We start from the raw sequence: 110,986 nt of genomic DNA, 5'->3' as shown, positions 1-110,986 counted from the left end.
CTGATGACGTCGGCCTGACCGGCACCGGCACCACACGGACGGGGTCCGGGAGCACGCGCTCCCGGGCCCCGTCCGTCGTTCGGGTCACGACGCCGGCCCGGACGGTCGTGTTAGCGTCGATGGACCACCTCGACGACGACGTGAGGACCATCGATGTCACCGATGACGAGAAGACAGTTGCTGGCCTGGGCTGCAGCCGGTGGTGCGACCGCACTCCTGGCGGGCTGTTCCACCCCGGGGACGGTGTCGCCGAACACCGGTCCGACGATCGCCCCGGCCGCCGCCGGTGAACGGATCACGCTCACGTACTGGGCCTGGCTGAAGGACCTCCAGAAGGTCGCCGACGTCTGGAACGCCGACCACCCGAACGTGCAGGTCGAGGCGGTCTGGATCCCCGGAGGCAACGACGGCGGGTATCAGAAGCTCTACTCGGCGCTCGCCGCGGGTGGTGGTCCGGACCTCGCGCAGGTCGAGATGCGGACGCTCCCCGAGTTCCTGCTCGTGAACGGGTTGGTCGATCTCCGGCGCTACGGCGCGGACGAGGTCGCGTCGCGGTACAACGAGACCCTCTGGAACCAGGTCTCCTACGTCGACGGGGTCTACGGGATCCCACAGGACTCCGGTCCGATGGCGCTCTACTACCGCCCGGACCTGCTCGACCGGGTGGGCGCGAAGGCCCCGGCCACCTGGGACGAGTGGTTCCAGGTGGCGGGGGCGGTGCGCGACGCCGACATGTATCTGGATTGCTTCGCCCTCGACGACGCGTCATGGTTCGCGGCCATGGCGACCCAGGCCGGCGCGTCCTGGTTCCGTGTGGACGGCGACCGGTGGATCGTGGATATGACGGACGACGCGACCTTGGAGACGGCCAGGTTCTTCGACCGGGCCATCGACGACGGCGTCATGACCACCTCCTACAGCCAGTTCTCACCGGCCTGGTTCGCCGCTGCGGCGAAGGACTCGATCGCGTCGCTCGCCGGAGCCAGCTGGGGAGACGCCCTCCTGCAGGGCGTCTCGGGGGCCGAGGGCAAGTGGCGGGTCGCGCCGTTGCCCCGGTGGGGGAGCGAGGGGTACGGCTCGACCTTCCAGGGCGGGTCCACGGCTGCCGTCCTGGCGAACAGCGCCCACCCGAGGGAGGCGCTCGAGTTCGCCGTGTGGATGACCACGAGCGACGCCGGCATCGACGCCATGATCGAGCACTCCGGCATCGGGTGGTCGCCGAACGACGCCTACATCGGCTCGCGCCGACAACAGCCGAGCGAGTTCTTCGGTGGCCAGAACTACAACGAGGAGGTCTTCGTGCCGGCCGCCAAGGAACAGAACAACGAGTGGCAGTGGTGGCCACTCACCCAGCAGACCTTCAACATCCTCGCCGACGGGTTCCGGGCCAAGGCCTCGGGCGGCACCCTCGTGGACGCCGTGGTCCAGGGGCAGCGCGACGTCATCACCGCGTTCCGCAACAAGGGCCTCCGGATCGAGGCGGCGTCGTGAGCGCCCTCACGGAACGCCCGGCGCGTGGAGTGGCGGACGACCCGTCCCGGTCGGGGTCGCAGCGCCGACGCCGGACCTCGGTCGCGGCTCCGTGGATGCTCCTCGGACCGTTCCTGGCGCTCTTCGTCCTCACCTTCATCCTGCCGATCATCGTCGCGGTCGGCAGCAGCTTCGTCCGTGTCTCACGGAAGGGTGTCTTCGGGGAGGAGGGCGTCACGACCGAGTTCGCGTGGTTCTCCAACTACGCCCAGGCCCTGGAGAACGGCAACTTCATCGCCTCGATCGGCCGGATGCTCCTCTTCGGCGTCGTGCAGGTCACGGTCATGATCGCGCTGTGCACCCTGCTGGCGCTCCTCCTCGAGTCCGCCTCCGCGAAGTGGCCGGGGTTCTTCCGGGCCGTGTACTTCCTGCCCTACGGCATCCCCGGCGTGATCGCGACGATCCTCTGGTCGTTCCTCTACGTCCCGGGACTCAGCCCGATCATCGACATCGCCGGGGCGATGGGGATCGAGCTCGACTTCCTCGGCGCCGGCACGGTGCTCTGGTCCATCGCCAACATCGTGACCTGGACCTACACCGGGTACAACATGATGATCGTCGTCGCCCAGTTGAAGGCCATCCCCGGCGAGGTCTACGAAGCCGCGAAGGTCGACGGCGCCGGGCCGTTCCGCGTCGCGGCGAGCATCCAGCTTCCGCTCATCCGGCCGGCGCTCATCCTCACGACCGTGTTCTCCATCATCGGCACGCTCCAGCTCTTCGCCGAGCCCCAGGTGCTGCAGACCGTGTCGCCCGCGATCGACAACGAGTACACGCCGAACCTCAGCGCCTACACGACCGCGTTCGCCTACAACGACTACAACGTCGCCGCAGCGCAGGCGGTGCTCATCGCCCTGGTCGCGTTCGCGCTGTCGTTCATCTTCCTGCGGCTGACGTCGAGGAGGGCATCATGAGCGAGACCCGGAGCATCACGACCGCGACCTCGTCGAAGCGAGCCCAGCGGCTGAGCGACCAGCAGGGGCGCCCCGGTGGGTCCAGGGGGATGCGGGTGCTCGTGACGGGCATCCTCGTCGTCGTCGCGGTCTACTTCCTGGTGCCCGTGTACTGGGTGGTGATCGCTGCGACCAAGAGCACCGAGGATCTGTTCGGCAGCAACGGCTTCCTCCTCGGCTCGGAGTTCTCGTTGTGGTCGAACCTCCACGAGGTACTCACCTACGACGGCGGCATCTTCGTCCGCTGGTTCGGCAACTCGGTGCTTTATGCGGGCGTGGGAGCCCTCATCGCGACGTACCTCGCCGCGGCAGGCGGGTACGCGCTCGCGAAGTACCGGTTCCGCGGGCGCAACCTCGTCTTCGGCACCATCCTCGGCGGGGTCCTCGTGCCGGGGACGGCCACAGCACTCCCGCTGTTCCTGCTCTTCAGTCAGCTGGGGCTCGCGAACACGTACTGGTCGGTGCTCCTTCCGTCGCTCGTCTCGCCGTTCGGGTTGTTCCTCTGCCGGATCTACGCCGACGCGACGATCGACGACTCGCTCATCGAGGCCGCACGGATCGACGGCGCGAGCGAGCTGCGGATCTTCCACACCGTGGGGCTGAAGATCCTCACGCCCGCGCTCGTGACCGTCTTCCTCTTCCAGCTCGTCGGGATCTGGAACAACTACTTCCTGCCACTCGTCATGCTGTCCGACAGCACGCTGTACCCGATCACCCTGGGCCTGAACAACTGGCGGAGCCAGGTCGACCGCCTGCCGGAGTTCTACGAGCTGACGACCGGCGGCGCACTGTTGTCGATCATCCCCTTGGCGATCGCGATGATCGTGCTGCAGCGCTTCTGGCGTGGCGGGCTCACCGAGGGATCCGTGAAGTAGCCGACGGCCCGGAGACGGCGACGGGCCCCGGATCAGCCGATCCGGGGCCCGTCGTCAGTCGTGTCGAGCTAGAGGCTGCAGGTGTTGCCGAGCGTGGTGAATTCGTCCTGGAGCTTCGTGAGTGAATCGGTGAGCCCGGTCTGGTCGACGTTCTGCGGGTCGTCGACAGCCGTCTTCGCGACGTCGATGAAGTCGTTGAGTGCCTTGACCGAGTCGTTCGCCGCGGTCTTCACCTCGTCGTTCGTGACCTTGTCGGCCGCAGCCTTGAACGTTCCGGAGAAGTCGTCGAGCTGGGTGACGGCCGCCTCGGGGTCGGAGGACAGCGAGCTCAGGCCCGACTGCAGCTGCGAAGCCGACTCCGTCACCTCGGACTGGATGAGCTTGCACGCATCCTCCTTGCTCTGGGCGCCGCCGGCACAACCGGTGAGGAGCAGGCCAGAGACGGCGATCGCGCCGAGGAATGCTGCTGCGTTCTTCTTCATGGTGGTGTGATTCCCCCGTGTTCGGTGCCCGTGGCGGGCCCGCCCGCGCGCTGCGGGTCGGCCTCCAGGCTACCCGGTGGAGCCCGCAACCCGCAGGCGGACGCCGTCCGACGCTGGTGCGTGGTCGTCTCCGACATGGACGCGAGCCCCGTTTATTTGTAAGCTTGGCGAACAAACCGGTGGTGCGAGCGGGTCGCTCCACGGATCGAAGGAACCACAGCATGCAGACGCGCCACGACGCCCTCCGGAGACGAAGCGCGTGAGGGTAGGACTCGACATCGGCGGCACGAAGACCGATGCCGTCGTCGTGACGGACGACGGCGCGCTCCTGCATCGGCTCAGGCTGGTCACGGGACGCGGGCCCGAAGCCGTCGTCGAGACCGCCGTCGAGGCCGTCAGTCGGCTCTCCGACGCCGTCGCGCGCCCGATCGACGCCTTCACCTCGGTCGGCGTCGGTATCCCCGGGCTGACCGTCCCGGGCACCGGTCGGGTGACCCACGCCGTCAACCTCGACGTGGAGGAACTCGAGCTCGGTGCGATCCTCACCCAGCGACTCAGGGTCCCGGTCGCCGTGGAGAACGATGTGAAGGCGGCCGCCCTCGGCGCCTGGCAGCTGCTCGACGGTTCCGGCACGATGGCCTACCTCAATCTGGGCACGGGCGTCGCCGCAGGTATCGTCACGGACGGCCGGCTCTGGCGGGGCTCGAGCGGGGTCGCCGGCGAGGTCGGGCATCTGTCCGTCGATCCGCTCGGTGACCGCTGCGGGTGCGGACAGCGGGGGTGCGTCGAGACCATGGCCGCCGGTGGTGCGGTCTCCGCCGCCTGGGGAGCCGACGTGGCCCTGCCGGTGCTCGACCTCTTCGACCACGCCGACGCCGGGGACCCGCGGGCCGTCGCCCTCCGCGCACGCCTGGGTCACGGTGCGGCCGCGGCCGTCCGCATCCTGACCCTCACCGTCGACGCCGACGACATCGTCCTCGGAGGAGGACTCACCGCTCTCGGCGAGCGACTGCTCGCCGTCATCCGCGAGGCTCTGGCCGAATCCGCCGCCGGGTCTCGATTCGTCGCATCATTGCAGTTGGAACAGCGCGTGCGCCTCGTGCCGACGGGATCCCCCGTCGCGGCGATCGGCGCAGCGCTCGTGGGAAGAGGAGAACCGTCGCATGGCTGAAGTCGTGATCGTGGGGGACAGTGGTGCCGCAGGCGCCCTCGTCGCGGAGGCGATCGTCTCCCTGATCGAGGAGCGTCCGGACGCCGTCCTCGGGCTGGCGACGGGGTCGACCCCGCTCCCCGTCTACGAGGCCCTCGCGACCCGGTCCCACGGCCTCGACCTCTCGCAGGTGCGAGGGTTCGCCCTCGACGAGTACGTCGGTCTGCCGGCCGGGCACCCCGAGTCGTACCGTTCCGTCATCACACGTGAGGTCGTCGAGCCGCTCGGCCTCGTGCCCGAGCGCATCCAGGTGCCGAACGGTGCGGCCGAGACCATCCAGCACGCGGGCGCCGACTACGAAGCGGCGATCCAGGCCGCCGGTGGCGTCGACCTGCAGATCCTCGGCATCGGGACCGACGGCCACATCGGGTTCAACGAACCGGGCTCGTCGTTCGCCTCGCTCACCCGCGTGAAGACCCTGACGGAGCAGACCCGCCGGGACAACGCACGGTTCTTCGACTCGATCGACGACGTCCCCATGCACTGCATCACCCAGGGTCTCGGCACCATCCTCCGGGCGAGGCACCTCGTCCTCCTCGCCTTCGGCGCCGGCAAGGCGGCTGCGATCGCCGCTGCGCTCGAGGGACCGCTCTCCGCCAACCTCCCCGGTTCGGCGGTGCAGCTGCACCCGCGCGCCACGGTGGTCCTCGATGAAGCGGCGGCGTCCGAGCTGCAGCACGCCGACTACTACCGCTACGCGTACGCCAACAAGCCCGCCTGGCAGGGTATCTGACGGCTCAGGCGACGCCCCCCAGTCGGAGGAGTGCCGTGGTGAGGGCCGCCGCGAGGACGATGACGACGAACGGTGCCTTCCTCCAGGCGAGGACGCCGGCCACCAGGACGCCCGAGAGTCGTGCGAATCCCGCGAAGTGCTGGTCCTGGGTCAGGGCCGTGGTCGTGAGCACCGCCATGAGCAGGACGATGGCGGCGTCCGCGAGCAGGGTCTCGACCCGTTCCGAGACCTCGGCGCGGGTGCGCAGGAGTGGCCCGGCCAGGCGGAACGTGTAGGTGCCCACGGCGAGGATGAGGACCCCGACCAGCACGAGCATCGACTGGTTCACGCGGTGACCTCCGGCTTCGGCTGCTTCCGGCCGAAGCCGAACAGGAGGCCGACGAGCGACAACAGGACGGGGATCCCCGAGGGGAGGAACGGCGTCGCGGCGACGGCGACGAGCGCGCCGACGAGTGCGGCTCGGCGTGTGCGGCGCTCGCGGAGGGCGGGGAAGATGAGGGCGAGCAGCACTGCGGGGAACATCACGTCGAGTCCGAAGGCGTCCGTGTCCTCGATCACGGTGCCGGCGAAGGCTCCGAGTGCCGCGCCCGCCGGCCAGCAGAGGAGGATGCCGAGGCCGCACGCCCAGAACGCGGCGCGCTTCCGCTCCAGGGTGTCCTGATCGAGCGCGAAGACCACGGACTCGTCGTTGAGGAGGTGTGTACCGAGCACGCGGCGCCAGCCCGTGCCGACGACCTCATGGATCGCGAGGCCGAACGGCAGGTGACGGGCGTTCACCAGCAGCCCTGCCAGCGCTGCGGTGAGCGGACTCCCGCCGGCCGCGACGATCCCGACGAACAGGATCTCCGATGCGCCGGCGAGGACGAGCAGGGCGAGCGCCAGGACGACCCAGGGCTGGATGCCCGAGTGCACGGCGACGGCTCCGTAGGAGATGCCGACCAGTCCGTCGGCGACGCAGACCAGCGCGATGGCACGCGTGATCGGCCGACCGAGGTGACTCCATATCGAACGCACGTACACTATATTGAACGCGCACGAAGCGTTCGTCAAATCGAACGCGTAATACCTTGGAGCGAACGCATGACGCAGGTCGAACCATCCGACGACGGAGCACCGCACGCCGCGGTCGCGGCGGCGCTGACCCGCGAGCGGCAGCGGACCGGCCTCTCACTCGCGGAGGTGGCCCGTCGAGCCGGGATCGCGAAGTCCACCCTCTCGCAGCTGGAGGCGGGGCTCGGGAACCCGAGTCTCGAGACCCTCTGGGCGCTCAGCGTCACCCTCGACGTCCCCTTCGCCCGCCTGGTCGAGCCGGTGCGACGGCCGGTCCAGGTCATCCGTGCCGGTGAGGGGCCGACCCTCGCCGCGTCCGGGGCGGACTACGTCGCGACGGTGTTGTCCGCCTGCCCGCCGAACGCCCGACGCGACATCTACCGCATCGTCGTCGAACCCGGGGAGCCGAGGCGCTCGGAGCCGCACATGCCGGGCGTCGTCGAGCACTGGATCCTCAGCACCGGTCGCGCGTCCATCGGGCCCGTCGGCGAGGAGGTCGAACTCGGTCCGGGGGACTACCTCGCCCACGCCGGGGACGTGCCGCACGTCTTCGAGGCACTCGAGCCGGGTACGACCGCCGTGGTGGTCACCGAACACGTCTGAGCACCTCGACAGGCTCGGTGACCAGGGCGGCTCGGTGACCGGGGCGGCTCGACGGCTGATCAGCCGTCGATGACGTGCACGAGCTCGTCGATGAAGCCGGCGAAGTCCTCGGAACGGCGGATGATCCGGGCGACGCTCGAGCGCTCCGAGAACACCTCGACGAACTGGTCGAAGACCGTCTGGAACGCGGCGCGACCCGATTCGCTGAACGCCACGAGTGCGACGACGCTCACGCGCGCTCCGCCCCACTCCATCGGCGTCTCGTTCACCGCGATCGCGATGGCGGTCGAGTGCGCGGTCATCGCCATGGCGTGCGGCACGGCCAAGGTGTCGGTGAACGCCGTCGACGACATGCGCTCCCGCTCGATCGCCGCGGTGAGGTAGCTCTCGTCGATGATCCCCTGGGTGATCATGCGCTCGCCGAGCAGGCGGATCATGCCTTCCTCGTCTTCGGCGTGCGCGTTCCGGAGGAAGAGGTCCGGGTGGAAGTACTGCAGCAGTTCGTCGGTGATCTCCGACAAACGGGACGACCTCCGCACGCGGCTGACCGCACTCCGGACGCGCTCCACGTCGGCCGCGGTGAGGAACGGTTGGATGACGACGATGCCGTCGGCAGGGGCCGGTGGCTCGATCGTCGTGAGCACGAGCTCGGTGTCGATGGCGGCCCAGTCGACATCGGTGCGGGTGATGACGGATCGGACGTCGAGGACGTCGCCCAGCTGCGATTCGACGCGTCGACGCAGCACCTCGTGCATGTCGTAGTAGCCGGCGGAGACGATCGTGGAACCGAGGAGAGCCTCCTTGCGGGCCTTCTGCTCGAGCTGGGCACCGACGTGCATCGCGATGTAGGCGATCTCGTCGTCGTTGATGATGATCGAGCCGTGTCGCTGCAGTTGGCTGGCGATGAAGACCGCGAGCTCGTAGATCATCGGGTACGAGGTCTTGATCGAGCGGGTCAGCGGATTGCGTGAGTAGGACTGGTCCTGTGCACGACGGATGAGGTTCTGGACGTGGAGGGTGAGCCGGACGATGAAGTCCTCGTCGGAGAGGTCGACGAGGTACTCTCGGCCGGCACGGTCGACGGCCTGACGGACGGCGGCGAGGTCGTCCTGGTTGACGTAGTCGTCGACGAGGACTTCGGCGGGAGCCCCACTGCCCGGCGTCACCACCCGCGTCACGAGCAGGTAGCTGAGGTAGACGAGGTCGCCGTCGCCGAGCGCGACGTGGAAGTGAGCGTCGACGAGCCGCGCCAGATCCTCCGCGACCGCCTCGACCTCCGGGGTGCGCGGAGCGTGGTCGGCGGGCTCCGCCGGACGGTCCTTCGTGACCCGGTCGATGGCGATCGCGATGTGGAGCAGGACGTTCGCGATGCCGTACTCGTTCACGTAGTACCCGCGCGCGGTCAAGGCCTCGAGCAGCTCGCCCTTGAACGGGCTGAACTCGTTCGGCGCGAACGCGCGCTGGAGCGCCTCGAGCTCGACGATGCCGCGGTCGGTCTCGTCGCGGAACATGCGGCTGAGGAGCCGTCTCCGCTCGGTCTCACCGCCCGCCATCGTCACCGTCGATCCGGAACGGTCGAGCGTGAGGGCGGTGTCGGCGAGCATGGCACGGACCCGGCCCAGGTCGCCCTCGACGGTCGACTCACTGACGTGGAGCCGCTGTGCCGTCTCATGCACGTCGATCCCCGAGGGGGCGCTGATGAGCAGCCGGACGAGCCCGTAGAGCCGATCCCGGGGCGTCTCCGATTCGAACGCCGATGCGGCTCGTCGCCGGTAGACCGCGTAGCCGTCGGCGTTCAGCCGATACCCGTTCGGCCCGGACTCGACGACGTCGTGCGGTGCCGTGCGGGTGTTGACCGCCGTGACGTAGCTGCGGACGCTGCGCGGTGTGACGCCGAGCACCTCCGCGACCTCCGTGGCCGTCGTCCAGCCGTCCCGTCCCGCGAGGTAGCCGAGCATGCGGTCGTGTTTCTCGCGTGCCACGATGCCCTCTCCGTCGGTCGGCCGTCGCGCGGTCCGGGCGAACCGCTCCACCGAGTCAACCACCTTCCCGGCTGCTTCCGCGCGTTCGACGACCTTTCCGCCCCGGCGGAAGAGCTTCTGGTGGAGCCACGAGGGGCGCGACGGAATGATGGGTTGGTAGGCAATCGGCGGTTCTGGAGAAGGTTCGATGAAGATCCTGGTGATTTGCGGCGCGGGTGCGTCGAGCACGTTCATGGCCCAACGCCTGCGTCGCGCGGCAGCCGACCGATCGATCGACGTCTCCGTCGCGGCCGGTGCCGAATCGCAGGTCCTCGGCGGCACGATCGCCCTCGACGGTGTCGACGTCATGCTCGTCGGCGCCCACCTCGCCGACCACGAGGCCGCGCTGCGCGCAGCGGCCGAGCCTACCGGCACCGCGGTCGCCGTCCTGCCCGGCGACGTCTTCGGCGTCGAGGGTGGCGCGCGAGCCCTCGAACTCGTCCTCTCGATCCAATCACCAACCAGGAGGTAACCCCATGGCAACTCGAACCGTCCGCATCGGCTCGTCGCACGGCCTGCATGCCAGGCCCGCGAAGCTGTTCACGCAGGCTGCGAAGGACGCCGGGGTCCCGGTGACGATCGCGAAGGGCAGCGGCAAGCCCGTCAATGCGGCGAGCATCCTCGGCGTGATCGCGCTCGCCGTCGAGCACGGCGACTACGTGACCCTGTCCGTCGACGGCGAGGGCGCCGCAGCCGAGGGCACCCTCGACACGCTCTCCGAGCTCCTGGTGACCGACCATGACGAGCAGTAGTCCGATGACCGCGTTCCAGGGCATCGGTATCGGCCAGGGCGTCGCCGTCGGCCCGGTGGCCCGCATGGCCGACCCGCTCCCCGCGCCCGCCGACGTCGCCAGCACCCTCGACCTCGCGACCGAGACCGAACGCGCGAACACCTCCCTCGCCGCGGTCGCCCGCGAACTCGAAGCCCGAGGCGCCGCCGCCGGTGGTGCAGCTCGTGACGTCCTCGAGGCCCAGGCGATGATGGCGGAGGACCCGACCCTCGCCGAGGAGATCGCCACGCGGCTCGCGGACGGCAAGACCGCCGAGTGGGCCGTCCACGCGGCGTTCGCCTCGTTCCGCGACCAGCTCGCCGCGATGGGCGGCTACCTCGGGGAGCGCGCCGCCGACCTCGACGACGTGTCACAGCGGGTCATCGCCGACCTCATGGGCGTGCCGGCCCCCGGCGTCCCCTCACCCGGCCACCCGTTCATCCTCGTCGCCCGCGACCTCGCACCGGCCGACACCGCGCTCCTCGACCTCGACCTGGTCCTCGGCCTCGTCACGAGCGACGGCGGCCCGACCTCGCACACGGCGATCCTCGCCCGCGAGAAGTCGATCGTCGCGATCGTCGGCGTCGTCGGAGCGGCCGAGCTGACCGACGGCACGACGCTCGTCGTCGACGCGGCAGCCGGTGAGGTCACGGTCGATCCGACGCCCGAGCTCGTCGCCGCCACGGAGCAGCGCATCGCCGACCGCCTCGCGCTCGTGAACGCACCGGTCGTCCCCGGTGCACTGGCGGACGGCACCCCGGTGCCGCTGCTCGCCAACCTGGGCTCGGCCGAGCACGCCGACGCCGCCGCAGAGCTCGGCGCCGAGGGCGTCGGCCTCTTCCGCACCGAGTTCCTCTTCCTCGACCAGGCGCTCGCGCCCACGGTCGAGCAGCAGCGCGCGCACTACGAGAAGCTCCTGAACGCCTTCCCCGGCCAGAAGGTCGTCGTGCGCGTCCTCGACGCCGGAGCCGACAAGCCGTTGGCGTTCCTCAACGACGCGCACGAGGACAACCCGGCGCTCGGACTCCGTGGCCTCCGTGCGCTGCGGGCGAGCGAGGACATCCTGCGCGAGCAGCTCACGGCGCTCGCCCAGGCCGACGCCGCGACGGACGCCGACCTCTGGGTCATGGCCCCGATGGTGTCGACCGTCGAGGAGACGAAGTACTTCATGGCGATCGCCGCCGAGTACGGTCTCAAGACGCCCGGCGTCATGGTGGAGGTGCCGTCGAGCGCCCTCCTCGCCGACCGCGTCCTCGCCCACGCCGGATTCGCGTCGATCGGGACCAACGACCTCACGCAGTACACGCTCGCCGCGGACCGCTTGCTCGGTTCCGTCGGCGCGTTCCAGGACCCGTGGCACCCGGCGGTCCTCCGCCTCGTGCAGCTCGTCGGCGAAGCCGGCCAGCACCACGGCAAGCCGGTCGGCATCTGCGGTGAAGCAGCCGCCGACCCGCTCCTCGCCGTCGTCCTCGTCGGACTCGGCGCCACCACCCTGTCCATGTCACCGTCGGCGCTCGCCGACGTCCGTCACTCCCTCCAGCAGTACACGCTCGACGATGCCCGGCGCATCGCGGCAGCAGCACTGGCCGCCGACGGTGCGGCCGAAGCCAGGGCAGCGGCCACCGCTGCAACGACTCCCGAAATGAAAGAGGCAACATCATCATGACAACGACGTCTACTCCCAAGAAGCCGGGAGGTGCACGAGTCGGCGTACAGCGATTCGGCACCTTCCTCTCCGGCATGGTCATGCCGAACATCGCGGCCTTCATCGCCTGGGGCCTCATCACCGCGTTCTTCATCGCGACCGGCTGGTTCCCGAACGGGATCCTCGGCGGCTTCGGCAACGCCGACCTCATCGGCTGGCAGGGTGCCGCGACGGCGCTCGCGCAGGCCGACGACGGCACGACCTTCCCGCAGTACGTCGGCCTCGTCGGCCCGATGATCACGTACCTGCTCCCGTTGCTCATCGCGAACACCGGCGGCCGCATGATCTACGGTGAGCGTGGCGGCGTCGTCGCGTCCATCGCGACCATGGGTGTCATCGTCGGCAGTGCGATCCCGATGTTCATCGGTGCGATGATCATGGGCCCGCTCGCCGCGTGGCTCATGAAGCAGGTGGACCGGATCTGGGACGGCAAGATCAAGGCCGGCTTCGAGATGCTGGTCAACAACTTCTCCGCGGGTATCCTCGGAGCCCTCCTCGCCATCGGTGGCTTCTTCGGTATCGCACCGATCGTCACCGCGCTCAGCAGCTTCCTCGAGGGCATCGTCGACTGGCTCGTCGCCAACTCGCTCCTGCCGATCGCGAGCATCTTCATCGAGCCGGGCAAGATCCTCTTCCTCAACAACGCCATCAACCACGGTGTGCTGACCCCGCTCGGTGTCCAGCAGTCCGAGGAGACCGGCAAGTCGATCCTGTTCCTCCTCGAGGCGAACCCGGGCCCGGGCCTCGGCATCCTGCTCGCGTTCTGCTTCTTCGGCATCGGTCTCGCGAAGGCGTCGGCCCCCGGCGCGGTCATCATCCAGTTCTTCGGAGGCATCCACGAGATCTACTTCCCGTACGTGCTCATGAAGCCGATGCTGGTCCTGGCCGCGATCGGCGGCGGTATGGCCGGTGTGGCGACGAACGTCGCGTTCAACACGGGTCTCCGCGCCCCGGCCTCGCCAGGCAGCATCATCGCCGTGCTCATCCAGACGGCGCCCGACAGCTACGTCGGCGTGATCCTGTCGGTCATCGTCGCAGCAGCCGTCTCGTTCGCGATCTCCGCGATCATCCTGCGGGCCAGCCGGAAGCGCGACCTCGAGAACGAGAACGCCGGTGACCTCTCGGCCGCGGTCGCCGCGACCGAAGCCGCCAAGGGCAAGAAGTCGAGCGTGCTCGGCAACCTGTCCGCCGGAAGCGCCGCAGCCGGTGCGGACGTCGTCGACGAGGGCGTCGTCACGACGCTCGAGCGCGGACCGATCCGCAACATCGTCTTCGCCTGCGACGCCGGTATGGGTTCGAGTGCGATGGGCGCCTCGGTGCTCCGCAACAAGATCAAGAAGGCCGGCATCGACGAGATCACCGTCACCAACAAGGCGATCGCGAACCTCGCCGACGACGTCGACCTCGTCATCACCCAGCGCGAGCTGACGGAGCGCGCGAAGGAGAAGACCCCGAGTGCCGTGCACATGTCGGTCGACAACTTCATGAACTCTCCGAAGTACGACGAAGTGGTGGAGTTGCTCCGCGGAGAGGGAGCACACTAGCAACGGAACGATCCCGGGGCGCACGCGAACGGCGTGCGCCCCGGGCTTTATCCATCGACCCACACCCGGCTCCGGACCGCACCGGCGGAGCCCCGCACGACGAATGCAGAGGAAGACATGTCGCAGGTACTGACCCAGGATCGGATCACCATCGTCACCGGGACGGTGACGCAGGAGGAGGCCATCCGCCGCGCTGCCGACGCCCTCGAAGCGGCCGGAGCCGTGACCGACGAGTACTTCGAGGCCATGCTCGCCCGCGAGCAGTCCGTGTCGACCTACATGGGAAACCTCCTCGCGATCCCGCACGGGACGAACGACGCGAAGGAGGCGGTCCGTGATTCCGCCCTGTCGTTCACCCGCTACGAGACCCCGATCGACTGGGACGGCGACGAGGTCCGCTTCGTCGTCGGCATCGCCGGCAAGGACGGCGGGCACATGGAGATCCTCTCCAAGATCGCCATCATCTTCTCCGAGGACGACGAGGTCGCCAAGCTGCTCGCAGCCGAGACGCCCGAGGAGCTCTACGCGCTCCTGAGCGAGGTCAACGAGTGATGCGAGCCGTCCACTTCGGCGCCGGCAACATCGGGCGCGGCTTCGTCGGCCTGCTCCTCCACGAGGGCGGCTACGAGGTCGTCTTCGCGGACGTCAACGCCGAGCTCATCGATGCGATCGCCGCGGCCGACAGCTACACGGTGCACGAGGTGGGCGACGGCGCGAAGGACACGGTCGTCACCGGGTTTCGCGCGATCAACAGCGCCACCGACGAGGAGGCCCTCGTCCAGGAGATCGCCGCCGCCGAGGTGGTGACCACCGCCGTCGGGCCGACCATCCTGCGCTTCGTCGCCCCGGTCATCGCGCGTGGGATCGCCGCGCGTCCGGCCGACGCCGCTCCGCTCGCCGTCATGGCCTGCGAGAACGCGATCAACGCCACCGACCTCCTCGCCACCGAGGTGCGCCAGGCGGTCGGCGACGAGGCCTGGGCGTCGCTGTCGACCCGGGCCGTGTTCGCCAACACGGCCGTGGACCGCATCGTCCCGGGCCAGCCCGCCGGGCAGGGCATCGACGTGACCGTCGAGACCTTCTACGAGTGGGCCATCGAGACCCCGGCGTTCAACGGCTCGCTGCCGTCGATCCCCGGTGCCCACTTCGTCGAGGAGCTCGCACCGTACATCGAGCGGAAGCTCTTCACCGTGAACACCGGCCACGCCTCCGTCGCCTACTTCGGTGCGCGCGCCGGTATCGGGACCATCGCCGAAGCGCTCGCCGAGCCGTCGATCGCCGCGGCCGTCGGCGCGGTGCTGGAGGAGACCTCCGCGCTGCTCGTCGCCAAGCACGGGCTCGACGTCGACGCGCAACGCGAGTATCGCGAGACGATCCTCCGTCGCTTCGCGAACGTGCACCTGCCCGACACCGTGGAGCGCGTCGGTCGGCAGCCGTTGCGCAAGCTGAGCCGGACCGAGCGGTTCATCGGGCCCGCCGCAGAACTCGCGGAGCGCGGCATGGCCCACGACGCACTCGTCTCGGCCATCGGTGCCGCGCTCGAGTTCGACGTCGCCGACGACGAGCAGAGTGTCCACCTGCAGGCGAAGCTCCACGAGCTCGCGCCGGGCACCTTCGTCGAGGAGGTCACCGGCCTCGCTCCCGAGCATCCGCTGTCTCCCGCGGTGCTCGCGCAGGTCGTCGCCCGACAGGCCTCGCTCGCGTAACGCCCTTCGACAGGCTCAGGGACCGGATCCGTCCGGACCCTGAGCCTGTCGCCGTTCCCGGCCGCTTCCGGCCCCTGGGCCCGCCTCCGGACGCCCGTCGCCGGCCACTGAGCCGGCCTCCGGTCCCTGAGCCGGCCTCCGGTCCCTGAGCCGGCCTCCGGTCCCTGAGCCGGCCTCCGGTCCCTGAGCCTGTCGAAGGGCCTCAGAACATCTTGCCCGGGTTGAGGAGGTTCTCGGGGTCGAAGAGCCGCTTGATCCCGTGCTGGAGCGCGAGCTGATCCTCGCCGAGCTCGTCGCCGAGCCAGCGCTTCTTGAGCAGGCCGATGCCGTGCTCGCCGGTGAGGGTGCCGCCGAGCCGCAGCGCGGTGGTGAAGAGGTCGTCGGCGGCCTGCCAGATGAGGTCGGGTACCTCGACACCCTCGAAGACGAAGTTCGGGTGGAGGTTGCCGTCGCCCGCGTGCGCGACCGTCGGGATGGAGATGCCGTAGCGGCGCTCGATCTCGCCGATCGCCGTGAACATCGCCGCCAACTGGCTGCGGGGGACCGACACGTCCTCGATGAGCGGGGTGCCGAACTGCTCGAGCGAGGGATGCAGGGCGCGGCGGACGGCCAAGAGATGCTCACCCGTCGCGTGGTCGGTGGACATCTCGGCACGCCCGCCGCCGGCGTGGAGCACCTCGAGGATCGCGGCGGCCTCCGCCTCGGCGTTCGGGCCGTCGGTCTGGATCACGACGTGGGCCTCTCCGCTGTTCGGGATCGGCAGCTGCAGGTAGCGGTGCACGGCGACGAGCGCGACGGGGTCGAGCAGCTCCATGATCGACGGCTGGATACCGGATGCGGTGACGGCGGCGGTGGCCTCCGCGGCCGAGACGACGCTCGGGAAGTACCCGGCGATGGTCGCGACGGTGCCCGGCGTCACGCGACGGATGCGGACGGTCGCCTCGACGATGACGCCGAGGACGCCCTCGGATCCGACCATGAGACTCGTGAGGTCGAGGCCGGTGACCCCCTTCACGCTCCGGTGCCCGACGCTGATGAGTCGTCCGTCGGCCAGCACCACCTTGAGGGCGAGCACAGCGTCGCGCGTCACGCCGTACTTGGCACAGAGCAGGCCACCGGCGCCGGTCGCGATGTTCCCACCGACGGTCGAGATCGCGCGGCTCGCCGGGTCGGGCGCGAACCAGAGCCCCCTGGCGAGCAGGAGGTCGTTGAAGGCGCCGTTGATGATGCCCGGTTCGACCACCGCGAGGAGGTCGGGTTCGTTGATCTCCAGGACGCGCTGCATCTCGAGCGTCGACAGGACGACCTCGCCCGCGCCGCCGAGTGCACCGCCGGCCAGTCCGGTACCGGCGCCACGCGTCACGACCGGCGTCCCGGTCGCGGTGGCGATCCGCATGACCGTCTGGACGTCCTCGATGGAGCGTGCGGAGACCACGGCGATGGGTGGGGCGTCGGACACATGACCCGACTTGTCGGACCGTGCGTCCGCGAGGACGGCGTCCGTCGTCGAGACCGCGTCGCCGAGGGCGTCACGGAGGGCGTCGAGGACGGTCGGCGTCGTCATCGCGGCAGGGCTGATCCGTCGGCCCAGACCGCCTGGACGTTCCACTGGTGGTCGAGGAGGACGGCGTCCGCGGCGTATCCCGGGGCCAGTCGTCCGAAGCGGTCGGCGAGGCCGAGGACACGGGCCGGGGTGCTCGTGAGCGCACCGACCGCCGCGTCCGCCGCGACACCGCTGGTGATGGCGAGTCGGAGCGCCCGGTCGAGCGTCAGCGTCGAGCCGGCGATCGAGTCGCCTTCCACGAGCCGCGCCAGACCGTCGGTCACCTGGACCTCGAGCGCTCCCAGCAGGTAACGGCCGTCGGAGGAACCGGCTGCGGCCATCGCGTCGGTGATGAGTGCGACGCGGCCCGGGGCCTGCTCGAAGGCGAGCTTGGCGACGTCGGGGTGCACGTGTTCGCCGTCGAGGATGAGCTCGACCGTGACCCGCTCGTCGGCGAAGGAGGCGATGATCGGTCCGGGCGCACGGTGGTGGATCCCGTTCATCGCGTTGAACACGTGGGTGACGAGTCGGGCACCGAGATCGAACGCCGTCTTCGTCAGTGCCTCGTCGGCGTCGGTGTGACCCACGGCGACGATGACGCCGGCCTCGACGAGGACCTGGATCGCCTCGAGGGCGTTCGGCAGCTCAGGGGCGATCGTGATCTGCCGGAGCGTGCCTCGGCTGGCGTCGATGAGGCGTTCGACGACGGCCGGGCTCGGGTCGATGAGCGCCCCGGGGTCGTGTGCGCCCTTCTTGGCCGGTGAGAGGAACGGACCTTCGAGGTGGGCTCCGAGGACCAGCGGATCCTCGGCGACGAGGTCGGCGATCCCCTCGAGACTCGCGACGAGGGCGTCGACCGGGTTCGAGACGAGACTGATGAGCGTCCTCGTGGTCCCGTGCGCCCGGTGCACCGCGAGCGCGCGTCCGATGGCGTCGCGTCCGTCGTCGAAGGATGAACCGCCGCCGCCGTGGGCGTGGAGGTCGATGAACCCCGGCGTGAGGTGGCCGCCGTGTGCATCCTGGACGGATGCGTCGTCGCCGACGGGGAGGGACCGCCAGTCGTCGCCGGTACCGGTGGAGCGGATGACACCGTCGACCGCGTGCAGCCAGAAGGCGTCCTGGTGGCCGTCGACGTCGACCTTGGTGGCGGAGTGGATCAGGAGCTCGGTCATGCGAGCTGCTTCCGGCCGCGGATGACACCACTGGCCACGGCGACCACGGCGAAGACGGTCGCGATGATCGGCTGCCCGAGGTGCAACCAGGCGAGCGCCGCCGCCGCGAAGATGAGGAGCTCGACGACCGCCTGGCCGTAGAGGTCGATGCGGATCACGGCGCGCGGCGAGAGGAACAGCGCCCAGAGGATGATCGCCACGACCGGCGCGGCGATCCCGACGACCACGTTCAGGGGGAACGGCCACACCGCGACGCCCCAGAAGCCGAGCGAGAAGAAGGCGAAGAGTTCGAGGAAGAACCGCAGGATCTCGTTGGGGCCGATCTTCACATCGGCGGGAGTTCGTTCAGACACCACACGATTCTACGGCGCGTGGCCGCGAGCCCGCTCCGGGTCAGCGGAAGATGATCGTGCGCGCACCGTCGAGGAGGACGCGGTCCTCGGCGAACCACTTCACCGCCTGGGTGAGGGTGCGGCTCTCCTCGTCCTGACCGATGGCGACGAGCTCCGCGGGGGAGCGGGAGTGGTCCACGCGGACGACGTTCTGCTCGATGATCGGTCCCTCGTCGAGGTCGCTCGTCACGAAGTGCGCGGTCGCACCGATGAGCTTGACGCCGCGCGCGTGCGCCTGCTTGTACGGGTTCGCGCCCTTGAAACCGGGCAGGAAGGAGTGGTGGATGTTGATGGCGCGACCGGCGAGGCGCTCGCAGAGCTCGGGGGACAGGATCTGCATGTACCTCGCGAGGACGACGAGCTCGATGTCGTGCTCCTCGACGGCCTCGACGACCCTGGCCTCGAACGCCGCCTTCGAGGCTGCGTCCGTCACGGGCAGCGCCTCGAAGGGCACGCCGTAGAAGGAGGCGAGATCGCGGAGCGAACCGTGGTTGCTGAGCACGAGGGGGATCTCGACCGGGAGCTGGCCGGCCCGCTGGCGGAAGAGCAGGTCGTTGACGCAGTGTGCCGCCGTCGAGGCCAGGACGAGCGTCCGGAGCGGGCGACCGACGACGTCGAGCCGCCACTGGAGGCCGTACCGTTCGACGACGGGCGCGATGGCCGCCTCGAAGCGCTCGCGCGAGACCGCAGCCTCGACCTGGAGCCGCATGAAGAACCGCCCGGTGTCATCGCTCGAGAACTGCTGGCTCTCGGTGATGTTGCCGTCGGCCTCGACGATCGCGCCGCTGATCGCGTGCACGATACCGGGCCGGTCCTCGCAGATGATCGAGAGCACCCAGTGGACGGAGCGCTCGTGCGTGGTCGATGGCACAGCGGAGGGATCGGTCGAGTTCGTCACCGACTCAGGTTACCGGGACCCGACCGCTCAAGCCGCAGGGACGGACCGCTCGTCGACGAGGTCGGCGTGGGAGGACTGCCGCAGGTACGACCGAACCGTCTCGCGACTCTGCCTCAGGCAGTCGATGCGGGCGTCGATCGAGGCGATCTGCGCATGGAGCGACTCGGCCGTCGCGCGGGAGCAGTCGGGCACGGCACGCGCGGTGCGTGCGTCGTCGAGATCGAGGACCACGCGCACGAGACGGGTCGTGAGCCCCGCGTCGAACAGGTTGTCGACCGTGACGACGTGGTCGATCGCGGACGGTTCGTACTCGTCGGGCGCGTGCGACGCGCGCACGGGCGCCAGGAGTCCCTCCTCCTCGTAGGAGCGGAGCCGGGTGGCCGGGACACCCGTTCGTTCAGCGAGTTCTGCAATGCGCATGAGCGGCCTCTCTGTCACCTTCACGTCAGCTGCAACGTCGGATCGAGCCCTCCGCATTCCCGGCCTCGGGTAGACTCGTCCGCGGTCGCCGGATGTCGGTTGACCCTGGGCGCGCACATCAGCGCGTAGACGAACTCGTCCGCCACGTCCGCCGACGAGTGAACGCCATCGTTGGAGCAATCCGATGACCTCCTCTTCGCCCTCCTCGGCGCGCGCCGCCGAACCCACCAAGCCGTCGTCACCGCCGTTCCCCTGGGTCGGCCTGATCGCGCTCGCGGCGGGCACCTTCCTCTCCGTCACCGGCGAGATGATCCCGACCGGTCTCCTCCCGGAGATGAGCGCCTCGCTCGGCGTCACCGAGTCGCAGATCGGGCTCCTCGTCAGCGTGTTCGCGTTCACGGTGGTGCTGTCCAGCACCGCGCTCATCCACCTCACCAGGCGTGTGCCGCGACACGCGTTGCTCGTGGCCGTCATCGTCGTCCTCGGCGTGAGCACGGGTCTCGGCGCGCTCGCCCCGAACTACGAACTCCTCGTCGCCACCCGGGTGCTCGGTGGGCTCGCCCATGGTGTCTTCTGGGCGGTCGTCGGCGCCTACGCCGGTCACCTGGTCCCGAAGGAACAGCTCGCCCGTGCCGTGTCCGTGACGATCGCCGGAGGCACGCTCGCCTTCGTCCTCGGCGTCCCGCTCAGCACCGCGCTCGGGCACGCGCTCGGCTGGCGGCTCGCGTTCGGCGTGCTCGCCGCAGCCATGCTCCTCGGCGCCGTCGTCGTGTGGTGGAAGCTGCCGCCCGTCGGTCGGGAGGAGTCGCACGCGGCAGCCTCGGGTGCCACGGGCCGTGATCCGAGCATCATCCCGGTCGCGATCGTCTGCATCGCGGTCGGCGTCATCATGGCGGGCCATTACGCGTTCTACACCTACATCGCACCGTTCCTCATCGGCGAGGTCGGTGTCCCGGCCGGCCAGCTCAGCATCCTCCTCCTCGTCTACGGCGTCGCGGGCGCGATCGGCCTCATCCTCACCGGCAGCGTCTTCGCGAGGCGTGCGACCACCGGCCTGTTCGTCGCCCTGACCGTGTCTGCCGCCATGGTGAGCGTCCTCGCCCTCTCAGCAGGGTGGCTTCCGGGCGCACTCGTCGCGTTCTTCCTCTGGGGGACGGCCTTCGGCATGTTGCCGCCGCTCATGCAGACGCGCCTCCTGCACGCGGCGAGCCCGCGCATCCGCGACACCGCGAACGCGTTCTACACGACCGCGTTCAACACGGGTATCGGTGGCGGTTCGGCGCTCGGCGCGTTGCTCCTCGCCGAGATCGGTCTCGGCGTGCTGCCGTGGGTGTACGTGTGCCTGGCCGTGGTCGCGACCTCGCTCCTCGCCGCGGACGTGCTGCGCACCCGCAGGCGCGAATCCGTCTGATCGAGCACGAGCCGTTGCGGACGCGCTCAGCGTGACCGTTTACGGTACCGCCGGTTCGTCCGTCGTCGGCGCCGGTGAGGCGTCTGCGCCATCGGGCGGCGCGGTGACGTCGGGCGCGGTCTCCACCGGCGTCTCCGTCTCCGTCGCCGGATCAGGCTCGGTCGTACTCGGCACGTCCGGCTCCGTCGCGGGAGCCGGTTCCACCGGGATCTGGTCCGCGATCGGTTCGACGACGGCCTGAACAGGGAGCGGAGCGGGAATCGCCTCCGGTGCGGTGTCCAGAACCGCTTCCGGGAGCGGGGCCGTCGCCGGATCGACGGCGGACTCGGTACTCAGGAGTCCGGTCAGCGAGAGGTACTCGACGGAGGTCGCAGGTCCCACGCGCGATGGGTCCGCGGGGTCGACGCTCCAGACGCTGAGCTCGTGGAACCCGCCGGCCACGGCGGCGCCGGTGAGCGTCGCCCGACCGTCGGCATCGAGCGCGACGCGCTGCTCGTCACCACCGTCGAGGGTGTACCCGATCGCGCCGTTCGGAGCGCCGCTGATGACGATCGGTGCGTCCGGCTCGAGGATCCGGAACGACAGGATCGTCTCGAATCCGGAGATCGAGGGCCCGGAGATCGTCATGCCGGCAGGTTCCGCGGACTCGGTGACCTGGTCACCGAGGGTCTGGCGCACGGTGAGGGTGAACGTCCCAGACCGGTTGAGGACGACCGGTCCTGTCGACCAGGTCCCGGTCACCGGGGCGGCTGCGACCGATGACCGCTGCGCGGACCCCGGCACGACCGTCGAAGCGACGACGAGGTCGCCGTCGAGGACGTCGATGGTGGCTCCGGCCGCTCCCGTGCCGCTGAACGTGGGCCACAGGTAGCCACCGCCGGAGTCGGCGACCATGGTCGGCACCGGGAGCGCCGTGGGTTCGGTCGGGTCGACGGGATCGACCGGGGTGACGGGCGGAGCGACCGGTGGGGCAGTGGGCGTCGGAACCTGCGGGGAGACCACGACGGGATCCGGCGTCCCATCCTCGTTCGGACTCGGACTCGGACTCGGACTCGGACTCGGAGTCGGATTCGGTGCCGGGGAGGAGGGTGTCGGCGTCGGGCCGGCGATCGGGGCCGCATCCGGGGACGGGGCGGCGGGCGGATCGGTGGGCCCAGCAGCCGTGCCGGAGGTCGGCGTGTCGGCGGTCGGCGGGAACACCACCGGACCCAGGACGAGCGCGGCGGCGGTCACCGCCGCGACGACGCCGACACCGACCGCGGCGATGATCCCGCCGGAGAGACCGGCCGCCGCAGCACCCGCGGCGCCGGCACCCGACGCGGCGCCCGCACCCGACGCGGCACCGGCACCCGATGCGGCGCCACTGGAACCGGCTGCACCGGAGGCCGCCACCCCACCGGAGGCCGCCACCGAGGTGCCCAGGTGCGCCGTCAATGCGACCCCACCGGTGACACCGGCAGGCATCGCGGCGACCGCGCTCGCCGACGGGCCGTTCGCCTGCAACCAAGCGGTGTAGCCGGCCGCACCGGCGGCGCCTGCGACGAGGGGGAGGAGGACGAGCGCCATGCGCGAGCCGACCTCCTTCGCCTCAGCGGCCACGATGGTGCACCGCTGACAGGCGTCCAGGTGCGACTCGACCTTGGCCGTGTCCCGGGCGGAGAGGTTCCCGCGCGCGTACGATCCGAGCCTGCTGATCGTGAAGGCGTGCTCCGAGTCGTCGTCGACGGCCTGCAGGTGCGCCTGGATCCACGCTTCGCGCAGCCCCTCGCGTGCTCGGTAGGCGAGCGCGGACACCGAGTTGGCCTTCATCCCGAGGAGCGGCGCGACCTCCGCAGGCGTCATCGCCTCGATCTCCGTGTACCAGAGCACCTCCTGCCACCGGGTCGGCAGGCTCCGGAACGCTCGGGCACTCAGGCTGCGATCGAGGGCCTCGATCGAGGAGGCCTCGTTCGTGTCCGGGTCCTCGAAGGAGTCCAGGGTGTCGAGCGAGGTCTCCCGACGCGATCGGCCCCACGCGGCCGCCGTGTTCCGGATGGTGGTGAACAGGTAGGGGCGGAAGGCGCCGGTGGGTCCCTTCCCGCGACGGACCGCCTGATAGATGCGGGCGAAGGACTCCGAGACGAGGTCGTCGGGATCGAGGCTCGAGGTGACGGACCTGGCGACGGTCCGTCCGGCGTTCGAGTGTCGTCGCCACAGCTCCGCGTAGGCGTCTTGCGAGCCCGTGCGGGTGCGCTCGATGAGCTCGGCATCCGATCGCTCGGTGAGCGATGAAGCCGGGGATGTGTCCAGGCTCATGATGCCTCCGTCTGCGAGCTGCGCACTACCGGGCACCGTGCCCGCCCAAGAGAGTCGGGTGGAGCGGGATCATGACGCCGATCCCTCATCTTGGCACGGGGTGTCTCGCGGACAGCCGCTGGCGCCGAGGAAGATCCGTTCCGATTGTTCCGGGAAACCGCGTCATGACCTGTTCGGGATGCACTCTCTCAGGATGAACAGCAGGATTCCCGGCGACGGGGACCCGGCTGGGTCGTCCTCGGACGGCCACGATGCGCGCCACGGCCGGTGTGCATCGGGCAACGGACCCGAAACGTTGCAGATCTCGACGGGAGGGGGCGCCTTCGTGCGTACCCGTCGACAGGCCGGGAGTGGTGCTCGGGGGCGAGCGCCACTCCCGGCCGCCTTCCCGTCCGTCGCCCGGATCAGTCGAGCCAGCCGACCTCGGGGGAGCGGTGGAAGGCGATGCCCGCGGCCGACCAGCCCTGAGCGAGGTCGGCCAGCCGGTCCCGGAAGTCGCTCCAGTCCGGCGTGCGTCGCTCCGACCAGCCGATCTCCGCGATGGACGCGATCCTGGGGAAGACGAGGAACTCGAGCGTCTGCACGTCGGCCACGGTCTCCGTCCAGAGCGGGGCCTCGACGCCGAGGATGTCCTGCTCTCCGACACCTTCGACGATCTCGGTCGGCTCCCAGACGGCGGAGCGTTCGACACTCGTGGGGCCGTCCGCCCAGGTGAGGCCGGCCGTCGCGACGCCGGGGTACTGCATGTCGAGGTAGGCGGCGTCGGCCGGAGACATGATGACCTGCCCGCCCTGATCCACGAACGAGCGCAGCTTGTCGGCGTGGCCGTCCTCGGGGGAGACGTAGTTCCAGTACTGGCCGATGGTGCCGGGGGCGAGGTCCCGAGACGCGCCGAACTCGTGCCAGGCGATCGCGGTCTTCCCGGTCGTGGCGATCAGCTCGGACACCCGACGGGCGAAATGGAGGAAGTCCGCCTCGGGGGTGGCGAGCGCTTCATCGCCGCCGAGGTGGAGGTAGGGGCCCGGGGTCATCGCGGCGAGCTGGGTGAAGACGTCGTCGAGGAACGTGTAGGTGGACTCGGCATGGATGTCGAGGCTCGAGAAGCCGACCTCCGTGCCGGTGTAGGGCTCGCGGGCGACGCCGTCCGGGTTGAGTTCGGGATACGCCGCGAGGACCGCGTTCGTGTGTCCGGGGACGTCGATCTCGGGGACGATCGTGACGCGGCGGTCGGCGGCGTACTCGATGATCGCCCGGTAGTCGTCGGCACTGTACGAGCCGCCCGCACCACCACCGACCGCGGTCGCCGCACCGATCCCGGTGAGCTCCGGCCACCCGGCGATCTCGAGGCGCCACCCCTGGTCGTCGGTGAGGTGCAGGTGCAGGTGGTTGAGCTTGAGTGCGGCGATCTGGTCGATGAACCGCTGCACCTGCGCGACCGTGAAGAAGTGCCTCGCGACGTCGAGCATCGCGCCGCGGTACGCGAAGCGCGGCGCGTCGTCGATGACGGTCGCTGCGATGATCCAGTCCTGTGCGCCGGCCGTCGATGCCCAGTTGGCCGGCGGGAGGAGCTGCCTGAGTGTCTGCGTGCCATGGTGGACCCCGTCGGCGTCTGCGCCGACGATCTCGACACCGGAGGCCACGGCGGTCAATCGGTAGGCCCCGCTCGTCGTGGACAGGCGGGGGTCGACCGACAGCGAGATGTCCGCACCCGCCGAGTCCACGACCTCCTCCGTGTCGGTGGTCTCGACCGGGAGGTCGAAGCCCGTCGAGGCGCGCAGGGCCTCGGCGAGGATCCGAGCCGTGGTCGCCGCCGACGGGTCGGTACGGATCACCGAATCCGCCGACAACCGGAACGGGGGAGCGGAGGCGTCCGTGGTCTGCGACATGGGGCGGGGCAGCAGGCTCATGCGTGGTTCCTTCAGCGTCGGCGACGCGGGATCGTGGGGGCCGGAACGGGGTTTGTTCGGAGGGTGAACAAGCTTCGCGCCATCTTGACACACCGGCCCCCGCCGCTGCCCGCCCCCTCCACAGGACGGTGCGCGTCGGGCGTCCCGTTGCTATGCTGCTAGCAGTCGCAACTGGCGTATAGACGGAGTTCCGCTCCGCCTCAGATGGTTCACCATCGGGGAGCGACCCTGCACCTTGAAGACAAGGGCGGATTCGGCCGCACGCCTGGGCCGAAACGGCACATCACCGACATCCGTTCTGTCACAAAAGGGAGCCAGTCTTGTCCGACACCTTCAACGCGCCACTCTCCGAGGTCGATCCCGAGATCGCTGCGGTCCTCGAGCAGGAGCTCGGTCGCCAGCGCAACACCCTCGAGATGATCGCGAGTGAGAACTTCGTGCCCGTCTCCGTCCTGCAGTCGCAGGGCAGCGTCCTCACCAACAAGTACGCCGAGGGCTACCCGGGTCGCCGCTACTACGGCGGTTGCGAGTTCGTCGACATCGCCGAGTCCCTCGCGATCGAGCGGGCGAAGAGCCTCTTCGGAGCCGCGTACGCGAACGTCCAGCCGCACTCGGGCGCCACGGCCAACGCCGCGGTCCTCTCGGCGATCGCCACCCCCGGCGACACCATCCTCGGTCTCGAGCTCGCCCACGGTGGTCACCTCACCCACGGCATGAAGCTCAACTTCTCCGGCAAGCTCTACAACGCCGTCTCCTACGGCGTCGACCCCGAGACCTTCCTCGTCGACATGGACGTCGTCCGTGACAAGGCACTCGAGCACAAGCCCCAGGTCATCATCGCCGGCTGGTCCGCCTACCCGCGCCAGCTCGACTTCGCCGCGTTCCGCGCGATCGCCGACGAGGTCGGTGCGAAGCTCTGGGTCGACATGGCGCACTTCGCCGGCCTCGTCGCCGCAGGCGTCCACCCGTCGCCCGTGCCGTTCGCCGACGTCGTGTCCTCCACCGTGCACAAGACCATCGGCGGCCCGCGCTCCGGCTTCATCGTGAGCCGCGACATGGAGCTCGCCAAGAAGCTCAACTCGAACGTGTTCCCCGGCCAGCAGGGCGGACCGCTCATGCACGTCATCGCCGCCAAGGCGACCGCGTTCAAGCTCGCCGCCACGGCGGAGTTCAAGGACCGCCAGGAGCGGACGCTCCGCGGTGCCAAGCTCCTCGCTGAGGCGCTCACCTCCGAGGCGTCGAAGGCCGCCGGCATCGACGTCCTCACCGGCGGCACCGACGTGCACCTCGTGCTCGCCGACCTCCGCACCTCCGAGCTCGACGGCCAGCAGGCCGAAGACCTCCTCCACGAGGTCGGCATCACGGTCAACCGCAACTCGGTGCCGTTCGACCCGCGCCCGCCGATGGTCACCTCCGGCCTGCGGATCGGTACCCCGGCACTCGCGACGCGTGGCTTCGGCGACACCGAGTTCGCCGAGGTCGCCGACATCATCGCTCTCGCGCTGCGCAACGGTGCCGAGGCCGGAGCCCTCCGGGAGCGCGTCACAGCGCTCGCCGAGCGCTTCCCGCTCTACCCCGGCCTCCAGCAGTAGGGCGCGGGCGCATGACCGCACAGATCCTCGACGGCAAGGCCACGGCCGCCGCCATCAAGTCCGAACTCGCGATCGAGGTGGCAGCGCTCAAGGAGCGCGGCATCTCGGTCGGGCTGGGCACCGTCCTTGTCGGGTCCGACCCCGGTTCGCAGTGGTACGTCGCCGGCAAGCACCGCGACTGCGCCGAGGTCGGTATGGAGTCGATCCGACGCGACCTGCCCGAGACGGTCTCGCAGGAGGAGCTCGAGGCCGTCCTCGACGAGCTCAACGCCGACGAGAGCTGCACCGGCTACATCGTGCAGCTGCCGTTGCCGAAGCACATCGACACCGATGCGATCCTCGAGCGCATCGATCCCGAGAAGGACGCCGACGGGCTCCACCCGACCAACCTCGGTCGTCTCGTGCTCAATGTGAACCGCCCGATCCACACGCCGTTGCCGTGCACGCCGAAGGGCGTCATCGAGCTGGTGGAACGTCACGGGATCAGCTGGGCGGGCAAACACGTCGTCGTCGTGGGCCGCGGGGTCACCGTCGGTCGCGCGATCGGCCCGCTGCTCACCCGTCGCGAATACAACGCGACGGTCACGCTGACGCACACCGGAACGGTCGGACTCGACGACATCCTCCGCACCGCCGACGTGATCGTCGCCGCGGCGGGCGTCCCCGGGATCGTCACGCGCGATGCCGTGAAGCCCGGCGTCATCGTCCTCGACGTCGGGGTGAGCCGGGAGACCGACCCCGAGACCGGCAAGTCCCGGGTCGTCGGCGACGTCGCCCCTGACGTGGCCGAGGTCGCCTCGTGGATCAGCCCGAACCCCGGTGGTGTCGGCCCCATGACGAGAGTCGGACTCCTCGCCAACGTCGTCCGCATGGCCACCCCCTGACCCAGCCCGCGAACTGTCACTCGACGCTAGTCCGGCGCCCCGCGACTAGCCGGAAGTGACAGTTCGCGAGCCAGGGCGGTGAGGATGGGCGACGGGTCCGTCAGGTGCGAGCGATTCACCCGGATGACCCGCCAGCCCGCTGCCATGACTCGGTCGAGGCGATCGATGTCGTGGAAGATCTGCCGTTCATCCGAGAAGTGGGTGCCGCCGTCGTATTCGACGAGGACCCGCTGTTCGGGATACACCAGGTCGCCCAAGGCCAGAAACCGTCCGGGGGCGTCTGAGATGACCTCGTTGACGAGTGGTTCCGGAAGGCCCGCGCGGACGATCAGCAGGCGCAATGCGGTCTCCATCGGCGAATCCGTCCGAGGCCGCATCATCGAGAACGCGAGCCGCAGCCGCTTCGCGCCGCGACGGCCATTCATCCGTGCCAGCCCGCGGACGATCTGCTGCTCCGATGCCAGTGGTCGCCTGCGGCGAAGCAACACGTCGCCGGCGATCACCAGGTCGTCCAAGGGGAGTCGGGTTCCGAGCTGACACCAGGCATCGACGGCGGTCAGTACCGGCAGCCCTTCGACGGCGACGACCTCCCAGTGGTCCCCGTCGAGTTGATGCCCACGCACGCCCGATCCTCGAGGCGCGCGTGCCGGCGCGATGGACGCGACGTCGAGTGGTGCCTCGTGTTCCCAGGTGGGCACGGGGAGGCCGTGCAAGGCCGCCGCGCTCACGTGGCTGAAGAACTGCCCATCGTGGAGGAGTGGGGCATAGGCGTGACAGCGTCCGGGGATGTCCGTGGGCTGGTCGAGCGGTGCCCGGACGCCTCGGTGCGGCGTGGCGAGGTCGCGCGCTCGTAGCCGCGATCGAGGCACGCCGAGTTCGTCGGCTTCGGCCATGGAGAACGGCTGCTTGCTGAGTTCGAGGGGGAGGGGACGTCGGCGGACCATCCCACCACGGTGCCGACTGCGGCGTCTCAGTGTCGGAAGTTCTCCACACCCAGCCCGCGAACTGTCGCTCGACGCTAGTCCGAGCGGCTGGGACTAGCCGGAATTGACAGTTCGCGGGCAGGGGTGGGGAAGGTCAGGACTCTCGGGTGGCTCCGGCGGCGGGACGGACGGGGAAGATGGTCGGGGCGGTGAAGGACGCCTCGGCGAAGGCCGCCGTGACCGCCTCGGCCACGGCCGATGCCAGGGCGACGGGGACCAGGGCGATCGCCGCACCCCCGAAGCCACCACCGGTCATGCGCGACCCGATCGCACCCGCCGCCATCGACGTCTCGACGGCCAGGTCGAGTTCCGGAACCGAGATCTCGAAATCGTCCCGCATCGACGCGTGGGAGGCCACGAGCAGCTCGCCGATCGACGTCGGCCCGTGCTCGCGCAGGGTCCGGACGGTGTCGAGGACACGCTGGTTCTCCGTCACGACGTGACGGACGCGGCGGAAGGTCTCGTCGTCGAGCAGCTCGCGAGCGCGCTCGAGGTCGCCGACCGTGACGTCGCGGAGCGAGTCGGCGCCGAGCGCTGCGGCGCCCGCCTCGCAGGACGCCCGACGTGCGGCGTACCCGCCCGAGACGTGGGCGTGCTCGACGCGCGTGTCGATGACGAGCAGCTCGAGGTCGTGCTCCTCGAAGCCGAGGGGGATGACGTCGGTCTCGAGCGAGCGGCAGTCGAGGAAGACGCCGCAGTCACGCCGGCCGAGGAGCGACGCCGACTGGTCCATGATGCCGGTCGGTGCGCCGACCGCTCGGTTCTCGGCGAGCTGGCAGATCTTCGCGAGCGTCCGGCGGTCGTGGTCGAGGTGCCAGATCTCGTTCAGTGCGACGGCGACCGAGGCCTCGATGGCCGCGGAGGAGGAGAGGCCGGCCCCGACCGGGACGTCGGAGTCGATGTAGATGTCGACCCCGGGCACCTCCTGCAAGGGTGCCCCGAACTGGCCGAGCGCCCATGCGACGCCGAGCGGGTAGGCGGACCAGCCGTGCAGTGCGTCGGGATCGAGCGCGCGCACCGAGACCTCGACGATCTCGGGTGAGAAGCTGCTCGAGACCCGGATGCGGTCGTCGTCGCGACGCCGGACGGCTGCGACGGTGCGGCGGTCGATCGCCATCGGGAACACGAAGCCGTTGTTGTAGTCGGTGTGCTCGCCGATGATGTTCACGCGGCCGGGCGCGGTCCAGAGGCCATGCGGCTCGCTGCCGAAGGCGTTCTCGAATCCGCTCGTGGCGGTGCGCTGCAGGTCGGTCATACGGGGTTCTCCTCATCGGCTGCGGCGATCGCGGCGCGCAGGGCGGTGGCGGTGGTCTCGGGCGGGACGTCGCCGATCCAGGCGCCCATGGCGGCTTCGGAGCCGGCCAGGTACTTCAGGCGGTCGGCTCCGCGACGCGGGGAGGTGAGCTGCAGGTGGAGTCGGAGCTCGTCGCGGTGGACGCGGGTCGGGGCCTGGTGCCAGGCGGCGATGTACGGGGTCGGGGTGTCGTACAGGGCGTCGACGCCGCGCAGCAGCCGCAGGTAGAGGACGGCGAGCTCGTCCCGTTCTTCGAGCGAGGTCGCGGCGAAGTCGGGCACGTGCCGGTGGGGGAGCAGGTGCACCTCGATGGGCCAGCGCGCAGCGAACGGGACGAACGCGGTCCAGTGTTCCCCGGCGAGGACGACGCGCTCGTCGGCCTGCTCAGCGGCGAGGACGTCGGCGAAGAGTCCGGGACCGTAGGCCTCGCTTGCGGCGATGAGTCGCTGCGTGCGCGGGGTCACGTAGGGGTAGGAGTAGATCTGCCCGTGCGGGTGGTGGAGGGTGACACCGATCTGCTCGCCACGGTTCTCGAAGGGGAACACCTGCTGGATCGAGTCGATCTGCGACAGTGCGTGCGTCCGGCGGGCCCACGCTTCGATCACCGTGCGCGCCCGGGTTCGGGACAGCGAGCCGAAGGAACCGGTGCTCGACGGGCTGAAGCTCACGACCTCGCAGCGGCCGACCGAGGTGCGGGTCCGGCCGATCCCGATGGCCTCGAGGTCGGCGAGGTCGACCGGTGCGTTCTCGTCTTCGAGCAACGGTCCGAAGGACGGCGACTTGTTCTCGAAGACCGCGACGTCGTACTGGTCGGGGATCTCGGAGGGGTTCGAGGGGCTCGCGGGCGCGAGCGGGTCGAGGTTCGCGGGTGGCAGCATCACCCGGTTCTGGCGGGCGGCGGCGATCGAGATCCACTCACCCGTCAGTGGGTCCTGGCGCATGGACGCGGTCGGTGGTCGTGGTGCGAGTTCGCGAGCGTCGGGCAGGCGCTCCGCGGGCAGCGTCGTGTCGACGTCGTCGAAGTAGATGAGTTGGCGACCGTCGGCGAGGCGCTGGGTCGAGCTCGCGATCGCCGGGTCGATGACGAAGGTGTCGTCGAGTGGGGGCATGGGGATCCTCAGAACGGGTTGTCGAAAGGAAACGTACAACGTTTCGCCTTGAAAAGTATAGGCAAGTCAGCGAAGATTCAAGCATGTCCGACGACGAGCCGATGCAGTTGCCCGCCCCACTGCGACGCGACCGCATCCGCGAGCTCCTCGATGAGCGCGGCTTCGTGCGCGTCGCCGACATCTCCGACGACTTCGGCGTCTCCCGGGTGACCGCCCGGACGGACCTCGACACCCTCGTCGACCAGGGCGAGGCCGTCCGCGTGCACGGAGGTGCGATGCCCGTGCAGGGACGCGGCGCCGTCGAGTCGCCGATCGAACTCGCGACCGCGACCTCGGCCCACGCGAAGCAGCGGATCGGAGAGGCGGCGGCCGCGATGGTGCGCTCCGGTCAGAGCGTGATCGTCGACGTCGGCAGCACCGGCCTCGCCCTCGCCCGCGCGCTCAAGGCTCGCCGCGACCTCGCCGACGTCGTGGTCATCACGAACGGCCTGACCATCGCGCTCGAACTCGAGTCGGAGATCCCGAGGTTCTCGGTGATCGTCACTGGTGGATCGCTTCGGCCGCTCCAGCACTCGCTCGTCGATCCGCTCGCCGGTTCGCTGCTCGGCCAGGTCCACGCCGATCTCGCCTTCATCGGGTGCAACGGTGTCGACGCAGGCCATGGCGTGACCAACGTCAACCTGCCCGAGGCCGAGGTGAAGGCCAGGATGGTTCGCGCCGCCGAGCGGGTGGTCGTGGTCGCCGACGCCTCGAAGCTCGGTGTGCGGCAGCTCGGCCGGATCGCCGGCCTCGAGGCTTTCGACGCCCTCCTGACCGACGACGGGGCCGCGCCCGAGACCATCGCACTCCTCCGGGAAGCGGGCCTCGCGGTGACGTTGGTCCCACTCGGCGACTGACCTCGCGCCGCGTGCCGCTGCGTCTGGGTACTCGCGCGTCGACGGCCCGGTGCGGCAGCATGGTCGCATGACTGATCGAGCGCATCCGGCCGTGTCCATCGTCGAGCAGACGCTGCGTGATCGCGGGGCCCAGGGCGAGATCACCTGGCTCGACGATGCTGCTCGAACCGCGGCGCTCGCAGCGGAAGCCCTGGGGATCGAGGTCGGGGCGATCGCGAACTCCCTCGTGTTCACGCTCGACGGCGAGCCGACCCTGATCCTCACGAGCGGTGCCCATCGTGTCGACACCGCCTGGGTGGGCGGGCGGCTCGGTGGACGGCTGAAGCGTGCTGACGCCGAGGTCGTCAGGGCGGCGACGGGACAGGTCATCGGCGGCGTCGCGCCCGTCGGTCACCCGGAACCGATCCGCACCTACGTGGACGAGGCGCTCGCCGCCTACCCGGAGGTCTGGGCCGCAGCCGGCCATGCGCACACGGTGTTCCCGACGACCTTCGAGGAGCTCGTGCGAGTGACCGGCGGGCAGGTCATCGCGGTGGAGCCGCCGACGGATCCTGCGGGGTCGTCGGCAGCTGCGTCGGTGTAGCCACCGGAGCGGCCATGGCGGTCGGCGGCGTTCCCTGCTGCTTCGTCACCCGGCTCGGCGGCAGCGGAGCCGTCGCGATCACGCCGTTCCTGCGCCCCCACCAGGTGCTCACGACGGCTGCGGCGACGCAGAGCGCCATCGGGATGAGCATGAACGGTCCGCCGGCGCCCTCGCCTCGCTCGAAGACCTGGTCGGTCTGCGACATGAGGGCCGTGGGGACGAGGAGCAGGACGTTGTTCGTCGCATGGATGAGCACCGGCGCCTCGAGGCCACCGGTCCCGCGGGCGGCGAAGGACATCGAGGCGCCGAACACGAAGTAGTAGGCGATGAGCCAGGGGTCGCCGGCGAAGTGCACCGAGGCGAAGACCGCGCCGGAGACGACCGTGCCGACGAGGAACGCGGTGATCGGGCGACTGAACCAGGATCCGACGGAGCGCTGGATGAGGCCGCGCGCCCCGTACTCCTCGCCGGCAGACTGCAGCGGCGTCGTGAGGATCACGACGAGGAGCATCGCGATCATGGTGCCGTCGACCACGATGGGCTCGAGCGGGGAGAGCAGGACGGACGCGCCGACGTACACGATCCACACCGGGACGATGATGAGCGCGAGACGCCCGAGCCAGCGCCAGCGGAAGCGCCCCTCCACCGAGGACAGCCACCGTGGACGGATGCCGAAGATCGCCCACTGGATGAGCATCGACACCGGGATGAGCGCGGCGAGCGACAGGTTGTTCGCGAGCATCGTGACCGGTGTCAGCGTCATGAGGCCGTTCGCGACGTCGTCGAGCGTGTACGCCCCGGTGGCCACGTCCACGATGAGCGCGATGCCGCCGAGTGCGATCGAGAGGATCAGGAACCCGACGACGAGCAGGAGGAGCGCGAGTGCGCCACGCCACCAGGCTGGTGCGGCGCGGAGGGCGTGGTCGTACGTCGCGAGCTGCCGCTGAGGCACGGCCGGATCGACGGGCGAGGGCGATGGCGAAGGCGTCTGCGGGTGCTGTCCAGGGTTCGTCATGCTGCCAGGGTAGGCAGCCGTCGCGGCAGCACGCGTCCCCCGAGCGATGGACGACGAGCGACGGATACCCAGTTCGACCTGGTCCCGAACGCGCGACGGTGGGAGACTGCCAGGTATGGCCGGACATCGCATCTTCACGACGAGCTTCGCCAGCGTGTACCCGCTCTACGTCGCGAAGGTGGAGCGGAAGGGCCGTACGAAGGCCGAGGTGGATCAGGTCATCACCTGGCTCACGGGCTACGACGACGCCGCGATCGAACGGGTGCTCGCCGACGGTACCGACTTCGAGACCTTCTTCGCCGACGCGCCGGCTATACACCCCAATGCGTCGCTCATCACGGGCCTCATCTGTGGCATCCGCGTCGAGGAGATCGAGGATCCCCTGATGCAGCGCGTCCGTCAGCTGGACAAGCTCGTGGACGAGGTCGCGAAGGGGAAGAAGATGACCTCGATCCTCCGCACCTCCGCCTGACGGCCGACCGCGTGGCCCTCCGATGACGCAGACGGCCGCCGCGCGAGTGCGCGTCGGCCGTCTGCTCGGGACCCGATCGGATCAGTGCGCGAGCACCGGTTCCGCGGACGCCTCCGGGGCGTGGTGCAGGGCGAGTCCCTGGTTGCGTCGGCGGAACAGCAGTGCCGCCGTCACCGCGCCGACCGCGAAGAATCCGGCACCCCAGAAGTAGGCGGTCTGATAGCTCTGGATCGCGGCCTGCGCGAGCACCTCGGGGGTGGGCGGCGCGTTGTCGGTCACGTAGGCCGTGGCGGCGCTCGCCGCGAGGGTGTTGAGCAGCGCCACACCGATCGAACCGCCGACCTGCTGGCTGGTGTTGACCGTCGCCGAGGCGACCCCGGCGAACGCCCGGTCGACACCGAGCGTCGCGGTCTGCATCGAGGCGGGCATGATCGATCCCATCGCGAAACCGAGCACCATGAGCGCCGGCATGACGTTGCCGACATAGGAGCTGTCGAGGTCGAGTCGGGTGAGGAGGAGCATGCCGATCGCCCCGAGCGTCATGCCGAACGGCACCATGACCTTCGGGCCGAACCGCGGGACGAGGAGGTTGGTCCCCAGCTGTGCGGCGAGCACGAGCATCGCGATCATCGGGAGGAAGGCGAAGCCCGTCTGCTGCGGTGAGTAGCCGAGCGAGGCCTGCAGGTAGTAGGTGACGAAGAGGAAGATGCCGAACATCCCGGCCCCGGCGATCATGACCGAGATGAACGCGGCACCGCGGTTGCGGTCGAGGACGATCGACAACGGGAGGAGCGGGTGCGCGGCCCGGCGCTGCCAGAGGACGAACACGACGAGGAGCACGGCCGCGGCGGCCAGGAAGGCCCAACTGAGCGGTGAGTCCCAGCCGTCGGTCTCGGCATTGGCGAAGCCGTAGACGAGGCTGAACAGCGCACCTGAGACGAGGACGGTGCCCGGAACATCGAGCTTGGGGCGGGGGCCGGCCGTCTTCGGTGTGGTGATGAAGAGGACCGCCCCGACGATGGCGACCACGGCGATCACGACGTTGATGTACAGGTTCCAACGCCAGTCGAACTGCTCGGTGAGGAATCCGCCGAGGAGGAGTCCGACCGCGCCACCCGCGCCGGCGATCGCACCGAAGACGCCGAACGCGCGGGCGCGCTCCTTCGGGATCGTGAAGGTGGTCGTGAGCATCGCGAGCGCGGTCGGTGCGAGGAGGGCTGCGAAGACGCCCTGCAGCGCCCGTGCGGCGACGAGGGTGCCGAACGAATCGGCGGCGCCTCCGAGGGCCGAGGCGATCGCGAACCCGACGAGCCCGATGATGAACGCCCGCTTCCGGCCCATGAGGTCGGACAGGCGTCCGCCGAGCAGCAGCAGGCTGCCGAAGGCGAGCGAGTAGGCGGTGACGATCCACTGGCGGTCGCCGTCGGAGAATCCGAGATCGGCCTGAGCGGCGGGCATCGCGATGTTCACCACGGTGGCGTCGAGCACGACCATGAGCTGGGCGAGGCCGACGGTGACGAGCGTCCACCAGCGGCGTGAGGAGACTGCCGGGGTTCCGGCGGCGAGGTTCGAAGTCATGCTGAGGACTCTATACGGAACTGGACAGTTTCGGAACCGAATAGTTCCTGAACGTTCGAGTTCCTGAACTATGCTGTTCTCGGAGACGAAAGGGAGGTGAGCCGCGATGACGCAGCTCGAGACCCCACCCGCAGCGCCGAAGCTCGGCCGGAAGCGCGATCACACGCGGGACGCCGAGATCCTCGACGCCGCGCTCGACGTCCTCGCCGACACGGGCTACGCCGGGATGACGGTCGACATGGTGGCAGCACGCGCCAAGGCCGGCAAGGCGACGCTCTACCGCCGATGGGCGTCGAAGTCCGAACTCGTGATCGACGCGGTCGCCTGTATGAAGCAGATCGATCCCGACTTCTCGAAGCTGCCCGACACCGGTTCACTCCGCGGCGACCTCGTCGCGATGATCAAGGCGCCGTCCATCGCCGAGGGTGAGCGCAAGATGCGCGTGTTCGCCGGCGTGATGTCGATGATCTCGGATGCCCCCGAGCTCACCGAGTCCGTCCACGCCGCGATCGTGGAGCCGCGCATGGCGGTCAACCGCTTCCTCCTGCAGCGCGCGATCGACCGCGGGGAGATCCGGGCGGATGCCGATGTGGAGACCCTTGCGCTGATCAGCCAGGCGATGGTGAGCTATCGCGTGCTCATGCTGCGGGAGCCCGTGACGCGTGACTTCCTCGTGTCGGTGATCGACGGCGTCATCATCCCGGCCGTCCGGAAGTAGCCCGATGGCCGACGGACCCGCCCGATCTCGAACCGGGCTGCTCGATCACGCGGCGCCGGTCCATCTCGGGACACCGGACGCCCCACTGCACTTCACTGGTCTCCGCGAGCCCGGCGGACGCCACCTCATCGTCGATGGCGATGAGGCGTTCGAGTTGAGCTTCCCGTGCGGTACCTGCGCGCTGCTGTTCCGTCGTCTGGACGAGGGTGCTCGGGCGCTCGCCGCAGGCGCATTGCACGATCACCTGGACGAGGGCGTGCCCGCGATCGCCGATCCCTCGTTGCGCGACCTCGTGTCGAAGATCCTGCCCGAGGCGACCTACCTGCCGCTCCTGCTCTCCATCGAGCCCGTCCTGGTCACTCCGGGTGACGACCACGACTACTTCTCGCGGGAACAGGTCGTGCATCGCGGCGTCGACCCCACGCTCGGTGCGCCGGAGGACCCGGCGACCGCGTATTACCGCGGCTCGACCCGGACGACCGGCGAGCACGAGACCCTCTTCGAGTTCCTGGTGCCGATGGTGCAGCCCGGTCGAAACGACCGCGAGCGCGTGGCCTCGTACGAGGAGCGGCTTCGAGCCGGGGGAGCGGCGACCGTGCTCGCGGTCTCCGTGCTGGACCGGACGCAGCCGTTCGACAGCTTCGACGCCCACACCGGTCTTGTGCACTTCGTCCTCGACGGCCACCACAAACTGGAGGCAGCCGCGCGTCTCGGCGTCCCCGTCGCGGTCCTGTCGTTCGTCTCTGTCGACGCGAGCCTTGCGGACGAAGCGACGGTGGCCGGCCTCCCCGAGCTGCTCGCGCGCTGACGCTCGCCGTTGTGCAGTGACCAGCACGCGGTGAGGGGTTCGCCCCGACGCCCCCAGGTCGTGCCCATGCGAGACTTCGCAGGACGCAGACCGCGCTGAAGACGACACGGTGCCGACGGCGGCACAAGCAGGAGGGCTCCCGTGAGGACTCGGATCTGGCTCGCGCCTGCGATGGCCACGGCGCTCGCGCTCACGGGTTGCAGCACGCAACCGTCCGCAGAGGAAACGGCTCACCGGGACCTTGCCAGGGCTGCAGCGCGGCTGCAGGAGGGTATGACCGAGCTGACGACCTTGTATGACACGGCCGACCTCGCCGTGTCGGCGGTGAGGGGAGGCGAGACGTCGTTCGGCTCGACCCTCATCAGGGCACTGGATCAGATTCCGAGGGCCCGGAGAGGCGCCATCATCTACGCCGTGCAGTCCCGGTCGGATCGTGTCGAGGTCACCGCGATCCTGCGCGGCGTTGCAGTGACGTCGGACTGGACGGGGCACGACACCGCGCAGGTGTATGTCTGCGTCGCTGCGAGTCAGGCGATGGGCGGCGGTTACTTGACGGTCGACGAGGTTGGTTGCCCTGACGGCGTCGCCGCTGTCACTGCGGGTGGCGGACCCGCCGAGCAGGCCTCCATCGACGAACTCGGCCTCGAGCGTCCGTGAGCGGAGTCCGGCTCAGACGGACGCGACGAGCCTCGGAGACCCGCGACGGCCTCATTCGTCTGTCCCGCGGCATTCGACTTGTGGGGTGGACCGGCAGAGCGTCAGTGACCGGGTGGATCACGCAGCGCTGGATCCCCCGATCCCTGCGCGACCCACCGGTCGAGGCGATAAGCGTCGCGCACCCCTGTCGCGAGCACACAGCCCACTGACGCGTGGACTGCGTCGGCATCACCTCCATCAGTGTGACACGAATAAGTCGTTCGTACCAGTTAGAGAAAGACGTCGGCTGTGAGAGCTCCGAGCCTCTAGGCTGAGGCCCCGACCGGCAACGGTCGACGAGTACGGCGCCGATAGATCGGAGCCGGAACACAGGCTGTCCGAGGAGGTCAGGATGCCGGGGACGCGACGAACGCCGACGCAGGAGCGCGGGCAGGTGACGCAGGACGCGATCGTCGAGGGCGCCGCGACCGTCTTCGACCGCATCGGCTACGGGAACGCGAGTCTGTCGATGATCGCGGAGGCGTCCGGGATCTCGCAGGGGTCCATGTACTTCCACTTCAAGTCGAAGGAGCAGATCGCCCTCGCGGTCATCCACGAGCAGCACGACCGGTCGATGCCGCTCATGGCACGGGTGTCGGAACAGTACGACGGGGTCCTCGAACGGCTCATCCGCATTTCTCGCGCCATGGTCGACCAACTCGAGAACGATCCGGTCGTCCGTGCCGGGATCAGACTCACGCTCGATGAGGGTTCGCTGAGCCAACCGGCCGGCGCGTTCTACGAGGACTGGATCTCGGGTACGGCCGTTCAGCTCGACCTGGCGCTGCAGGCAGGCGACCTGGAGAGTTCGATGTCGGCACCGGATCTGGCCCGCACGCTGATCGGATTCTTCACCGGTGTCCAGCTCACCGCCCAAGCCACAGTCGGCCGCTCGGACATCGCAGCATCGGTCGACCGCATGTGGCGGCTCGCGATCGACGCCATCGTCCCCGAGACGAGGCGGGCAGCGGCGACGCAGGTCCGGGAGGACGCGTTCGGCGCTACGGGCGATATGTACCCGGCACGTCCTGCCGCCCCGATGTAGCGATCCACGCCGGACGGCGTACGACCGGACACCCCGACGTGACGCGGTCGACAACCGCGTCCGTGGTGGGCCCGGTGGGGCTCGAACCCACGACCCGCGGATTAAAAGTCCGATGCTCTGCCAACTGAGCTACAGGCCCATACGCGCTCTACTCTACGAGATTTCGACGGCACCCGTTGACGCGCAGGTCAGCGCCCCAGGGGAGGATCGTCCCACGGGGCGAGTACCGTTGTCGGGTGCGCGAAGCGCGTCGCAGGGAGGAACAGGCATGACCGAGGGATTCCATCGTCCGACGAAGCTGCCGCCGTCGATGCTCGAAGCGATCCAGGGCGGTCTCGACCCGGAGGCCGTGTCGAGGATCACGCACGAGACGGCCGTCGCACTCCTCACGCGTGTGCGCGCGGATCCGGACCCTGCCGTGGTCGACCGCCTCGTGACGTACACGGACGAGCACGGGATCGACGCCATCGCGGAGCTCTGGTCGCACGCCAGCCCGCGGAGTCTCCCAGGAGCCCTCTGGCGGATCTACCTACTGCGCCTGCTCATCCGGCAGGACCCGGTGGGGACGAGCTTCAGCTTCCAGCGGGGCTCCGAGCTCATCACCACCGTCGACCCCGTGATCGCCGGCGCGGCCGAACCGACCGGGCCCGAGGAGATCATCGTCCTCGCCGACCAGATCCTCCGTGGCCTCTACACCGGTGACTTCGCGATCGCCCTCGAGCGGGCGGCCTCCTTCTGCCGGATCAACGCGGTCGGCTGCACCTCCCTCGCGGACGACCGGGACGCCGTCGACCCCGCAGACGCCGCGAGACTCACCACGAAAGCCGCACGGTTCGGCACGATCGCCGAGGAACTCGCCGGCTGCGCGCGACTGTGGCGCACCGACTCCCTGGACTGACGCGACCCGTCCGGTCAAGGCCCGGTACCTGGGAATATCCATCGCCGATCACTTGCTACACTGATTCAGCCGGGCCGCAGTAACCCCGGGCTCCAAAAATCGCCGCTTCGAGCGGCCTTGCGCCGAGAGGCGTTTCTGCGGCCTGGCACTTGCTTTCTCCAGAGGTCTTCGCCCTCCTGACGCCCATTCCGTGATGACACCGGAACTGGGGTGTCGAATCGCGTCGATTCCTCCAATCGGATCCCGGGTCGGCACCGAACTCCGTGTATGACCGCCGCACTGTACACGCAGACCCGACCTCGGGCGGGCGTCGCGCAAACGGCCGGTGTCCGTGAGAAGCTAAGACTTGTGACCACGGGACCGGAAGCTGACGCTGCACCGCAGGTGTCATTGGCGAACGTGCTCGACGCGCTCCTCATCCGTGTGGCCGGCGGCGACCAGGTCGCGTTCAGCGAGCTGTACGACCACGTCGCCCCGCGGGTCCTCGGACTCGTCAAGCGGGTGCTCGTCGACCACGCGCAGTCCGAAGAGGTCACCCAGGAGGTGTTCCTGGAGGTCTGGCAGAACGCCCAGAAGTTCGAGGCGGGCAAGGGCACGGCGACGACCTGGGTGCTCACCATGGCGCACCGTCGTGCGATCGACCGCGTGCGCGCCTCACAGGCCGGGCGCGACCGCGATCTCAAGATCGGCATCCGCGACTTCGACGAGCGTGTCGACAACGTGCAGGAGACGGTCGAGATCCGGATCGAGCACGAGCGCGTCAAGCGGGCCTTCGTCCGGTTGAGCGAGCTGCAACGCGAGGCTGTTTCGCTCGCCTACTACGGCGGCTACAGTCACAGCGAGATCTCGAACCTGCTCGGCGTGCCGATCGGCACGGTGAAGACTAGGTTGCGAGACGGAATGATCAGACTTCGAGACGAGTTGGGGGTGCGTACATGACCGAGCGAGACGATGCAACAGACCTGGCAGCCGGAAACGCGCTGCACACCCTGACCCCGCGCGAGCAGGAGCGGTTCGACCGCCTGCGAGCCGAACACGAGTCCGTCCGCGAGGAAGCGGCGGAATTCGAGGAGACCGTCGCCATGCTCGACCTCGCAGTACCTCCCGTGCAGCCGTCGGCAGCGCTCAAGAACTCGCTCATGGCCGCGATCCAGAACCTGCCGCAGCTGCCCGCTGAGGCCCCCGTCGATGCTCCTGTCGCCGAGGTGCAGACGCTTCCGACCGCGGTCCCGGAGGTCGACGAGACGCCGGTCTCGACGCCGATGGCCACACCGCCCGCGGCAGCAACGACCACCCCGGTGGTCGGTGCGGCGGAACGCAAGGCCGCCTCACGGTGGCGTCGCAGCGTCGTCGGCATGGTGGTCGGCGCCGCAGCAGCGGTCGGCCTCATCTTCGGCGGTGTCGGACTCGCGAACACCTTCGGTGGTGGATCCCTCACACAGACGGTCGCGCTCGCGGAGATCAACGCGGCGTCCGACGTCCAGCGCGCGAAGGTGTCGATGGACGATGCGACGGCGACCCTCGTCTGGTCGGGTGAGCTCGGCAAGTCCGCCCTGCTCGTCGACGGACTCGGGTCCTTGCCGTCGGACAAGGTCTACGAACTCTGGTACATCGGCGAGGGAGGCCCGGTCTCGGCCGGCACCTTCTCGGCAGCGAGCGGCACCACCTGGCGTGTTCTCGACGGCGCCATGAGCGCGGGCGACAAGGTCGGCGTGACGGTCGAGCCGCAGGGTGGCTCCAAGCAGCCCACCACCGATCCGATCATGGTCATCGAGACGGCGTAGTCCGTTCCCTCCGGTCCGCGACAGCCTGTCGGCAGGCTTCACCTCGACAGACTCGCGGACGTGCTGCAGACGACGACAGCCCCGCCCGGGAATCCCGGGCGGGGCTGTCGTGATGCCGGCGTCAGATCAACCGAAGCGACCCGAGACGTAGTCCTCGGTCGCCTGGACGGACGGCTTCGAGAACATCGTCGTGGTGTCGTCGTACTCGATGAGCTTGCCCGGCTTGCCGGTGCCCGCGATGTTGAAGAACGCGGTCTTGTCGCTGACGCGGCTCGCCTGCTGCATGTTGTGCGTCACGATCACGATCGTGTACTCCTGCTTGAGCTCCTCGATGAGGTCTTCGATGGCGAGCGTGGAGATCGGGTCGAGGGCCGAGCAGGGCTCGTCCATCAGGACGACGTCGGGGGAGACGGCGATGGCGCGGGCGATGCAGAGACGCTGCTGCTGACCACCGGAGAGGCCGGAGCCCGGCTTGTCGAGGCGGTCCTTCACCTCGTTCCAGAGGTTGGCGCCCTGGAGCGAACGCTCGACGAGCGCGTCCTGGTCGGACTTCGTCATCTTCCGGTTGTTGAGCTTGACGCCCGCGAGGACGTTCTCCTTGATGCTCATCGTCGGGAACGGGTTCGGGCGCTGGAAGACCATGCCGACCTGGCGGCGGACGAGGACCGGGTCGACGCCCGGGCCGTAGAGGTTGTTGCCGTCGATGAGGACCTCACCCTCGACGCGTGCGCCGGGGATCACCTCGTGCATGCGGTTCAGGGTGCGGAGGAAGGTCGACTTCCCACAGCCGGAGGGGCCGATGAACGCGGTGACCGTGCGGGGCTGGATCTGGAGGGAGACGCCCTCGACGGCCATGAAGCTGCCGTAGAAGACGTTGAGGTCGTTGACTTCGATGCTCTTGGACACGGGGTTCCTTTGCTCGCGGCCTAGCGGCCGAACTTGGGGGCGAAGATCTTGGCGATGAGTCGGGCGATGAGGTTCAGCGCCATGACGATGAGGATGAGGACGAGCGCGCCGGTCCAGGCGCGGTCCACGTAGGAAGCCCCGTCGGTGCCCTGGTTCGCGTACTGGGTGTACACGAAGACCGGCAGGGTCATCATCGGGCCGTCGAAGAGGTTGTAGTTCATGCTCTGGGTGAAGCCGGCGATGATCAGGAGGGGCGCGGTCTCACCGATGACACGGGCGACGGCGAGCGTCACGCCGGTGATGATGCCGGCGATCGAGGTCGGGAGGACGATCTTGAGGATGGTCAGCCACTTCGGCACACCGAGCGCGTACGAGGCCTCGCGCAGTTCGTTCGGGACGAGCTTGAGCATCTCCTCGCTCGACCGCACGACGACGGGGATCATGAGCAGCGACAGCGCGATGGCACCGCCGATGCCGAGCCGGACGCCCGGGCCGAAGAAGATCGCGAGGAGGGCGAACGCGAACAGGCCGGCGACGATCGACGGGATGCCGGTCATGACGTCGACCAGGAAGGTGATGCCCTGAGCCAGCCGTCCACGGCCGTACTCGACGAGGTAGATGGCGGTCAGGATGCCGATCGGGATGGAGATGATCGACGTGGCCAGCGTGATGAGCAGCGTGCCGGTGATGGCGTGCAGCGCGCCACCGCCCTCACCGACGACGTTCCGCATCGACAGCGAGAAGTAGTTGAGGTCGAACCGGGCGGCGCCGGCCGAGATCACCGTGATGGCGACCGAGACGAGCGGCAGGAGCGCGATGACGAAGGCCGCGGTCACCAGGGTGGTGAGCAGGCGGTCCTTGGCCTTCCGGCGACCTTCGATCATGAGTGACGCGACGTAGACGGTGACCGCGTAGAGCGCGGCGCCGAGCACGACGGCCCCGGGGAGGTTGTAGCTCTTGTCGGCGGTCGACTGCTGCAGCAGCAGGAAGATGACACCGCTGACGATGAGGCTGCCTGCGAGGATGGTGAGCGGAGCGAACTTCGGCAGCTTGCCCGCGGTGAGCGAGTTGGAGAACGGCGTGGCGATGGACGCCTGACGGCGGTCGGTCGTGGCGGTCATCAGTTCGCTCCCGAGAATTCTTTACGACGGTTGACGATGAGTCTGGCGATGAAGTTCACCACGAAGGTGATGATGAACAGGATCAGGCCGGTGGCGATGAGCTTGTTCACGTCGATGCCGAAGGACTCGGGGAAGTTCAGGGCGATGTTCGCCGCGATGGTGTTCGGGTTGCTCGAGGTGAGCAGGAAGAACGAGTAGACGGCGGCGGGGGAGAGCACGAGGGCCACAGCCATCGTCTCGCCGAGCGCTCGTCCGAGGCCCAGCATCGAGGCGGACACGATGCCGGGACGGCCGAACGGCAGGACCGCCATTTGGATCATCTCCCAACGCGTCGCGCCGAGCGCGAGTGCGGCCTCCTCGTGGAGCTTCGGGGTCTGGAGGAAGATCTCCCGGGAGATGGCCGTGATGATCGGGATGATCATGACCGCGAGCACGAGGGCGACGGTGAGGATCGTGCGACCGGTGCCGGACACCGTGCCACCGAAGAGCGGGATCCATCCGAGGTTCTCGGACAGCCAGGCGAAGAAGGGCTGGACGAACGGCGCGAGCACGAGCGCCCCCCACAGGCCGTAGACCACCGACGGCACGGCGGCCAGGAGGTCGATGACGTAGCCGAGGGCGACCGCGAGGCGACGCGGCGCGTAGTGGGTGATGAAGAGCGCGATCCCCAGCGAGAGCGGCACGGCGATCGCGAGGGCGAGGATGGCCGCCCAGATGGTTCCGAAGACGAAGGGGCCGACATAGGCCCAGAAGCTTGTCGGAGCACCGGTGAACGACGAGGAGTCGGCCGTGAGGGCCGGGAACGCCTGGACGATGAGGAAGATCGCGACCGCCGCCAGGATGACGAGGATGAGCGATCCGGAGACGAGGGAGAGCGTCGAGAAGACGCGGTCGCCGACTCGTTGCTTGGCTTTGGGTCTCGCAGCTAGGGCCTCGACAGCCATTGGTTCCCGTTCTCTCGATGCGATGGTGGTGCCCCACGACGGACTCGGGGAGCGGTTACTGCGGGTGTTGCGAGTGCTGGTGACGCAGGTCGAGCGTGCCGGGCAGGGCCCGGCACGCTCGACCGTTGGACTACTTGATGGTCGCGATCGCGTCCTGGACCTTCTTGGCGAGGTCGGCGGAGAGCGGCGCAGCACCGGCCGACTTCGCAGCCTCTTCCTGGCCGGCGTCACTGGCGATGTAGCCGGCGTACGCCTTGACGAGGTCGGCGACCTTCGGGTCGGCGTACTCCTGGCAGGCGATGAGGTAGCTCACGAGCACGATCGGGTAGTGGGTCGCGTCCGTCGTCTCGCGGTCGAGCTTGATGGCGATGTCGTTCGCCTCGCGGCCTTCGACGAGCGGCGAGCCCTCGACGACGGCGGCAGCACCCTCGGCGCTGTACTCGACGAACTCCTCGCCGACCTTGATCTTCGCGACACCGAGGTCGCCGGCCTTCGACGCGTCGGCGTAGCCGATGGTGCCGGTGCCGCCCTTGACGGTGTCGACGACACCGGAGGTGCCCTTGGCGCCCTCACCCGACTGGAACGGGAAGGTGTCGGCCGGCTCAGCGGTCCAGACGTCGGGCGCGTTCTTGCCCAGGTAGTCGGCGAAGTTCTTCGTCGTACCCGAGTCGTCCGAACGGTGGACGGCGGTGATGGCCGTGGAGGGGAGCTTCGCGTCGGGGTTCAGAGCGACGATCGCCGGGTCGTCCCAGCTGGTGATCTGACCCGCGAAGATCTTCGCGATGGTCGAGGCGTCGAGGTTGAGCTCGTCGACGCCCTCGACGTTGAAGATGACCGCGATGGGGGAGATGTAGACCGGGAGGTCGATCGCCTTGGTGTCCGCTGCGCATGCGGCGAAGGTGCTCGTGAGCTCCTCGTCGGACAGTGCCGAGTCGGAACCGGCGAACTGCACACCGCCGGCGATGAAAGCCTTGCGGCCGGCGCCGGAGCCGTCGGGGGAGTAGTTGATGGTGACGTCCGGGTTGGCCGTCTGGAAGGCGGCGACCCAGGCTTCCTGGGCGCTGCCCTGCGACGATGCGCCGCTACCGGCCAGGCTGCCCTTGAGGTCGCTGGCGGCTGCGCTCGTGGCTGTGGCGCCGCCTTCGTTGGCCGCACAGGAGGTCAGTGCGACGGCTGCGACTGCTGCTACGACCGCGACGCGGCCGAAACGTGAGAACTTCACAGGGATGTCCATTCATTGGTGTGGGTGCGAGCCGGTGCTGGCTCGTCAGTGACGCTAACCATGCGGCATGACGAGCATCCCCCGTGATGGTAAACAACGGGTGAACGGATATCGACGGGTTCATGCCGTCCGACGGGGCGACGCCGCGAACGCACCACGAACGGCCCCTGTTCAGGGAGTGGCGAGGGTATGGGTCAGACGCGGGGTTCGTGCGTCTCGATCGCGATGATGCCGGAGCTCGGATTCGTCCGGGAGAGGTGCACGATGGAGAACGCCCCGGTCTCGAGTGCGGCGGCGCTCCCGAGGTAGGAGCCTCGGGTGGACCCGGTGGCGAGCGCGATCTCGTGCAGGATCTCGGGGAGGACTGGCCCGTGGCTGCAGAGGATGGCCGTCTTGAGTGCCCGGACACGGCGACCGACGACCCGGCGGACGTCGGATTCGCCCCGCTCGAAGGCGTCCTGGCTGATGAGGTCGGAGCGTTTGGGCTCGATGCCCGCGGCCGCGGCGATCGGGCTGATGGTGCTGACGCAGCGCACGGCCGTGCTCGTCACGATCTTGCGGGGGCCGAAGGCCAGCAGGGTCGGGACGTTCCCCGCGGCCTGCTTGACCCCGCGCGGCGCCAGCGGTCTGGTCGCGTCCTCGCCGGACCATTCGGAGGGCGACATGGCCTTCCCATGGCGCATCGCGATGAGGGCGAAGGTCGCGGTGACGCCTTCGTCGACCAACGCGGCGAAGGCGTCGAGGATCTCCACGTCGCGCTCGTAGCTGAGGTAGCTCCGTGCCCGTTTGACGGTGACCCACTCCAGGGCTGCGACCTCGCCGTTCGGGATGAACGTGCTCTCGCGGACGGCCTGGTCGGTGACCTCCGCGGACCAGTAGTGGACGATCTTCTCGCGACCGCTCGACAGGGGGTACGTGGAGACGCCGAGCGGCACACCGAGGTGGACGCTCAGGCCGGTCTCCTCTTTGATCTCCCGCACGGCCGTCTGCGCGAGCGTCTCCCCGGGATCGACCTTGCCCTTGGGGATCGTGACGTCGCCGTACACCGTCCGGTGGATGACGAGGATGTGGACCTTGCCGTCGATGAGGCGCCAGCACACGGCACCGGCTGCGTAGATTGCCGTCGTCGTCATAGTCACTGCCTCGTCGTGTCGTGGTGCTCGGGTGAGTCGCGGTGCGAAGTCGTCAGCGACGGTTCCTCGGCCGGCGGCGGGCCGCGGTCTCGAGCATGAGGGAGTCTTGCAGATCCGTGAGCGGTCGTCCGTCAGCGTCGACCGCGTGGCGCGTCCAGACGCCGTCGGCGTCGAGCCACCACGACGACGTCTGCTCGTCGAGTGCCTGCTCGAACATCGCGGCGGTCGCCTCGAGGTGCTTCGGGTCGGTGAGCCTGACGAGCGCCTCGACGCGGCGGTCGAGATTGCGGTGCATCATGTCGGCACTGCCGATGAACACGTGCGGGTCGCCGTCGTTGTGGAACGAGAAGATGCGAGAGTGTTCGAGGTAGCGCCCGAGGATGGAGCGCACGCGGATCGTCTCGCTCATCCCCGGCTGGCCGGGCTTCAGCGCGCAGATCCCGCGGACCCACAGGTCGACCGGGACCCCCGCCTGGCTGGCTCGGTAGAGCGCGTCGATGATCGCCTCGTCCACCATCGAGTTGACCTTGATGCGGATCCCGGACGGCTTGCCCTCCTCGGCGTTCGTGCGCTCCTGCTCGATGTGCTTGAGGAGGCCCTTGCGCAGGTGGCGCGGCGCGACGAGGAGGCGCTTGAACTTCTTCTCGATCGCGTAGCCGGACAGCTCGTTGAAGAGGCGGGTGAGGTCTTTGCCGACCTGGTCGTCGGCCGTGAAGAGACCGAGGTCCTCGTAGATGCGGCTCGTCTTCGGGTTGTAGTTGCCCGTGCCGATGTGGCTGTAGTGGCGCAGGACCCCGCGCTCCTGTCGGACGACGAGCGCGAGCTTGCAGTGCGTCTTCAGTCCGACGAGGCCGTAGACGACGTGGACGCCGGCCTTCTCGAGCTTCCTGGCCCAGGAGATGTTGTTCTGCTCGTCGAACCGGGCCTTGATCTCGACCAGCGCGAGGACCTGCTTGCCGGCCTCCGCCGCGTCGATGAGTGCTTCGACGATGGGGCTGTCGCCCGAGGTCCGGTACAGGGTCTGCTTGATCGCGAGCACGTGCGGGTCGGCGGCGGCCTGCTCGATGAACGCCTGCACGCTCGTGGCGAAGGACTCGTACGGGTGGTGGACTAGGACGTCCTCACGGGCGATCGACCGGAAGAGGTCGGGCTTGCCGTTCGGTTCGTCGGGCTGGAACTGCAGCGCCGTGGTCGGTACCCGCTTCGGGTACTGGAGGTCCGGACGGTCGATGCCGGCGAGGCTGAAGAGGCCGCCGAGGTCGAGCGGCGATGGCAGGCGGTAGACCTCCTGCTCGGTGATGTCGAGTTCGCGGACGAGGAGTCCGAGGGTGACGTCGTCCATGTCGTCGGTGATCTCGAGCCGGATGGGCGGCCCGAACCGGCGGCGCAGCAGCTCCTTCTCGAGGGCCTGGATGAGGTTCTCGGTCTCGTCCTCCTCGATCACCATGTCCTCGTTGCGCGTGACGCGGAAGACGTGGTGGTCGACGATCTCCATGCCGGGGAAGAGGTGGCCGAGGTGGTTGGCGATGACCTCCTCGAGGGCGATGTAGCGCACGCTGGGGGCGGTGTCCAGCGACGCGGAACGGCGCTCCGCCGGACCGACGCGGACGAAGCGCGGCATCATCTGCGGGACCTTGAGCCGGGCGAACTCCTCGCGCCCGGTCCGGGTGTTCCGCACTCGGACCGCGAGGTTCAACGAGAGGCCGGAGATGTAGGGGAACGGGTGGGCCGGGTCCACCGCGAGCGGCATGAGCACCGGGAAGACCTGGTTGCTGAAGTATTCGCTGAGGTACTCGCGGTCGGCTGCGTCGAGTGAGTCCCAGGTGACGACCGTGACACCGCGTTCGGCCAGGTCGGGGCGGACGAGGTCGTGCCAGGCGCGGGCGTGCCGTTCCTGCAGGACGTGCGCTTGCTGCGAGATCTCGGACAGGACGTCGGCCGGCGCGTTGCCGACGTTCGTCGGGACCGCCAGGCCCGTGAGGATGCGGCGCTTCAGGCCGGCGACCCGCACCATGAAGAACTCGTCGAGGTTCGAGGCGAAGATCGCGAGGAAGTTGGCACGTTCGAGGACGGGTAGCGCGGGGTCTTCGGCGAGTTCGAGGACGCGCTGGTTGAAGGCGAGCCAGCTGAGTTCGCGGTCGAGGTAGCGGTGTTCGGGCAGCGCGGGATCGTTCCGCTCGAAGGCGGGGTCGAAGTCCTCTTCGTCCCCATCGAGGCCGACATCGAGCACGGTTGGGTCTGCTGGCATGCCTTCATCATGACACCGTGGCGGGGGTGGTCGCGACGACTGCGGTGAACACTGTGTAAATGCCGCAGCGCCACACCGCTGTGGAGGGGATCAGGCGTCGGTTCTCGCGTACTGCACGTCGATGGTGTGGTCGGTGAATCCGAGCGATCGGTACAGCGACACCGCGGGGAGGTTGTCGGCTTCGACGTAGAGCGTGACCGCCTCCACCCGTCGATCCCGCAGGCGGGCCAGGCCGGCCTCCATCAGGAGCCGCCCGAGCCCTCGGCCACTGGCCGCCGGGTGCACGCCGACCGCGTAGACCTCGCCGACCGCGTCCTCGACCTTCAACCAGATGAACCCGAGGAGGTCACCGTCGGAGCCTCGTGCGAGCAGGAAGTCGTCGGCGTCGAACCAGGACTCGGCCTCCCGGGCGCGGAGATCGTCGAGGGTCATGCGTCCCTGCTCGGGGTGGTCGGCGAAGGCGAGCGCGTTGACCTCGAGCCACTCCTCCTCGTCGGCTCCCGGCCGGAACGTGCCGACCGTGACATCAGCGTGCCCGGCGGTGGCCGGTCGCGCGCGGCTCGTGGGCGTCTTGGTCAGGCGGAGCTGCAGCAGCGTCCTGATCGGCGAGAAGCCGAACTCCTGTGCGAGCACCCGGGAAGCGGGGTGGTCGCCGTGTGCCCAGATGCGCACCTGCGGGGGACAGTTGGCGAGGACGCCGCGCAGTGCGGCGCGACCGTAGCCGTGGCCCCGCCACTCGGGCTCGACGACGAACTCCAGCTCGCCATGTCCGAGGATGGCCGCTCCCACGACGGCGAAGTCGTCGGGGTCGACCGGCGGGTCCTGTGGTTCGACGGCGAGGATCAGCGTCCGGGCGCCGGACGCGGCGTCGATGAGCGACTGATCGCTGAACGGCGGCTGGCCGTCGACGAGCGACGCCGTGCGCACGACGCGCTCGAGCGCGTCCCGGGTGCGGGCGTCGTCGACGTTACGAACCGACAGCGTCAGCCGGGGCATGATCGTCCTCGTAGACGTTGAAGCGGTAGCCGACGTTGCGCACGGTGCCGATGAGCTGCTCGAGGTCGCCGAGCTTGGCGCGCAACCGGCGGACGTGGACGTCGACGGTTCGCGTGCCACCGAAGTAGTCGTAGCCCCACACCTCGCTCAGCAACTGCTCGCGCGTGAACACCCGGGAGGGGTGGGTCGCGAAGAAGCGGAGCAGTTCGAACTCCTTGAAGGTGAGGTCGAGCGGCTTGCCGTGGACCTTGGCGGAGTAGCTGGCCTCGTCGATGACGACGCCGGACGCCTGGATCTTGCTCGCCGAGTGCTCCTGCGAGGCGCGGCCGATCGCGAGCCGGATCCGCGCGTCTACCTCGGCCGGCCCTGCGGATTCGAGGATGACGTCGTTCACGCCCCAGTCGGCACTGACGGCAGTGAGGCCGCCCTCGGTCAGGATGAGGAGGAGCGGGACCGACAGCCCGGACGCACCGAGGATCTTGCAGAGCGACTTGGCGCTCGCGAGATCCTGGCGGGCGTCGACGAGGACGAGATCCGAACTCGGAGCGTTCACGAGTTGTGCGGGGTCGGCGGGGATCTGCCGGGTGCGGTGGCTCAGGAGCCCGAGGGATGGGAGGACCTCGGTGCCGACCATGGAGGTCAAGACCAAAATTTGCGCCACGCGCATCCTCCCGACTGAGTTTGGAACCATATTAGGCGAACGACCGTACCCCACGTCGCACCGGGCGCCGGCTGGTGGTCCGATGGCGTCCGCTCTGTGACAATGGGTCCGTGAGCGAAACCACTCTCTCCCCCCGGCTGCGCTGGATCAGCGTCGTCTCCATCTGGGCGCTCGCGCTCGTCGGCGTCGTCGTGTCCGGCCTGCTCTGGAGCCCGGGGGAGACCTTCTTCGGGCTGTCGGCCACGCTCGGCCTCTGCACGCTGGCCGCGTTCTCGGCACAGCTGCTGACGAGACAGAAGGTGGGATTCGTCGATCGGATGTCGACGAGCGTCACCGGCGCCGTCCTCATCCTCGCCATCGGCGGTGCCGTGTATGGCCTCATCGCCCTGGCCTCGGGGTAGACTTTCTCCCATGCTGCTCGCTCTCGAAATCTTCTTCATCGGCTTGCTCGTCCTCGCCAGCCTCGCCATCGCGTTCACCGCGGTGGTCGTGCTGAAGAACCTGTACCGCGGTCAGCGCTAGTCCGGGGCCCTCGATGATCGAGATCCCGAGCGGCCTGCCGAGCGAACTGGTCCCGCTGTCGTGGCTCATCGGCGTCTGGGAGGGAACCGGCGTCATCGACTACCGGGTCGGCGACGAGACCGTGACCCGCGAGTTCGGTCAGCGCGTGAGCTTCAGCCACGACGGCCTGCCGTACTTGAACTACAACTCCTACACCTGGCTCCTGCCCGAGCAGCCCCCGCGTGACGCCGAGGGGGCCTCGTCCACGGACGAGGACGCCCTGTCGGACGACACCGCTGCGGACGTCGCGCCTGAGGCGCATCCGGTCGACGAGTCCGGTGTGCCCGAGCCGCTCGTCACCGAGACGGGTTACTGGCGCCTCGAGCGCCCGTTGATCGAAGGCGATCCCGGGCCGGGCATGCTCCCAGGGCAGGGCCCCCGCCCGTTCGGCACGGCGCAGTCGGTCGAGACCCTGCGTACGTCGACCGGCGCCTTCCCCCTACAGGTCTCGATCGTCCACCCGAACGGTGTGAGCGAGCTCTACCTCGGTCAGATCGACGGCCCGCGGATCGACCTCGCGACCGACGCCGTCGTCCGGACCGCTGGAGCCAAGGAGTACGCCGCCGCGACCCGCCTGTACGGCCTCGTCGAGAACCACCTGCTCTGGGCCTGGGACATCGCCGCCCTGGGGCAGGACCTCCGGACGCACGCCTCGGCGCGCCTGGCCAAAGCCGACTGACGTGACCGATTCCACCGGAGCGGTCACGCCGGAAGCGATTCCGGGCTCGCCCTTCCTCATGCTGCCGGGTGCCGTCGAACAGGCGGACGCCGTCGACCACGGCGTCCCCTCCCATTACGGCAGCCCGAACATCGAGCAGCGCCTCATCGCCAGCGGGAAGGCGATCGTCGACCTGTCGAACCGTGGCATCGTGACGGTCACCGGCCCTGATCGGCTGAGCTGGCTCAACTCCATCACGAGCCAGGAGCTGCGCTCGCTGTCCGCCGGCATCTCCACGGAGACCCTCTTCCTCGACCAGAGCGGCCGGATCGAGCACGCGGTCAAGCTGCTCGACGACGGGACGACCACGTGGCTCGTCACCGAGGCCGACAATGCTGCGCCCCTCCACGCCTGGCTCGACCGGATGCGGTTCATGCTGCGCGTCGAGGTGGCCATCGTGACCGAGCAGTACGCCGTGATCGGCGCGGCGGCGGGTCTCGCGGTCGCGGCCGCGGAGCCGAACGGCATGCCGCTCGTCTGGCACGATCCGTGGTCCGAGGTCGCGGTCGGCGGGCATCAGTACGCGACGGGTGAGCACCCGGGTGCAGCGTGGACATGGACCGAGACGATCGTCGCGCGCGAGCAGCTCGAGTCGCTCGTGCAGCAGATCCGTGCGGGGGCGTTCTCCGCCGCGGGTTCGTTGGCCGCGGAAGCCCTGCGCATCGCCGCGTGGCGCCCGCGGTTGCAGTCCGAGGTCGACGAGCGGAGCATCCCGCACGAGCTCGACTGGCTGCGCTCGGCCGTCCACTTGAACAAGGGCTGCTATCGCGGTCAGGAGACGGTCGCCAAGGTGCACAACCTCGGGCACCCGCCGCGTCGCCTCGTCATGCTCCTCCTCGACGGCTCCGACGCGGTGCTGCCACCGGCCGGTTCGAACGTGGTGCTCGTCGGCGACGGCGACGACGCGACCCGGAAACCCGTCGGACGCATCACCTCGAGCGCGATCCACCACGAGCTGGGCCCGGTGGCGTTGGCGATCGTCAAGCGCTCCGCGGATCCGGCGGCCGTGCTGACGGTGGAGGCCGACGGCATCGACGTCGCGGCGTCGCAGGAGATCGTCGTGCCGGCGGATGCCGGGGCCACGGCGAACGTGCCGCGGCTGCCGCGACTCGGCGCCGTCCGGCGCTGACCCCGGTGGGGAGCGACGGCGCCTCGGACCCGGGCGTACGGATCGACCGATGGACCGCCGCGGTTCGTCGCCGCATCGCACTCGGCGACGCCTGGCATCGTCTCGTCGGATCCGTGCCCGCGGTGTTGCAGGTCAGCGCCACGGCGATCGGTGCGTACGCGTTCTCCCACTACGTGCTCGGGCACGCCGTGCCACTCCTCGCCTTGACCGTGACGATCTCGAGTCTCGGGTTCGTTCGCGACGCCCGCCCGATCCGGGTCCTCGAGACGGCCGTCGGGATGAGCGTCGGGATCGCGCTGGCCGAGATCCTGCTCCTCGGCTTCGGTCAGGGGACGTGGCAACTCGCGGTCGCGCTCGTGCTCACATTGCTCGTCGCCCGGTTCCTCTCGCCGGCGGCGTCGTTCGCGATCGCGGCGGCGGTGCAGTCCGTCCTCGTCATGCTCCTGCCCGTGCCTGACGGCGGCCCGTTCGTGCGCACCCTCGACGGACTGATCGGCGGGGTCTTCGCCCTGCTCGCGACCGCGCTCATCCCGCGCGACCCGCGCCGGAGTGCTCGTCGTGACGGCCAGCGGCTCATCGACGAACACGTCCGGACCCTCGCCTCGCTCGTCGCCGCCCTCCGTCTCGGCGACCTCGAGGAGGCGGACCGCGCGCTCGCACGGGCGAGGGCCACCCAGCCGGCCCTGGACGCGTGGCGCGGAACCCTCGACTCAGGGCTCGCCATCGCGCGCATCTCGCCGTTCCTCCGCAAGGCGGTGTTCGACCTCGAACGGCAGCGGACCATGCTCGACGGCATGGACCTCGCGACCCGCAACCTCCGGGTGATCGCCCGGCGCATCGACTACGTGTCGCGCGACGCCACGAGCCGTCCCGAGCTCGCGGACCTGCTCGCGCGCACTTCCGTCGCGCTCGGCATCCTGTCGCAGTCGATCGGCGACATCGCCCAGCAGCCGGTCGCGAGGCAGTCCCTGCTGGAGATCGCGAAGCACCTCGAGCCGGTCGCCGTGCTCCCCGACGCCTCGGTCTCCGAGCAGGCGCTCGTGCTCGTACTCCGGCCGTACCTCGTCGATCTGCTCACGGCGACGGGGCTGCCGACGCCGGAGGCGCAGGCGGCGCTGCCCCCGCTCTGACGGCGGCGTTCGCCGACACTCAGTCCGTCGGGGAGGGATTCGGGGCGACAGCCGACCACGGCAGTGTCAGCTCGCCGAGGCGCCAGCGGTTGCGGCCGGCCAGCACCGGCCACCCGCTGTCCCGAAGCGTCCCGACGGTCGCCAACCAGCGCTGGACCGGGCTGTAGACCGCCAGGGGTGCGTGCATCCGCCAGGCGCGGTCGAGGTCCGTCATGAGCGCATGGATCCGTTCGCCCGGTACGTTGTGGTGGATCAGCGCCTTCGGCAGTCGTTCGGCCACGATGGACGGCAGCTCGAGGTCGGCGAGCCGCAGACTGATGGAGAACGACTCAGCACGCCCCTGGTCGTCGACCGCGATCCAGCTGGACACCCGTCCGATCTCGTCGCACGTCCCTTCGACCAGCACACCGCCGGGCTGCAGCCGCGACGCCATGAGACGCCAGGCCCCCGCGACCTCGGCTTCGTCGTACTGCCGGAGTACGTTGAACGCCCGGATCACCGCGGGGCGGTCGTCGCCGGTCGGCACCTCGAACCCTCCGCGTGCGAAGGAGACCGCAGCCGTCGGCGTGAACCGGGTCGTGCCCGTACGCACCTGCTGCAGCTGCGCGTCGGCGGTGCGGACGCGCCCCGGTTCGATCTCGAACCCGATGACCCGTACGTCGGGCCGGACGGCGAGGAGTCGGTCGTGCAGTTCCAACGCCGTGACGCCGCTCGCGCCGTAGCCGAGGTCCACCACCAGCGGGTTCGCCGTCCGTCTGAGCGAGAGGTGGGTCGCGACCCAGCGGTCCACCCGTCGAAGCCGGTTCGTACCGGTCGTCCCGCGGGTGATCGATCCGACGGGCATGGACCCATTCTCCCTCACGGAGCGGGGTCATCGTCCACCTCGCGGTCATGCGCCGTCGGTATGCTGGGGACATGCCTGAGACTTACACCCTCGTCCTGCTGCGCCACGGCAACAGCGACTGGAATCAGAAGAACCTGTTCACCGGTTGGGTCGACGTCCGACTCAGCGAACTCGGCGTCACCGAGGCCAAGCGTGCGGGCGAGCTGCTCGCCGACTCCGGCATCACCCCGGACGTGCTGTACACCTCGGTCCTCTCCCGCGCGATCCAGACGGCGAACCTCGCCCTCGAGACCGCCGACCGCATGTGGATCCCGGTCAAGCGCAGCTGGCGCCTCAACGAGCGTCACTACGGAGCGCTGCAGGGCAAGGACAAGGCGCAGACGCTCGCCGAGTACGGTCCGGAGCGGTTCCAGACCTGGCGTCGTTCCTTCGACGTGCCGCCGCCGCCGATCGCCGATGACGACGAGTGGTCGCAGGCCGACGACCCCCGGTATGTCGGGATCGACGGCGAACTGCCCCGCACCGAGTGCCTGAAGGACGTCATCGACCGGATGCTGCCCTACTGGGAGTCCGACATCACGGTCGACCTGGCCGCCGGCAAGACCGTCCTCGTGACGGCGCACGGCAACTCGCTCCGCGCCCTCGTGAAGCACCTCGACGACATCTCGGACGACGAGATCGCCGAGCTGAACATCCCCACCGGCATCCCGCTCGTCTACGAGCTCGACGCGGACTTCCGCCCGATCGCCCCGGCTCGCTACCTCGATCCCGAGGCCGCGGCAGCAGGCGCCGCCGCCGTCGCGGCGCAGGGGAAGAAGTAGCGGAAACCCCACCAAACCACCACCCCGGTCGGGAGCACGGCTTGGCGACATCGTCGCTGAACGTCCTCCTGACCGGGGTTTTCCATGTCGCGAAAAAGGGGTTGAACCGCCTCGGGGTTGGGCGTACAGTGACTGCACTGTAACCCGATTGGGGGGATACGCATGGAGCAGTCGACCGACGGCACCCGTTTCCCCCTGTGGCGCGCGCTGGCGCTCGGTGGCTTCGCCGCCGCGGCGTTCACGGCGATAGCCATCTTCGGGTCTCCTTCCTCCGCGCATGCCGACGACGGTGCCACCGATCCTTCGCTCTTGGGCGCGGTGACCGAGGTCGTCGGCTCGCTCGAACAGCCCGTCAGTGCTGTCGCCGAGGTCGTCGACGTCGTCGACGCCACCGTGCTCGAACCGGTGGTCGACGTCGTCGACGAGACCGTCGCAGCGGTACCGGTCGTCAACGACGTCGTCGAGGAGACCGTCGGCACAGCGCCGGTCGCCGCGATCGTCGATCCGGTCGTGCAGACGGTCGACCAGACGCTGACCGGCGTCGCCGACGTCGTCGCGGCGGTCCCGGTACCCAGTGCGCCGATCATCGATCCGGTCGTCCCAGCGCCTCCGCAGGGCCCGGCAGAGGACGTGTCGGCCACCGACTCGACCGCCGTCGGCGCGATCCTCCCGACCACGGTCCTCGGACCGCCGTCTGTGCAGCAGGGCGACTCGACGACCGTGTCGGGCGGCCAGGATCGCGAAGACACGTCGTTCACCACGGCCGTGCCCGCCGCTGCCGTCGGATCGTCCAGCCTCCCCGACACCCCTGCGAACCTCCCCCTGCTGCCGGACGCAGACGGCCGCTGGGCCGTCACGCCGAGTGGCTCCGGGTCCTCCGGCTCCGGTGGTGCCGTCGGCGGTCCAGCAGCGGCCGAACAGTCGATCTCCGTCATCCTCCCTGCGCCCGGCGACGACCGTCGCGGACCCGCGCGAGACGAAGACCTCCCGGCTTCACCCACGTTCCCCTCCGATACCTCTCCTGACTGACCCCGGATCACTCTGCCGTTCGCGGCGGAGGCCCGCCCACTGGGCGGTTCAACGGTCCGAAGCCTCCCGACCACGGGAGCACATCAGTCACTCTGCAAGGAGCAGGAATCATGAATTCGTATGTCAAGAAAGGCCTCTACTGTGGCCTGTTCGTCGCGGGACTCACGTTCCTCGGCGCTACGGCGGCCAACGCCGACACGTCCGGGGACGACAGCATCCTCGGCGGAACCCTCGTCGACGTGGTCCTCGAGGCCCCCGTCGAGATCGTCGACACCGCGGTGAGCGTCGTCGGCGATTCGTCGGCGACGTCCGCACCGGCGGCGGCACCGGCGCCTGAGCCGGCACCCGCACCGGAGCCGGCACCAGCACCGGAGCCCGCGCCGGAGTCGGCCCCGGCCGCCACCACCAGCGGTGACGACAGTGTCGCGGGTGGGAACCAGGTCCAGCTGCCCGTCTCCATCCCGGTGACGGTCGAGGACAACGCGATCTCGATCATCGGCGATGCCGAGCAGTCGGGTTCGACATCCGGACCGGCGGCGGGGGAGTCCGCCTCGCCGGTCACCGACGAGGCCACCACGTCCGGTGACGACAGCGTCGCCGGCGGGAACCAGGTGTCGCCGGTGGTGACCGTTCCGGTCACGGTCGGTGGGAACGCCATCTCGCTGTTCGGTGATTCGAGCAGTGAGCAGGCGGGTGAGCCTGCCACGTCGGGTGGTGCGGCTGTTCCGGCATCGCCGTCGACGACCACCGGTGACGACAGTGTCGCCGGTGGGAACCAGGTGTCGCCGGTGGTGACCGTTCCGGTCACGGTCGGTGGGAACGCCATCTCGCTGTTCGGTGACTCGAGCAGTGAGCAGGCGGGTGAGCCTGCCACGTCGGGTGGTGCGGCTGTTCCGGCGGCGCCGTCGACGACCACCGGTGACGACAGTGTCGCCGGTGGGAACCAGGTGTCGCCGGTGGTGACCGTTCCGGTCACGGTCGGTGGGAACGCCATCTCGCTGTTCGGTGACTCGAGCAGTGAGCAGGCGGGTGAGCCTGCCACGTCGGGTGGCGCGGCTGTTCCGGCTGCGCCGTCGACCACGTCCGGTGACGACAGTGTCGCCGGTGGCAACCAGGTCCTCGGCGACATCGGTCTCCCGATCTCCGTGGTCGGCAACGCCGTCAGCGTGACCGGCGACTCCGAGTCGACCGGCACCTCGGCTTCCGCTCCGGCATCGTCCGGTGGAGGCTCGTCGACCACGGATGGTGACGGCAGCCTTGGCGGTGGAAACCAGATCGACCTCGGCCTGGAGCTGCCGATCACGATCGGCGGCAACGCGATCTCCGTGATCGGGGACAGCGAGACCGCAGGTCCCGGGACGACCGATCCCACCACTCCGGTGGACCCGACCGACCCCACGGACCCGACCGACCCGACGGACCCCACCACCCCGGTGACCCCCGTCGTGCCGACGGTCCCCGCCACGGTGATCACCACCGCGCCGGCGGCGTCCTCGACCGGCTCGGACACCACGGCCTCGGCCGCTCGTTCAGCTGCGCCGACGCTCGCCGACACCGGCAGCGCTGCAGGCCAGCTCCTGCCGCTCGCCGGCCTCGCCACGGTCCTCGGCCTCCTGCTCCTTGCATGCGGCGCGATCACCCGTCGTCGGATGAGCTAGTCCCGCACGAACGGACGAGCGGTGCCGACCCGGTCTCGGGTCGACACCGCTCGTCGGGGTGTCCGGGATCAGCTGGTCAGTGGTGCACCGGCGTGGTCGCCTCGGGGATCCAGTCGCCGGTCGCGAGGTACTGGACCTTCTTGGCGATGGAGACGGCGTGGTCGGCGAAGCGCTCGTGGTACCGCGAGGCCAGGGTGGCGTCGACGGTCGCGACGGGCTCACCCTTCCAGGTGTCGCCGAGGACCTTCTCGAAGACGCTGGCGTGCAGCTCGTCGACGTCGTCGTCGTCGTTGCGGATCTCGTCGGCGATGCGCGGGTCCTGGGTGCGCAGCAGTTCGGTCAGTTTGCGGGCGATCGAGACGTCGAGTCGACCCATCTCGGCGAAGGTGGTCCGCAGGCCCTTCGGCACCGCCTTGTCGGGGAAGCGGTACCGCGACAGCTGGGCGATGTGCTCGGCCATGTCGCCCATGCGCTCGAGCGACGCGCTGATCCGAAGCGCGCTCACGACGATGCGCAGGTCGCGCGCGACCGGCTGCTGACGGGCGAGGATGTCGATGGCGAGCTCGTCGAGTTCGATCGCGAGCTGGTCGATGCGGTTGTCGTTGGCGATGACCTCCTCGGCGACCGCGACGTCCGAGTTGCCGAAGGACTGCGTCGCCTTCTCGATGGAGATCGTGACGAGTTCGGCGATCTCGACCAGGCGATCCTGGACCTCTCGCAGTGACTGCTGGAATACCTCGCGCATGGCTCTGGGTGCCGTCCTTCCGTGACCTGGCGGTGGGCAGGCAGACGCCCGCTCCGCCGATGATGCCGAACCAAGGTTAACAGTTGGGGCCCCAAGCGTGAACAGTCGTCGAAGTGGCGGGGTATTCGCGAGTTCGCCGTTCGGCGGACTGAGTAACGTAGTACCCATGGACACCATGTGGTTGGTGCTGATCGCCCTGGCACTCGGCCTCATCGTCGGAGGCGGTTTCGTCGCCCTCATCACCCTCGCCTTCCGCCGCGGAGAGCGCGCCGCGACGGTCGTCAACCCGGTCGTCCCAGACGGGGTCGACCAGGTGCTCGAAGCCCTCGACAGCGCGGGCATCGTCGTCGACCCGTCCAACAACGTGCTGAAGGCGTCCCCGGGGGCGTTCGCGCTCGGGCTGGTGCGCGACCGCGTGCTCGACAACCCGGAGCTCATCGACCTCGCGCTCGAGGTCCGACGCACCGGCGAAGCCGTCACGAGCGATCTGGAACTCGCGCTCGGGCGCTTCGGCGAGGCCACCCGCCACCTGCGCGTGCGGGCGGCGCCGCTCGGGTCTCGCTTCATCCTCCTCCTGGCCGAGGACCACACGGAGGCGCGTCGACTCGACGAGGTCCGCCGGGACTTCATCGCGAACATCAGCCACGAGTTGAAGACGCCGATCGGCGCCATCGGGCTCCTCTCGGAAGCGCTCGACACGGCGGCCGACGACCCGGAACGGGTGAAGCGATTCGCCAGCCGGCTCTCGACCGAATCACAGCGACTCACCCGGATGACGGCCGAGATCATCGACCTCTCGCGGTTGCAGGCGGCCGACGCCCTCCATCAGCCGGAACTCGTCCGCCTCGATCGGGTCATCGCCGCGGCGGTGGACCAGAACCGTGTGCCGGCCGAGGCGACCGGGGTGGCGCTCTCCCTCAAAGGCGGTAAGAACCTCGAGGTGTACGGTGACGAGGCCATGCTCGTCGTCGCCGTGCACAACCTCATCTCGAACGCCATCCACTACTCGCCCACCGGCGCACACGTGGGTGTCGGCGTCCGGGCGGTCGACGACGTCGTCGAGATCGCCGTCACCGATCAGGGCGTCGGGATCGCCGAAGAGGACCGCGACCGGGTCTTCGAACGGTTCTTCCGCGTCGACCAGGCGCGGTCCCGCCACACGGGCGGCACCGGCCTCGGCCTCAGCATCGTCAAGCACACCGTCCAGAACCACGGCGGCGAAGTGAAGGTCTGGTCGCAGCTGGGCCGTGGCTCGACGTTCACCATCCGCCTTCCCAGAGCAACGACCCCGCCGGAGGACCTGTCCACCGGCACGGCAAGGAGTACCCCGTGACCCGCATCCTGCTCGTCGAAGACGAAGCGTCTCTGAGTGAACCACTCAGCTACCTGCTCGAACGGGAGGGGTACGAGGTCGAGGTGGCGGAGGACGGTCCCTCGGCGGTCCAGGCCTTCACGGCTCGCGGCGCTGACCTCGTGTTGCTCGACCTCATGCTCCCCGGCATCCCCGGGACGGAGGTCTGCCGTCAGATCCGCGCGGTCTCGAGCACGCCGATCATCATGCTGACCGCGAAAGACTCCGAGGTCGACATCGTCGTCGGGCTCGAGCTGGGCGCCGACGACTACGTCACGAAGCCCTACTCGACCCGCGAGCTGCTCGCGCGGATCAGGGCGGTGCTGCGACGCCGTGTCGAGGCGGACCAGGCGCAGGAGGAGGTGCTGCTCGAGGCCGGCACGGTCCGGATGGACACCGAGCGTCATGTCGTCGAGGTCAACGGGGCGCCGATCCCGATGCCGCTCAAGGAGTACGAGCTGCTCGAGCTGCTCCTACGGAACGCCGGACGGGTTCTCACCCGTGGTCAGCTGATCGACCGGGTGTGGGGGAGCGACTACTACGGCGACACCAAGACGCTGGACGTCCACATCAAGCGCATCCGTTCCCGGATCGAAGCGAACCCCTCGGAACCGGTGATGCTCGTCACCGTGCGTGGGCTCGGCTACCGCTTCGAGGCCTGACGCAGGTCCAGGACGGACGAACGCCCCGCGCCTCCGGAGGGAGGTGCGGGGCGTTCGGTCGTGTGGGGCGACGAGGGGCTATTCGGTCGGCTCCGTGGTGGGCGTCGCGAGCGGCGTCGGCGTCTCGGTGGGCTCATCCGTCGGCAGCGGCGTCGGGACGAGCGTGGAGTACTCGAGCAGCTCACCGGTGAGGACCGGCACACTCGCCGTGGCGCCCGTCTCGTCGCCGTACTGGAAGAAGACGTCCACGATCGCTCCGGGCTGGACGCCGAGGGACTCGATGCGCAGGGGGTCGTTGGCTCCCGAGCCGTCGAACGTCGTCAGGCCGGGCTCCGCGAGGACCTGGAACTGCTCGTCCTTGCCCTCGATCTCGATGAGCACCGTGTGGGCGCGGTCGTCGCGGTTCGCGACGCTGAAGACGAGGTTGCCGGTCTCGCCGTTGTCGGAGACGACGATGGCGTTGCGGACGGCCACCGAGCCGACGGTGACACCGACGCCGTCCGAGGCGTCGTACTGCTTCAGGGTCGCCTGCGGCGCGATGAGGTTGCAACCGCTCATGCCGAGTGCGACAGCACCCGCGACGACGATGGAAGCGATGAGACGCGCCTTCACAGAACCCTCCAAGATGTGGTGGCCCCGGGCGCAGACGAGTGACAGGTGTCCCGGGATCCGGATTCGAGTCTAGCCCACGGCCGCGAAGGGGCGTGGCCGGGTCGCCGACCCGTGATCGATCGGTTCACCACCCGGTCCGCTGGGCACCCGGTACCCGGCTCTGATCAGGGGTCCCGTGGTATTCTGGGAGACGCTGAAGGGACCGAGACCCATGATCTTCGAAGTTGGCGAGACCGTCGTCTACCCGCACCATGGCGCCGCGACCATCACCGAGGTGAAGACCCGGATCATCAAGGGCGAGGAGAAGCTCTACCTGAAGCTCCGCGTCACCCAGGGCGACCTCATGATCGAGGTCCCGGCCGAGAACGTCGACCTGGTCGGGGTGCGCGACGTCATCGGACGCGAGGGGGTCGACCGCGTGTTCGACGTACTCCGTGCGCCGTTCACCGAGGAGCCGACGAACTGGTCCCGCCGCTACAAGGCGAACCTCGAGAAGCTGGCCTCGGGCGACGTCATCAAGGTCTCCGAGGTGGTCCGCGACCTGTGGCGTCGCGACCAGGACCGAGGGCTCTCAGCAGGAGAGAAGCGGATGCTCGCGAAGGCCCGCCAGATCCTGGTCTCTGAACTGGCATTGGCGGAGCAGACCGACGAGGAGCAGGCGTCGTCCGTCCTCGATGAGGTCCTCGCCTCCTGAGCCGACCGTCCGTTCGGGCTGGGCGCCCGAGAAGTAGGCTCGTGGCATGACTGCGATCGACGAACCGGGTGCCGTTGCCGACCCCTCCCTGGACGGCCCGGCCGTCGGCGTGATCGTCGTGGCGGCGGGCAGTGGGACGCGCCTCGGTGCCGGGATCCCCAAGGCGTTCGTGTCGCTCGCCGGCAGCACCGTGCTCGAACACGCGCTCGCCCCGGTCTTCCGCCTGCGCGACGCGGTCCAGGTCGTCGTCGTGGTCCCCGCGGATCGCGTCGGTGAGGCTGAGACGATCGGTCGTCGCGCGGCGGGGAAGGCGGCCGACCACCTCCGTGTCGTCGCGGGAGGCGACACGCGACAGTCCTCCGTCCTCGCTGGACTCGCCGCCCTGTGGCCGGGAGTCCGCACGGTGCTCGTCCACGACGCCGCACGGGCACTCACCCCGACCGACCAGTTCGAACGGGTGATCGACGCCGCGGAGCGGACGGGGTGGGGCATCGTGCCGGGGCTCGCGGTGACCGACACGATCAAGCGGGTCGACGCGAGCGACCTCGTCGAGCAGACCGTGGATCGGGCCGCCCTCCGAGCCGTCCAGACACCGCAGGCGTTCCCGCGTGATGCCCTCGTCGCGGCCTTCCGCGTCGCCGAAGACCGCCTGGCAGCGGCCACCGACGATGCGGCGCTCTACGCGGACGCCGGACACCCCGTGCTCACCGTCGGCGGCTCGGAGGCGGCGTTCAAGATCACGACCCCGTGGGACGCCCAGCGTGCGGAGCGACTGCTGGCGGACCGGGAGCGGGACCAGGAGCACGAGGTGGGCGCACGGCCGACCACCTCGATCAGGACCGGCATCGGCATCGACGTCCACGCCTTCGCCGACGACGGCGAGCTGAGCCTCGCCGGCCTCAGCTGGCCGGGGGAACGGCCGCTGGCCGGACACAGCGACGGGGATGCGGTCGCCCACGCCATCGTCGACGCCCTGCTGTCCGCTGCTGGCCTCGGCGACATCGGCTCCATGTTCGGCACCGACGACCCCCGCTTCGCCGGGGCGAGCGGCGAGGTCTTCCTGCGGGCGGCTGTCGAACGGCTGCACGCTGCGGGCTTCGTCGTCGTCAACGTCGCGGTGCAGCTCGTCGGCAACCGCCCGCGGTTCGCGCCGCGTCGGGCGGAGGCGGAGGGTGTGCTGAGCGCGCTGGTCCACGGACCGGTCAGCGTCGCGGCGACGACCACGGATGCGCTCGGGTTCACCGGCCGCGGCGAGGGCGTCACGGCCATCGCCACCGCCCTCGTCGAGCGCCGCTGACGGGTCGGTCCTCAGTCGGCGGACGTGCCCTCGTCGACCGATGCACTGAGCCCGAGGAACCGCCCGTATTCGCCAGCCGCTCGTCGGAACCCCGCCTGCACCCGCTGTGGCAGCGGTTGGAACGGTGTCGGGGTGACGACGACGCCGGTCGCACTCGTCCGTCGGCGCCAGGTGCCGACGACGCGCCCGTCGACGGTGATCATCGGGAGGAAGATGCCGTTCGCGCCGGGCACGATGCGGTCTGCGAACGCCGCCGGGAGCGTCAACTCGCGGTCGCGGTAGCCGAGGAGCAGCTCGTCGAATCCGGGCAGCGCGAGCACCCGCGGTGGTCGTGAAGCAGCTGAAGGTCCGATGCCCTCGGCCGACGACCAGCGGGTGACCCCGTCGCGCGACTCTGAGACCAGCCGTCCGGCGGCCACCTCGACGCCGCGTTTCGCCTGGGCGACGGTGAGCTTCGACCACCAGGTGAGGTCGGCGATCGTCGACGGGCCGTGGCCGGTGAGATACCGGACGACGAACTCCCCGAGCGCCTCGTCGGCCTCGAGTACCCGCGGGGCACGGATCCACTCCTCGCTCAGGACGAGTGCCTGTTGTCTTCCCGCGGGCGGTCCCCAGCAGACCACGCCCGACATCGCGAGTTCCATGATGAGGTGTGAGCCGCGTTGTCCGTCGATCGGGATCCCGGCGTCGGTGTGGGCCGTCAGCAGCGCATCCCTCGTCGCGCGCCGATGCCCGCTGAGCAGTCGCTCGGTGAGCGCACGGGAGCGCGAGAAGGTCTCGGCGTCCAGCCCGAGCTGACGGTGTCTGGCCGCGATCGTCGAGCGGACCCGCGGGACACCGAGTCCGAGCAGCCACCCGAGGTCCTCGGCGGCGACGAGATGCAGGGTGCCGCGCATCGGCCAGGACCGGACGATCGAACCGTCCTCGAGCGCCGTGAGCACCTCGGCCATCGTCGTGCCGCTCGACCTGACGCCGACCGCCCACAGCGACGAAGCGAGGTCCTGGGCCTGGACCGCGAGCAGCTGCGAGACCACAGCCGTGGGGGAGTGGTGATCGCTTCCGTCGAGAAGCTGTGCCGCGAGTCGCGCGCGGAGAACCTGCTGGTCGTCGCGTCCCGTGGTCATGGGACCATCATGCCCCGACGACGGCGGCTAGTCTGGTCTCGTGGCCCTCCGACTCTACGACTCGAAAACGCAGTCCCTCCGGGACTTCGTGCCGCTCCGCGAAGCCGAGGCGGGGCTGTACGTCTGCGGACCGACCGTGCAGTCCTCTCCGCACATCGGGCACCTGCGCAGCGCGCTCGTCTACGACCAGCTGCGACGCTGGCTGACGGCCTCCGGGCTCCGCGTCACGCTCGTCCGCAACGTCACCGACATCGACGACAAGATCCTCGCGAACGCCGCCGCCGGCGTCGAGGGCGGCTTCGCCCAGCCCGGCGAGGAGTGGTGGGCGCTCGCCTACCGGTACGAACTCGAGTTCACGGCCGCTTACCGTGCCCTGGGCATCCTGCCGCCGAGCTACGAGCCACGCGCGACGGCGAGCATCCCGGAGATGCAGGAGCTCATCGAGCGGCTCATCGACGCCGGGCACGCCTACCCGGCCCCCGACGACTCCGGCGACGTCTACTTCGACACCGCCTCATGGAGCCGCTACGGCGAACTCACGCGGCAGAGCGCCGAGCACATGGAGGCCGCGACCGACGCCGACCCGCGCGGCAAACGCGATCCCCGCGACTTCGCGCTCTGGAAGGGCACCAAGCCCGGGGAGCCGCGCTCGGCGAGTTGGATGTCTCCGTGGGGCGAGGGACGGCCCGGCTGGCACATCGAGTGCTCGGCGATGTCGACCAAGTACCTCGGCGAGGAGTTCGACATCCACGGCGGCGGACTCGACCTCCGCTTCCCCCACCACGAGAACGAGCTCGCCCAGTCGAGCGCAGCCGGCGACCCCTTCGCCCGGTACTGGTTGCACAACGGGCTGGTCGCCGTCACGGGCGGGCAGAAGATGTCGAAGTCCCTCGGCAACTCCGTCTACGCAGCCGACCTCCTGGCAGCAGCCCGGCCGCTCGTCGTCCGGTACTACCTCGGTGCAGCGCAGTACCGATCGACACTCGAGTTCCATCCGGGCGCACTCGCCGAGGCCGAGGCCGCACTCGGACGTGTCGAGGGCTTCCTCGATCGTGCCGCCCGCGCCGACCTCCTCACCGAGACGACCACGGCCGCCAGTCGAGCGACGCTCCCGGCCGCCTTCGTCGAGGCGATGGACGACGACCTGAACATCCCCCGCGCGCTCGCCGTGTTGCATGACGCCGTGCGCGTCGGCAACGCCGCCCTCGACGGCGGCGACCTGACGACGGCGCGCGAGCGTGCCGTCGCCGTCCTCGACATGACCCGGGTGCTCGGCATCGACCCGACCGACCCCTCGTGGTCGTCGGGCGCCGACCCCGTCACTCACCGATCCCTGTCCGCACTCGTCGAGCGTCTGCTCGTCGATCGCGCGGACGCCAGGGTCGCCAAGGACTTCGCAGCGGCCGACCGGATCCGCGACGAACTCACAGCGGCTGGGATCACCATCGAAGACACCCCGTCCGGAGCACATTGGAGTATCAGTGGCAAGTAAGCCTTCCCGCCCGACCGGGCCGAAGAAAGCGAAGAAGGGTCCCACCAAGGGCACCGGTGGCCTCGGCCGCAAGGCGCTCGAGGGTCGTGGACCGACCCCCAAGGCCGAGGACCGCGCCTGGCACCCGGCCGGCAAGCGGAAGGCCGCGCAGGAGCGCTACGCGGCCGCCGGCGGCACCGGCAAGCCGAAACAGGCGGCCGGCCAGAACGGACGCCTCTCCACGAACGGCCGGACCAAGCAGAAGTCGGGTGACGAGTCCGAGGTCGTCACGGGCCGCAACTCCGTCCTCGAAGCGCTCCGGGCGAAGATCCCAGCCACCACGCTGTACGTCGCGACCCGCATCGAGATGGACGACCGGGTGAAGGAGGCGCTCAGCATCGCCACCCGACGCGGGATCCCGGTGCTCGAGGTCATGCGTCCGGAACTCGACCGCATGGCCGGGTTCGACGGCGTGCACCAGGGCCTCGCCATCAAGGTGCCGCCCTACGAGTACGCGCACCCCATGGAGTTGCTCGACCAGGTCATCTCGCGTGGCGAGAACCCGTTGTTCATCGCCCTCGACGGCATCACCGACCCCCGGAACCTGGGTGCGATCATCCGATCGACCGCAGCCTTCGGTGGGCACGGCGTGATCCTGCCGCAGCGCCGGAGCGTGGGTCTCACCGCCTCCGCGTGGAAGACCTCGGCAGGCGCGGCGGCTCGGACGCCGGTCGCGATGGCCGCCAACCTCACCCAGACGCTCAAGGCGTTCAAGGAGCGCGGTGTCTTCGTGATCGGCCTCGACGGCGACGGCGACGTCTCCCTCCCGGGGCTCGAACTCGCCGACCAGCCGATCCTCGTGGTCGTCGGCAGCGAGGGCAAGGGCCTGTCCCGCCTCGTCACCGAAACCTGCGACGCGGTCGTGTCGATCCCGATCTCGGCCTCGACCGAGTCGCTCAACGCCGGGATCGCGGCCAGCGTGACGCTGTACGAGATCGCGCGTCGCCGGAACGCCGAGTAGGCCACCGGCGCTCGCACCGCACGAACGAGGACAGGCCCTCGGAACGGATCTCCGTTCCGAGGGCCTGTCTGTCGTCAGCCGAGGTGTCGGACCCGATCAGACGAGGTCTCGCCAGTCGACCGGTCCGGTCATGGCGGCGGGGATGCTGATCGCCTCGGTCGGCGGCACGATCATGGTCGCTTCGTCGCGGCGGTGTCGCAGGACGGTGTTCACATAGGAACCGACGGCTTCCGCGAGGGGGATGTCGCGACCCTCGTTCTGCGCGAGGAACCAACGGTGCTCCAGAAGTTGGTGGAAGATCTCGGCGGGCTCGAGCTTGCCGCGGAGTTCGCGGGGGATCGCCTTCACCACCGGCTCGAACACGCGGATGAGCCACTCGTGCGCCGCCATCTCCTCGTCGAACCCGTCCTTCCCGAACGAGGCCGAATACGCGTCGAGGTCGTTGAGCAGGCGCCTCGCCTGGTTCTCGCCCGCGTCGAGACCGGTGAGCCGCAGGAGACGGCGCTGGTGATGCCCGGCGTCCACGACCTTCGGCTGGATCCGCACGGTCGAGCCCTCGTCGGTCGTCTTGATCGCGAGTTCCTCGATGTCGAAGCCGAGTTCGTTCAGGCGGTGGACGCGCTCGGTGATGCGCCAGCGCTCGGACGCGTCGAAGGACTCGGAGCCCGTGAGCTCCTTCCAGAGCGAACGGTAGGCGGCGACGATGCCGTTGCTCACGGTGACCGGGTCGAGCTCGGCGTCGGCGCGTCCGCCGGCCTCGAGGTCGAGGAGCTCGCCGGCGATGTTCACGCGGGCGATCTCGAGGTCGTTCTCACGCTGCCCGTTCGACAGGCCGCCCTCGTAGAGCTTGCCCGTCTCGGCGTCGACGAGATAGGCGGCGAAAGCACCCGCGTCGCGCCGGAAGAGCGTGTTCGACAGCGACACGTCGCCCCAGAAGAAGCCGACGATGTGCAGTCGGACGAGGAGGACGGCGAGCGCGTCGACGAGGCGGGTCGCGGTGTCGGGCCGGAGGGTGCCCTGGAAGAGCGCGCGGTAGGGGAGTGAGAACTTCAGGTGCCGCGTCACGAGCACGCTCGGCAGCTCTCGGCCCTTGCGGTCGCTCCGGTTCGTGATGACCGCGAGCGGGTCGACGCAGGGGATGTCGAGGCGCTGCAGGGTGCGCAGCATGTCGTACTCGCCCTTCGCCATCTCCGCGGTCGTCTCCTTGACGGCGATGACGTAGCCGGACAGGTTCGCGAACCGGACGAGGTGGCGCGAGATGCCCTTCGGGAGCGAGGCGATCGCCTCATTCGGCCAGTTCTCGAGGGGGAGCTCCCAGGGGAGGTCGAGCAGCGCCGGGTCGACGGTGGCAGCGGTGATGTTCAATGCGCCGGACATGGTGCGGAGCGCTCCTCGGGGATCGTCGTGCAGAGACTGGACAAGCGAAAACGACGATGGCCGAGCGATCGGAGACCGACCGCTCGACCATCGTCGGCGGGAAACTAGATCGAGGAGGACACGACCGGCTTGTTGCCCAGACGCTCACCCGATGCCGAGTCGAACGCGTGCACGTGGTGCGGCGTCGGCGCGAGGAAGACCGTGTCGCCGATGTGCGCGTGGTTGCGGCCGTCGACGCGGGCGACGATGTCGGTACGCTTGCCGGAGACCTCGGTGTGGCCGTAGAGGTAACCGTCGGCGCCGAGCTCCTCGACGAGGTCGACGGTCACCTCGATGCCGGAGCCCGAGTTGCTGGACACGGTGATGTCCTCGGGTCGCACGCCGACCGTGACGTTCTTCGACGGAGCGGCGTCGGTGATCTCGCGCTCGACCGGGATGACGAAGCCGCCGAGCTTGATGCCGCCATCGGCGATCTCGCCCTCGAACAGGTTCATGGCCGGGCTGCCGATGAAGCCGGCGACGAAGACGTTGTTCGGCTTCTCGTAGAGGTCGCGCGGGGTGCCGACCTGCTGCAGGATGCCGTCCTTGAGGACCGCGATGCGGTCGCCCATGGTGAGCGCCTCGGTCTGGTCGTGCGTGACGTAGACGGTGGTGACGCCGAGACGACGCTGCAGCGATGCGATCTGGGTGCGGGTCTGGACGCGGAGCTTGGCGTCGAGGTTCGACAGCGGCTCGTCCATGAGGAAGACCTGGGGCTGACGGACGATGGCTCGACCCATCGCGACGCGCTGACGCTGACCACCGGAGAGCGCCTTCGGCTTGCGGGTCAGGTAGTCCTCGAGGTCGAGGAGCTTGGCGGCCTCGAGCACGCGGGTGGCACGCTCTTCCTTGCCGACACCGGCGATCTTGAGCGCGAAGCCCATGTTCTCGGCGACGGTCATGTGCGGGTAGAGCGCGTAGTTCTGGAACACCATCGCGATGTCGCGGTCCTTCGGCGGCACGTCGGTGACGTCGCGGTCGCCGATGAAGATGTGGCCGTCGTTGACCTCTTCGAGGCCGGCGAGCATGCGGAGGGAGGTGGACTTGCCGCAGCCGGACGGGCCGACGAGGACGAGGAATTCGCCGTCGGCGACCTCGAGGTTCAGCTTGTCGACCGCGGGGCGGGTGCCACCCGGGTAGAAACGGGTTGCGTTGTCGAACGTCACAGACGCCATGGTTGTTCTCCTTCACCGGCAGGTACGTGCCGGACGATCCGTTGTGAATGGACGCGAACCCGTCATCGATGGCCGGTTCGCCGTCCCAGTATGCCACGACCTCCTGTGAATGGAAGGTCGAGCAGCCAGCGGATCTCCCGGTGGACGCACAGCCGGCTCCCGGCCTGGTTTGGGCCTCTCCCAGGCGGCAGGTCTACGATTACTCTGTTTGGCGCTGCCTCGTCTCCGCAGCGCGAGCCCCCCGAAACGAGGATCAATGTCTGGCGCTGGATCGCAGAACCGACCGACCAAGAACGAACGACGCGACGCGGCACGCGAGAAGGCGCGGGTGCTGCGCGAGCAGCAGAAGCGCCGCGACCGCCGCAACCGGGTGCTGCTCCAGGGCGGCATCGTGCTCGGTGCGCTCGCGATCGTGGCGGTGGTGGCGGTCATCATCGTGACGTCGATCAAGCCCGCCGGACCGGTCCCGACCGCGGCGAAGAACGACGGCTTCACCGTCTCCGCCGGCTTGCAGCTGGTCGGAGCCCCGGCCAGTGCGTCGACGCCCACGCCGAGCGCGACCGATCCGGCCGCCCCCGCGGAGCCCGCCCCCGCCGAGACGCCGGCAGCAACCGAGACCCCCGCCGCCGACGGCGTCGAGATCTCCGTCTACCAGGACTTCCTCTGCCCCTACTGCGGTCAGTTCGAGACCACGAACGCCGAGCAGGTCAAGGGCTGGCTCGAGGCCGGCGCCGCGACGTACACGGTGCACCCCCTCGCAACGCTGAGCAACCTGTCGCTCGGGACGCAGTACTCGCTGCGCGCTTCGAACGCGGCCGCCTGCGTCGCGGAGTACTCACCGAACGACTTCTTCTCCTTCAACACCGCACTGTTCGAGAACCAGCCCAAGGAGAACACCGAGGGCCTGACCGACGCAGAGCTGAAGTCGATCGCAAAGGGAGTCATCTCCGGCGGCGAGAAGAAGATCAACGCCTGCATCGACGACGGCACCTACAAGTCGTGGGTGAAGGACTCGACCGACCGTGCGCGCAGCGGCCCGCTGCCTGGGACGGACGTCGAGAAGGTGGAGGGGACGCCGACCATCCTGGTGAACGGCAAGCAGTACACGGGCTCACTCACCGACGCCGAGCAGTTCGCGGCGTTCGTCCTCGCCGTCTCGAGCGAGAGCTACTCCACCGGCACGCCGACGCCGGGTGCCAGCGAGTCGCCCGTGACCAACGGCTGATCCGCCGCCATCGTAGGATGGACGAGACCGGGGCCAGCCCCTGTCGGCCGACGTGGCGCAATTGGTAGCGCAACGCTCTTGTAAAGCGTAGGTTACGGGTTCAAGTCCCGTCGTCGGCTCCAGCCGAGAACCGCCCGCTCAGCCTGCTGAGTGGGCGGTTCCTCATTGGAAGGAACCCTCCCGTGACCCGTTTCCCAGCACCGCTCGCGCTCCTCATCGCCGTCGTCAGCGGCGCCTTCATCGCGGTGCAGGCCCGGTTGAACGGCGAGCTCGGTGCGCGTCTCGGTGACGGGTTCACCGCCGCCGCGATCTCCTTCGGGGGCGGCTTGATCATCCTCACGGTCGGACTCGCCGTCTCCCGCACCGGCCGTCGCGGGCTCGCCACGGTGATCGGTGCCGTCCGACGCCGGGAGATGCCCTGGTGGACGGTGCTCGGCGGCTGCGCCGGCGCCTTCCTCGTGCTGTCGCAGGGGCTCACCGCCGCCGCGCTCGGCGTCGCCCTGTTCACGGTCGCGGTGGTCGCCGGCCAGACCGCGAGCGGGCTGGTACTCGACCGGATCGGGTTCGGCCCGGGAGGCGTCGTCGGGTTGAGCGTCCAGCGCGTCCTCGGGGCGGTCGTCGCCCTCGTCGCGGTCGGCGTCGCCGTCTCGGGCGAGCTCGGGGGGAGCATCCCGCTCGGACTCCTCATCCTGCCGCTGCTCGCCGGGATCGGGATCGGCTGGCAGCAGGCGGTCAACGGTCGAGTCAAGATGCGGGCGCAGAGCACGCTCGCCGCGACGTTCATCAACTTCATCGTCGGGACGGTCGTGCTGGTCGTCGCCGCCGTGCTGCACGCGATCATCGTCGCGCCGCCCGGTCCGCTCCCGGGGGAGTGGTGGCTCTACCTCGGCGGCCCGATCGGATGCGTGTTCATCGCCGTGGCCGCGTTCCTCGTCCAGCACACGGGCGTACTCATCCTCGGGCTCGGCACGGTGGCGGGTCAAACCCTGAGCGCGCTCGCTTTGGACGTGCTCCTGCCCACCGACGACGGCGGCGTGCATGTCGCGACCGTCATCGGGACGCTGCTCGCGTTCGCCGCCGTGGCGATCGCATCGGCGCGGTTCAGGCGTCGTCCCGCGGCATCGTCGTCCGCCGACTGAGTCGACCCGTCATCGGTCGGATGTCGTGAGCGACTCCGGTCCTCAGGGCATGGAGCTGAGGTGCGCCTTCGCGTTGAACGTCTTGCGACGCCCCGTGCGAGCGTTACCCGGCTTCCCTCCGACGTACAGCCAGCCGAGGAGCTCCTCGCCCTTCTTCAGGCCATGTGCCTTCCGGACCGCTTTGGCGCGAGTCGCCCCGCCGGTGCGCCAGAACACGCCCCAGCCGGCGTCGTCGAGCAGAAGGCTGACCATGTGGGCCACTCCTGCCGCGACCGCCTCCTGCTCCCAGGCGGGTACCTTCGACTTCTTCACACTCACGACGACCGCGAGCAACAGGGGCGCGCGGAGCGGCTTCGTCGAGGGCTTCGAGTCGCCCTCCGCCTTCGCGAGCGCCCGGCCGAGCTTCACCCGGTCGTCGCCCCGGAGGGTGATGACCCGCCACGGACGCAGGGCGCTGTGGTCGGCCACTCGACCGGCCGCCCCGAGGACCTCGAGGAGTTCCGCGTCACTCGGAGCGACGTCGGTGACCTTCGACCACGAACGGCGCCCGGCGACGGCGGCCAGGACCGGGCGCTCGATCGGTTCGGTCACTCCGTCGGCTCGGCGGTGTCGGCCGCGGCGAAGTTGAGCGCGATCGAGTTCATGCAGTAGCGGTCACCGGTGGGCGTCCCGAAGCCGTCGTCGAACACATGACCGAGGTGCGAGCCGCAGTTGGCGCAGCGGACCTCGGTGCGCACCATCCCGAGGGAACGGTCCTCGATGAGTTGCACCGCCTCGGGGTTCACGGACTCGTAGAAGCTCGGCCATCCGCAGCCGGAATCGAACTTGGTACCGCTCTTGAAGAGCTCGGCGTTGCAGGCGGCACAGGTGTAGAGGCCCGCGCGTGACTCGTCGAGGAGCTCACCGGTCCAGGCCCGTTCGGTCGCCGCTCCGCGGAGGACCTGATACTGCTCGGGCGTGAGTTCCTCGCGCCACTGCTCATCGGTCTTCGACACGTCGTACGTCATGCTGCTCCATTCGTCTCGGTCATCCTACGTGCGGGGCCGCCTCGTGCATGCGGCTCCCGACGTATTCCATAACACTGCACCGAGCCTGATCCTTCCCGGTGAACGTCGGCCCTCGCCGGGGTGGATGCGGCCCGGCGGCCATCGGCTGAATAGACTTGGAGGACGGCGGACCGGAGCACGACTCCACGGTCGCCGCATCGGCACCGATCGGCAGGAGACGAGCATGCAGTCAGCGTCGCGCACGCCTGCCGATGACGAGGCGTCGACGCCGACGGGCGGCCTCGAGCCGCGCGAGCTCGAGATCCTCGAGTTCGAGTCCCACTGGGTGCAGCACGTCGGGGCCAAGGAGGCCGCCATCCGCGACCGCTTCGCCCTGTCCCCGGCCCGGTACTATCAACTGCTCGGCGCGCTCATCGACTCGCCGTCCGCCCTCGCCCACGACCCCATGCTGATCAAGCGGCTGCAGCGCACCCGCGACGCCCGACTCTCGGCGCGAGGAGCCTCGGCTCCCCGCGCCGACGGCTGAGCAGCTCCCGGAGACCACACCATGGCTGAATCCTTCCCGCCCGACCGCTTCGACGAGGTCCCCGACCTCAAGCGCGTCGGCGCACACCGTGCCCCTGCTCCCAAGGGACGCGGCTGGATCGCCTTCCTCGTCGCCGTCGTCGCAACGCTCGTCCTTGTGGGGATCGGCACCTTCGCCCTGTTCGGACTGAACGACCGCATCGACTTCTTCGGCGGCTCGCAGAGCCCGAGCGCCACGCCCACGCCGACCCCCACCCCGACCGAGGCGGCCCCCGTCGTCGACCCCACGGCCAGCATCCTCGTCTTGAACGGCACACCCACTGCCGGCCTCGCCGCATCGGCGGCGGCGGCGATCACGGCCGCCGGCTTCACGCAGCAGATCCCGACGAGCGACGCCAGCACCGAGGACGTCACGGCGAGCGGCGTCTACTACCAGGATCCGTCGCAGGAGGGCGTCGCTCGCGCCATCGCGAACGCACTCGGCGGTATCCCGATCCAGATCACGGACACGTACGCGATCCCCGTCGAGGAAGGCGAGGCACCGGTCCTCCGCATCGTCGTCGTGGTCGGCGCGGACTACCAGCCGGCCGCCTGAGCGCGGCCGGAGCAGGTCGATCGGTCAGGTCGCCGGCTCGCCGTGTTTCCGGAGTGTTTCCTCCATGTTGAGTTGTCGTATCACTCCGCCCCGTTTGCCGATTTCGGGGTGAATCCGCGCGGTGCCCCGGATTAGTATCTGGAATTGGCCGCTCATCCCGTCCCGTCTCGACTCGCCCCCGGGTCCGCTTCGGCGCAGGGTGGCCGCCGGGATCCCGATCCCGGATGGCAGGTCCGGGTCCGGCAACAGTCGGGCGCCGAGAGCACGCAGCAATGGGAGTATGAAATGGCGAACGGAACCGTCAAGTGGTTCAACGCTGAGAAGGGCTTCGGCTTCATCACGGTCGACGGCGGCGGACAGGATGTCTTCGTCCACTACTCGGCGATCGACATGAGCGGCTACAAGTCCTTGGAAGAGGGCCAGGCGGTCGTCTTCGAGGTCGGCACGGGAGCAAAGGGGCCCCAGGCCGAAGGTGTGCGCCTGGCGTAGCCGCTGATCAGGCACGCGATTCCTGCGACGCCGTCCACTCCGGTGGGCGGCGTCGTTCGTCGTTCCGGGGCGGATCCCGGGAGTTCGCTCAGGGCTCCGGCGCTCACTTGCACTCCCACCCCCTGAGTGCCAGAATCGACTTAGCACTCGTACTCATTGAGTGCTAACAACGTTCATGACGTCCGGGAGGGACGAAAAACACACATGGCTAAGATCATTGCTTTCGACGAGGAGGCCCGTCGCGGCCTCGAGCGTGGACTGAACATTCTTGCTGACACGGTCAAGGTCACCCTTGGGCCGCGCGGTCGCAACGTTGTCCTCGAGAAGAAGTGGGGCGCCCCCACGATCACCAACGACGGCGTGTCCATCGCCAAGGAGATCGAACTCGACGACCCGTACGAGAAGATCGGCGCGGAGCTCGTCAAGGAGGTCGCCAAGAAGACCGACGACGTCGCCGGCGACGGCACCACCACGGCGACCGTGCTGGCACAGGCGCTCGTTCGCGAGGGCCTCCGCAACGTCGCCGCAGGCGCCGACCCCATCAGCCTCAAGCGAGGCATCGAGAAGGCCGTCGAGGCCGTCACGGTCGAGCTCATCGCCAACGCCAAGGAGGTGGAGACCAAGGAGGAGATCGCTGCGACCGCTTCCATCTCCGCCGGCGACACCACCATCGGCGAGATCATCGCCGAGGCGATCGACAAGGTCGGCAAGGAGGGCGTCGTCACCGTCGAGGAGTCGAACACCTTCGGCACCGAGCTCGAGCTCACCGAGGGCATGCGCTTCGACAAGGGCTACCTGTCGCAGTACTTCGTGACCGACCCCGACCGCCAGGAAGCGGTGTTCGAGGACCCCTACATCCTCATCGCCAACCAGAAGATCTCCGCGATCAAGGACCTCCTGCCGATCGTCGACCAGGTCATCCAGTCGGGCAAGCAGCTCCTCATCATCGCTGAGGACGTCGACGGCGAAGCTCTCGCGACGCTCGTCGTCAACAAGATCCGTGGCATCTTCAAGTCCGTCGCCGTCAAGGCTCCGGGCTTCGGCGACCGCCGCAAGGCTCAGCTGCAGGACATCGCCATCCTCACCGGTGGCCAGGTCATCTCCGAGGAGGTCGGCCTCAAGCTCGAGACCGTCACCCTCGACCTGCTCGGCCGTGCCCGCAAGGTCGTCATCACCAAGGATGAGACCACCATCGTCGAGGGTGCCGGCGACGCCGACGCCATCGCCGGTCGTGTCTCGCAGATCCGCAAGGAGATCGACAACACCGACAGCGACTACGACCGCGAGAAGCTCCAGGAGCGTCTCGCCAAGCTCGCGGGCGGTGTGGCGGTCATCAAGGCCGGTGCAGCGACCGAGGTCGAGCTCAAGGAGCGCAAGCACCGCATCGAGGACGCCGTTCGCAACGCGAAGGCCGCCGTCGAAGAGGGCATCGTCGCCGGTGGTGGCGTCGCCCTGATCCAGGCCGGCAAGACCGCGTTCGAGAAGCTCGAGCTCGTCGGTGACGAGGCGACCGGTGCGAACATCGTCAAGGTCGCCATCGACGCTCCGCTCAAGCAGATCGCGCTCAACGCAGGCCTCGAGCCCGGCGTCGTCGCCGACAAGGTCCGCAACCTGCCCGTCGGACACGGCCTCAACGCCGCGACCGGTGAGTACGTCGACATGCTCGCTGCCGGCATCAACGACCCGGTGAAGGTCACGCGCTCCGCGCTGCTCAACGCAGCGTCGATCGCCGGCCTGTTCCTCACCACCGAGGCCGTCGTCGCCGACAAGCCGGAGAAGAACCCGGCTCCGGCCGGCGACCCGACCGGTGGCATGGACTTCTAAGTCCGACAGCAACACCTGCGCAGGGCGTCTCCTTCGGGAGGCGCCCTGCGTCGTTTCGCCATGCCGCATCGGGGAGGACCCTCGACCTGTATGCCCGTTTCCGCATGGGTCCGACAGTCGTTGTACAGAAGTGATCGGAACGGCATACCGACGTGCATCCCGCTTCCTATGATCGAACTATGAGACGCATCGGGGGAGCGGCGATCGCCGCCGTAGTGATTCTGGGGCTGAGCGCGTGCACGCCGGCCGAACCGAAGCCGACGGAGACGTCCACACCGGTGTCGTCCGCGACACCGACCACCGCCCCTGGGCCCACCACCCCGGTCAGCTCGTACGGACTCGGATGCAAGGACCTCGTCCCAGCCGACATCGTCAGCTCGGCACTCGCGCCCTCCGTCGTGCTCGAGCCTCCCTTCACGGATGACGTCATCGCGACACCGATCAATACGGCGCCCGTGGCACTCGGAGGACTGCAGTGCAGTTGGGGGAACGGGGAGCCCCGTGATCGGCTTCAGGGAGGCTCTCCGCTCGGGACCGAGCGCTGGGCGCAGGTGCTGGTGCTCCCTCAGGCGTCGGCCCGCTGGCAGCCGTTCTTCGAAGGTTGGACGTCGGGCGAGCCCGGCCCCTGGGAGAACTCCACGCCGCTCTCCTGCTTCACCGGTGACGGACGTGTGCTCGATGTGTGCAGTATGCAGTTCCTCGTCGGCGACAGCTGGGTGGAGGTCCTCATCGACGGCCCGGCCGACAATGTCGCCGAGTCCGACGAAGCGGCGCTGACCGCGGTCATGCCGTTCGTCGAATCGATCAGGACCGCATTGGAGCCGACGGCGAGTGCGCCACGTTTCGACTGGGGCGACACGACGGCCGGGCCAGCTGTCTTGCCGACCGAGTGCGAGGGCTTCGTGCCCGAGGCGACGATGAGTGACCTCCTCGGCCAGCAACTGGTGTACACGTCGGCGCCGAAGAAGGGCGGTTCGGCCAGTCGAGGGGCCGCCGACGATTTGGGCGTCCCGGACTGTATCTTCGGGCTCCCTGACAGCGATTCGGCTCGCGGATTGCTCACCGCCCTGCCCCGTGGACAGTGGGCCTATGAGCAGTTGGTCGAGACGCGGATGAAGGACGGTGCGGACATCAGCTTCCTGGCGCTCGACGGCTTGGGATCGCGCGACGCCTTCCTGCAGTGCCGGACGGAGATCTTCTCGTCGTGCAGCGTCCACCTCACGGTCGACGGTCATTGGCTGCGCATCGATGTCAGTAACGAGAGCTCGGCCGATCCGGTTTACGGGGTCTCCGAGCTCGGCGCACAAGCGACGGCTTATGCTCAGGCTGCCGCGGCCGGGGTCCTGAGCGGCCGTTGAGCCGCACCGTCGCCGGAGGTCGCGGGAGCCCGCCGACGCAGGTCCGTGAACCGCGTCGGCGGTCAGCCGCTCACCCGCTGAACATGCTGGCGTTCGCCCGCTCGATCTCGGCGTACTGTGTACCCGCGACAGCGAGTGCTCGACTGATCTCGCCGAGGTTCTCCTCGACCTGACGCTGGGTGCCTCTCCAGCGCTCGACGACACCGTGGAATGCGGCCGCCGCCGCGCCGGTCCATTGGCCGTCGAGTGCCGCCAGCTGCGTGTGCAGGCGGGCTACTTCGTTCTGGATCTGCTCGATCGTGACGCGTGCCGCCGTGGAAGCGCGTTCGACCGCGTCGCTGTCGACCTGGAAAGTGGCCATCGGGAACTCCGTTCGTCCGGGCGATGCCTGTCATCGCCGCTACCGAGACGGTAGGTGCACACCGCAGCTCGGAGCCGGTGATGGAGTCCTCAGACGCACGGTCCGGCGCAAACCGGAGCCTGTGGAGGAGGGTCGAGCCAGCCCGCCGGCGGGTCAGGCCGGAGGGCCCGCGATGACGATGGGGCTCGTGGCCGCTGACGGTGCGAGCGGCAGGATGACGCGGAACGTCGCGCCGCCGCCGGGGGTCTCGGTGACGTCGACCGTGCCACCGTGCGCCGCGACGATGGAGGCGACGATGGCCAGTCCGAGGCCGCTGCCGCCCGTCTCGCGGGTCCGCGAACTGTCGGCACGCCAGAAGCGCTGGAAGATCTTCTCGCGGATCTGTGGCGGGATACCCTCGCCGTGGTCGACGATGGCGATGCTGGCGGTCCCGGCGCGGGCGTCCGTGCCGACCGCGAGCTCGATCGGACTGTCGGCGGGCGTGAAGCGCAGGGCGTTTCCGATGAGGTTCGTGACGACCTGCCGGATCTTGTTCTCCTCGCCGAGGACGATCGGTGGCACGGCCAGGGTCAGTGGTTCGGCGATGGGCTTCGTGTCGGGCGTGGTGGCGTCGCCGGAGGGCTTCGGCCGACGCCGGAAGCGGTTGAACGTCGCGCCGAAGATCGGTCCGGTCGAGCCCGTCTGGGCTGGTGCCTCGGCAGCGGCCGGGGACTCGCTCGTCGCCTGGGCGGCGTCGTCGTCGGCCGCTCGCACCATGCGTTCGTCGCGGACGACCTGCACCGTGCGCCCGGGGGCCTGTGCGGTGGTGTCGAGAGCGGCGTCGCGTGCGATCGGGAGCAGGTCGACGGGGGCGACGTTCAGCGGTCGCGTCTCATCGAGGCGGGCGAGCTGGAGGAGGTCCTCGACGAGCGCACCCATGCGGATGGCCTCCTTCTCGATGCGCTCCATGGCTTGTGCCACGTCCTGCGGCGTCTGGAGGGCGCCCATCCGGTAGAGCTCGGCGTAGCCGCGGACGGAGACCAGCGGGGTGCGCAGCTCGTGGCTCGCATCGCCGACGAAGTTCCGCATCTGCTCGATGGTCTTCCCACGATCGGAGTACGCGCGGTCGATGCGCGCGAGCATCGTGTTGAGCGATCGGCTGAGTCGCCCCACCTCGGTGTTCGGCGTTGAGCCCGCGAGTCGCTGGCTGAAGTCGCCGTCGGCGAACGCGGCGGCCGTCCGTTCCACCTGGCGGAGCGGTTCGAAGGTGCCGGTCACCAACCACCGGGTGAGGAGTGCTCCGACCACGATGATGAGCACGCCGAGGACGAAGAAGATCGTGAGGTAGGTCGCGATCGTGTTGTCGGTGCCCTGCATCGAGATGGCGACCCATGCCGCTCCCGTGCGGAACCCGTCGAGGGTGACCGGGACGGACACCGCGTGGTACACGATCGTGCCGCTCGCGTTGGTGGTCGTGTAGATCTGGGTCCCGCTCGCGGCGACGTCGTTCGCGCTGAGGTGCGCCGGGTGCTCGGGAGCGATGCTGTCGTCCCAGCCGGAGGAGGCCCGGAGTTCGCCGTTCGTGTCGTACACGGCGACGAACAGCGTCGAGGGGGCGTCGAGCTGGAGCTGACCGTCCTCGGAGATCTCACCGACGATCTTGCCCTTGGCGGCAGTGACCAGACTGTCGTTCGCCTGCTGGGTGAGGACCTCCTTGAGGAGCGGGGTCGTCCCCATGCCCGCGACGAGCAGACCGAAGGCGAGGACGAGCACCGTCACCCCGGTGATCTTCGTCCGGAGTGAGACGCTGCTCCACCAGGTGGACAGGGAATCGGCCATCGGGTGGGTGCTACGCCTTTCCGGCCTTGAGCATGTAACCGAATCCGCGCTTGGTCTGGATGAGCGGCTCGCTGGAGAACTGGTCGAGCTTCCGGCGCAGGTAGGAGATGTAGCTCTCGACGATGCCGGCGTCGCCGTTGAAGTCGTACTCCCAGACGTGGTCGAGGATCTGCGCCTTCGACAGGACGCGGTTCGGGTTGAGCATGAGGTAGCGGAGGAGCTTGAACTCGGTCGGGCTGAGGTCGATGGGGGTGTCACCGACGAGGACCTCGTGGGTGTCCTGGTCCATCGTCAGCTCGCCGGTGCGGATCACCGCGTCCTCGTCGGCCTGCATCGTCCGGCGGAGGATGGCCTTGATGCGTGCCACGATCTCGTCGAGGCTGAACGGCTTGGTGACGTAGTCGTCGCCGCCGACCGTCAGGCCCGTGATCTTGTCCTCGGTGTCGTCCTTCGCGGTGAGGAAGAGGATCGGCGCCGTGTAACCGGCGCTGCGGAGGCGCTTGGTGACGCCGAAGCCGTTCATGTCCGGCAGCATCACGTCGAGGATGATGAGGTCTGGCTCCTCCTCGAGGACCGCCGAGATGGCGGCTGCGCCGTTGCCCACGGCACGGACGGCGAAGCCGGCGAATCGCAGGCTCGTGGTGAGGAGGTCGCGGATGTTCGGTTCGTCGTCGACGATGAGGATGCGGGGTCCGGTCATGACACCATTATCTGCACGTTTCTTGAGACTTTTCTGAGAGCCGGATTCACGCGTTCTGGAGGGCGTGGGCGTCGAGGATCGTGTAGCTGTAGCCCTGCTCGGCGAGGAAGCGCTGCCGGTTCTGTGCGAACTCCTGATCGACGGTGTCGCGCGACACGAGGGTGTAGAAGCTCGCGGTGAGACCCGTGGACTTCGGGCGCAGCAGGCGGCCGAGACGCTGCGCCTCCTCCTGCCGTGAACCGAACGACCCCGACACCTGGATGGCGACGGTCGCTTCGGGCAGGTCGACCGAGAAGTTCGCGACCTTGGAGACGACGAGCACCTGCTCGGTGCCGTCGCGGAAGGCCTGGTAGAGCCGTTCGCGCTCGTCGACCGGCGTCGCCCCCGTCAACTGCGGGGCTCCCAGCGTCTCGGCGAGCTCCTCGATCTGATCGAGGTACTGTCCGATGACGAGGATCTGCTCGCCGCGGTGCCGTTCGACGAGCTGCCGGACGACGTCGAGCTTCGCCGGGGCGGTCGCGGCGAGGCGGTACCGCTCGTCGTCGGCCGATGCGGCATAGGTGAGTCGGTCGGCCTGGGGCAGGTCGACGCGTACCTCGAAGCACGCAGCAGGGGAGATGAAGCCCTGCGCCTCGATCTCCTTCCACGGGGCGTCGAACCGCTTCGGGCCGATGAGCGAGAAGACGTCGCCCTCGCGACCGTCCTCGCGGATGAGCGTCGCCGTCAGGCCGAGGCGACGCCGCGCCTGCAGCTCGGCGGTGAGCTTGAAGACTGGGGCCGGGAGCAGGTGCACCTCGTCGTACACCACGAGGCCCCAGTCCATGGCGTCGAGCAGCGCGAGGTGCGCGTACTCACCCTTCCGCTTGGCCGTGAGGATCTGGTAGGTCGCGATCGTGACCGGTTTGACCTCCTTTACCTGCCCCGAGTACTCGCCGATCTCCTCGGCGGTGAGGGAGGTGCGCTTCAACAACTCGTCGCGCCACTGCCGCGCCGACACCGTGTTCGTGACGAGGATGAGGGTGTTGGTGGACGCCGTCGCCATCGCTCCGGCGCCGACCAGGGTCTTGCCCGCACCGCAGGGGAGCACCACGACGCCGGAACCGCCGGAGAAGAAGTTGTCGACCGCCTGCTGCTGATAGTCGCGGAGGTGCCAGCCGTCCTCGACCAGGTCGATCCGGTGCGGCGTGCCGGCCGTGTATCCGGCGAGGTCTTCGGCGGGCCAGCCCAGCTTCACGAGTTCCTGTTTGAGCGCGCCGCGTGCCCACGGCTCGACGAGGAAGGTGTCCGGCGTCGGATGCCCGATGAGCAGTGGCGCGATCTTCTTGGCGCCGGCCACCTCGGTCAGGATCGGGAGGTCCGTCGAGCGGAGGACGAGCTCACCCTCCTCGGAGCGCTCGATCACGAGCCGTCCGTAGCGGTTGACGGTCTCGCGCATGTCGATCGTCACGGACGCGGGGATGGAGAACTTCGAGTACCGCTCCAGCGTCTCGATCATCTGGTCGGCATCGTGCCCGGCGGCCCGCGCGTTCCAGAGTCCGAGACGGGTGATCCGGTAGGTGTGGATGTGCTCCGGCGCACGCTCGAGCTCGGCGAACACCGAGAGATCGTGGCGGGCGTCCTCGGCGAGCGGGTGGGCGACCTCGAGCAGCACGGTGCGGTCGCTTTGGACGATCAGTGGTCCATCAGACATAACGGTCGAGTCTACCGGCGGATCCGGTGCGCAGCCCCCTTGAGCGGGCGCTCAGCCGGCGATCCGGACCTCGGTGATCATCGCGAGCGGCAGGGTGCGTTCGACGTCGGCCGACCGGTCCAGACCGCGCAGACGACCACCGGCGAGACTCACCGGCTCGATCGTGAACGTGGATCGGCGCTCGCCGTGCTGCAGCTGCACGGTGACCGGCGTGTGGTCGCGGACGGCGATCTCCAGCTGCTTGGACAACCACGCGGAGCTGGTGTCCCCGCGGTCGTCGGCGCGGAGCCGCGACACCAGGTCCGGTTCCGTCGAGGCGGCCGGAGCGGAGACCGCGGCACGCATGACCGGCTGCCGGCGGATCCGGAGCGGGGCGCCGTCGTCGTCCTCCGCGACCACCGGGTAGCGCGCGTCGTGGAGGGCCCAGTAGACCGTCGCCGCCTCGATCCGGCTGGTGAGCCGGTGCTCGTCGCTCGGCCGGAGACCGAGCGCCACGAGGCTCTGGTCGACCGAGATCGCCGCGATCAGGCCGGCGTCATCGGAGCGGATGTAGCTGCTGCGTCCAGGATCGGCCGAGGCGTCGGCTGACGCGCGGATCGTCCCGACGCGGACGAGGCCGAATCGGGATGCGGCCTCGGACACGAGGTACCGCAGGGGTTGGGGGACGCCGGTCAGGGAGATCGACTCGAGGTACGCGAGCAGGTCCTCGGCCGTGTCCCCGTCGGCGAGGGCCCGGGTGACGCTCGCGGTCGTGATGCGGTACCTCGACGCCTGGGCGCGCCCCTCCGGTTCCGCGAGGGCCCGGAGTCGGACGTCGAGTTCCGCCGTCGGGGGACCGAGCGCGATGACCGTCAGGTCGTCCTGGAGGACGACCTGCGACACCTCGGCGGGGAGCATGGACGCGAGCGCCGAGGCCGCGTCGGCCGCGTGGTCGTCGACGAGCAGCCGTCCGAACCCGCTGGTCGCCCCGTCGACGGTGATCCCGAGCAGCTCGGCGACGGCGTCGACCGCTCGCGTCGGTGCCACGACGGCATCCTCCGCCAACGGGTACCACCAGCTGAGCTCCTCGACCAGATCGACGGAACCGCGTCGGTATGCCGTCAGGATGTGGTCGCGGACCGTGGCAGGGATCGCGTCGCGCCACGCCGTCGCGAGACGGAGCCAGCGTTCCGCCGTGGCCGACGCCAGCCAGGCCTCACCGACCTCGCTCAAGCGGATGGCGGAGCCGATCGCGTCCGTGAGCCCGGCAGCCGACGCCACGGACAGGGCGAGCTCGATCTGTTCGGGTGTGCTCGCCGCCGCCGCTGCGAGCCGTTTGAGGTCGGGCATGGACGGGGCCCCACGGCCGAGCAGACGGGCGGGCTCGCGGTCGAGTTCGTGGAGGCTCTCGCCGACGATGCCGACGGCGCCGGCCGCACGCTCGCTCGCGAGGGCGTCCGTGTCGGGTGATGGTCGGGTCACGGGGGATGTCGGCGGCTCGACCGGAAGCTGGAGTTCGGCACGGCCGGGCTTGCCGCTCGCCGTCCACTCCTCGAACACCGCGGCCACCGCGTTCACCGGCCTGATCGGACCGGCACCGTCGTCCAGCACCAGGATGTCCTGCTGCAGCCGCTCCAGGGCGGCATCCACCTCCGACTCGTCGCGTCCGAGCGTGGTCGCGAGCGACTGGCGCTCCGTCCCGTCCAGCGAGGCGGCGAGGACGGCGAGGGCGTCCCGGTCGAGCAGCGCCATCCGGCGGGCGACGCTCGCCTCGTCCAACAGTGCTTCGGCGAAGTCGAAGAAGTCCGCGATGCGGGCTGAGGAGGCCCTGCGGTCGGGCGTCAGCCTGCGGAGCGCGTCGTCCGGGAGCTCCCGGAGGCGGCGCGCGATCGCGAAGGCCTCGCCCATGGTCGTCAGCGCGGCGACTGACCGCGGGACTCGCGGGACCGTCGAACGGCACCCACGATGATGAGCGTGATCAGCATCAGGAAGGCGATCGGGAGTCCGACGAGCGGCAGGATCGTCACGACCGGCCAGGCGCCGACGGCGAAGTCGGCCTGCTCGAGGCCGGTGGCGGTGCCGACCATCACCGCGACGAACGCGGCGATCGACACGGCGACGATCGTCACGACCATGTAGGCCAGGATCCGTTCGGGCCGCGAGATGCTCGGCGTCTGCTCATCAGTCACGCTCCCAGGATAGAGGCACGCGGCTGCTGCACCGAATAGGCTGGGGGCCGAGGACCGATGGTCCTCTCGATCGCGCGTCCTGCGCGATCACCGCACGGCGCTGCATTTCTGCGCACGACACACAGCGAGGTTCCCATGCCCACCGGCAAGGTCAAGTTCTACGACGAGGAGAAGGGCTTCGGCTTCATCAGCTCCGATGACGGCCAGGAGGTCTTCCTGCACGCTTCCGCACTGCCCGCGGGCACGGCCGGCGTGAAGCCGGGGACGCGGCTCGAGTTCGGCATCGCCGACGGCAAGCGCGGCGCCCAGGCGCTGTCCGTGCGCGTCCTCGAGGCTCCGCCCAGCCTCGTCAAGCTGAAGCGCAAGCCGGCCGACGACATGGCGATCATCGTCGAGGACCTCGTGAAGCTCCTCGACGGCATCGGTGGCGACCTGCGCCGCGGCAAGTACCCGAACAGCAGCCACAGCAAGAAGATCGCTGCCGTGCTGCGCAAGGTCGCGGACGAGCTGGATGCCTGACGCGGGCCAGGAGACACCGGCCGAGGATCGCGACGTCACGGCCGACGCGGACGCCCGACCAACGTCGGACGAGCACCGCTCGGACGACGGCGCCGACGGCGAGCCGACCCCGGCACCCGTGCCGGACGAGACGCTGATCGCGGCCGTCGAGCTCGCGCGTGAAGCGCTGCAGGAGATCACGCCCGCGAGCACGGTGGGTGAGCCGGCCGGGCATGTCGTGGTCGACGATCACGTCGTCTCGTTGCTGTTCGCGAACACGATGGCCGGCTACCCGGGATGGTTCTGGACGGTGACGCTCTCGCGGACCGCCGACGACGCCGCGCCCAACGTGCTCGAGACGGAGCTGATGCCCGGTGACGGCGCGTTGCTGGCTCCGCAGTGGGTGCCGTGGTCGGAGCGCCTCGCGGACTACCGCGCCGCGCAGGAGGCCGCGGCCGCTGCCGCGGCTGACGACGCGCTCGACGACGCTGATGACACTGACGAGTTCGACGACGACGTCGCGCTGTCCGGGGATCCCCGCGACCGGGACCGCGACGGCATCGAGCTCGAGTACGACGAGGACGACGTCGATGCGGCGTCGGACGACTCCGACGACGACGACGATGAATCGGACGACGACGACTCCGATGAGGACGACGAGGACGATTCCGACGAGGAAGACGACTCCGACGAAGACGACGACCGGTTCGAGGACGAGTAGCACTCGCGCACCACGCGACAGACGAACGGGCGGCCGGACCTCGAGAGGATTCGACCGCCCGTTCGGCGTTCAGCGGGGGAGGCGGATCAGAGCGCCCCGACGACGTGTTCGATGCTCGCGATGAGCTGACGGACGTCTGCGGGGTCGATCGCCGTGAAGGTCGCGACGCGCAGCTGGTTGCGACCGAGCTTGCGGTAGGGCTCGGTGTCGACGATGCCGTTCGCCCGCAGGGTCTTCGCGACCAGCGCCGCGTCGATGGCGTCGTCGAAGTCGATCGTGACGACGACCTGCGAGCGGTGGTCGGGGTCCGTCACGAACGGCGTCGTGTAGGAGGTGCGCTCGGCCCACTCGTACAGGGCGCCTGAGGATTCGGCCGTCCGTGCCGACGCCCAGGCGAGGCCGCCGTTGCCGTTGATCCACGAGATCTGTTCCTCGAGGAGCACGAGCGTCGACAAGGCAGGCGTGTTGAGCGTCTGCTCGAGCCGGGAGTTGTCGACCGCGTTCTTCAGGCTCAGGAACTCCGGGATGTAACGCCCGCTGGCGGCGATCCGTTCGATGCGCTCGATCGCTGCGGGGGAGCAGAGGGCGAACCACAGGCCGCCGTCGGATGCGAAGTTCTTCTGCGGTGCGAAGTAGTAGACGTCCGCCTGGCTCGCGTCGAAGTCCACACCACCGGCGGCACTCGTCGCGTCGATCACCGTGAGTGCACCGGCGTCGCCGGATACGCGTCGCACCGGGGCCATGACACCGGTCGAGGTCTCGTTGTGCGGCCAGGCGTACACGTCGACGCCCTCGACCACCTCGGGATCGATGCGGGATCCACCCGGCACCTCGCGGACGTCCGGGGCGGTGAGCCACGGGGCGCCGGCCGCCTTGGCGAACTTGCCGCCGAACTCACCGAAGACGAGGTTCTGGCTGCGCTGCTCGATGAGGCCGAAGGCGGCGGCATCCCAGAACGCGGTCGAGCCGCCGTTGCCGACGATGATCTCGTAGCCCTCGGGAGCGCGGAACAGCTCGGCCAGGCCGGCGCGGACACGGCCGACGAGCTGCTTGACGGGAGCCTGTCGGTGGGAGGTGCCGAGCAGGGACAGGCCGGCCTCGGAGAGCGCTGCGATCTGCTCGGGTCGGATCTTGGAGGGGCCGCAGCCGAATCGACCATCGGCGGGCAGAAGGGACGTGGGAATCGTGATCTCCGGCATACGGCGATTCTAGAGGCGGGGGCCTCATGGCGTCGTGCCACGCAGCCGGATGCGTCCACCCGGGGCGGAGTGGCTTGGCGCGGGAACGTCGCCGCCGCGCACTAGGCTTACCGGGAACGTGCAATCGGGCAGGGAGGGCGTCGATGACCGATTTGATTGACACCACAGAGATGTATCTCCGCACCATTCTGGAGCTCGAGGAGGAGAACATCATCCCGCTTCGTGCGCGGATCTCCGAGCGCCTCGGGCACTCCGGACCGACGGTCTCGCAGACGGTCGGGCGGATGGAGCGCGACGGACTCGTCGTCGTGTCGGGGGACCGGCACCTCGAGCTCACCGAACCGGGTCGTCGCAAGGCTGTCCACGTCATGCGGAAGCACCGCCTGGCGGAGCGCCTCCTGAGCGACGTCATCGGCCTGGAGTGGGAGTTCGTCCACGAGGAAGCCTGTCGCTGGGAACACGTCATGAGTGAGCAGGTCGAGCGCAAGCTCCTCGACATGCTCAACCACCCCACCGAGTCGCCGTACGGCACCCCGATCCCGGGACTCGACGAGTTCGGCGACAGCCCCGCCGTCGCCTTCTCGCAGGGCGTCATCAACATCGTGGGTCTCGTCGAAGGACGCACCGAGCCGGTCACGGCGACGGTCCGACGTCTCGGCGAACCGGCGCAGGTCGACCCCGAGCTGCTCCTGCAGCTCAAGCAGGCCGGCGTCATGCCGGGTCGCGCGGGAACCTTCGCGGCAGCGGGCGGCTACGTGCTCGTCACCATCGACGGTGTCGAGGGCGGCCTCGAGCTGCCCAACGAGCTCGCGACGCACATCTTCGTGGAGACCCCTGCCGCGTGAGCATGAGACGCGTATGAGGATTCCCTCATGTGCCCGTTTTCCCGTGATCGAAACGTGACTTTCTGAGGGGTAACCCGTAGGCTGTCACTCGTCCTGAAGGCCATGATCTGGCTCAAGGAAGACGACCGAGGCACCCCCTAGCCCGTCCCTCGGCCACACGAACCGACATCAATCGTCGGATGGGGCTGCGCCATGCCGATCGCACGACCGCGATCGTCGTCGCTCATGCGGGGTGCCGGAGGAATCCACTTGACTGCAGCTGGCGAGAGCGGCCCCGACCAGGCCGAGACGACCCCGAACGTCCCCCTCACCCGGAAGCAGCTCCGACTCCAGGAGCAGGCCGCGAAGCAGGCGGAGGCGACCACCCCGTCCCAGACGGAAGCAGACGACGCGCTCGTCACCGAGGTCGCTCCGGACGCACCCGTCGACCACCCCGAGATCGTCCTCGACGATGCCGTGGTCGAGGAGGTCGACGCCGCCGTCACGACCGGTGAGGTCCGTGTCGACCAGCGGCCGCTGACGAAGCCCGCCGCACCGGAGCCGACGGCCCCGCAGTCCTTCACCGTGACGTCCGCCACCGACGCCTCGCTCGCGACCGTCGCTCCGCTCCGCACCGGTGCGGATCGCGTCGCCCGCAACAAGCCCCCGGTCAAACCGTCCGCGTCGACGGTCGCCGTGCGCAAGCCGAAGCCGTCCGGAGCCCGACCCGGCTCCGTCCGCGGCGTCGCCACCATGGCCTTCCTCGTGCCGGCACTGGTCGCCACCGTCGCCCTCCCTGCCTATGCGGCGAGTAGCAGTGCGCAGACCGAGTACGGGACGTCCGCCTCGGAGCAGCTGAAGGCCTCCGGTGCCCAGAGCGTCGTCGCTTCCGACAAGGTGGCCGACGCACCGATCTCCCGCGACCTCTACAGCGCGACGACGCCGGACGAGCTCGCCGAGCGCCAGCGGCAGCTCGACGCCGCTGCAGCTGCCAGCAACGCCACCTACTCGATCACCGTGGGCGCACGTCAGGCCGGCGACGACTACCCCTGGTTCGACCAGGCGACCGACGACGAGGGCGGCGGGCTCTCGCCGCTGCGGTACTACTACCGCGAATGCGTGGACTTCGTCGCCTGGCGACTCAACCGCGACGCGGGTACGCCGAGTGGGAACTGGGCCTTCACCTGGGGCAACGGCCTGCCGCCGAGCAGCGCCTACGGCTGGGCCGACTCGTGGCAGTACAACAAGGGGACCAACGCCATCGCCGGCTCCGTCGCCTGGTTCAACTACAACCACGTCGCCTATGTGCAGTCGGTCAACGCCGACGGGACGGTCACCCTGGAGGAGTACAACTGGGGATCCGCACGGCACAGCTACAACACGCGCACCATCGCGGCCAGCGCCGTGGCGCTCTACCTCTACCCGCCGGGCGTCGGCTGATCCGACCCGCTCGACCTGGATCGCGTCCCTCCGTCGGAGGGACGCGATTCGTCGTCGTACGCGGTGACCGTTCGCGACCGAGCGGTGTCCGTCGTCCGAAGCCGAGGTGGCGCGGAGGGGAATTCTCCTGCAACGTGCGGAAATCCGGTCGGTGTGGGTTAATCTGGTGCTCTGCAACTCGGAGAGGTTCAGGAGCTGATGCACGCTATACGTCGCCACGTGGTCGCGAATGGTCGCGGCCTCTACGTGCTGCGGCATTCCAGCCAAGCGTGCCGTGGCTCCGCCGTGGGTCAAGAGGGTGCTGTCGTCATGACAGTGCCCTTTTTTGTTCCCCGGAAACGACTCGATCCGCCGCGTCAGGGACGCAGCAGGTGATGATCGTCGACCGGTCGCGGCAGCCGTCGTGGCCCTTCGGAAGGGAACGTGCATGCGCACACTGGTGTTGAACGCGGGCTATGAGCCGCTCGCGATCGTCTCGTTCAAGCGGGCCCTCGTGCTCGTGATGCATCACAAGGCGACCGTCGTCGAGATCGACTCCTCGCATCCCGTGGTGGCGACGAGTGGATCGTTCGATCGGCCGTCGGTCATCCTGCTCACCAGATACGTCCGGATCCCGAACGCCCGCCGGGTGCCCGTGACCCGCCGCGGCGTGCTGCGCCGCGACGGCCACCGCTGCGCCTACTGCGGGAAGGCGGCGACGACGATCGACCACGTGCAGCCGCGCTCGCGCGGGGGTGTGGACAGTTGGGAGAACCTCGTGGCCTGCTGCCTGCGCTGCAACAACGTGAAGGGCGATCGCACGCCGGTGGAGATGAACTGGAGCCTCCGGGTCTCGCCGCGGACGCCGCACGGCTCGCAGTGGATGGTGCGGGGCGTCGAGCGCTCGGAGCCCGACTGGGAGCAGTACCTGGCGCCTGCCGCCTGAGCGACCGGCTACACTCGACGGGTCAGCCTCTGTAGCTCAATGGAAGAGCAGTTCCGTCCTAAGGAAAGGGTTGGGGGTTCGAGTCCCTCCAGGGGCACTGTCCGAGGTGCGGCCGTCCAGGCGAGCACGGCTTCGCATGTCGGGTAGGGCTGCGAGCACGCCGTAGGCTCGAAGCATGACGCACGACCTCCACCGCCAACTCGAACGCGACGCCATCACTCTTCGTCAGCTGCGGTCGGCCGTGGTCGTCGCGGATGCTCGGACGCTCGGCGCCGCGGCGAACCTTCTCGGGGTCGCACAGCCGAGCCTCGCGCAGCAGCTGCGGCGGCTCGAGGCAGCGCTCGGGGTCGAGCTGTTCAGCGTCCTGGGGGAGGAGTACCGCCCGACGCGCGAGGGGCAGCGCTTCCTGCTCAAGGTCCGCACCTTCATCGACGTGGTCGCCGACATGGACCCAGCGTCACCGGCGCGGCACATCCGGGTCGGCCGTCCGCCGACGACGTGGGACGCGGTCGTCTCCGAGGCCGGTCGCCGCATCGACGTCCCGGCGATCGCGGTCACGATCGAGCCGGTCGAGCAGCTGCACCTCGTCACCACCGGTCGTCTCGACGCCACCATCGTGCGCCTGCCGATCGAGCTGCCGGACGAGCTCGCCGCCGAGGAGATCGCCGCACTCCCGCTCGGGGTCGTCATGCGAGCGGCGCACCCGCTGTCGGCGAAGGACGTCATCGAGTGGTCCGATCTCGCCGACCAGGAGCTGCTTCGTCCCGAGCCCGGAAAGGACCCGGCGTACTCGGCCTGGCTGGCCGGCGCGCTCGCGGCGCGCGGCTGGTACCCGCGCTCCCTGACGATCGACGCGGGGAACGACACGCTGTTCCTCGACGCCCTGCGCTTCGGTGAGCGACTCGTCGCCCTCCGTCCGGTGGCCGCGATGCGGGAGGGCGACGGCCTGTGCTGGCGGCCGTTCGCCGACGCGCCTGAGCTCCGCGAGCGGTTCGCCCTGGTCACACGACGCGAGTGAGTCCGCTCGGGGCCGGTCGGCGATGACACCCTCCACGCGCCCTTTTGCGACGCGACCGGGATCTTCTCCCGATCAAGTCGGTCGACTTGTTCCGGATTTCTGCCGCGTTCGACACCGTGTTCTCAGCTCGGAGTGGGTACGCTTATCCCTGAATCGGGGGATGACAGAAGCAGGATACGCACATGCCCGAACGACGACCACAGCAGCAACGAGGTCATGAACGACGCCAGACCGTCGTCGAAGGTGCCGCGCGCATGTTCGACCGGGTCGGCTACGGACAGGCGAGCCTGTCGGACATCGCCCGTGAGGCGGGGACGACGCAGGGCTCGCTGTACTTCTACTTCCCCTCGAAAGAGGAACTGGCGATCGCCGTCATCAACGAGCAGAGCACGCGCTCGATCGCTGCGCTGACCGCGCCGACCACCGCGCCCTCGCCCTTCGGCGGGCTGGTCCAGGCCTCCCGCGCCATCACCGAGCAGCTGCTCACCGATCCCATCACCCGCGCCGGCCTGCGGCTGTCCCTCGAGCAGGGCGTCATCCAGGCTCCGACGACCGCGTTCCACGAGCAGTGGATCGCGAGCGTCGAGGAGCGGGTGCGGGCCTCGATCGAGCTCGGTGAGTTGCAGTCTCCGCTCGAGCCGGCGGAACTGGCGAGGTCCTTCGTCGCGTTCTTCACGGGGACCCAGCTCGTCTCGAACCTGCTGGCCGGTCGGACCGACCTCCTCAACGCGGTCGACACCATGTGGCGGATCCTCATCGCGGCGGTCATCGTCGCGGACCGGCAGGCCGAGGTGCTCGCCGTCCTCGACGCCGCCTTCGATACGCAGGACGCCTGAGCGGTCGGGTGCACGTTAGGGGGTAGCCCTGACGCACGCGCCGTGAGGTCACCCTAAACTGAATCGGGTGATTAACTCACTTTGCTGATCGTCGTGCGACGACGGATGGATCACGGTGTGCGGGGGCATTCCGCGTTCCATCGGCGAAGAGTTGGTTCACGTGCCGGGCTGGGCGATGTCGTGGGGGGATCGCCCAGCCGACGGCGTGTGGACGCCTCAGCGGCTGACGCTTGGCGGCGCGTACCGGTGCTCTGGACGCCCCGTGGTCCCGTACCGCAGCTGCGTCGTCAGGAGACCTCGGGCGGCCAGCGCGGAGAGATACCGTTGCGCCGTCGCGCGTGAGACGCCGACCAGCTCGGCCACCTCGGCGGCCGAGCGCTCGCCGTCCGCCTCCGACACCGCTTCGAGGACGGCCGTCTCCGTGGCGGACCTCGACCGGGTCGTCGCCCCGGCGTCACCGGAGTGCAGGATGCGCAGAGCGCGCTCGATCGTCTCCTGGTCGGCGTTCACCGCCTCGCCGAGGACGTTCCGGAACCGGGCGTATGCGGCGAGTCGGTCCTGGAGGACCTGCGGCGCGAACGGTTTCACCAGGTAGCCGAGGGCTCCCGCACGAAGCGCTCTGCGCACGGACGCTCCGTCCGATGCTGCGGAGACGACGATGGTGTCGATCGGGAGGTCCACCAGGAGCTCGAGCCCGTTCCGATCGGGAAGGTAGCCGTCGAGGAGCACGAGGTCGGGCGGCTCGGTGGCGATGCTCCGCGCGGCCTCGGCGGCCGACCCGACAGGACTGAGCGCGCGGAAGCCGTCGACCTCGTCGACGATCCGGCAGTGCAGGCGGGCGACGTGGAAGTCGTCGTCGACGACCAGCACGGTGAGATCGGCCGTCATCGTCCCTCTCCCGCCAGGGACGGCGCCGGATCGACCGTCCCGGGGAGCCGTGCGCAGAAGACCGCTCCATGTTCGCCGCGGACGCCGGGGGACGCCAACCAGACGTCGCCTCCTCGACGACGCGCGATGTCGCGCGAGAGCGGCAGACCGAACCCGTGGCCGTGGACGTCGTCCGGGTCACCAAGGCCGATGGTCGGGGCGGCGGTTGGCGCGTCGTCCTGGCCGGTCGCCGCGACGCCGTCACCTGAGTCCATCACGGAGCAGTGCAGCTCGGTGCCGTGGTCGAGGACCTCGACCTCCACCCAGGCCGGTCGGACCCGGCCCGCGACGGCCGCGTTCACCGCATTGTCGAGCAGGTTGCCGAGGACGGTGGTCACGTCCTCAGGATCGCACAGGGAGCCGGTGACGAGGGTCTCGGAGCCGATGGTGACGAGTACCCCGCGTTCCGCGGCTTCGACCCCCTTCGCACCGAGGAAGGCCTGGAGGTAGGGCTCGGTGAGGCGGTCAGCGTGCTGGACCGGGTACTTCAGCGGTCCGTGGTCGAGCACGTTGGCGAGATACTCGCGTGCCTCGGCGTCCTGCCCGGTCTCGAGGAGGCCGGAGATCGCGTGCAACCGGTTCGCGAACTCGTGCCGCTGCGCGCGGAGGGCGGTCGTCATCGTCGCGACCGCGTCGAGCCGCCGGGTGAGCGCCTCGACGTCGGTGCGGTCGCGGACGACGACCACTCGCCCGAGGTCGACGCCGTCCCGGGACACGGGCCGGACGTCGACGAAGAGGACGCGGGACCCGACGACGAGCTGGGCCGAGGTCGGCCTCGCGGCGTCGTCCGCGACGAGGTCCACCAGTCGCTCGGGCAGGTCGAGGTCGTCGAACCGACGCCCGATGACCGACCCGATGTCGAGGAGCCTGGCCGCCTGCTCGGTGCACACCGTCACGTCGCCGTCCGGCGAGACACCGAGGACGCCTTCGCCGACCCCGCCGAGGACCGCAGCCTGGTTCTGCACGAGCGCGGCGAGTTCCTCCGGTCCGAGGCCCAGGGTCAGCCGCCGCAGCCGCCGCCGGATGAGCATCGAAGCGATCAGACCGATCGTCAGCGCGAGCAGCGCTGCGCCCGCGACCAGCATGGTCTCGCCCACGACGTCGGCGAACACGCGCTGCGGGGCGAACCCGACGCTGATCTCGCCGACGACCTCGCCGGCGCCGGACGAGACCACGGCCCCACCGGTGTCGGAGGACTCGGCGGCGAAGACGGGCACCTTGGCGCGGGCGGACGGGCCGAGGGTGCCGGTCTCCCACGAGACCGACTCCGTCCCGGCCAGGGCCGCCTCCGCACTGGTGCTCACCCGGAGCCCGAGCTGGTCGGGGTCGGGGTGCGCCAGACGGATCCCGCGCTCGTCGGTGATGACGACGAAGAGCGCCCCGGTCCGTATGCCGACCTCCGTGCCGAGCTCCTGCAGGGGACCGGTCCCGAGGTCGGCCGCCGTCGGCGTCCCCGGGGTACGTGCCTCGAGCGTCACGGCGGTCCGGACGTCGGGATCGCTCGCGACGCTCTGGGCGATCGCGAGCGCGGTGGACTGGGCTTCGTGCACGAGGCGCTCGCTGCTCATCCAGGCGAACACGCCCGTGCACACGGCGACGACCGCGATGACGACGACCAGCTGCAGCACCAGCACCTGCGCCGCGAAGCTGGAGCGCCCGCCCCGTCGCCGACCTGGCAGCTCCGCTTCCTCGCCGATCATGGCTCCGATCGTACGTCGCCGGGGCGATGGGCGGCGTCGACCGCGTTATGAGCAGAATGCGCAGAAGGCGGTGTAACCCGCAGATCCGAGCCGAACGCCCACAAGCGAGACAGCTCCGTGCCACTCCCGTACGGTTCCGGGAACGCCCGCCGCGCTCGGTCCATCGCCCGTGTCGCCGCGTGGCGTCCCGTCGTGCACACCGCGGTGCACGCAGACGAAGGAGTCGACATGCTGGTCATTCTCGGATTCGCGATGATCCTCACCTTCATGGTGCTGATCATGACGAAGCGCCTCACCCCGATGGTGGCGCTCATCATCGTCCCAACGGTCTTCGGGCTGTTCGCCGGCGCCGGACTCGGGCTCGGCGACATGGTCATCGAGGCGATCGGCAGCCTCGCTCCGACCGCCGCCCTGTTGATGTTCGCGATCATGTACTTCGGGATCATGATCGACGTCGGGCTCTTCGACCCGCTCGTCCGGTTCATCGTCCGTGCGCTGGGCAACGACCCGGCGAAGATCGTCGTCGGTACGGCGCTCCTGGCGGGCGCGGTGTCACTCGACGGCGACGGGTCGACGACCTTCATCGTGACGACCGCCGCGATGCTGCCGATCTACCTCAGGCTCGGCATGAACCCGGTCGTCCTCACCTGCGTCGCCGGGCTCGCGAACGGCACGCTCAACATCGTCCCGTGGGGCGGGCCGACCGTCCGCGCCGCCTCGGCCCTGGGCGTCTCACCGACCGAGATCTTCGTCCCGATGCTGCCGTCGCTCGCCGCCGGCCTCGTCCTCGTGTTCGCCTTCGCCTGGTTCCTCGGGCTGGGGGAGCGCAAGCGCCTCGCGGGCGTCGACCTCCTCGGCGAGGGTGCCTCCGGCGTCGCCGCACCGGCTTCGGGTTCCGGGCCCGCCGACCACCCGCTCACCGGCGGCATGTCGACGACCTTCTCGACCAGTGCCCGTGGGCGCCTCGCGACCCTCGTCCGCCCCGACGACACGGCCATGGCGGACACGATGCTCGACCCGGAGCGCGACACCCTGCGCCCGCGACTCATCTGGGTCAACCTCGTGCTCACGGTCGCGGTCATGACGATGCTCGTGCTCGACCTCGTGCCGTTGCCGTACGTGTTCATGGTCGGCACCGCCATCGCCCTCCTGGTGAACTTCCCGAGGCTCGCGCAGCAGTCCAAGGAGATCGTCGCCCACGCCCCGAGCATCGTCGGCGTGGTCTCGATGGTGCTCGCGGCCGGTGTGCTGATCGGTGTCCTCAACGGGACCGGCATGGTCACCGCGATGGCCGACTGGATCGTCGACATCATCCCGACGGAGCTCGGTCCGTTCCTCGCGGTCATCACCGGGGTGCTCAGTATCCCGATGACGTTCTTCATGAGCAACGACGCGTTCTACTTCGGCATCCTGCCGGTGCTGGCCGAGAGCGCCTCGACCTTCGGCATCGAACCGGTCGAGATGGCGCGTGCGTCGATCACCGGTCAGCCGGTCCACCTGCAGAGCCCGCTCGTTCCGGCCATCCTCCTGCTCGTCTCGCTCGCCAGCGTGAACCTCGGCGACCACCACAAGAAGGTGCTGTGGCGCGCCGCGATCGTCTCGCTCGTGATGCTCGTCGTCGGCGTGCTCGTCGGCACCATCCCGTTCGGCTGACGCCGGCGGGCGCCGAGGCTCAACGCGTGGTCGTCCAGTCGAGGTTGACGACGTCGCCGATGTAGATGTCGAGTCCGAGGCCGGGGATCGACGGGTTCATGCGGAGCAGCTGCTGCTGTGGTAGGTCGAAGCGCTGCGCGATGTCGAAGAACACGTCGCCGGCGACCACCGTGTAGGTGAGCGGGTTGCCCTCGGCATCCGTGGCGACCGGGCCGAGCGCGCCGTCCCGCGGCCCGAGGTCGAACGCGGGGCCCTCCGGAAGGGGTTCCGCCGGTTCCGCCGGCGCGTTCGGCACGATCGGTGCCGGCTCAGGAGGCAGGGCGTCGCGCGCGGTCGAGGTGGGCACCGGGGCGACCGAGGGCGACGGGTCCGGCTGCTGGGTGACGACCACCGTCACCGGAGGCGGGGCCGGCTGCGAGACGCAGCCGCTCAGGGCGAACAGACCGGCCACGCCGATCGCGAGGGTCCGGGCGTACGCCAGTGCACGTCGACGCCCGGTCGATTCCTTCGGCCCCACAGCGCATCCCCCCAGGATGGACCAGGCCCGCAGCGCGGTCGGCTGGGCTCGGTCGAACCCTCAGCCTACGGCGAGGCGCGGCGAGTCCGAGCAGGGCTAGCCCCGAAATCGCGAGCGCCGGAGGCCCTCCAGTAGGCTGCTGGAACGCGCATCGAAGGAGAGCCATGACGGAGCAGGACATCGACCGGACCGGAACGGGAACCCCCGCGGCAGGACCGTCCACCGGTTTGCGATGGGGCATCCTCGGCCCCGCCGGTGTCGCGAAGAGCTTCACCGCCGACCTCCGACGGCACGGCTTCGACGTCCGAGCCGTCGCCTCGCGATCCGCCGAGACCGCAGCCGCGTTCGCCGCCGAGTTCGACATCCCGAACGTCCACGTGGGGTACGAGGCGCTCGCCGCCGACCCCGAGGTCGACGTGATCTACATCGCGACCCCGCACCCGTTCCACGCCGAGCAGGCGGTGCTGGCGCTCGACGCCGGGAAGCACGTCCTCATCGAGAAGCCCTTCACCCTCAACGCCGCCGAGGCGCAGGCCGTCGTGGCGCTCGCCGCGGAGCGTGGCCTGGTCGTCCTCGAGGCGATGTGGACCCGGTTCCTCCCGCACATGGTCCGGCTCCGCGAGTTGCTCGCCGACGGTGTCATCGGACAGCCGCGCAGCCTCGTCGCCGATCACACCCAGCTGCTCTCGGACGACCCGGAGCACCGCATGAACAACCTCGAGCTGGGCGGCGGGGCGCTGCTCGACCTCGGCGTGTACCCGGTCTCCTTCGCGTCGTCCGTCTTCGGGACCCCGACGACGATCCAGGCCACGGCCGCGCTCCGCGACACGGGGGCGGACATGCAGGTCGCGACCCTCTTCGGCTACGCGGACGGCCAGGTGGCGAACACCCTGTCGGCGAGCAACACCGTCGGCCCGAACCGCGCGGCCATCGTGGGGACCGACGGCTGGATCGAGTTCGACCGTGTCTGGTACACGGCGACGACGTTCCGGGTGTTCGGCACCGACGGCGAGGTCGTCGAGACCTACCGTTCCGAGGTGGACGGCCGCGGGATGCACTTCCAGGCGTGGGAACTCGAACGGCTCGCCTCCGAGGGCCGCCTCTCCGGTGACATCATGCCGCTCGCCGAGACGGTCGCGATCATGGAGACCCTCGACGAGGTCAGGCGCCAGATCGGCGTCCGGTACCCGGGCGAATGACCCGAGGCGCCTGAACACGCGGGTCGAGACCGATCCGTCGTGCCCGAGCGCCCTCGTGCAACTCGATGGCGTCGCTGTAATGCCCGATCAGGGCGCTGCTGACGCTCTTCCAGCTGCGCGGCAGGACGCCGGCCCGAGCTGCGGCACCGAACGCCGACCGCTTCACCTCGTCGCCCACGAGGTCCTGGACGAACCCGCGCAGCTGTTCGAGCCTGCCGGGTTCGTAGAGCCACCCGGTGCGGCTGGAGTCGACGAGGTCCACCGGTCCGCCCCGACCGGTCGCGACCACGGGTACCCCGGAGGCCATCGCCTCCTGGATGGTCTGGCAGAAGGTCTCCGACTCGCCGGGGTGGACGAACACGTCCAGCCCGGCCATCGCGACCGCCAGCTCCTCTCCGCCCAGGAATCCGGTGAAGACCGCGTTCGGAAGTCGCTGTTCGAGCGAGGCACGCAGCGGCCCCTCGCCGACGATGACGAGCTTCATGCCCGGGAGTCCGCCGAGCACCGCGAGGTCCTCGACCTGCTTCTCGGCTGCGAGTCGACCGACGTAGCCCACGATGCGCTCGCCGCCGGGAGCGATGGACCGACGCCAGGCCTCGCTGCGCCGTTCCGGGGAGAACCGGACGGCGTCGACGCCCCGCACCCACAGGCGGACCCGCGGGATGGCGTGCGCCTCCAGTTGCGCGATCGACTGCCGTGACGGCGCGAGCGTGAGCGTCGACCGGCCGTGGAGGCGCTCGACGTGTTGCCACAGCAGCGCTTCGGCGACCGGGAACCCGTACCGTCCGGCGTAGGCCGGGATGTCGGTCTGGTACACGGCGACGGTCGGGACGCCCAGGCGCTCGGCGGCCTGGACACCGCGCCAGCCGAGGACGAACGGCGAGGCCAGGTGCACCACGTCGGGGCGGAAGCCGCGGAGGAGCTCCGTGATCCGGCCGACCCCGCCGGCGGCGACCCGCACGTTCCGGTAACGGGGGAGCGGGATCGACGGGACGCCGTCCACTCGGAAGCCCTCGTGGAGCCGCGGCGTCGAGGCTCCGGCGCCGGGGGCGATGACGAGCACCTCGTCCCCTCGGTCCGCGAAGTGCTCCATGATGCGGAGCAGGGAGTGGGTGACGCCGTTCATCTGCGGCAGGAACGACTCGGTCACGATTGCGATCCTCACACCCATGATGCTCCGCGTCGTACGGGTCTCAGCGGTGCCCGGCGGGCGACGTGTCGGTGACCATCGGGTGACATCGCGGTGCCGCACGATGAGGCGCAGCCTGCTTTACTTATCGCATGAGTGCTGGTGGATTCGGAAGCGGCGGCGGGATCGCGTCGGAGCGGATCGAATCCTTCTCGTACACCCCGGCGCGGCGGCTGCGGCCGAACGCGAAGGTCCTGCCGGAACACGCCCGTGGTCATAACCGGGCGCTCGTGCTCCAGACCCTCTTCGCCAGCGGGGCCATGAGTCGCGCCGACATCGCCCGAGCCACCGGCCTGACCCGGGTGAGCATCTCCGACCTCGTCGCCTCGCTCATCGCGGACAACCTCATCGTCGAGGTCGGGCTCCGCGAGACCTCTCGCCCGGGCAAGCCCGCCACGCTCATCGACATCAACCGCGACGAGTTCCAGATCGTCGGCCTCGACCTCTCCGACACCGAGGTGTTCCGAGGCGCGGTGCTGACGCTCGACGGCGAGGTCGTGACGATGCTCGAGGTGCCGCTCGACGGCGCCACGGGGGCGGACGCGATCGCGAAGGCCGTCGCGCTCGCCGCAGACCTCGTCGAGGAGGCGACGGTCGAGGTGCTGGGCATCGGGGTCGGTTCGCCCGGCGTCGTCGACATGACCGGCACGGTCCGCAGCGCGCCGAACCTCGGCTGGACCGACGTCGACCTCCAGGGGGCGATCGAACAGGTCGCCCAGGTGCCGGTCCTCGTCGCGAACGACGCCAATGCCGCCGTCCTCGCGGAGTACAGCTTCGGCGGGGCGGACGGCGACCTCATGCTCGTGAGCGTCGGGAACGGCGTCGGGGCGGGGCTGCTCGTGGGCGGTCACCCGCTCTTCGGGAGCCGGTTCGCAGCCGGTGAGATCGGCCACGTGGTCGTCGGCACCGACGGTGGACCACTGTGCGCCTGCGGGAAGCGCGGGTGCCTCGAGGCCTGGCTCGCCGTGCCGCACCTGCGTGAGCTCCTCGCGGGGGCTGAGGCGAGCGATCTTCCCACCGCTGAGGTCGAGCGGCGTCGCGAGGAGATCCTCCGCGCCGCGGGGGAGCGCCTCGGTGTCTCGCTCGCCGCGATCGTCGGTGCGCTGAATCTCTCGGAGATCGTGGTGAGCGGCCCGGAGGAGTTGCTCGCCGGCGTGCTCCTCGACGCGGCGATCGAGACCGTGCGGGCGCGCACGATGACCGAGTTCCACGGCGGCGTCCAGATCCGGATGAGCGAGCAGGGCGCCGACATCGTCCTGCGGGGCACCGCGGTGATGGTGCTCTCCGGCCTCCTCGGCGTCTCCTGACCCTCGGACGACGCGCGCGTCGCACATTTCCTCGGCGGACTCGGCGAAAAACCGCACCGCTTCCCGGTGTTTCCACTACCGGGCACGTATGGTGCAAGTGTGTGGCGGCTAGAGAAGAGACGGGATGACGGCGACGTGACGTCCGGAGTCGAACGGGAAGCAGCGGAGGCGCAACTCCGCGAGGGTCCCGTTGCGGCATCGGCAGGCGTGGTCGACACGGCGCTGCACGCCTGGCGTCAGCAGCTCAGCACGGTCGGCGGCCCCTCGCCGCTGCTCCATTTCGTGGACGCCCCGACGACCCGGGTGGAGCTCAGCTCGACGCATCCCGGTGGTCTGCCGCAGTTCATCTCGGGCAAGTCGACGCTGCTGTCGAACCTCATCCGCGACGAGATCGCGCTCCGCGGTGCGAAGCGCGCCGCCGACCGCATCACGACGAAGGGCATCGAGCTCTCCACCGTCCGCGGCATCGACGCCGTCCACCTCGCCGTCGGCCTCGCCCAGTGGACGCATCAGGGGGAGGACTTCAGCGCGCCGGTCCTGCTCCGGCCGCTGGCCATCCGCCGGTACGGTCGCGACTACGAGGTCAAGCTGCGCGGCGCCACGACCGCGAACCCGGAACTCGTCCGCGCCCTCCGCGAGCAGTTCGGCATCGTCCTCGATCCCGACGAGTTCGTCGCGCTGAGTGAATCGGGTGGCGTGTTCAAGCCGCAGCCCGTCATCGACCGCCTCCGCTCGCTCGCCGCCGGGCTCGAATGGTTCACCGTGCAGCCGCGTCTGCTCGTCTCCTCGTTCGCCGCCGTCGGTCACTCCCTGCTCGACGACGCCGCCAAGCTCGACCACCCGATCCTCGACGCCGTCGCCGGCGACGAGGGTGCGGTCGGCCTCGTCCGCAGCAGCTTCACGCCCGTCGACGCGCCGGGCCAGGACGACCGCCCGCCGTCGACCGACACCCTCCTGCTCGACGCGGACGTCGAGCAGGAGAACGTCATCGCGCAGATCGGCGCCGGCAACTCGCTCGTCGTCACGACGCTGCCGGGCACGGGCGGCACGCAGACCATCGTGAACGCGATCGGCGTGCTCGCGTCGCAGCACAAGCGCGTCCTCGTCGTCAGCCCTCGCCGCTCCACGCTCGAGGGCATCCGCCACCGCCTGACCAAGGTCGGTCTGCCGGGTCTGTGCGCGTCGCCGTCGACCCTCCGTCGCGACCTCATCCAGGCGATCACGCGCAACGAGCGGGCGATCCCGCCGCAGGTCGGCGAGGTCGACGACGCGCTCGTCCGGCTGCGTCGGGTCCTCATCGATTACCGCACCTCGCTGCAGGCGAAGGACCCCGATCTGCGGGTCTCGGTCATCGAAGCGCTCGAAGCGCTCTCGAAGCTCTCCAAGCTGCCGCACCCTCCGGGGACCCTCGTCCGACTCGACCGCCAGACGCTCGTCGGGCTCGCAGCGGGCCGCTCCCGCGCGGCGGAGGCGCTCGAAGGCGCGGCCGCCCTCGGTGAATTCCGCTACGGACCGGGCGACTCGCCCTGGTACGGCGCGTCGTTCGACACGACCGCGGAAGCCCAGGAGACCCACGACCTCGCCAAGCGCCTGCACCGCAAGGATCTGCCGCAGTTGCTGGAGCGTGCGTACGGCCTCATCGGGCAGACGCAGATGCGGCCGTTCGAGTCCATCGACGAGCTGGGCATCTACCTGCGACTCCTCGCGGACATCCGTGAGACGCTCGACCGCTTCCAGCCGGACGTCTTCGACCGGTCGCTCGCCGACCTCATCGTCGCCACGAGCCCGCGGAAGGACTCCGCCGCGATGTCGTCGGCGAGCCGCCGGCGACTCAAGGCCCTGGCCAAGGAGTACCTGCGGCCCGGCGCACACGTGCCCGACATGAACGCCGCGCTCCGCCGGATCCAGCAGCAGCGCACCCTGTGGCAGCGCTACGTGACGACCGGTGCGCCGCCCGAGGTGCCGCTCGGCATCGCGGACGTCGAGCAGGCGTACCAGACGGTCGCCGCGAAGCTCGAGCTGGTCGACCAGCCGCTCGGCATCGCCGACACCCCGGACCGCCTCGGCCGCCTCGCGATCCCGAGTCTCGTCCGCACGATCTCCGAGCTCGCCGCCGAGTCGGAGGTCCTCCACAACCTCCAGGAGCGCACTGCGATCCTCGCCGGCCTCCGCGAGCAGGGTCTCGGCGAGCTCATCGTCGACCTGTCCCAGCGGCACGTGCCGCGGACGCGCCTCGCCGACGAGCTCGAACTGGCCTGGTGGCAGTCGATGCTCGAACTGGTGCTCACCGAGGACCGCGGTCTGCTCGGCGCGAACACGAGCGTCGTCGAGCGCCTCGAGTCCGACTTCCGACTGGTGGACGAGGCGCACGCCTCCGCGTCCGGGCAGCTCCTCGCCTCGCTGCTGGCCGACACCTGGAAGATCGGTCTCGTCGACCACGCCACCGAAGGTATGGCGCTCCGCTCGCTCCTCAAGCGCGATCGACCGCTCCGAGCGGCGGAGCTCGAGCAGGCGGCACCCACCCTGTCCCGCGTCCTCGCTCCGGTCTGGCTCGTCTCGCCGTACGAGGTGCCCCGCATCCCCGAGAGCGCGTCCTTCGACGCCGTCTTCCTCGTCGACGCGGGGGCGACGCTCCTCGCGGAGAACGTGGACGCCATCCGTCGTGCGCGTCAGGTCGTCGCCTTCGGTGACCCCGTCACGCAGAGTCCTTCGCCCTTCGAGATCCGTCTGACGGATCAGGAGGCGACGCCCGAGCAGCACGCCGACATCGCCGAGCTGCACCGTGAGTCCGCGCTCGAACAGCTGAGCTCCGTCCTGCCGACGCTCATGCTCACGCGCTCCTATCGCGCGGGAGGCGAGGACCTCGCCGAACTCGTCAACGAGCGGTTCTACGGTGGTCAGATCGATTCCCTGCCCTGGGCGGGTTCATTCCTGGGCCACGGCAGCCTGAGCCTCGACTACGTGCCCGGCGGGCTCGGCATGCCCGACCCGGTCACCGGAGCGGTGGAGAGTGTCGACGTCGAGGTCGAACGGGTCGTGGAACTCGTCCTCGAGCACGCCTCGAACCGCCCGAAGGAATCCCTGATGGTCGTGACCGCGAGCGACAAGCACGCGGTCCGGGTCCAGCAGGCGGTCCTCGCAGCGTTCTCCCGTCGTGCCGACCTCTCCGACTTCCTCCTGCGCGAGCGGGCGGAACCGTTCACCGTTCTGACGCTCGAGCAGTCCGTGGCCGAGAGCCGCGACCGCGTCATCTTCTCGATCGGGTACGGTCTGACGCCGCACGGACGGGTCCTGTCCGATTTCGGCGCACTGGGTCAGCCCGGCGGCGACCGGTTGCTCGCGGTCGGTATGACGCGTGCGCGGCGGTCCATGGTGATCGTCTCCTGCGTCCGCCCCGAGGACCTCGACCAGAACCGGATCCAGCACGGCATCCTCGCGCTCGCACGCATCCTCACGGACACGTCACGCCGCGCCTCCGAGGATCAGGCGACGCACGAGGCCGAGCCGATGCTCGTCGACCTCGCGACGCGCCTCGAGACACTCGGGATGCGGGTCGACATGGGCTACCGCGGCAAGCTCGCTTTGGTCGCCTCGTGGGGTGGCCGAGCCGTGGTCGTCGAGTGCGACGAGGAACTGGGTGACGCGAGCCTCCGAGAGTCGCTGCGGCTCCGCCCCGACGTCCTGCGCCGTCTCGGCTGGCACTACGTCCGCGTGCACAGCTTCGACCTCTTCGCCGACGCCGAGGCGGTGGCGCAACGCGTGGCCGGTGTGCTCGGGCTCAACACGACCGAGCACCTCGACACCGCGCCGATCGCCGTGCAGGTCCCACGCCACTGATGGTCGGACACTGATCATGCAGGACGATCAGGAGCCTCGGATCGTCCGTCCCCGAGGATCGAGGCGGGCGATCCGGCCCGGTGCTCCCGGGACGGATCCTGCGCCGCAACTGCCGGCCGATCCCGTCAAGGCGGCGGAGGACACCGACGCCGCCTGGGGTGGCACAGCCAAACCGGCTGGCGGCGGTGGCAACGACGACGAGCTGCAACGCAACGTCCCGCCCCACTGGTGAGCGGGACGGGACGTCGACGGTGCGGGATGGGCCGGACTAGCGCCCGTCGGTCGTGTCGTCGCGTGCGGGCGGCAGCGGAGCGCTCGTGCCCGTCTTCAGGACGTCGCGGATCTCGGTGAGGAGCGACAGCTCGCTCGGTGCTGCCGGCTCATCGGCGACGGTCGGCTTCGTCGTGATGCGCTTGAAGTGGTTCATCGGCAGCACGATGACGAAGTAGACGACGGCGGCGACGAGCACGAACTGGATCGCAGCGCCGAGGAACGCACCGAACTGCAGATCGGCTGTCTTCCCATCGAGGGTCGGGATCGAGACCACGAAGGCTTCCTTCAGGCTTTCCGCCTTGAAGAGCGCCCCGAGCAGCGGGTTGAAGATGTTCTCGACGAGCGAGTTGACGATGGCGGTGAACGCGGCCCCGATCACGACGGCCACTGCCAGGTCGATCACGTTGCCGCGGAGGATGAACTCCTTGAAGCCTTTGAGCATGGGGTCTCCCTGAGGATCGGGGATGGACAGGACCCTGGCTACGCTACCGGCTCAGGACGCGGCGCTCCCGGCGGAGGCCGGTGTGGCGCTGGAGCCGGAGCTGGAGGAGCCGCCCGAAGAGGAGGATCCGCCCGTGGTGTCCGAGGAGGACGAGCTCGACGACCCCTCCGAGGACTTCGAGGAGGCCGGGATGGAGCTCGAGCCCTTGCCTGCACCGGCGCGGGAGTCCGTGCGGTAGAAGCCGGAGCCGTTGAACGTGACACCGACCGCGCTGAACAGCTTGCGCAGCTTGCCGGAGCACGCCGGGCACTCGGTGAGGGAATCGTCGGTGAAGGACTGCTGGACGTCGAAGGCGTTGCCGCACTCGGTGCAGCGGTAGGCGTAGGTGGGCACGGGGTCTCCTGGGATGTGGTGGGTCGGCGCGCTCAGCGGCGCGGTCTGACCTGGTCGAAGTCGAGGATGCGGCTCGGGGTCACGGCACCGCCGACGGGTTCGTCGTGGATCTCGCTCGGGACCTCGTCGAGGATCTCGGTGTCGTACAGCACGGCGTAGACGGGAGGGCAGCGCTCCATCGAGCCCAGCGTCTTGTCGAAGTACCCGCGCCCCCAGCCCATGCGCATGCCGTGAGCGTCGACAGCGGCCGCGGGGACGAGGATGAGGTCGACATCGTTGATCGCGATGGGGCCGAGGGTGGTACCCACGACCTCGGGGGTGCCGGCGAAGCCCACCGTCTCGATGCCCTCTTCGCCGATCGTCCAGTCGAGGAGCCCGTCGGTGCGGGTGATGGGGAACAGGATGCGGATGCCCGCCTCTTGCGCCCATTGCAGGAAGGGCCTGGTGTCGGGCTCGCTCGGGGAGGACAGGTAGCAGGCGATCGAGCTCGCGCCGAATCGGGAGACCAGGGCTCGGAGGTTGTCCGTGAGGCCGGTGGTCGACCGTTCCTTCTCGAGGGAGGTGAGCAGCTCCCGCCGCTCACGGAGCTCGGCGCGCAGCGCTCGTTTCTCGTGTTCGGCGGGGCTCGTCATGCGACCCATTCTAAACGGCTCGTCGTCGCGCCCGGCTCGTTGCCCGTCGTCCTACCCGACATCCGCCGCCTCGTCCAGGGGTTCAGGGGATTTTACCCTCGATCGAGGGGGTATTCGGGTACTTCACCGACTCCACACGATAGGTTTTTCCTCATGACCACTCGTGTTACCAAAGCAGTCATCCCCGCAGCAGGTCTCGGCACCCGGTTCCTTCCGGCGACGAAGGCTCTGCCGAAGGAGATGCTCCCCGTCGTCGACAAGCCGGCCATCCAGTACGTCGTCGAGGAGGCCGTCAGCGCCGGGCTCGCCGATGTGCTCATGATCATCGGCCGCAACAAGAACGCACTTGCGAACCACTTCGACCGCGTGACCGAGCTCGAGCTCAACCTCGCGAAGAAGGGCGACACCCAGCGCCTCGAGAAGGTGAACGAGTCGAATGAGCTCGCCGACATCCACTTCCTGCGCCAGGGAGACCCGAAGGGCCTCGGCCACGCCGTCCTCCGGGCGAAGCGCCACGTCGGCGACGAGCCCTTCGCCGTGCTCCTCGGCGACGACCTGATCGACGCCCGCGACGTCCTCCTCGAGCGCATGCTCGAGGAGCAGGACAAGCGGAACGCGACGATCATCGCCCTCATGAAGGTCGACCCTGACTCGATCCACATGTACGGTGCGGCAGCGGTCGAGGCGACCGACGACTCCGACGTCGTGCGGGTGACCGGCCTCGTCGAGAAGCCTGCGAAGGAGGACGCCCCGTCCAACCTCGCCATCATCGGTCGCTACGTGCTGAAGCCCGAGGTGTTCGAGATCCTCGAGCGCACCGAGCCGGGCAAGGGTGGCGAGATCCAGCTGACCGACGCGCTCCAGGAGATGGCCGCCGACGTCGAAGGCACGGGCGGCGTCTACGGCGTCATCTTCCGTGGCCGTCGCTACGACACGGGCGACCGCCTGGACTACATCAAGGCGATCGTGCAGCTCGCGGTCGACCGTGAGGACCTCGGTCCCGAGCTGCGTCCGTGGCTCAAGGACTTCGCCGGGGACCTCGACTGACTCCAGCCGACGACACACGCCGCGCCCCGGGTCCGCAACCGCGGATCTCGGGGCGCGATGCTGTCGACGACGTGGTGTCGGTGCATCCGGTGAGCGCTCCACTAGGCTCACCACAGAACGCGAGAGGGGTGGCACGGTGGCGCAGGTCGTACCCGTTCTGAGCAGTGGGCGAGTGAGCATCCGGCCGATCAAGGTCCGTGACGCGAGACCGCTCGAGCGCGAGCTCGCGGAGAACCGAGCCTGGTTGCGCCGCTGGGAGGCGACGAGTCCCTACGGCCCGGTCCCGGCCGACAGCCGTGCGGCGATCCGGTCACTGCAGAACCACGCGCGCTCGGGCGCGGGCCTTCCGTTCGTCATCGAGGTCGACGGGGAGTTCGCCGGCCAGCTCAACGTCTCCGGCATCACGTACGGATCGCTGGCCTCGGCGTCGATCGGCTACTGGGTCTCCCAGCGGTTCGCGGGTCTCGGTGCCACACCGATCGCGACCGCTCTGGCCACCGACCACTGCTTCACCGCCCTGCAGCTCCACCGGCTGGAGATCTGCATCCGGCCCGAGAACGCTCCGAGCCTTCGGGTCGTCGAGAAGCTCGGGTTCCGATACGAGGGTCTGCGCCGCCGCTTCATCCACATCGACGGCGACTGGCGCGACCACTTCTGCTTCGGCCTCGTCCGCGAAGAGGTCCCGGGCGGCGTCCTCAACCGGTGGTTGGACGGCCAGGTCCCGAAGGACGCGTGTGTGATCCCCGAAGCCGACCGTCTCGCGGCCGCGGCGCCGTTCCCCACTCGCTGAGCAGGTAGCCGTTTTCCCCCTCCATCCGGGGACACACCCAGCTGTTGATCGGTCTCAGGTCATCGACCCGCTACGGTCAGGGACATGGACGGCGGATTCCTGAGCGGTGGGGTGATCATTCTGGTCGCAGCGATGCTGTGGCTGGTGTACCTGGTGCCGTCGTGGGTGCGCGACAGTCAGTTCTCGGCCAGCGAGCGCAACGCGATCCGGCTGCAGCAGACGCTCCGTGTGCTCGCCGAGACGGCTGAGGTCCCGGAGGCCGTCCGGCTCGAGGCGACGTCGCGTGAGGTCGCCGCGCAGCGCAAGCTCCTCAAGCACCTCGAGGCTAGGACGAAGGCGACGGCCGAGGCCGCGGCGCGCGTCGAACTCGCCGAAGCCGACCGGATCCGCCGCGAGGAGGAGGCCAGGGCCGTGCAGGCCGAAGCCGCCGCCCGTGCCGCGGAGGACGCGCGTCGCGCCGCCGCTGCCGCAGCCCGTGCCGTGCAGCGCAACGCCCGAGCGGCGAAGCTCGCGCGGAGTCGTCGTCGGTCGCGGTTGCTCGCGACAACCGTGTTGGTCGCCTCCATCATCGGCTTCTGCTCCGGCGTGACCGCGTTCCTCGCGGGTGGCGGTCTCGTCCTCGGTATCTCGTCCACGGTCGTCGGGCTGCTCGCGCTCTCTGCGCTCTCCCGGATGTCACGTATCGCCCACCGTGCCGTCGCGCCGGTACCGGCGGTCGCGGTCACGACCAGGCGCGTCGAGTCGGCGCTGTTCGAGTACAACGAGCCCGTCAAGGCGGCCTCGCAGGCGCAGACCTGGACGCCGACGTCCATCCCGAAGCCGCTCCACCTCTCCGAGGGGTCCTCGGCTGCCGCTGAACTGGCCAAGGCCGACGCCTACGACCGCCTTCGCCAGGCGGCCATGCAGGAGGCCATCGCCTCCCGCGCCGAGCGTCTTGCGCCGGTCGTGCCGACGATCGTCCGGCGTCCGGAGCCCGTCGCCGCTCCGCAGCCCGAGCGCGTCGAACCGCAGCCGGCCCCGAGCCGTTTCGCCTCGATGGGTGTCGTCGACGAGGGCGAGATCGCCGCCGGCGGATCCGCCCTGTTGCAGCGTCGCCGCGCCGCGGGCTGAGCCCCGACCGCGCCCGTCCGGTCGTTCATGAACCGGTCACCGGCGACGGATAGACTCGTCGAGGGGGTTCGTCGCTCGGTTCTCGTCGACGCCCTGGAACGCGAAAGGTGACCATGGGCGTGTGGCGGAAGAGCCGGCGGAAGCCGATGAAGCCCTACGTCGCGCCCCCTGAGGTGGCTCCGCCGCCGGTCGAGCACGCGGTCGAGGAAGGCCTCCTCATCGCGCGGTCCTGGACCGTGGTCGAGGTCACGAACTGGATCATCGAGCGTGCACTCCGCGACGGCGCGTCCTACGACGCGGAGGCGACGCAGGCGGCTGTGCGGCGCGAGCTGGGTCGCATGGCGGACGAGCAGGAGGAGTACGCGGACCTCGCACGGGAGGCGCGACAGACGGCGTTCCAGCGGCGGGGGAGTGCTCGTCATCAGCACGACTACCGTGCTGGCGACCTGAGTGCCCTGTCCCGTCGCCGCGAGGTGTACTCGGGGCTCGCCGCCGAACTCCGTCGGGTGAGCAAGGACGAGGAGTTCGTCGCGGGGATCGCGGAATCCGCTCGTGAGCGTGCGTGGGGCGACCTGGAGCGCGCCATCCAGGCGAAGCTCGACCGGGTCCTCGACGAGCCGGTCGTCGACGAGCATTATCGCCGTGCCCGGAGCCAGCGGCTCCGCTGGTTCCGGGATCTCGACCTCGCTGCCCTCATCGCCGCCAATCCGAAGGACGGCAGCATGCCGGTCGACGACGGCCCGAACCCCTACGAGGACTAGCGCGGCCGGTTCGAAACGGCTCGCCGGTTCTGCTAGCCTGGACGAGTAGTTGGGCCCATGGCGCAGTCCGGTAGCGCACCTCGTTCGCATCGAGGGGGTCAGGGGTTCGAATCCCCTTGGGTCCACCAGCTGCAACGACAACCCCGCACCTCACGGTGCGGGGTTGTCGCGTTTCCGGGTGTCGGTGGCGTCCTGTCCCATGTCGGCGGCGCCCCGCGTCCTGTACGGTCAGGGGCACGGCGCCGCTTCGGTTCCCGTGAACGGGACGAGCAGTCATGCCAGCACCATCCGAACCGACCGTGCAGCACGATGCCGTCCTCGGGGTGATCGGCACTTCGCTGAAGCCCGACGAGCGACGCGTGCCGATCCACCCGGCGCACTTCGAGCGCATCCCGGAGGAGTTCCGGTCTCGGATCGTCGTGGAGCACGGCTACGGTGCCCGGTTCGGTGTCTCCGACGAGGAGATCGCGCCCTTCGTCCGCTCGTTCGCGACGCGCGCCGAGGTCATCGCGCAGGCCGATGTCGTCCTCTTGCCGAAACCGCAGCTCGAGGATGTCCAGGAGCTCCGTGACGGGCAGACACTCTGGG

109 protein-coding genes, 4 tRNA genes and 1 riboswitch (2 of these 114 cut by a window edge) are annotated in these 110,986 nt (G+C 69.4%); of the genes, 66 read left to right on the top strand and 47 right to left on the bottom strand.

The genetic code is table 11. The features are described 5' to 3' along the window. The 4 genes from HOW07_RS05065 to HOW07_RS05050 form a co-directional block, all read left to right on the top strand. Positions 1-4, top strand: the end of a protein-coding gene (locus HOW07_RS05065) for an NADP-dependent isocitrate dehydrogenase (protein WP_064296642.1). Its footprint begins 1,211 nt before the window's first position; the window shows 4 of its 1,215 coding nt (coding positions 1,212-1,215); the start codon falls outside the window, past its left edge; it ends in the stop codon at positions 2-4. Positions 5-153: 149 nt separating this feature from the next. Continuing rightward, positions 154-1,491 carry an ABC transporter substrate-binding protein gene (locus HOW07_RS05060; protein ID WP_121289698.1) on the top strand — a complete coding sequence of 446 codons (1,338 nt, stop codon included), beginning with the start codon at positions 154-156 and terminating at the stop codon, positions 1,489-1,491. A 95-nt stretch (positions 1,492-1,586) separates the two neighbouring features. Next, positions 1,587-2,441: a carbohydrate ABC transporter permease gene (locus HOW07_RS05055; RefSeq protein ID WP_121290331.1), complete on the top strand. Its 855-nt coding sequence runs from the start codon at positions 1,587-1,589 to the stop codon at positions 2,439-2,441. Next, complete coding sequence (locus HOW07_RS05050; protein ID WP_082916227.1) at positions 2,438-3,355, top strand: carbohydrate ABC transporter permease; 918 nt, start codon at positions 2,438-2,440, stop codon at positions 3,353-3,355. The genes HOW07_RS05055 and HOW07_RS05050 overlap by 4 nt, the downstream gene beginning before the upstream one ends. 68 nt (positions 3,356-3,423) lie before the next feature. Here HOW07_RS05050 and HOW07_RS05045 read toward each other — a convergent pair whose 3' ends face one another. Beyond that, entirely contained in the window at positions 3,424-3,837 is a 414-nt protein-coding gene (locus HOW07_RS05045) for a hypothetical protein (RefSeq protein ID WP_064296639.1), read from the bottom strand. Positions 3,838-4,096: 259 nt separating this feature from the next. Between HOW07_RS05045 and HOW07_RS05040 the strand changes: the two genes are divergently transcribed. Further along, on the top strand, positions 4,097-5,008 hold the full coding sequence (locus tag HOW07_RS05040) for an ROK family protein (protein WP_121289700.1): 912 nt from the start codon (positions 4,097-4,099) through the stop codon (positions 5,006-5,008). Further along, positions 5,001-5,780, top strand: a complete 780-nt coding sequence (locus tag HOW07_RS05035; protein WP_121289702.1) for a glucosamine-6-phosphate deaminase — start codon at positions 5,001-5,003, stop codon at positions 5,778-5,780. The genes HOW07_RS05040 and HOW07_RS05035 overlap by 8 nt, the downstream gene beginning before the upstream one ends. Before the next feature lie 4 nt (positions 5,781-5,784). Here the strand turns inward: HOW07_RS05035 and HOW07_RS05030 are convergent, their stop codons facing one another. Both HOW07_RS05030 and HOW07_RS05025 read right to left on the bottom strand, forming a co-directional pair. After that, positions 5,785-6,108 (bottom strand): AzlD domain-containing protein, encoded by a 324-nt coding sequence (locus tag HOW07_RS05030; protein ID WP_217485091.1) that lies wholly within the window; start codon positions 6,106-6,108, stop codon positions 5,785-5,787. Further along, positions 6,105-6,794 (bottom strand): AzlC family ABC transporter permease, encoded by a 690-nt coding sequence (locus tag HOW07_RS05025; protein WP_175116247.1) that lies wholly within the window; start codon positions 6,792-6,794, stop codon positions 6,105-6,107. Before HOW07_RS05025 ends, HOW07_RS05030 begins: the two co-directional genes overlap by 4 nt. A 66-nt stretch (positions 6,795-6,860) precedes the next feature. Between HOW07_RS05025 and HOW07_RS05020 the strand changes: the two genes are divergently transcribed. After that, positions 6,861-7,433, top strand: coding sequence for a helix-turn-helix domain-containing protein (locus tag HOW07_RS05020; RefSeq protein ID WP_071259444.1), 573 nt, complete (start codon positions 6,861-6,863; stop codon positions 7,431-7,433). Between the two features lie 59 nt (positions 7,434-7,492). On the opposite strand, the gene HOW07_RS05015 is transcribed toward HOW07_RS05020, so the two are convergent. Further along, positions 7,493-9,478, bottom strand: coding sequence for a transcription antiterminator (locus HOW07_RS05015; protein ID WP_371743579.1), 1,986 nt, complete (start codon positions 9,476-9,478; stop codon positions 7,493-7,495). A 124-nt stretch (positions 9,479-9,602) separates the two neighbouring features. Here HOW07_RS05015 and HOW07_RS05010 point away from each other — a divergent pair, with 124 nt between their 5' ends. From HOW07_RS05010 to HOW07_RS04990, 6 genes are all read left to right on the top strand, one after another. Beyond that, a complete protein-coding gene (locus HOW07_RS05010; RefSeq protein ID WP_175116246.1) occupies positions 9,603-9,926 on the top strand; it encodes a PTS sugar transporter subunit IIB in 324 nt (107 codons plus the stop codon). Between the two features lie 4 nt (positions 9,927-9,930). Next, positions 9,931-10,206 (top strand): HPr family phosphocarrier protein, encoded by a 276-nt coding sequence (locus HOW07_RS05005; RefSeq protein WP_064296634.1) that lies wholly within the window; start codon positions 9,931-9,933, stop codon positions 10,204-10,206. A 4-nt stretch (positions 10,207-10,210) separates the two neighbouring features. Continuing rightward, positions 10,211-11,890, top strand: coding sequence for a phosphoenolpyruvate--protein phosphotransferase (ptsP, locus tag HOW07_RS05000; protein WP_082916226.1), 1,680 nt, complete (start codon positions 10,211-10,213; stop codon positions 11,888-11,890). Next, the gene (locus tag HOW07_RS04995; protein WP_064296633.1) at positions 11,887-13,473 is read left to right on the top strand and encodes a PTS mannitol transporter subunit IICB; all 1,587 of its coding nucleotides are present in this window, start codon (positions 11,887-11,889) and stop codon (positions 13,471-13,473) included. Before ptsP ends, HOW07_RS04995 begins: the two co-directional genes overlap by 4 nt. A gap of 117 nt (positions 13,474-13,590) precedes the next feature. Next, positions 13,591-14,025, top strand: coding sequence for a PTS sugar transporter subunit IIA (locus HOW07_RS19305; protein ID WP_064296632.1), 435 nt, complete (start codon positions 13,591-13,593; stop codon positions 14,023-14,025). Next, positions 14,025-15,179: a mannitol-1-phosphate 5-dehydrogenase gene (locus HOW07_RS04990; protein WP_175116245.1), complete on the top strand. Its 1,155-nt coding sequence runs from the start codon at positions 14,025-14,027 to the stop codon at positions 15,177-15,179. The genes HOW07_RS19305 and HOW07_RS04990 overlap by 1 nt, the downstream gene beginning before the upstream one ends. 202 nt (positions 15,180-15,381) lie before the next feature. Here the strand turns inward: HOW07_RS04990 and HOW07_RS04985 are convergent, their stop codons facing one another. Genes HOW07_RS04985 through HOW07_RS04965 form a run of 5 tightly spaced genes read right to left on the bottom strand, consistent with a single transcriptional unit; the run spans position 15,382 to position 19,604 of the window. Continuing rightward, positions 15,382-16,743, bottom strand: a complete 1,362-nt coding sequence (locus tag HOW07_RS04985; protein WP_175116244.1) for an FAD-binding oxidoreductase — start codon at positions 16,741-16,743, stop codon at positions 15,382-15,384. Further along, positions 16,740-17,894 (bottom strand): N-acetylglucosamine-6-phosphate deacetylase, encoded by a 1,155-nt coding sequence (gene nagA, locus HOW07_RS04980; RefSeq protein WP_175116243.1) that lies wholly within the window; start codon positions 17,892-17,894, stop codon positions 16,740-16,742. The genes HOW07_RS04985 and nagA overlap by 4 nt, the downstream gene beginning before the upstream one ends. Further along, positions 17,891-18,247 carry a YrdB family protein gene (locus HOW07_RS04975; RefSeq protein ID WP_231884415.1) on the bottom strand — a complete coding sequence of 119 codons (357 nt, stop codon included), beginning with the start codon at positions 18,245-18,247 and terminating at the stop codon, positions 17,891-17,893. Before HOW07_RS04975 ends, nagA begins: the two co-directional genes overlap by 4 nt. Before the next feature lie 40 nt (positions 18,248-18,287). Then, positions 18,288-19,184: a formyltetrahydrofolate deformylase gene (gene purU, locus HOW07_RS04970; RefSeq protein WP_369808468.1), complete on the bottom strand. Its 897-nt coding sequence runs from the start codon at positions 19,182-19,184 to the stop codon at positions 18,288-18,290. Positions 19,185-19,211: 27 nt separating this feature from the next. Continuing rightward, on the bottom strand, positions 19,212-19,604 hold the full coding sequence (locus HOW07_RS04965; protein ID WP_175116242.1) for a MerR family transcriptional regulator: 393 nt from the start codon (positions 19,602-19,604) through the stop codon (positions 19,212-19,214). A gap of 184 nt (positions 19,605-19,788) precedes the next feature. On the opposite strand from HOW07_RS04965, the gene HOW07_RS04960 reads away from it, so the two are divergent. After that, positions 19,789-21,015, top strand: coding sequence for an MFS transporter (locus tag HOW07_RS04960; RefSeq protein ID WP_175116241.1), 1,227 nt, complete (start codon positions 19,789-19,791; stop codon positions 21,013-21,015). Positions 21,016-21,054: 39 nt separating this feature from the next. On the opposite strand, the gene HOW07_RS04955 is transcribed toward HOW07_RS04960, so the two are convergent. Together HOW07_RS04955 and HOW07_RS04950 are read right to left on the bottom strand one after the other, a co-directional pair. Next, positions 21,055-23,310, bottom strand: a complete 2,256-nt coding sequence (locus HOW07_RS04955; RefSeq protein ID WP_175116240.1) for a sigma-70 family RNA polymerase sigma factor — start codon at positions 23,308-23,310, stop codon at positions 21,055-21,057. Positions 23,311-23,714: 404 nt separating this feature from the next. Continuing rightward, positions 23,715-25,217: a beta-N-acetylhexosaminidase gene (locus HOW07_RS04950; protein WP_175116239.1), complete on the bottom strand. Its 1,503-nt coding sequence runs from the start codon at positions 25,215-25,217 to the stop codon at positions 23,715-23,717. A 159-nt stretch (positions 25,218-25,376) separates the two neighbouring features. Further along, positions 25,377-25,495, top strand: a riboswitch (ZMP/ZTP riboswitch). Between the two features lie 42 nt (positions 25,496-25,537). Between HOW07_RS04950 and glyA the strand changes: the two genes are divergently transcribed. Both glyA and HOW07_RS04940 read left to right on the top strand, forming a co-directional pair. Further along, positions 25,538-26,809 carry a serine hydroxymethyltransferase gene (gene glyA, locus HOW07_RS04945; RefSeq protein ID WP_064296623.1) on the top strand — a complete coding sequence of 424 codons (1,272 nt, stop codon included), beginning with the start codon at positions 25,538-25,540 and terminating at the stop codon, positions 26,807-26,809. A gap of 11 nt (positions 26,810-26,820) precedes the next feature. Beyond that, positions 26,821-27,693, top strand: a complete 873-nt coding sequence (locus HOW07_RS04940; RefSeq protein ID WP_071259424.1) for a bifunctional methylenetetrahydrofolate dehydrogenase/methenyltetrahydrofolate cyclohydrolase — start codon at positions 26,821-26,823, stop codon at positions 27,691-27,693. A 26-nt stretch (positions 27,694-27,719) separates the two neighbouring features. Here the strand turns inward: HOW07_RS04940 and HOW07_RS04935 are convergent, their stop codons facing one another. The 3 genes from HOW07_RS04935 to galT all read right to left on the bottom strand — a co-directional run bounded on the left by HOW07_RS04935 (position 27,720) and on the right by galT (position 31,079). Continuing rightward, on the bottom strand, positions 27,720-28,637 hold the full coding sequence (locus HOW07_RS04935; protein WP_175116238.1) for a hypothetical protein: 918 nt from the start codon (positions 28,635-28,637) through the stop codon (positions 27,720-27,722). Positions 28,638-28,770: 133 nt separating this feature from the next. After that, on the bottom strand, positions 28,771-29,931 hold the full coding sequence (gene galK / locus HOW07_RS04930) for a galactokinase (RefSeq protein ID WP_175116237.1): 1,161 nt from the start codon (positions 29,929-29,931) through the stop codon (positions 28,771-28,773). Then, complete coding sequence (gene galT, locus HOW07_RS04925) at positions 29,928-31,079, bottom strand: galactose-1-phosphate uridylyltransferase (protein WP_175116236.1); 1,152 nt, start codon at positions 31,077-31,079, stop codon at positions 29,928-29,930. The genes galK and galT overlap by 4 nt, the downstream gene beginning before the upstream one ends. Before the next feature lie 83 nt (positions 31,080-31,162). Here galT and HOW07_RS04920 point away from each other — a divergent pair, with 83 nt between their 5' ends. Both HOW07_RS04920 and HOW07_RS04915 read left to right on the top strand, forming a co-directional pair. Further along, positions 31,163-31,975, top strand: coding sequence for a DeoR/GlpR family DNA-binding transcription regulator (locus HOW07_RS04920; RefSeq protein ID WP_064296618.1), 813 nt, complete (start codon positions 31,163-31,165; stop codon positions 31,973-31,975). A gap of 67 nt (positions 31,976-32,042) precedes the next feature. Further along, entirely contained in the window at positions 32,043-32,558 is a 516-nt protein-coding gene (locus tag HOW07_RS04915; RefSeq protein ID WP_175116235.1) for a YbaK/EbsC family protein, read from the top strand. On the opposite strand, the gene HOW07_RS04910 is transcribed toward HOW07_RS04915, so the two are convergent. After that, positions 32,500-33,573, bottom strand: a complete 1,074-nt coding sequence (locus tag HOW07_RS04910; RefSeq protein ID WP_175116234.1) for a CPBP family intramembrane glutamic endopeptidase — start codon at positions 33,571-33,573, stop codon at positions 32,500-32,502. The genes HOW07_RS04915 and HOW07_RS04910 overlap by 59 nt on opposite strands. Before the next feature lie 115 nt (positions 33,574-33,688). On the opposite strand from HOW07_RS04910, the gene HOW07_RS04905 reads away from it, so the two are divergent. Next, positions 33,689-34,045, top strand: a complete 357-nt coding sequence (locus tag HOW07_RS04905) for a DUF2200 domain-containing protein (protein WP_121290342.1) — start codon at positions 33,689-33,691, stop codon at positions 34,043-34,045. Between the two features lie 81 nt (positions 34,046-34,126). Here HOW07_RS04905 and HOW07_RS04900 read toward each other — a convergent pair whose 3' ends face one another. Further along, positions 34,127-35,623, bottom strand: a complete 1,497-nt coding sequence (locus tag HOW07_RS04900; protein ID WP_175116233.1) for an MFS transporter — start codon at positions 35,621-35,623, stop codon at positions 34,127-34,129. Between the two features lie 106 nt (positions 35,624-35,729). Between HOW07_RS04900 and HOW07_RS04895 the strand changes: the two genes are divergently transcribed. The 4 genes from HOW07_RS04895 (at position 35,730) to HOW07_RS04880 (ending at position 38,890) form a co-directional block, all read left to right on the top strand. Continuing rightward, positions 35,730-36,341, top strand: a complete 612-nt coding sequence (locus HOW07_RS04895) for a TetR/AcrR family transcriptional regulator (RefSeq protein ID WP_079001781.1) — start codon at positions 35,730-35,732, stop codon at positions 36,339-36,341. A gap of 4 nt (positions 36,342-36,345) precedes the next feature. Then, positions 36,346-37,149: a hypothetical protein gene (locus HOW07_RS04890; RefSeq protein ID WP_175116232.1), complete on the top strand. Its 804-nt coding sequence runs from the start codon at positions 36,346-36,348 to the stop codon at positions 37,147-37,149. Between the two features lie 273 nt (positions 37,150-37,422). Next, positions 37,423-37,806, top strand: coding sequence for a hypothetical protein (locus HOW07_RS04885; RefSeq protein ID WP_175116231.1), 384 nt, complete (start codon positions 37,423-37,425; stop codon positions 37,804-37,806). A gap of 391 nt (positions 37,807-38,197) precedes the next feature. Continuing rightward, a complete protein-coding gene (locus HOW07_RS04880; RefSeq protein ID WP_175116230.1) occupies positions 38,198-38,890 on the top strand; it encodes a ScbR family autoregulator-binding transcription factor in 693 nt (230 codons plus the stop codon). A 63-nt stretch (positions 38,891-38,953) separates the two neighbouring features. Here HOW07_RS04880 and HOW07_RS04875 read toward each other — a convergent pair. Next, positions 38,954-39,029: transfer RNA gene (locus HOW07_RS04875), tRNA-Lys, on the bottom strand. Positions 39,030-39,158: 129 nt separating this feature from the next. Between HOW07_RS04875 and HOW07_RS04870 the strand changes: the two genes are divergently transcribed. From HOW07_RS04870 to HOW07_RS04860, 3 genes are all read left to right on the top strand, one after another. Then, the gene (locus tag HOW07_RS04870; protein ID WP_175116229.1) at positions 39,159-39,788 is read left to right on the top strand and encodes a DNA-directed RNA polymerase subunit beta; all 630 of its coding nucleotides are present in this window, start codon (positions 39,159-39,161) and stop codon (positions 39,786-39,788) included. A gap of 348 nt (positions 39,789-40,136) precedes the next feature. Further along, positions 40,137-40,727 (top strand): ECF RNA polymerase sigma factor SigK, encoded by a 591-nt coding sequence (sigK, locus tag HOW07_RS04865; RefSeq protein WP_254773558.1) that lies wholly within the window; start codon positions 40,137-40,139, stop codon positions 40,725-40,727. Continuing rightward, positions 40,724-41,572 (top strand): anti-sigma factor domain-containing protein, encoded by an 849-nt coding sequence (locus tag HOW07_RS04860; protein WP_175116227.1) that lies wholly within the window; start codon positions 40,724-40,726, stop codon positions 41,570-41,572. The genes sigK and HOW07_RS04860 overlap by 4 nt, the downstream gene beginning before the upstream one ends. Before the next feature lie 126 nt (positions 41,573-41,698). On the opposite strand, the gene pstB is transcribed toward HOW07_RS04860, so the two are convergent. The 8 genes from pstB to HOW07_RS04820 form a co-directional block, all read right to left on the bottom strand. Then, positions 41,699-42,478 carry a phosphate ABC transporter ATP-binding protein PstB gene (pstB, locus tag HOW07_RS04855; protein WP_175116226.1) on the bottom strand — a complete coding sequence of 260 codons (780 nt, stop codon included), beginning with the start codon at positions 42,476-42,478 and terminating at the stop codon, positions 41,699-41,701. A 20-nt stretch (positions 42,479-42,498) separates the two neighbouring features. After that, positions 42,499-43,599, bottom strand: coding sequence for a phosphate ABC transporter permease PstA (gene pstA / locus HOW07_RS04850; protein WP_121289743.1), 1,101 nt, complete (start codon positions 43,597-43,599; stop codon positions 42,499-42,501). After that, positions 43,599-44,543, bottom strand: coding sequence for a phosphate ABC transporter permease subunit PstC (gene pstC / locus HOW07_RS04845; protein WP_064296608.1), 945 nt, complete (start codon positions 44,541-44,543; stop codon positions 43,599-43,601). The genes pstA and pstC overlap by 1 nt, the downstream gene beginning before the upstream one ends. A 130-nt stretch (positions 44,544-44,673) precedes the next feature. Next, positions 44,674-45,765 (bottom strand): phosphate ABC transporter substrate-binding protein PstS, encoded by a 1,092-nt coding sequence (gene pstS / locus HOW07_RS04840; protein WP_371743577.1) that lies wholly within the window; start codon positions 45,763-45,765, stop codon positions 44,674-44,676. Positions 45,766-45,959: 194 nt separating this feature from the next. Beyond that, positions 45,960-46,898: an NUDIX domain-containing protein gene (locus HOW07_RS04835; RefSeq protein WP_175116225.1), complete on the bottom strand. Its 939-nt coding sequence runs from the start codon at positions 46,896-46,898 to the stop codon at positions 45,960-45,962. Between the two features lie 52 nt (positions 46,899-46,950). After that, the gene (locus tag HOW07_RS04830; protein WP_064296605.1) at positions 46,951-49,146 is read right to left on the bottom strand and encodes an RNA degradosome polyphosphate kinase; all 2,196 of its coding nucleotides are present in this window, start codon (positions 49,144-49,146) and stop codon (positions 46,951-46,953) included. Positions 49,147-49,236: 90 nt separating this feature from the next. Further along, the gene (gene mshD / locus HOW07_RS04825) at positions 49,237-50,142 is read right to left on the bottom strand and encodes a mycothiol synthase (protein ID WP_175116224.1); all 906 of its coding nucleotides are present in this window, start codon (positions 50,140-50,142) and stop codon (positions 49,237-49,239) included. Next, positions 50,114-50,803 carry a response regulator transcription factor gene (locus HOW07_RS04820; RefSeq protein WP_175116223.1) on the bottom strand — a complete coding sequence of 230 codons (690 nt, stop codon included), beginning with the start codon at positions 50,801-50,803 and terminating at the stop codon, positions 50,114-50,116. Before HOW07_RS04820 ends, mshD begins: the two co-directional genes overlap by 29 nt. Before the next feature lie 110 nt (positions 50,804-50,913). Between HOW07_RS04820 and HOW07_RS04815 the strand changes: the two genes are divergently transcribed. The 4 genes from HOW07_RS04815 (at position 50,914) to HOW07_RS04800 (ending at position 54,341) form a co-directional block, all read left to right on the top strand. Further along, positions 50,914-51,204: a hypothetical protein gene (locus HOW07_RS04815; RefSeq protein ID WP_064296602.1), complete on the top strand. Its 291-nt coding sequence runs from the start codon at positions 50,914-50,916 to the stop codon at positions 51,202-51,204. A gap of 134 nt (positions 51,205-51,338) precedes the next feature. After that, the gene (locus HOW07_RS04810) at positions 51,339-52,043 is read left to right on the top strand and encodes an FABP family protein (RefSeq protein ID WP_071259388.1); all 705 of its coding nucleotides are present in this window, start codon (positions 51,339-51,341) and stop codon (positions 52,041-52,043) included. A gap of 58 nt (positions 52,044-52,101) precedes the next feature. Next, positions 52,102-53,211 carry a folate-binding protein YgfZ gene (locus tag HOW07_RS04805; RefSeq protein ID WP_175116506.1) on the top strand — a complete coding sequence of 370 codons (1,110 nt, stop codon included), beginning with the start codon at positions 52,102-52,104 and terminating at the stop codon, positions 53,209-53,211. Positions 53,212-53,216: 5 nt separating this feature from the next. Beyond that, the gene (locus tag HOW07_RS04800) at positions 53,217-54,341 is read left to right on the top strand and encodes an FUSC family protein (RefSeq protein WP_121289751.1); all 1,125 of its coding nucleotides are present in this window, start codon (positions 53,217-53,219) and stop codon (positions 54,339-54,341) included. A 19-nt stretch (positions 54,342-54,360) separates the two neighbouring features. Here the strand turns inward: HOW07_RS04800 and HOW07_RS04795 are convergent, their stop codons facing one another. Then, positions 54,361-55,185, bottom strand: a complete 825-nt coding sequence (locus tag HOW07_RS04795) for a class I SAM-dependent methyltransferase (RefSeq protein WP_175116222.1) — start codon at positions 55,183-55,185, stop codon at positions 54,361-54,363. A 71-nt stretch (positions 55,186-55,256) separates the two neighbouring features. Here HOW07_RS04795 and HOW07_RS04790 point away from each other — a divergent pair, with 71 nt between their 5' ends. The 3 genes from HOW07_RS04790 (at position 55,257) to HOW07_RS04780 (ending at position 58,693) form a co-directional block, all read left to right on the top strand. Next, entirely contained in the window at positions 55,257-56,006 is a 750-nt protein-coding gene (locus tag HOW07_RS04790) for a phosphoglyceromutase (protein ID WP_175116221.1), read from the top strand. A 162-nt stretch (positions 56,007-56,168) separates the two neighbouring features. Then, positions 56,169-57,035: a hypothetical protein gene (locus HOW07_RS04785; RefSeq protein ID WP_175116220.1), complete on the top strand. Its 867-nt coding sequence runs from the start codon at positions 56,169-56,171 to the stop codon at positions 57,033-57,035. Positions 57,036-57,145: 110 nt separating this feature from the next. Continuing rightward, the gene (locus tag HOW07_RS04780) at positions 57,146-58,693 is read left to right on the top strand and encodes a chaplin family protein (protein WP_175116219.1); all 1,548 of its coding nucleotides are present in this window, start codon (positions 57,146-57,148) and stop codon (positions 58,691-58,693) included. A 76-nt stretch (positions 58,694-58,769) separates the two neighbouring features. Here HOW07_RS04780 and phoU read toward each other — a convergent pair whose 3' ends face one another. Beyond that, positions 58,770-59,438 carry a phosphate signaling complex protein PhoU gene (gene phoU / locus HOW07_RS04775; protein ID WP_064296372.1) on the bottom strand — a complete coding sequence of 223 codons (669 nt, stop codon included), beginning with the start codon at positions 59,436-59,438 and terminating at the stop codon, positions 58,770-58,772. Between the two features lie 166 nt (positions 59,439-59,604). Here phoU and HOW07_RS04770 point away from each other — a divergent pair, with 166 nt between their 5' ends. Then, entirely contained in the window at positions 59,605-60,771 is a 1,167-nt protein-coding gene (locus tag HOW07_RS04770; protein ID WP_175116218.1) for a cell wall metabolism sensor histidine kinase WalK, read from the top strand. Next, positions 60,768-61,451, top strand: coding sequence for a response regulator transcription factor (locus HOW07_RS04765; RefSeq protein WP_064296370.1), 684 nt, complete (start codon positions 60,768-60,770; stop codon positions 61,449-61,451). Before HOW07_RS04770 ends, HOW07_RS04765 begins: the two co-directional genes overlap by 4 nt. 78 nt (positions 61,452-61,529) lie before the next feature. Here HOW07_RS04765 and HOW07_RS04760 read toward each other — a convergent pair whose 3' ends face one another. Further along, on the bottom strand, positions 61,530-62,063 hold the full coding sequence (locus tag HOW07_RS04760; protein WP_175116217.1) for a hypothetical protein: 534 nt from the start codon (positions 62,061-62,063) through the stop codon (positions 61,530-61,532). Between the two features lie 211 nt (positions 62,064-62,274). Here HOW07_RS04760 and HOW07_RS04755 point away from each other — a divergent pair, with 211 nt between their 5' ends. Then, positions 62,275-62,757, top strand: coding sequence for a CarD family transcriptional regulator (locus tag HOW07_RS04755; protein ID WP_064296368.1), 483 nt, complete (start codon positions 62,275-62,277; stop codon positions 62,755-62,757). A 46-nt stretch (positions 62,758-62,803) separates the two neighbouring features. Then, positions 62,804-64,054, top strand: a complete 1,251-nt coding sequence (gene ispD, locus HOW07_RS04750) for a 2-C-methyl-D-erythritol 4-phosphate cytidylyltransferase (RefSeq protein WP_175116216.1) — start codon at positions 62,804-62,806, stop codon at positions 64,052-64,054. Between the two features lie 11 nt (positions 64,055-64,065). On the opposite strand, the gene HOW07_RS04745 is transcribed toward ispD, so the two are convergent. Continuing rightward, entirely contained in the window at positions 64,066-65,178 is a 1,113-nt protein-coding gene (locus HOW07_RS04745; protein WP_121289761.1) for a winged helix DNA-binding domain-containing protein, read from the bottom strand. A 40-nt stretch (positions 65,179-65,218) separates the two neighbouring features. Here HOW07_RS04745 and cysS point away from each other — a divergent pair, with 40 nt between their 5' ends. Together cysS and rlmB are read left to right on the top strand one after the other, a co-directional pair. Further along, a complete protein-coding gene (cysS, locus tag HOW07_RS04740; protein WP_121289763.1) occupies positions 65,219-66,670 on the top strand; it encodes a cysteine--tRNA ligase in 1,452 nt (483 codons plus the stop codon). Then, the gene (gene rlmB / locus HOW07_RS04735) at positions 66,660-67,670 is read left to right on the top strand and encodes a 23S rRNA (guanosine(2251)-2'-O)-methyltransferase RlmB (RefSeq protein WP_175116215.1); all 1,011 of its coding nucleotides are present in this window, start codon (positions 66,660-66,662) and stop codon (positions 67,668-67,670) included. The genes cysS and rlmB overlap by 11 nt, the downstream gene beginning before the upstream one ends. A 96-nt stretch (positions 67,671-67,766) precedes the next feature. On the opposite strand, the gene HOW07_RS04730 is transcribed toward rlmB, so the two are convergent. Both HOW07_RS04730 and HOW07_RS04725 read right to left on the bottom strand, forming a co-directional pair. Next, positions 67,767-69,047 (bottom strand): DUF4032 domain-containing protein, encoded by a 1,281-nt coding sequence (locus HOW07_RS04730; RefSeq protein ID WP_064296363.1) that lies wholly within the window; start codon positions 69,045-69,047, stop codon positions 67,767-67,769. A 104-nt stretch (positions 69,048-69,151) separates the two neighbouring features. Continuing rightward, the gene (locus tag HOW07_RS04725; protein ID WP_071261188.1) at positions 69,152-70,261 is read right to left on the bottom strand and encodes an ABC transporter ATP-binding protein; all 1,110 of its coding nucleotides are present in this window, start codon (positions 70,259-70,261) and stop codon (positions 69,152-69,154) included. A gap of 256 nt (positions 70,262-70,517) precedes the next feature. Between HOW07_RS04725 and HOW07_RS04720 the strand changes: the two genes are divergently transcribed. The 3 genes from HOW07_RS04720 (at position 70,518) to HOW07_RS04710 (ending at position 72,625) form a co-directional block, all read left to right on the top strand. Continuing rightward, positions 70,518-71,486, top strand: a complete 969-nt coding sequence (locus HOW07_RS04720; protein ID WP_175116214.1) for a thioredoxin domain-containing protein — start codon at positions 70,518-70,520, stop codon at positions 71,484-71,486. A gap of 46 nt (positions 71,487-71,532) precedes the next feature. Further along, a tRNA-Thr gene (locus HOW07_RS04715) sits at positions 71,533-71,608 on the top strand. Positions 71,609-71,668: 60 nt separating this feature from the next. Continuing rightward, complete coding sequence (locus HOW07_RS04710; RefSeq protein WP_064296399.1) at positions 71,669-72,625, top strand: DMT family transporter; 957 nt, start codon at positions 71,669-71,671, stop codon at positions 72,623-72,625. Positions 72,626-72,667: 42 nt separating this feature from the next. Here HOW07_RS04710 and HOW07_RS04705 read toward each other — a convergent pair whose 3' ends face one another. Then, on the bottom strand, positions 72,668-73,216 hold the full coding sequence (locus tag HOW07_RS04705; RefSeq protein ID WP_071261184.1) for a nitroreductase family protein: 549 nt from the start codon (positions 73,214-73,216) through the stop codon (positions 72,668-72,670). Beyond that, positions 73,213-73,632, bottom strand: coding sequence for a peptide-methionine (R)-S-oxide reductase MsrB (gene msrB / locus HOW07_RS04700; RefSeq protein ID WP_064296397.1), 420 nt, complete (start codon positions 73,630-73,632; stop codon positions 73,213-73,215). The genes HOW07_RS04705 and msrB overlap by 4 nt, the downstream gene beginning before the upstream one ends. A gap of 223 nt (positions 73,633-73,855) precedes the next feature. Here msrB and HOW07_RS04695 point away from each other — a divergent pair, with 223 nt between their 5' ends. From HOW07_RS04695 to HOW07_RS04675, 5 genes are all read left to right on the top strand, one after another. Further along, a complete protein-coding gene (locus tag HOW07_RS04695; protein WP_121289769.1) occupies positions 73,856-74,158 on the top strand; it encodes a DUF3263 domain-containing protein in 303 nt (100 codons plus the stop codon). Between the two features lie 21 nt (positions 74,159-74,179). Continuing rightward, entirely contained in the window at positions 74,180-74,752 is a 573-nt protein-coding gene (locus tag HOW07_RS04690) for a LytR C-terminal domain-containing protein (protein ID WP_121289771.1), read from the top strand. Positions 74,753-75,037: 285 nt separating this feature from the next. After that, positions 75,038-75,241: a cold-shock protein gene (locus HOW07_RS04685; RefSeq protein WP_064296568.1), complete on the top strand. Its 204-nt coding sequence runs from the start codon at positions 75,038-75,040 to the stop codon at positions 75,239-75,241. Positions 75,242-75,445: 204 nt separating this feature from the next. Next, entirely contained in the window at positions 75,446-77,065 is a 1,620-nt protein-coding gene (groL, locus tag HOW07_RS04680; protein ID WP_064296567.1) for a chaperonin GroEL, read from the top strand. A gap of 689 nt (positions 77,066-77,754) precedes the next feature. Continuing rightward, positions 77,755-78,423 (top strand): hypothetical protein, encoded by a 669-nt coding sequence (locus HOW07_RS04675; protein ID WP_175116213.1) that lies wholly within the window; start codon positions 77,755-77,757, stop codon positions 78,421-78,423. A gap of 70 nt (positions 78,424-78,493) precedes the next feature. On the opposite strand, the gene HOW07_RS04670 is transcribed toward HOW07_RS04675, so the two are convergent. The 6 genes from HOW07_RS04670 to HOW07_RS04645 all read right to left on the bottom strand — a co-directional run bounded on the left by HOW07_RS04670 (position 78,494) and on the right by HOW07_RS04645 (position 85,160). Next, positions 78,494-78,784: a WXG100 family type VII secretion target gene (locus tag HOW07_RS04670; protein ID WP_064296564.1), complete on the bottom strand. Its 291-nt coding sequence runs from the start codon at positions 78,782-78,784 to the stop codon at positions 78,494-78,496. A 153-nt stretch (positions 78,785-78,937) separates the two neighbouring features. Continuing rightward, complete coding sequence (locus HOW07_RS04665; RefSeq protein ID WP_071261178.1) at positions 78,938-80,602, bottom strand: HAMP domain-containing sensor histidine kinase; 1,665 nt, start codon at positions 80,600-80,602, stop codon at positions 78,938-78,940. A 10-nt stretch (positions 80,603-80,612) separates the two neighbouring features. Continuing rightward, positions 80,613-81,302: a response regulator transcription factor gene (locus HOW07_RS04660; RefSeq protein WP_056007716.1), complete on the bottom strand. Its 690-nt coding sequence runs from the start codon at positions 81,300-81,302 to the stop codon at positions 80,613-80,615. A gap of 46 nt (positions 81,303-81,348) precedes the next feature. Continuing rightward, positions 81,349-82,992, bottom strand: a complete 1,644-nt coding sequence (locus tag HOW07_RS04655) for a DNA repair helicase XPB (protein WP_121289777.1) — start codon at positions 82,990-82,992, stop codon at positions 81,349-81,351. Between the two features lie 51 nt (positions 82,993-83,043). Then, positions 83,044-84,879, bottom strand: a complete 1,836-nt coding sequence (locus HOW07_RS04650) for a helicase-associated domain-containing protein (RefSeq protein ID WP_175116212.1) — start codon at positions 84,877-84,879, stop codon at positions 83,044-83,046. 5 nt (positions 84,880-84,884) lie between these two features. Beyond that, the gene (locus HOW07_RS04645; protein ID WP_175116211.1) at positions 84,885-85,160 is read right to left on the bottom strand and encodes a multidrug ABC transporter ATPase; all 276 of its coding nucleotides are present in this window, start codon (positions 85,158-85,160) and stop codon (positions 84,885-84,887) included. 135 nt (positions 85,161-85,295) lie between these two features. On the opposite strand from HOW07_RS04645, the gene HOW07_RS04640 reads away from it, so the two are divergent. Both HOW07_RS04640 and HOW07_RS04635 read left to right on the top strand, forming a co-directional pair. Beyond that, positions 85,296-85,679 carry a cold-shock protein gene (locus HOW07_RS04640; protein WP_064296559.1) on the top strand — a complete coding sequence of 128 codons (384 nt, stop codon included), beginning with the start codon at positions 85,296-85,298 and terminating at the stop codon, positions 85,677-85,679. Further along, a complete protein-coding gene (locus HOW07_RS04635) occupies positions 85,672-86,379 on the top strand; it encodes a DUF3027 domain-containing protein (protein ID WP_175116210.1) in 708 nt (235 codons plus the stop codon). The genes HOW07_RS04640 and HOW07_RS04635 overlap by 8 nt, the downstream gene beginning before the upstream one ends. Positions 86,380-86,465: 86 nt before the next feature. Here HOW07_RS04635 and serC read toward each other — a convergent pair whose 3' ends face one another. Continuing rightward, entirely contained in the window at positions 86,466-87,578 is a 1,113-nt protein-coding gene (gene serC, locus HOW07_RS04630; RefSeq protein WP_071261172.1) for a phosphoserine transaminase, read from the bottom strand. Between the two features lie 143 nt (positions 87,579-87,721). Here serC and HOW07_RS04625 point away from each other — a divergent pair, with 143 nt between their 5' ends. The 6 genes from HOW07_RS04625 to HOW07_RS04600 all read left to right on the top strand — a co-directional run bounded on the left by HOW07_RS04625 (position 87,722) and on the right by HOW07_RS04600 (position 92,621). Further along, positions 87,722-88,423, top strand: coding sequence for a metal-dependent transcriptional regulator (locus HOW07_RS04625; protein WP_079001918.1), 702 nt, complete (start codon positions 87,722-87,724; stop codon positions 88,421-88,423). A 249-nt stretch (positions 88,424-88,672) separates the two neighbouring features. Continuing rightward, entirely contained in the window at positions 88,673-89,842 is a 1,170-nt protein-coding gene (locus HOW07_RS04620) for a CHAP domain-containing protein (protein ID WP_158596534.1), read from the top strand. A 427-nt stretch (positions 89,843-90,269) separates the two neighbouring features. Next, a complete protein-coding gene (locus tag HOW07_RS04615) occupies positions 90,270-90,767 on the top strand; it encodes an HNH endonuclease (RefSeq protein ID WP_175116209.1) in 498 nt (165 codons plus the stop codon). A 25-nt stretch (positions 90,768-90,792) separates the two neighbouring features. After that, positions 90,793-90,864, top strand: a tRNA-Arg gene (locus HOW07_RS04610). 78 nt (positions 90,865-90,942) lie between these two features. After that, positions 90,943-91,785, top strand: coding sequence for a LysR family transcriptional regulator (locus HOW07_RS04605; RefSeq protein WP_064296553.1), 843 nt, complete (start codon positions 90,943-90,945; stop codon positions 91,783-91,785). 182 nt (positions 91,786-91,967) lie between these two features. Further along, positions 91,968-92,621, top strand: coding sequence for a ScbR family autoregulator-binding transcription factor (locus HOW07_RS04600; RefSeq protein WP_121289785.1), 654 nt, complete (start codon positions 91,968-91,970; stop codon positions 92,619-92,621). Between the two features lie 216 nt (positions 92,622-92,837). Here HOW07_RS04600 and HOW07_RS04595 read toward each other — a convergent pair whose 3' ends face one another. Both HOW07_RS04595 and HOW07_RS04590 read right to left on the bottom strand, forming a co-directional pair. Beyond that, on the bottom strand, positions 92,838-93,509 hold the full coding sequence (locus tag HOW07_RS04595; protein ID WP_121289787.1) for a response regulator: 672 nt from the start codon (positions 93,507-93,509) through the stop codon (positions 92,838-92,840). Next, the gene (locus HOW07_RS04590; protein ID WP_175116208.1) at positions 93,506-95,248 is read right to left on the bottom strand and encodes an ATP-binding protein; all 1,743 of its coding nucleotides are present in this window, start codon (positions 95,246-95,248) and stop codon (positions 93,506-93,508) included. Before HOW07_RS04590 ends, HOW07_RS04595 begins: the two co-directional genes overlap by 4 nt. A gap of 228 nt (positions 95,249-95,476) precedes the next feature. Between HOW07_RS04590 and HOW07_RS04585 the strand changes: the two genes are divergently transcribed. Next, positions 95,477-96,901 carry a CitMHS family transporter gene (locus HOW07_RS04585; RefSeq protein WP_121290346.1) on the top strand — a complete coding sequence of 475 codons (1,425 nt, stop codon included), beginning with the start codon at positions 95,477-95,479 and terminating at the stop codon, positions 96,899-96,901. A gap of 19 nt (positions 96,902-96,920) precedes the next feature. Here HOW07_RS04585 and HOW07_RS19765 read toward each other — a convergent pair whose 3' ends face one another. After that, positions 96,921-97,418 (bottom strand): LysM domain-containing protein, encoded by a 498-nt coding sequence (locus HOW07_RS19765; RefSeq protein WP_175116207.1) that lies wholly within the window; start codon positions 97,416-97,418, stop codon positions 96,921-96,923. A gap of 164 nt (positions 97,419-97,582) precedes the next feature. Here HOW07_RS19765 and HOW07_RS04575 point away from each other — a divergent pair, with 164 nt between their 5' ends. Continuing rightward, a complete protein-coding gene (locus tag HOW07_RS04575; RefSeq protein WP_085510392.1) occupies positions 97,583-98,617 on the top strand; it encodes a Gfo/Idh/MocA family protein in 1,035 nt (344 codons plus the stop codon). On the opposite strand, the gene HOW07_RS04570 is transcribed toward HOW07_RS04575, so the two are convergent. Next, a complete protein-coding gene (locus tag HOW07_RS04570; RefSeq protein WP_371743576.1) occupies positions 98,580-99,782 on the bottom strand; it encodes a glycosyltransferase family 4 protein in 1,203 nt (400 codons plus the stop codon). The two genes, HOW07_RS04575 and HOW07_RS04570, sit on opposite strands and share 38 nt — an antisense overlap. 116 nt (positions 99,783-99,898) lie before the next feature. Between HOW07_RS04570 and HOW07_RS04565 the strand changes: the two genes are divergently transcribed. The 3 genes from HOW07_RS04565 (at position 99,899) to HOW07_RS04555 (ending at position 105,182) form a co-directional block, all read left to right on the top strand. Then, on the top strand, positions 99,899-101,113 hold the full coding sequence (locus tag HOW07_RS04565; RefSeq protein WP_121289793.1) for an ROK family transcriptional regulator: 1,215 nt from the start codon (positions 99,899-99,901) through the stop codon (positions 101,111-101,113). A gap of 135 nt (positions 101,114-101,248) precedes the next feature. Next, positions 101,249-104,950 carry an AAA family ATPase gene (locus HOW07_RS04560; protein ID WP_254628160.1) on the top strand — a complete coding sequence of 1,234 codons (3,702 nt, stop codon included), beginning with the start codon at positions 101,249-101,251 and terminating at the stop codon, positions 104,948-104,950. A 16-nt stretch (positions 104,951-104,966) separates the two neighbouring features. Then, the gene (locus HOW07_RS04555) at positions 104,967-105,182 is read left to right on the top strand and encodes a hypothetical protein (RefSeq protein WP_079705393.1); all 216 of its coding nucleotides are present in this window, start codon (positions 104,967-104,969) and stop codon (positions 105,180-105,182) included. A 36-nt stretch (positions 105,183-105,218) separates the two neighbouring features. On the opposite strand, the gene mscL is transcribed toward HOW07_RS04555, so the two are convergent. Genes mscL through HOW07_RS04540 form a run of 3 tightly spaced genes read right to left on the bottom strand, consistent with a single transcriptional unit; the run spans position 105,219 to position 106,690 of the window. Beyond that, positions 105,219-105,665, bottom strand: a complete 447-nt coding sequence (gene mscL, locus HOW07_RS04550) for a large conductance mechanosensitive channel protein MscL (protein ID WP_175116206.1) — start codon at positions 105,663-105,665, stop codon at positions 105,219-105,221. Positions 105,666-105,716: 51 nt separating this feature from the next. Then, entirely contained in the window at positions 105,717-106,058 is a 342-nt protein-coding gene (locus tag HOW07_RS04545; protein ID WP_064296543.1) for an FmdB family zinc ribbon protein, read from the bottom strand. 32 nt (positions 106,059-106,090) lie between these two features. Further along, positions 106,091-106,690, bottom strand: coding sequence for a 5-formyltetrahydrofolate cyclo-ligase (locus tag HOW07_RS04540; RefSeq protein WP_064296593.1), 600 nt, complete (start codon positions 106,688-106,690; stop codon positions 106,091-106,093). Positions 106,691-106,843: 153 nt separating this feature from the next. Here HOW07_RS04540 and galU point away from each other — a divergent pair, with 153 nt between their 5' ends. The 6 genes from galU to HOW07_RS04510 all read left to right on the top strand — a co-directional run. Continuing rightward, positions 106,844-107,737, top strand: a complete 894-nt coding sequence (gene galU / locus HOW07_RS04535) for a UTP--glucose-1-phosphate uridylyltransferase GalU (RefSeq protein ID WP_175116205.1) — start codon at positions 106,844-106,846, stop codon at positions 107,735-107,737. 136 nt (positions 107,738-107,873) lie between these two features. Continuing rightward, positions 107,874-108,527, top strand: a complete 654-nt coding sequence (locus HOW07_RS04530; RefSeq protein ID WP_064296541.1) for a GNAT family N-acetyltransferase — start codon at positions 107,874-107,876, stop codon at positions 108,525-108,527. An 84-nt stretch (positions 108,528-108,611) separates the two neighbouring features. Then, the gene (locus HOW07_RS04525; RefSeq protein WP_175116204.1) at positions 108,612-109,637 is read left to right on the top strand and encodes a hypothetical protein; all 1,026 of its coding nucleotides are present in this window, start codon (positions 108,612-108,614) and stop codon (positions 109,635-109,637) included. A gap of 107 nt (positions 109,638-109,744) precedes the next feature. Further along, on the top strand, positions 109,745-110,398 hold the full coding sequence (locus HOW07_RS04520) for a hypothetical protein (protein WP_147427088.1): 654 nt from the start codon (positions 109,745-109,747) through the stop codon (positions 110,396-110,398). A gap of 51 nt (positions 110,399-110,449) precedes the next feature. Then, a tRNA-Ala gene (locus tag HOW07_RS04515) sits at positions 110,450-110,526 on the top strand. Positions 110,527-110,673: 147 nt separating this feature from the next. Next, a protein-coding gene (locus HOW07_RS04510; protein WP_175116203.1) for a N(5)-(carboxyethyl)ornithine synthase crosses the window boundary here: on the top strand, positions 110,674-110,986 show its beginning. Its footprint extends 863 nt past the window's final position; the window shows 313 of its 1,176 coding nt (coding positions 1-313); it begins with the start codon at positions 110,674-110,676; its stop codon lies beyond the right edge, outside the window.

Origin of the sequence: Plantibacter sp. MCCC 1A11337 (assembly GCF_013349365.1) — a bacterium.
Classification (GTDB): domain Bacteria; phylum Actinomycetota; class Actinomycetes; order Actinomycetales; family Microbacteriaceae; genus Plantibacter; species Plantibacter flavus_A.
This window is presented reverse-complemented; position numbering and strand designations above follow the sequence as displayed.

What these genes read in the sequence shown, in the direction of transcription:
- HOW07_RS05060 (WP_121289698.1), top strand. Translation starts at nt 154, where the DNA reads ATGTCACCGATGACGAGAAGACAGTTGCTGGCCTGGGCTGCAGCCGGT.
- HOW07_RS05055 (WP_121290331.1), top strand. Translation starts at nt 1,587, where the DNA reads ATGCTCCTCGGACCGTTCCTGGCGCTCTTCGTCCTCACCTTCATCCTG.
- HOW07_RS05050 (WP_082916227.1), top strand. Translation starts at nt 2,438, where the DNA reads ATGAGCGAGACCCGGAGCATCACGACCGCGACCTCGTCGAAGCGAGCC.
- HOW07_RS05045 (WP_064296639.1), bottom strand. Translation starts at nt 3,837, where the DNA reads ATGAAGAAGAACGCAGCAGCATTCCTCGGCGCGATCGCCGTCTCTGGC.
- HOW07_RS05035 (WP_121289702.1), top strand. Translation starts at nt 5,001, where the DNA reads ATGGCTGAAGTCGTGATCGTGGGGGACAGTGGTGCCGCAGGCGCCCTC.
- HOW07_RS05020 (WP_071259444.1), top strand. Translation starts at nt 6,861, where the DNA reads ATGACGCAGGTCGAACCATCCGACGACGGAGCACCGCACGCCGCGGTC.
- HOW07_RS05010 (WP_175116246.1), top strand. Translation starts at nt 9,603, where the DNA reads ATGAAGATCCTGGTGATTTGCGGCGCGGGTGCGTCGAGCACGTTCATG.
- HOW07_RS05005 (WP_064296634.1), top strand. Translation starts at nt 9,931, where the DNA reads ATGGCAACTCGAACCGTCCGCATCGGCTCGTCGCACGGCCTGCATGCC.
- ptsP (WP_082916226.1), top strand. Translation starts at nt 10,211, where the DNA reads ATGACCGCGTTCCAGGGCATCGGTATCGGCCAGGGCGTCGCCGTCGGC.
- HOW07_RS04995 (WP_064296633.1), top strand. Translation starts at nt 11,887, where the DNA reads ATGACAACGACGTCTACTCCCAAGAAGCCGGGAGGTGCACGAGTCGGC.
- HOW07_RS19305 (WP_064296632.1), top strand. Translation starts at nt 13,591, where the DNA reads ATGTCGCAGGTACTGACCCAGGATCGGATCACCATCGTCACCGGGACG.
- HOW07_RS04990 (WP_175116245.1), top strand. Translation starts at nt 14,025, where the DNA reads ATGCGAGCCGTCCACTTCGGCGCCGGCAACATCGGGCGCGGCTTCGTC.
- HOW07_RS04985 (WP_175116244.1), bottom strand. Translation starts at nt 16,743, where the DNA reads ATGACGACGCCGACCGTCCTCGACGCCCTCCGTGACGCCCTCGGCGAC.
- nagA (WP_175116243.1), bottom strand. Translation starts at nt 17,894, where the DNA reads ATGACCGAGCTCCTGATCCACTCCGCCACCAAGGTCGACGTCGACGGC.
- HOW07_RS04965 (WP_175116242.1), bottom strand. Translation starts at nt 19,604, where the DNA reads ATGCGCATTGCAGAACTCGCTGAACGAACGGGTGTCCCGGCCACCCGG.
- HOW07_RS04960 (WP_175116241.1), top strand. Translation starts at nt 19,789, where the DNA reads ATGACCTCCTCTTCGCCCTCCTCGGCGCGCGCCGCCGAACCCACCAAG.
- HOW07_RS04955 (WP_175116240.1), bottom strand. Translation starts at nt 23,310, where the DNA reads ATGAGCCTGGACACATCCCCGGCTTCATCGCTCACCGAGCGATCGGAT.
- HOW07_RS04950 (WP_175116239.1), bottom strand. Translation starts at nt 25,217, where the DNA reads ATGAGCCTGCTGCCCCGCCCCATGTCGCAGACCACGGACGCCTCCGCT.
- HOW07_RS04940 (WP_071259424.1), top strand. Translation starts at nt 26,821, where the DNA reads ATGACCGCACAGATCCTCGACGGCAAGGCCACGGCCGCCGCCATCAAG.
- HOW07_RS04935 (WP_175116238.1), bottom strand. Translation starts at nt 28,637, where the DNA reads ATGGTCCGCCGACGTCCCCTCCCCCTCGAACTCAGCAAGCAGCCGTTC.
- galK (WP_175116237.1), bottom strand. Translation starts at nt 29,931, where the DNA reads ATGACCGACCTGCAGCGCACCGCCACGAGCGGATTCGAGAACGCCTTC.
- galT (WP_175116236.1), bottom strand. Translation starts at nt 31,079, where the DNA reads ATGCCCCCACTCGACGACACCTTCGTCATCGACCCGGCGATCGCGAGC.
- HOW07_RS04920 (WP_064296618.1), top strand. Translation starts at nt 31,163, where the DNA reads ATGTCCGACGACGAGCCGATGCAGTTGCCCGCCCCACTGCGACGCGAC.
- HOW07_RS04915 (WP_175116235.1), top strand. Translation starts at nt 32,043, where the DNA reads ATGACTGATCGAGCGCATCCGGCCGTGTCCATCGTCGAGCAGACGCTG.
- HOW07_RS04910 (WP_175116234.1), bottom strand. Translation starts at nt 33,573, where the DNA reads ATGACGAACCCTGGACAGCACCCGCAGACGCCTTCGCCATCGCCCTCG.
- HOW07_RS04905 (WP_121290342.1), top strand. Translation starts at nt 33,689, where the DNA reads ATGGCCGGACATCGCATCTTCACGACGAGCTTCGCCAGCGTGTACCCG.
- HOW07_RS04900 (WP_175116233.1), bottom strand. Translation starts at nt 35,623, where the DNA reads ATGACTTCGAACCTCGCCGCCGGAACCCCGGCAGTCTCCTCACGCCGC.
- HOW07_RS04895 (WP_079001781.1), top strand. Translation starts at nt 35,730, where the DNA reads ATGACGCAGCTCGAGACCCCACCCGCAGCGCCGAAGCTCGGCCGGAAG.
- HOW07_RS04890 (WP_175116232.1), top strand. Translation starts at nt 36,346, where the DNA reads ATGGCCGACGGACCCGCCCGATCTCGAACCGGGCTGCTCGATCACGCG.
- HOW07_RS04885 (WP_175116231.1), top strand. Translation starts at nt 37,423, where the DNA reads ATGACCGAGCTGACGACCTTGTATGACACGGCCGACCTCGCCGTGTCG.
- HOW07_RS04880 (WP_175116230.1), top strand. Translation starts at nt 38,198, where the DNA reads ATGCCGGGGACGCGACGAACGCCGACGCAGGAGCGCGGGCAGGTGACG.
- HOW07_RS04870 (WP_175116229.1), top strand. Translation starts at nt 39,159, where the DNA reads ATGACCGAGGGATTCCATCGTCCGACGAAGCTGCCGCCGTCGATGCTC.
- HOW07_RS04860 (WP_175116227.1), top strand. Translation starts at nt 40,724, where the DNA reads ATGACCGAGCGAGACGATGCAACAGACCTGGCAGCCGGAAACGCGCTG.
- pstA (WP_121289743.1), bottom strand. Translation starts at nt 43,599, where the DNA reads ATGACCGCCACGACCGACCGCCGTCAGGCGTCCATCGCCACGCCGTTC.
- pstC (WP_064296608.1), bottom strand. Translation starts at nt 44,543, where the DNA reads ATGGCTGTCGAGGCCCTAGCTGCGAGACCCAAAGCCAAGCAACGAGTC.
- HOW07_RS04835 (WP_175116225.1), bottom strand. Translation starts at nt 46,898, where the DNA reads ATGACGACGACGGCAATCTACGCAGCCGGTGCCGTGTGCTGGCGCCTC.
- HOW07_RS04830 (WP_064296605.1), bottom strand. Translation starts at nt 49,146, where the DNA reads ATGCCAGCAGACCCAACCGTGCTCGATGTCGGCCTCGATGGGGACGAA.
- mshD (WP_175116224.1), bottom strand. Translation starts at nt 50,142, where the DNA reads ATGCCCCGGCTGACGCTGTCGGTTCGTAACGTCGACGACGCCCGCACC.
- HOW07_RS04810 (WP_071259388.1), top strand. Translation starts at nt 51,339, where the DNA reads ATGATCGAGATCCCGAGCGGCCTGCCGAGCGAACTGGTCCCGCTGTCG.
- HOW07_RS04805 (WP_175116506.1), top strand. Translation starts at nt 52,102, where the DNA reads ATGCTGCCGGGTGCCGTCGAACAGGCGGACGCCGTCGACCACGGCGTC.
- HOW07_RS04795 (WP_175116222.1), bottom strand. Translation starts at nt 55,185, where the DNA reads ATGCCCGTCGGATCGATCACCCGCGGGACGACCGGTACGAACCGGCTT.
- HOW07_RS04790 (WP_175116221.1), top strand. Translation starts at nt 55,257, where the DNA reads ATGCCTGAGACTTACACCCTCGTCCTGCTGCGCCACGGCAACAGCGAC.
- HOW07_RS04785 (WP_175116220.1), top strand. Translation starts at nt 56,169, where the DNA reads ATGGAGCAGTCGACCGACGGCACCCGTTTCCCCCTGTGGCGCGCGCTG.
- HOW07_RS04780 (WP_175116219.1), top strand. Translation starts at nt 57,146, where the DNA reads ATGAATTCGTATGTCAAGAAAGGCCTCTACTGTGGCCTGTTCGTCGCG.
- phoU (WP_064296372.1), bottom strand. Translation starts at nt 59,438, where the DNA reads ATGCGCGAGGTATTCCAGCAGTCACTGCGAGAGGTCCAGGATCGCCTG.
- HOW07_RS04770 (WP_175116218.1), top strand. Translation starts at nt 59,605, where the DNA reads ATGGACACCATGTGGTTGGTGCTGATCGCCCTGGCACTCGGCCTCATC.
- HOW07_RS04755 (WP_064296368.1), top strand. Translation starts at nt 62,275, where the DNA reads ATGATCTTCGAAGTTGGCGAGACCGTCGTCTACCCGCACCATGGCGCC.
- ispD (WP_175116216.1), top strand. Translation starts at nt 62,804, where the DNA reads ATGACTGCGATCGACGAACCGGGTGCCGTTGCCGACCCCTCCCTGGAC.
- HOW07_RS04745 (WP_121289761.1), bottom strand. Translation starts at nt 65,178, where the DNA reads ATGACCACGGGACGCGACGACCAGCAGGTTCTCCGCGCGCGACTCGCG.
- HOW07_RS04730 (WP_064296363.1), bottom strand. Translation starts at nt 69,047, where the DNA reads ATGTCCGGCGCATTGAACATCACCGCTGCCACCGTCGACCCGGCGCTG.
- HOW07_RS04725 (WP_071261188.1), bottom strand. Translation starts at nt 70,261, where the DNA reads ATGGCGTCTGTGACGTTCGACAACGCAACCCGTTTCTACCCGGGTGGC.
- HOW07_RS04720 (WP_175116214.1), top strand. Translation starts at nt 70,518, where the DNA reads ATGTCTGGCGCTGGATCGCAGAACCGACCGACCAAGAACGAACGACGC.
- msrB (WP_064296397.1), bottom strand. Translation starts at nt 73,632, where the DNA reads ATGACGTACGACGTGTCGAAGACCGATGAGCAGTGGCGCGAGGAACTC.
- HOW07_RS04695 (WP_121289769.1), top strand. Translation starts at nt 73,856, where the DNA reads ATGCAGTCAGCGTCGCGCACGCCTGCCGATGACGAGGCGTCGACGCCG.
- HOW07_RS04690 (WP_121289771.1), top strand. Translation starts at nt 74,180, where the DNA reads ATGGCTGAATCCTTCCCGCCCGACCGCTTCGACGAGGTCCCCGACCTC.
- HOW07_RS04685 (WP_064296568.1), top strand. Translation starts at nt 75,038, where the DNA reads ATGGCGAACGGAACCGTCAAGTGGTTCAACGCTGAGAAGGGCTTCGGC.
- groL (WP_064296567.1), top strand. Translation starts at nt 75,446, where the DNA reads ATGGCTAAGATCATTGCTTTCGACGAGGAGGCCCGTCGCGGCCTCGAG.
- HOW07_RS04675 (WP_175116213.1), top strand. Translation starts at nt 77,755, where the DNA reads ATGCAGTTCCTCGTCGGCGACAGCTGGGTGGAGGTCCTCATCGACGGC.
- HOW07_RS04670 (WP_064296564.1), bottom strand. Translation starts at nt 78,784, where the DNA reads ATGGCCACTTTCCAGGTCGACAGCGACGCGGTCGAACGCGCTTCCACG.
- HOW07_RS04665 (WP_071261178.1), bottom strand. Translation starts at nt 80,602, where the DNA reads ATGGCCGATTCCCTGTCCACCTGGTGGAGCAGCGTCTCACTCCGGACG.
- HOW07_RS04660 (WP_056007716.1), bottom strand. Translation starts at nt 81,302, where the DNA reads ATGACCGGACCCCGCATCCTCATCGTCGACGACGAACCGAACATCCGC.
- HOW07_RS04655 (WP_121289777.1), bottom strand. Translation starts at nt 82,992, where the DNA reads ATGTCTGATGGACCACTGATCGTCCAAAGCGACCGCACCGTGCTGCTC.
- HOW07_RS04650 (WP_175116212.1), bottom strand. Translation starts at nt 84,879, where the DNA reads ATGGGCGAGGCCTTCGCGATCGCGCGCCGCCTCCGGGAGCTCCCGGAC.
- HOW07_RS04640 (WP_064296559.1), top strand. Translation starts at nt 85,296, where the DNA reads ATGCCCACCGGCAAGGTCAAGTTCTACGACGAGGAGAAGGGCTTCGGC.
- HOW07_RS04635 (WP_175116210.1), top strand. Translation starts at nt 85,672, where the DNA reads ATGCCTGACGCGGGCCAGGAGACACCGGCCGAGGATCGCGACGTCACG.
- serC (WP_071261172.1), bottom strand. Translation starts at nt 87,578, where the DNA reads ATGCCGGAGATCACGATTCCCACGTCCCTTCTGCCCGCCGATGGTCGA.
- HOW07_RS04625 (WP_079001918.1), top strand. Translation starts at nt 87,722, where the DNA reads ATGACCGATTTGATTGACACCACAGAGATGTATCTCCGCACCATTCTG.
- HOW07_RS04615 (WP_175116209.1), top strand. Translation starts at nt 90,270, where the DNA reads ATGCGCACACTGGTGTTGAACGCGGGCTATGAGCCGCTCGCGATCGTC.
- HOW07_RS04605 (WP_064296553.1), top strand. Translation starts at nt 90,943, where the DNA reads ATGACGCACGACCTCCACCGCCAACTCGAACGCGACGCCATCACTCTT.
- HOW07_RS04600 (WP_121289785.1), top strand. Translation starts at nt 91,968, where the DNA reads ATGCCCGAACGACGACCACAGCAGCAACGAGGTCATGAACGACGCCAG.
- HOW07_RS04595 (WP_121289787.1), bottom strand. Translation starts at nt 93,509, where the DNA reads ATGACGGCCGATCTCACCGTGCTGGTCGTCGACGACGACTTCCACGTC.
- HOW07_RS04590 (WP_175116208.1), bottom strand. Translation starts at nt 95,248, where the DNA reads ATGATCGGCGAGGAAGCGGAGCTGCCAGGTCGGCGACGGGGCGGGCGC.
- HOW07_RS04585 (WP_121290346.1), top strand. Translation starts at nt 95,477, where the DNA reads ATGCTGGTCATTCTCGGATTCGCGATGATCCTCACCTTCATGGTGCTG.
- HOW07_RS04575 (WP_085510392.1), top strand. Translation starts at nt 97,583, where the DNA reads ATGACGGAGCAGGACATCGACCGGACCGGAACGGGAACCCCCGCGGCA.
- HOW07_RS04565 (WP_121289793.1), top strand. Translation starts at nt 99,899, where the DNA reads ATGAGTGCTGGTGGATTCGGAAGCGGCGGCGGGATCGCGTCGGAGCGG.
- HOW07_RS04555 (WP_079705393.1), top strand. Translation starts at nt 104,967, where the DNA reads ATGCAGGACGATCAGGAGCCTCGGATCGTCCGTCCCCGAGGATCGAGG.
- mscL (WP_175116206.1), bottom strand. Translation starts at nt 105,665, where the DNA reads ATGCTCAAAGGCTTCAAGGAGTTCATCCTCCGCGGCAACGTGATCGAC.
- HOW07_RS04540 (WP_064296593.1), bottom strand. Translation starts at nt 106,690, where the DNA reads ATGACGAGCCCCGCCGAACACGAGAAACGAGCGCTGCGCGCCGAGCTC.
- galU (WP_175116205.1), top strand. Translation starts at nt 106,844, where the DNA reads ATGACCACTCGTGTTACCAAAGCAGTCATCCCCGCAGCAGGTCTCGGC.
- HOW07_RS04525 (WP_175116204.1), top strand. Translation starts at nt 108,612, where the DNA reads ATGGACGGCGGATTCCTGAGCGGTGGGGTGATCATTCTGGTCGCAGCG.